This window comes from Streptomyces sp. NPDC001868 (genome assembly GCF_040297125.1).
Classification (GTDB): domain Bacteria; phylum Actinomycetota; class Actinomycetes; order Streptomycetales; family Streptomycetaceae; genus Streptomyces.
On sequence record NZ_JBEOYO010000035.1, the window covers coordinates 1 to 100,103 of the forward strand.

87 protein-coding genes and 1 pseudogene are annotated in these 100,103 nt (G+C 71.9%); 42 read left to right on the forward strand and 46 right to left on the reverse strand.

The annotated features are described in order from the left end of the window. On the reverse strand, window positions 1–500 hold a 500-nt coding region (locus ABT147_RS31700; RefSeq protein WP_502983194.1), incomplete at its 3' end, for an ABC transporter permease. A 5-nt stretch (window positions 501–505) separates the two neighbouring features. Next, a complete protein-coding gene (locus ABT147_RS31705; protein WP_351412540.1) occupies window positions 506–1,525 on the reverse strand; it encodes a sugar ABC transporter substrate-binding protein in 1,020 nt (339 codons plus the stop codon). Window positions 1,526–1,719: 194 nt separating this feature from the next. Here ABT147_RS31705 and ABT147_RS31710 point away from each other — a divergent pair, with 194 nt between their 5' ends. Beyond that, window positions 1,720–2,751 (forward strand): LacI family DNA-binding transcriptional regulator, encoded by a 1,032-nt coding sequence (locus tag ABT147_RS31710; protein WP_351412542.1) that lies wholly within the window; start codon window positions 1,720–1,722, stop codon window positions 2,749–2,751. A 175-nt stretch (window positions 2,752–2,926) separates the two neighbouring features. Next, the gene (locus tag ABT147_RS31715; protein WP_351412544.1) at window positions 2,927–4,480 is read left to right on the forward strand and encodes a cation:dicarboxylate symporter family transporter; all 1,554 of its coding nucleotides are present in this window, start codon (window positions 2,927–2,929) and stop codon (window positions 4,478–4,480) included. A gap of 45 nt (window positions 4,481–4,525) precedes the next feature. Here ABT147_RS31715 and ABT147_RS31720 read toward each other — a convergent pair. After that, window positions 4,526–5,164 (reverse strand): annotated as a pseudogene (locus tag ABT147_RS31720) (ABC transporter ATP-binding protein); the annotation flags it as partial. A gap of 96 nt (window positions 5,165–5,260) precedes the next feature. Further along, window positions 5,261–5,980, reverse strand: coding sequence for a DUF6215 domain-containing protein (locus ABT147_RS31725; protein ID WP_351412546.1), 720 nt, complete (start codon window positions 5,978–5,980; stop codon window positions 5,261–5,263). A gap of 213 nt (window positions 5,981–6,193) precedes the next feature. Here ABT147_RS31725 and ABT147_RS31730 point away from each other — a divergent pair, with 213 nt between their 5' ends. Further along, on the forward strand, window positions 6,194–7,213 hold the full coding sequence (locus tag ABT147_RS31730; protein WP_351412548.1) for a Gfo/Idh/MocA family protein: 1,020 nt from the start codon (window positions 6,194–6,196) through the stop codon (window positions 7,211–7,213). 96 nt (window positions 7,214–7,309) lie between these two features. Here ABT147_RS31730 and ABT147_RS31735 read toward each other — a convergent pair whose 3' ends face one another. From ABT147_RS31735 to ABT147_RS31745, 3 genes are read right to left on the reverse strand one after another with little or no spacing between them, the layout of a single operon-like run. Next, window positions 7,310–8,350 (reverse strand): L-idonate 5-dehydrogenase, encoded by a 1,041-nt coding sequence (locus ABT147_RS31735; protein WP_351412550.1) that lies wholly within the window; start codon window positions 8,348–8,350, stop codon window positions 7,310–7,312. 48 nt (window positions 8,351–8,398) lie between these two features. Beyond that, entirely contained in the window at window positions 8,399–9,169 is a 771-nt protein-coding gene (locus ABT147_RS31740; RefSeq protein WP_351412552.1) for an SDR family oxidoreductase, read from the reverse strand. Window positions 9,170–9,206: 37 nt separating this feature from the next. Then, window positions 9,207–10,199, reverse strand: a complete 993-nt coding sequence (locus tag ABT147_RS31745; protein ID WP_351412554.1) for a 2-hydroxyacid dehydrogenase — start codon at window positions 10,197–10,199, stop codon at window positions 9,207–9,209. 164 nt (window positions 10,200–10,363) lie between these two features. On the opposite strand from ABT147_RS31745, the gene ABT147_RS31750 reads away from it, so the two are divergent. Further along, the gene (locus tag ABT147_RS31750; RefSeq protein WP_351412556.1) at window positions 10,364–11,149 is read left to right on the forward strand and encodes an IclR family transcriptional regulator; all 786 of its coding nucleotides are present in this window, start codon (window positions 10,364–10,366) and stop codon (window positions 11,147–11,149) included. Between the two features lie 86 nt (window positions 11,150–11,235). Then, window positions 11,236–12,057 (forward strand): SDR family oxidoreductase, encoded by an 822-nt coding sequence (locus ABT147_RS31755; RefSeq protein WP_351412558.1) that lies wholly within the window; start codon window positions 11,236–11,238, stop codon window positions 12,055–12,057. A 77-nt stretch (window positions 12,058–12,134) separates the two neighbouring features. Here ABT147_RS31755 and katG read toward each other — a convergent pair whose 3' ends face one another. The 8 genes from katG to rhaI form a co-directional block, all read right to left on the reverse strand. Then, the gene (katG, locus tag ABT147_RS31760) at window positions 12,135–14,348 is read right to left on the reverse strand and encodes a catalase/peroxidase HPI (RefSeq protein ID WP_351412560.1); all 2,214 of its coding nucleotides are present in this window, start codon (window positions 14,346–14,348) and stop codon (window positions 12,135–12,137) included. A 31-nt stretch (window positions 14,349–14,379) separates the two neighbouring features. Beyond that, complete coding sequence (locus ABT147_RS31765; protein WP_351412562.1) at window positions 14,380–14,823, reverse strand: Fur family transcriptional regulator; 444 nt, start codon at window positions 14,821–14,823, stop codon at window positions 14,380–14,382. Between the two features lie 246 nt (window positions 14,824–15,069). Continuing rightward, entirely contained in the window at window positions 15,070–15,723 is a 654-nt protein-coding gene (locus tag ABT147_RS31770; protein WP_351412564.1) for a LutC/YkgG family protein, read from the reverse strand. After that, window positions 15,720–17,198, reverse strand: a complete 1,479-nt coding sequence (locus tag ABT147_RS31775) for a LutB/LldF family L-lactate oxidation iron-sulfur protein (RefSeq protein WP_351412566.1) — start codon at window positions 17,196–17,198, stop codon at window positions 15,720–15,722. Before ABT147_RS31775 ends, ABT147_RS31770 begins: the two co-directional genes overlap by 4 nt. Beyond that, window positions 17,195–17,950, reverse strand: coding sequence for a (Fe-S)-binding protein (locus ABT147_RS31780; protein WP_351412568.1), 756 nt, complete (start codon window positions 17,948–17,950; stop codon window positions 17,195–17,197). The genes ABT147_RS31775 and ABT147_RS31780 overlap by 4 nt, the downstream gene beginning before the upstream one ends. Window positions 17,951–18,094: 144 nt before the next feature. Continuing rightward, on the reverse strand, window positions 18,095–19,558 hold the full coding sequence (locus ABT147_RS31785) for a rhamnulokinase (RefSeq protein WP_351412570.1): 1,464 nt from the start codon (window positions 19,556–19,558) through the stop codon (window positions 18,095–18,097). Then, a complete protein-coding gene (locus ABT147_RS31790; protein ID WP_351412572.1) occupies window positions 19,555–21,594 on the reverse strand; it encodes a bifunctional aldolase/short-chain dehydrogenase in 2,040 nt (679 codons plus the stop codon). The genes ABT147_RS31785 and ABT147_RS31790 overlap by 4 nt, the downstream gene beginning before the upstream one ends. 494 nt (window positions 21,595–22,088) lie before the next feature. Then, the gene (gene rhaI / locus ABT147_RS31795) at window positions 22,089–23,249 is read right to left on the reverse strand and encodes an L-rhamnose isomerase (protein ID WP_351412574.1); all 1,161 of its coding nucleotides are present in this window, start codon (window positions 23,247–23,249) and stop codon (window positions 22,089–22,091) included. 258 nt (window positions 23,250–23,507) lie between these two features. On the opposite strand from rhaI, the gene ABT147_RS31800 reads away from it, so the two are divergent. The 10 genes from ABT147_RS31800 (at window position 23,508) to ABT147_RS31845 (ending at window position 34,357) form a co-directional block, all read left to right on the forward strand. Then, window positions 23,508–25,025 carry a sugar ABC transporter ATP-binding protein gene (locus tag ABT147_RS31800; protein ID WP_351412576.1) on the forward strand — a complete coding sequence of 506 codons (1,518 nt, stop codon included), beginning with the start codon at window positions 23,508–23,510 and terminating at the stop codon, window positions 25,023–25,025. Beyond that, complete coding sequence (locus ABT147_RS31805; RefSeq protein WP_351412578.1) at window positions 25,022–26,062, forward strand: ABC transporter permease; 1,041 nt, start codon at window positions 25,022–25,024, stop codon at window positions 26,060–26,062. The genes ABT147_RS31800 and ABT147_RS31805 overlap by 4 nt, the downstream gene beginning before the upstream one ends. Next, the gene (locus ABT147_RS31810) at window positions 26,055–27,056 is read left to right on the forward strand and encodes an ABC transporter permease (RefSeq protein WP_351412580.1); all 1,002 of its coding nucleotides are present in this window, start codon (window positions 26,055–26,057) and stop codon (window positions 27,054–27,056) included. The genes ABT147_RS31805 and ABT147_RS31810 overlap by 8 nt, the downstream gene beginning before the upstream one ends. A gap of 117 nt (window positions 27,057–27,173) precedes the next feature. Then, window positions 27,174–28,256 carry a rhamnose ABC transporter substrate-binding protein gene (gene rhaS / locus ABT147_RS31815; protein ID WP_351412582.1) on the forward strand — a complete coding sequence of 361 codons (1,083 nt, stop codon included), beginning with the start codon at window positions 27,174–27,176 and terminating at the stop codon, window positions 28,254–28,256. A gap of 17 nt (window positions 28,257–28,273) precedes the next feature. After that, window positions 28,274–28,594, forward strand: coding sequence for an L-rhamnose mutarotase (locus tag ABT147_RS31820; RefSeq protein ID WP_351412584.1), 321 nt, complete (start codon window positions 28,274–28,276; stop codon window positions 28,592–28,594). An 82-nt stretch (window positions 28,595–28,676) separates the two neighbouring features. Beyond that, window positions 28,677–30,101: a BNR repeat-containing protein gene (locus ABT147_RS31825; RefSeq protein WP_351412586.1), complete on the forward strand. Its 1,425-nt coding sequence runs from the start codon at window positions 28,677–28,679 to the stop codon at window positions 30,099–30,101. Window positions 30,102–30,213: 112 nt separating this feature from the next. Then, window positions 30,214–31,239 (forward strand): LacI family DNA-binding transcriptional regulator, encoded by a 1,026-nt coding sequence (locus ABT147_RS31830; protein ID WP_351412588.1) that lies wholly within the window; start codon window positions 30,214–30,216, stop codon window positions 31,237–31,239. A gap of 131 nt (window positions 31,240–31,370) precedes the next feature. Then, window positions 31,371–32,672: an alpha/beta fold hydrolase gene (locus ABT147_RS31835; protein WP_351412590.1), complete on the forward strand. Its 1,302-nt coding sequence runs from the start codon at window positions 31,371–31,373 to the stop codon at window positions 32,670–32,672. A 40-nt stretch (window positions 32,673–32,712) separates the two neighbouring features. After that, window positions 32,713–33,465 carry a PIG-L deacetylase family protein gene (locus tag ABT147_RS31840; RefSeq protein WP_351412592.1) on the forward strand — a complete coding sequence of 251 codons (753 nt, stop codon included), beginning with the start codon at window positions 32,713–32,715 and terminating at the stop codon, window positions 33,463–33,465. 43 nt (window positions 33,466–33,508) lie between these two features. Further along, window positions 33,509–34,357 (forward strand): pentapeptide repeat-containing protein, encoded by an 849-nt coding sequence (locus ABT147_RS31845; protein ID WP_351412594.1) that lies wholly within the window; start codon window positions 33,509–33,511, stop codon window positions 34,355–34,357. Here the strand turns inward: ABT147_RS31845 and ABT147_RS31850 are convergent. Then, window positions 34,325–35,899, reverse strand: coding sequence for a cytochrome P450 (locus ABT147_RS31850; protein ID WP_351412596.1), 1,575 nt, complete (start codon window positions 35,897–35,899; stop codon window positions 34,325–34,327). The genes ABT147_RS31845 and ABT147_RS31850 overlap by 33 nt on opposite strands. Window positions 35,900–36,015: 116 nt before the next feature. Here ABT147_RS31850 and ABT147_RS31855 point away from each other — a divergent pair, with 116 nt between their 5' ends. Together ABT147_RS31855 and ABT147_RS31860 are read left to right on the forward strand one after the other, a co-directional pair. Further along, window positions 36,016–36,624: a TetR/AcrR family transcriptional regulator gene (locus tag ABT147_RS31855; protein WP_351412597.1), complete on the forward strand. Its 609-nt coding sequence runs from the start codon at window positions 36,016–36,018 to the stop codon at window positions 36,622–36,624. Between the two features lie 106 nt (window positions 36,625–36,730). Beyond that, complete coding sequence (locus tag ABT147_RS31860; RefSeq protein ID WP_351412599.1) at window positions 36,731–37,465, forward strand: DUF2470 domain-containing protein; 735 nt, start codon at window positions 36,731–36,733, stop codon at window positions 37,463–37,465. On the opposite strand, the gene ABT147_RS31865 is transcribed toward ABT147_RS31860, so the two are convergent. Both ABT147_RS31865 and ABT147_RS31870 read right to left on the reverse strand, forming a co-directional pair. Next, window positions 37,433–38,686 carry a lactonase family protein gene (locus tag ABT147_RS31865; RefSeq protein WP_351412601.1) on the reverse strand — a complete coding sequence of 418 codons (1,254 nt, stop codon included), beginning with the start codon at window positions 38,684–38,686 and terminating at the stop codon, window positions 37,433–37,435. The genes ABT147_RS31860 and ABT147_RS31865 overlap by 33 nt on opposite strands. Window positions 38,687–38,759: 73 nt before the next feature. Beyond that, window positions 38,760–40,016, reverse strand: a complete 1,257-nt coding sequence (locus ABT147_RS31870) for an FUSC family protein (RefSeq protein ID WP_351412603.1) — start codon at window positions 40,014–40,016, stop codon at window positions 38,760–38,762. Window positions 40,017–40,173: 157 nt separating this feature from the next. Here ABT147_RS31870 and ABT147_RS31875 point away from each other — a divergent pair, with 157 nt between their 5' ends. After that, window positions 40,174–41,562, forward strand: coding sequence for an erythromycin esterase family protein (locus tag ABT147_RS31875; protein ID WP_351412605.1), 1,389 nt, complete (start codon window positions 40,174–40,176; stop codon window positions 41,560–41,562). A 123-nt stretch (window positions 41,563–41,685) separates the two neighbouring features. Here the strand turns inward: ABT147_RS31875 and ABT147_RS31880 are convergent, their stop codons facing one another. From ABT147_RS31880 to ABT147_RS31890, 3 genes are all read right to left on the reverse strand, one after another. Further along, window positions 41,686–42,180 (reverse strand): FBP domain-containing protein, encoded by a 495-nt coding sequence (locus ABT147_RS31880; RefSeq protein ID WP_351412607.1) that lies wholly within the window; start codon window positions 42,178–42,180, stop codon window positions 41,686–41,688. A gap of 96 nt (window positions 42,181–42,276) precedes the next feature. Then, window positions 42,277–42,750 carry an NUDIX hydrolase gene (locus tag ABT147_RS31885; protein WP_351412609.1) on the reverse strand — a complete coding sequence of 158 codons (474 nt, stop codon included), beginning with the start codon at window positions 42,748–42,750 and terminating at the stop codon, window positions 42,277–42,279. Between the two features lie 65 nt (window positions 42,751–42,815). Further along, complete coding sequence (locus ABT147_RS31890) at window positions 42,816–43,457, reverse strand: PAS domain S-box protein (protein WP_351412611.1); 642 nt, start codon at window positions 43,455–43,457, stop codon at window positions 42,816–42,818. 226 nt (window positions 43,458–43,683) lie between these two features. Here ABT147_RS31890 and ABT147_RS31895 point away from each other — a divergent pair, with 226 nt between their 5' ends. The 3 genes from ABT147_RS31895 to ABT147_RS31905 all read left to right on the forward strand — a co-directional run bounded on the left by ABT147_RS31895 (window position 43,684) and on the right by ABT147_RS31905 (window position 48,369). Then, window positions 43,684–46,884, forward strand: coding sequence for a cytochrome P450 (locus ABT147_RS31895; protein WP_351412704.1), 3,201 nt, complete (start codon window positions 43,684–43,686; stop codon window positions 46,882–46,884). A 162-nt stretch (window positions 46,885–47,046) separates the two neighbouring features. Next, complete coding sequence (locus tag ABT147_RS31900; protein ID WP_351412613.1) at window positions 47,047–48,021, forward strand: phosphotransferase family protein; 975 nt, start codon at window positions 47,047–47,049, stop codon at window positions 48,019–48,021. An 87-nt stretch (window positions 48,022–48,108) separates the two neighbouring features. Further along, a complete protein-coding gene (locus ABT147_RS31905) occupies window positions 48,109–48,369 on the forward strand; it encodes a hypothetical protein (RefSeq protein WP_351412615.1) in 261 nt (86 codons plus the stop codon). A gap of 144 nt (window positions 48,370–48,513) precedes the next feature. On the opposite strand, the gene ABT147_RS31910 is transcribed toward ABT147_RS31905, so the two are convergent. After that, entirely contained in the window at window positions 48,514–49,542 is a 1,029-nt protein-coding gene (locus tag ABT147_RS31910) for an SDR family oxidoreductase (protein WP_351412617.1), read from the reverse strand. Between the two features lie 159 nt (window positions 49,543–49,701). Here ABT147_RS31910 and ABT147_RS31915 point away from each other — a divergent pair, with 159 nt between their 5' ends. Beyond that, a complete protein-coding gene (locus ABT147_RS31915) occupies window positions 49,702–50,358 on the forward strand; it encodes a M15 family metallopeptidase (protein WP_351412619.1) in 657 nt (218 codons plus the stop codon). A 346-nt stretch (window positions 50,359–50,704) separates the two neighbouring features. Here ABT147_RS31915 and ABT147_RS31920 read toward each other — a convergent pair whose 3' ends face one another. Together ABT147_RS31920 and ABT147_RS31925 are read right to left on the reverse strand one after the other, a co-directional pair. Then, the gene (locus ABT147_RS31920; RefSeq protein ID WP_351412620.1) at window positions 50,705–51,370 is read right to left on the reverse strand and encodes an HAD family hydrolase; all 666 of its coding nucleotides are present in this window, start codon (window positions 51,368–51,370) and stop codon (window positions 50,705–50,707) included. Window positions 51,371–51,506: 136 nt separating this feature from the next. Next, window positions 51,507–52,550, reverse strand: coding sequence for a PHP domain-containing protein (locus tag ABT147_RS31925; RefSeq protein WP_351412622.1), 1,044 nt, complete (start codon window positions 52,548–52,550; stop codon window positions 51,507–51,509). 138 nt (window positions 52,551–52,688) lie between these two features. On the opposite strand from ABT147_RS31925, the gene ABT147_RS31930 reads away from it, so the two are divergent. Further along, window positions 52,689–52,925 (forward strand): hypothetical protein, encoded by a 237-nt coding sequence (locus ABT147_RS31930; protein ID WP_046706456.1) that lies wholly within the window; start codon window positions 52,689–52,691, stop codon window positions 52,923–52,925. Here ABT147_RS31930 and ABT147_RS31935 read toward each other — a convergent pair. After that, window positions 52,906–53,604 (reverse strand): VanZ family protein, encoded by a 699-nt coding sequence (locus tag ABT147_RS31935; protein ID WP_351412624.1) that lies wholly within the window; start codon window positions 53,602–53,604, stop codon window positions 52,906–52,908. The genes ABT147_RS31930 and ABT147_RS31935 overlap by 20 nt on opposite strands. Before the next feature lie 283 nt (window positions 53,605–53,887). After that, entirely contained in the window at window positions 53,888–54,544 is a 657-nt protein-coding gene (locus tag ABT147_RS31940) for a DUF4230 domain-containing protein (protein WP_351412626.1), read from the reverse strand. Between the two features lie 196 nt (window positions 54,545–54,740). On the opposite strand from ABT147_RS31940, the gene ABT147_RS31945 reads away from it, so the two are divergent. Further along, a complete protein-coding gene (locus tag ABT147_RS31945; protein WP_351412628.1) occupies window positions 54,741–55,694 on the forward strand; it encodes a ribose-phosphate diphosphokinase in 954 nt (317 codons plus the stop codon). Window positions 55,695–55,741: 47 nt separating this feature from the next. On the opposite strand, the gene ABT147_RS31950 is transcribed toward ABT147_RS31945, so the two are convergent. Beyond that, window positions 55,742–56,149 (reverse strand): anti-sigma factor antagonist, encoded by a 408-nt coding sequence (locus tag ABT147_RS31950; protein ID WP_351412630.1) that lies wholly within the window; start codon window positions 56,147–56,149, stop codon window positions 55,742–55,744. Between the two features lie 159 nt (window positions 56,150–56,308). After that, entirely contained in the window at window positions 56,309–56,737 is a 429-nt protein-coding gene (locus ABT147_RS31955; protein ID WP_351412632.1) for a MarR family winged helix-turn-helix transcriptional regulator, read from the reverse strand. A gap of 127 nt (window positions 56,738–56,864) precedes the next feature. Between ABT147_RS31955 and ABT147_RS31960 the strand changes: the two genes are divergently transcribed. The 3 genes from ABT147_RS31960 to ABT147_RS31970 all read left to right on the forward strand — a co-directional run bounded on the left by ABT147_RS31960 (window position 56,865) and on the right by ABT147_RS31970 (window position 60,525). Next, window positions 56,865–58,322, forward strand: a complete 1,458-nt coding sequence (locus ABT147_RS31960) for an aldehyde dehydrogenase family protein (RefSeq protein WP_351412634.1) — start codon at window positions 56,865–56,867, stop codon at window positions 58,320–58,322. A gap of 71 nt (window positions 58,323–58,393) precedes the next feature. Continuing rightward, complete coding sequence (locus ABT147_RS31965; RefSeq protein WP_351412636.1) at window positions 58,394–59,503, forward strand: NAD(P)-dependent alcohol dehydrogenase; 1,110 nt, start codon at window positions 58,394–58,396, stop codon at window positions 59,501–59,503. Between the two features lie 155 nt (window positions 59,504–59,658). Then, window positions 59,659–60,525: a hypothetical protein gene (locus tag ABT147_RS31970; RefSeq protein WP_351412638.1), complete on the forward strand. Its 867-nt coding sequence runs from the start codon at window positions 59,659–59,661 to the stop codon at window positions 60,523–60,525. Window positions 60,526–60,538: 13 nt separating this feature from the next. Here ABT147_RS31970 and ABT147_RS31975 read toward each other — a convergent pair whose 3' ends face one another. Continuing rightward, complete coding sequence (locus ABT147_RS31975; RefSeq protein ID WP_351412639.1) at window positions 60,539–61,111, reverse strand: TetR/AcrR family transcriptional regulator; 573 nt, start codon at window positions 61,109–61,111, stop codon at window positions 60,539–60,541. Next, on the reverse strand, window positions 61,108–61,470 hold the full coding sequence (locus ABT147_RS31980; protein ID WP_351412641.1) for a DUF1304 domain-containing protein: 363 nt from the start codon (window positions 61,468–61,470) through the stop codon (window positions 61,108–61,110). Before ABT147_RS31980 ends, ABT147_RS31975 begins: the two co-directional genes overlap by 4 nt. A 151-nt stretch (window positions 61,471–61,621) precedes the next feature. Here ABT147_RS31980 and ABT147_RS31985 point away from each other — a divergent pair, with 151 nt between their 5' ends. Then, window positions 61,622–62,098 carry a GNAT family N-acetyltransferase gene (locus ABT147_RS31985; RefSeq protein WP_351412643.1) on the forward strand — a complete coding sequence of 159 codons (477 nt, stop codon included), beginning with the start codon at window positions 61,622–61,624 and terminating at the stop codon, window positions 62,096–62,098. Between the two features lie 72 nt (window positions 62,099–62,170). After that, window positions 62,171–62,563: a VOC family protein gene (locus ABT147_RS31990; protein WP_351412645.1), complete on the forward strand. Its 393-nt coding sequence runs from the start codon at window positions 62,171–62,173 to the stop codon at window positions 62,561–62,563. A 57-nt stretch (window positions 62,564–62,620) separates the two neighbouring features. Here ABT147_RS31990 and ABT147_RS31995 read toward each other — a convergent pair whose 3' ends face one another. After that, complete coding sequence (locus ABT147_RS31995) at window positions 62,621–62,917, reverse strand: DUF4235 domain-containing protein (protein ID WP_351412647.1); 297 nt, start codon at window positions 62,915–62,917, stop codon at window positions 62,621–62,623. A gap of 35 nt (window positions 62,918–62,952) precedes the next feature. After that, on the reverse strand, window positions 62,953–63,969 hold the full coding sequence (locus ABT147_RS32000) for a glutathione S-transferase family protein (protein WP_351412649.1): 1,017 nt from the start codon (window positions 63,967–63,969) through the stop codon (window positions 62,953–62,955). Window positions 63,970–64,076: 107 nt separating this feature from the next. On the opposite strand from ABT147_RS32000, the gene ABT147_RS32005 reads away from it, so the two are divergent. Further along, window positions 64,077–65,120: a cation diffusion facilitator family transporter gene (locus ABT147_RS32005; protein WP_351412650.1), complete on the forward strand. Its 1,044-nt coding sequence runs from the start codon at window positions 64,077–64,079 to the stop codon at window positions 65,118–65,120. 99 nt (window positions 65,121–65,219) lie between these two features. On the opposite strand, the gene ABT147_RS32010 is transcribed toward ABT147_RS32005, so the two are convergent. The 3 genes from ABT147_RS32010 to ABT147_RS32020 all read right to left on the reverse strand — a co-directional run bounded on the left by ABT147_RS32010 (window position 65,220) and on the right by ABT147_RS32020 (window position 67,314). Beyond that, a complete protein-coding gene (locus ABT147_RS32010; protein ID WP_351412652.1) occupies window positions 65,220–65,666 on the reverse strand; it encodes a nitroreductase family deazaflavin-dependent oxidoreductase in 447 nt (148 codons plus the stop codon). A gap of 113 nt (window positions 65,667–65,779) precedes the next feature. After that, entirely contained in the window at window positions 65,780–66,424 is a 645-nt protein-coding gene (locus ABT147_RS32015) for a LysE family transporter (protein WP_502983195.1), read from the reverse strand. A 317-nt stretch (window positions 66,425–66,741) separates the two neighbouring features. Then, entirely contained in the window at window positions 66,742–67,314 is a 573-nt protein-coding gene (locus tag ABT147_RS32020; RefSeq protein ID WP_351412656.1) for a MarR family winged helix-turn-helix transcriptional regulator, read from the reverse strand. An 83-nt stretch (window positions 67,315–67,397) separates the two neighbouring features. Between ABT147_RS32020 and ABT147_RS32025 the strand changes: the two genes are divergently transcribed. Continuing rightward, complete coding sequence (locus tag ABT147_RS32025) at window positions 67,398–68,339, forward strand: LLM class flavin-dependent oxidoreductase (protein ID WP_351412658.1); 942 nt, start codon at window positions 67,398–67,400, stop codon at window positions 68,337–68,339. A 58-nt stretch (window positions 68,340–68,397) separates the two neighbouring features. On the opposite strand, the gene ABT147_RS32030 is transcribed toward ABT147_RS32025, so the two are convergent. From ABT147_RS32030 to ABT147_RS32045, 4 genes are read right to left on the reverse strand one after another with little or no spacing between them, the layout of a single operon-like run. After that, window positions 68,398–70,095, reverse strand: a complete 1,698-nt coding sequence (locus tag ABT147_RS32030) for an amidohydrolase (protein ID WP_351412660.1) — start codon at window positions 70,093–70,095, stop codon at window positions 68,398–68,400. Window positions 70,096–70,154: 59 nt separating this feature from the next. Continuing rightward, window positions 70,155–71,147: an ABC transporter permease gene (locus tag ABT147_RS32035; RefSeq protein WP_351412662.1), complete on the reverse strand. Its 993-nt coding sequence runs from the start codon at window positions 71,145–71,147 to the stop codon at window positions 70,155–70,157. Further along, the gene (locus ABT147_RS32040; protein WP_351412664.1) at window positions 71,144–73,321 is read right to left on the reverse strand and encodes a sugar ABC transporter ATP-binding protein; all 2,178 of its coding nucleotides are present in this window, start codon (window positions 73,319–73,321) and stop codon (window positions 71,144–71,146) included. Before ABT147_RS32040 ends, ABT147_RS32035 begins: the two co-directional genes overlap by 4 nt. A 9-nt stretch (window positions 73,322–73,330) precedes the next feature. After that, the gene (locus ABT147_RS32045; protein ID WP_351412666.1) at window positions 73,331–74,368 is read right to left on the reverse strand and encodes a sugar ABC transporter substrate-binding protein; all 1,038 of its coding nucleotides are present in this window, start codon (window positions 74,366–74,368) and stop codon (window positions 73,331–73,333) included. 310 nt (window positions 74,369–74,678) lie between these two features. Here ABT147_RS32045 and ABT147_RS32050 point away from each other — a divergent pair, with 310 nt between their 5' ends. Continuing rightward, window positions 74,679–75,716, forward strand: coding sequence for a helix-turn-helix transcriptional regulator (locus ABT147_RS32050; RefSeq protein WP_351412667.1), 1,038 nt, complete (start codon window positions 74,679–74,681; stop codon window positions 75,714–75,716). A gap of 23 nt (window positions 75,717–75,739) precedes the next feature. Further along, window positions 75,740–76,336, forward strand: coding sequence for a flavoprotein (locus tag ABT147_RS32055; protein ID WP_351412669.1), 597 nt, complete (start codon window positions 75,740–75,742; stop codon window positions 76,334–76,336). Between the two features lie 14 nt (window positions 76,337–76,350). On the opposite strand, the gene ABT147_RS32060 is transcribed toward ABT147_RS32055, so the two are convergent. From ABT147_RS32060 to ABT147_RS32075, 4 genes are all read right to left on the reverse strand, one after another. After that, a complete protein-coding gene (locus ABT147_RS32060) occupies window positions 76,351–77,142 on the reverse strand; it encodes an MBL fold metallo-hydrolase (protein WP_351412671.1) in 792 nt (263 codons plus the stop codon). A gap of 63 nt (window positions 77,143–77,205) precedes the next feature. Beyond that, window positions 77,206–78,003: an alpha/beta hydrolase gene (locus tag ABT147_RS32065; protein WP_351412673.1), complete on the reverse strand. Its 798-nt coding sequence runs from the start codon at window positions 78,001–78,003 to the stop codon at window positions 77,206–77,208. A gap of 72 nt (window positions 78,004–78,075) precedes the next feature. After that, window positions 78,076–78,900 (reverse strand): alpha/beta fold hydrolase, encoded by an 825-nt coding sequence (locus tag ABT147_RS32070; protein WP_351412675.1) that lies wholly within the window; start codon window positions 78,898–78,900, stop codon window positions 78,076–78,078. Window positions 78,901–79,025: 125 nt separating this feature from the next. After that, window positions 79,026–81,773, reverse strand: coding sequence for a helix-turn-helix transcriptional regulator (locus ABT147_RS32075; RefSeq protein ID WP_351412677.1), 2,748 nt, complete (start codon window positions 81,771–81,773; stop codon window positions 79,026–79,028). Between the two features lie 341 nt (window positions 81,774–82,114). On the opposite strand from ABT147_RS32075, the gene ABT147_RS32080 reads away from it, so the two are divergent. The 3 genes from ABT147_RS32080 to ABT147_RS32090 all read left to right on the forward strand — a co-directional run bounded on the left by ABT147_RS32080 (window position 82,115) and on the right by ABT147_RS32090 (window position 85,333). Beyond that, complete coding sequence (locus tag ABT147_RS32080; protein ID WP_351412678.1) at window positions 82,115–83,266, forward strand: ABC transporter substrate-binding protein; 1,152 nt, start codon at window positions 82,115–82,117, stop codon at window positions 83,264–83,266. 166 nt (window positions 83,267–83,432) lie between these two features. Continuing rightward, a complete protein-coding gene (locus ABT147_RS32085; RefSeq protein ID WP_351412681.1) occupies window positions 83,433–84,671 on the forward strand; it encodes a sensor histidine kinase in 1,239 nt (412 codons plus the stop codon). Then, window positions 84,668–85,333, forward strand: a complete 666-nt coding sequence (locus ABT147_RS32090) for a response regulator transcription factor (RefSeq protein ID WP_351412684.1) — start codon at window positions 84,668–84,670, stop codon at window positions 85,331–85,333. The genes ABT147_RS32085 and ABT147_RS32090 overlap by 4 nt, the downstream gene beginning before the upstream one ends. A 19-nt stretch (window positions 85,334–85,352) precedes the next feature. Here the strand turns inward: ABT147_RS32090 and ABT147_RS32095 are convergent, their stop codons facing one another. Beyond that, window positions 85,353–86,147: a phytanoyl-CoA dioxygenase family protein gene (locus ABT147_RS32095; RefSeq protein ID WP_351412686.1), complete on the reverse strand. Its 795-nt coding sequence runs from the start codon at window positions 86,145–86,147 to the stop codon at window positions 85,353–85,355. A gap of 64 nt (window positions 86,148–86,211) precedes the next feature. Between ABT147_RS32095 and ABT147_RS32100 the strand changes: the two genes are divergently transcribed. Beyond that, entirely contained in the window at window positions 86,212–87,174 is a 963-nt protein-coding gene (locus ABT147_RS32100; protein ID WP_351412688.1) for a helix-turn-helix domain-containing protein, read from the forward strand. 26 nt (window positions 87,175–87,200) lie between these two features. On the opposite strand, the gene ABT147_RS32105 is transcribed toward ABT147_RS32100, so the two are convergent. Then, complete coding sequence (locus ABT147_RS32105) at window positions 87,201–88,469, reverse strand: SLC13 family permease (RefSeq protein ID WP_351412691.1); 1,269 nt, start codon at window positions 88,467–88,469, stop codon at window positions 87,201–87,203. 131 nt (window positions 88,470–88,600) lie between these two features. Next, window positions 88,601–91,015, reverse strand: coding sequence for a SpoIIE family protein phosphatase (locus tag ABT147_RS32110; RefSeq protein WP_351412693.1), 2,415 nt, complete (start codon window positions 91,013–91,015; stop codon window positions 88,601–88,603). 260 nt (window positions 91,016–91,275) lie between these two features. On the opposite strand from ABT147_RS32110, the gene ABT147_RS32115 reads away from it, so the two are divergent. From ABT147_RS32115 to ABT147_RS32135, 5 genes are all read left to right on the forward strand, one after another. Continuing rightward, entirely contained in the window at window positions 91,276–94,365 is a 3,090-nt protein-coding gene (locus ABT147_RS32115) for a glycoside hydrolase family 2 TIM barrel-domain containing protein (protein WP_351412695.1), read from the forward strand. A gap of 197 nt (window positions 94,366–94,562) precedes the next feature. Next, window positions 94,563–96,806, forward strand: a complete 2,244-nt coding sequence (locus ABT147_RS32120; RefSeq protein ID WP_351412698.1) for a glycoside hydrolase family 9 protein — start codon at window positions 94,563–94,565, stop codon at window positions 96,804–96,806. A gap of 84 nt (window positions 96,807–96,890) precedes the next feature. Continuing rightward, complete coding sequence (locus ABT147_RS32125) at window positions 96,891–97,136, forward strand: hypothetical protein (protein WP_351412700.1); 246 nt, start codon at window positions 96,891–96,893, stop codon at window positions 97,134–97,136. Between the two features lie 3 nt (window positions 97,137–97,139). Then, entirely contained in the window at window positions 97,140–97,517 is a 378-nt protein-coding gene (locus tag ABT147_RS32130) for a toxin Doc (protein WP_152173210.1), read from the forward strand. Between the two features lie 589 nt (window positions 97,518–98,106). Further along, complete coding sequence (locus ABT147_RS32135; protein WP_351412702.1) at window positions 98,107–99,954, forward strand: RICIN domain-containing protein; 1,848 nt, start codon at window positions 98,107–98,109, stop codon at window positions 99,952–99,954. Window positions 99,955–100,103 lie beyond the last annotated feature (149 nt).

The window sequence follows — 100,103 nt, forward strand, 5'->3', positions numbered from 1 at the left end:
GTCACGGCCAGGTTCGAGCCCTGGAGAATCAGGAACGAGCCGAGCGTGACGAGGAAGCTGGGCAGCCCGGTCTTGATCAGCAGCCAGCCGTTGAAGGCGCCCACGGCGAGGGACACGATGAGGGCGACGATCACGCCGGTCCACACGTTCACTGTCAGCTGGAAGCTGATGATCGCGGCGGTCAGGGCGGAGGTGGTGACCGCGACACCGGCGGACAGGTCGAACTCCCCGCCGATCATCAACAACGCCACCGGCAGCGCCATGATGCCCATCACGGAGGCCTGGTAGAGCACGGTCGCCAGCGAACCGGCCTCACGGAAGGAAGGGGCCACGGCGAAGAAGAACGCGTAGACACCGATCGCGGCGATGAGCGCCCCGACCTCGGGGCGGGCCAACAGCCTGCGCCACAGGGAGCGTTGTGCGGTCCGGCCGTCCTTCTGGGCGGCCGGCGGAGCCGGCGACGAGGACGAACTCGCCGCCGGTGCCGTTGTCTGGGTCACACTGATCACCGGGTGCCCTTCGCGGCGAACTTGGCGATCGCGTCGACATTGCTCTTGTCGACGAACGCCGGACCGGTGAGGACGGGTGCCTCGCCGCCGCCGCTGTAGTTGCCGTTGTTCTTGTAGAGCCAGAGCGAGTCCACCGACAGGTAGCCCTGGAGGTACGGCTGCTGGTCGACGGCGAACTCGATGTCGCCCGCCTTGATCGCGGCCGTCAGCTCCTTGTTGAGGTCGAAGGTCGCGACCTTCGCCTTGCTGTTCGACTCCGAAGCGGACTCCACCGCCGTGAGCGCGAACGGGGCGCCGAGGGTGACGATCTGGTCGATCGAGGAGTCCTGCTTGAGCTTGGCCGAGATGGTCGACTTGGTCGCGGGCATGTCGTTGCCGTTGACGTAGAGGTTCTCGGTCTCGCCCTTGAAGGTCTTCTTCACACCGGCGCAGCGCGCCTCCAGACCGACGTGCCCCTGGACCTGGACGACACAGAGCGCGTGCTTGGCGCCCGTCTCGTTGAGCTTCTCGCCGAAGGCCTGGCCGGAGACCGACTCGTCCTGGCCGAAGAAGGACAGCAGGCCCTGCTCCTTCCACACGTCCATACCGGAGTTGAAGCCGACGACGGGGATGCCGGCCTTCTCCGCCTTGGCGATGGCGTCCTTGAGGGCGTCCGGCTTGGCGAGGGTGACGGCGATACCGTCGACCTTCTGGTCGATCGCGTTCTGGATCAGGGTGGCCTGGCCACTGGCGCTCTCGTCGTTGGAGTAGATCAGCTCGACGTTGTCCTTCGCGGCGGCGGCCTCGGCGCCCTTGCGGATGATGTCCCAGAAGGTGTCGCCGGAGGGCGCGTGGGTGACCATCGCGATCTTCATACGGGGGGTGTCGGCCTTGCCGGCCGCGGCGTCCGCCCCGCCTTCCTCGGCCTTCTTGCCGCCGGAGTCGCTGGAACAGCCCGCGAGGACCAGGGTGGCCGCGGCTGCCACGGCCACGACGGAGGCGGTTCTGCGGGAGCGGGGAAGGAATGTGTGGTTCATGATGCGTGCACCTCACTGTGCAACTGGGAGGGTGGGTGGAACGGCGGCCGTGGGGGGTGGACCGCGGGAGCGAAGAGAGAGACTTCGTCGGAACATCAGAACAATTTAAAGCGCTTTAAGTTCTGGTACTATCGGCCTGTTTCGTGAGCGTGTCAAGGGTGTTGCGCCAGCAGATTTCCGCAGGGGAGGCACAGGTGGGCGACGGCGGTTCCGCAGGTCACCGGAACGGTGCGAACAAGCGCCCCCGGCTGGAGGACGTGGCCGCACGGGTGGGTCTGTCCACCGCGTCGGTGTCCCTGGTGCTGCGTGGTGTGGCCGGCCCCAGCGAGCAGACACGGCAGCGCGTCCTCAGGGCCGCCGCCGATCTCGGCTATCAGGTGGACCGTACGGCCAGCATGCTCGCGAGTCGGCGCAGCCGCCTGCTGGGCGTCATGATCGACATCTACAGCCCCTTTCACGCCGAGCTCGTCGAGCACCTCCACATGGCGGCCGAGGAGGTCGGCTACGACCTCGTGCTCAGCACCCAGACCCGTACCCGTGACGAGCACACGGCCGTCGAGACACTGCTCGCCTACCGCAGCGAGGCCCTGATCCTGCTCGGCCCGACCGCCCCCACCGCGACCCTCGCCGCCCTCGACCGCAAGGCGCCGGTCATCGCGGTCGGCCGCCGTATCGCCGATGCCGCCCTGGATGTCGTACGCACCGCCGACGACGACGGGGTCGGCCAGATCGTCGACCACCTCGTCGGGCTCGGCCATCGCGCGATCACCTATGTCGACGGCGGCAAGGGCGTGATCGCCACCGACCGCCGCCGCGGCTATCGCAGCGCCATGCGCCGCCACGGCCTCGACGACCATGTCGGCGTGTTGCGCGGCGACCACACCGAAGCGGCGGGCGAGAGTGCCGCGCGCCGGTTGCTCGAAAGCGGCGAGCTGCCCACCGCCGTGGTCGCCTTCAACGACCAGTGCGCCATCGGCGTCCTCGCCGCCCTGGCCCGCGCCGGGGTCGACGTCCCGGGCCGGGTCTCCGTCGTCGGCTACGACGACGACACCCACTCCCGGCTGAGCTGCTTCAACCTGACCACGGTCAGCCAGGGGGCCGAGGAGCAGGCCCGGCACGCGGTGACCGCCGCCGTCGAACGCCTCGACCAGGACCGCACGGAACCCCGCGAGGTCGTGCTCACCCCGCGTCTCGTCCTGCGGGGGACGACGGCGAAGCCCGTCTGACGCGTGCGCTCCGGCGCCTCGGGGCAGGCGCGCGATGGCACCGAGTGTCCTTTTCGGACGAACATCCAATATTCGAGCGAGGAGACTCCACGGGGTTCTGTGGAGTCTCCGCTTGATCCATAGTTACGGGCGTGTTTCGGAAGTCTGCTTCCGAATAGCGGAAGAAGCTCGGAGGATGCCCGTGTCGCTGTCCGTCCCGTCACCGTCCCTGCCCCGCCGCGCGGCCCGTCTGCTGCGCACCTCACTGTTCCTTCAGGTCGGCCTCGCCCTGCTGCTCGGGCTGCTCGTGGGACGGCTCTGGCCCGATGCGGGCACCGCCGTCCAGCCGCTGGGTGACGGCTTCGTGAGGCTCATCAAGGCGGTGATCGCGCCCCTGGTGTTCTGTGTCGTCGTCACCGGCATCGCCAAGGCGGGGAATCTGCGGGCGTTCGGCCGGATCGGGCTCAAGGCCCTGATCTGGTTCGAGGTGGCGACCACGTTCGCCCTGCTCATCGGGCTGCTCGCGGGCAATGTCTTCGCGCCGGGCGCCGGGATGAACGTCGACCCGGCCCAGCTCGACGCCGGCGCGGTCGACACGAAGACCGGCGGCGGGTCCCTGCAGTCGACCAGCGAGTTCCTGCTGCACGCGCTGCCCGAGAGCGCGGTGGGCGCGTTCGCCGAGAACTCGCTGCTCCAGGTCCTGGTCCTGGCCTGTCTGGTGGGCGCCGCACTGCTCCACCTCGGACTCACCAAGGTGCCCAAGATCCTGCCCGCCGTCGAACAGGCGCAGGAGGTCGTCTTCGCGATCGTCGGCTTCATCATGAAGCTCGCGCCGCTCGCCGTCTTCGGCGCCACCGCCCACCTCGTCGGCCAGTACGGGCTGGGCGTGATGTCGACGTACGGCAAGCTCATCGCCGTCTGCTACGCCGTGGCCGCGCTGTTCCTGGTGCTGCTCGCGATCGTGCTCAAGGCGGTCACCGGGCTGAGTCTGTGGCGGTTCGTCCGCTACACGCGTGAGGAGATGCTGCTCGCGCTCGGCACCGCCTCCAGCGAGACCGTCATGCCCCGCATGATGCAGAAGCTGCGCCACGCCGGCTGCCGTGGCGACGCCGTGGGGCTCGTGGTGCCCACCGGGTACTCCTTCAACCTCGACGGCGCGTCCATCTACCTCTCCATCGCCACGCTCTTCATCGCCCAGGCCGTCGGCGTCGACCTCACCCTCGGCCAGCAGGTCACCGTCGTCCTGATGCTCATGCTCACCAGCAAGGGCATGGCGGGCGTACCCGGTTCGGCGTTCCTCGCCCTCTCGGCGACCGCCTCCGCGCTCGGGGTCATCCCCGCCGGAGCCGTCGCCCTCCTCCTGGGCGTCGACCGCATCATGGACTCCATGCGCGTCGCCACCAACCTCCTCGGCAACTGCGTCGCGGCCTTCGGTGTGTCCCGCTGGGAGGGCGCGCTCGACACGGCACGTGCGAAGAAGGTGCTGCGGGGGGAGCTGCCCCTCGTGGAGGAGTCGGACGTCCGTCAGCCGGACGACCGGCACGACGACGGTCAGCCGGACGACCGTTACGACGACGGTCAGCCGGACGACCGTCAGCCGTTGCCCGGGGCCGAGGCCGGAGTCGAGGTCGGGGCCGGGATCGAGGCCGGGGCCGGGGCCGGGGCTCCGCGCGAGGCCGTGGTCGGTCCCCGTGCGGCCGTCGAAGCGCAGGGCGAGCCGGGCAAGGACCGCCCGGCCAGGGCGACTTGAGGCACGAGGCCCTTTCCGCTCCCACCGCCCCCGGGGCCCGACCACCTAGAGAAGCGGCCCGAGGAAGCGGATGTGCGGCCGGTCGTCGGGTCCGGTGCGGGTGACGGTGGCCCGTACGCCGTAGACCTCGGCGACCAGGGACTCGGCGAGGATGTCGTGCGGGGTGCCGGCGGCCACGACCCGGCCCTGCTTGAGCACGACCAGGCGGTCGCAGTACATCGCGGCGAGATTCAGGTCGTGCAGGGCGACGACGCTGGTCAGACGGAGTTCGCCGATCAGGGTCAGGAGGGCGAGCTGATGCTGGATGTCGAGGTGGTTGGTGGGCTCGTCCAGGAGGAGTTCGTTCGGTTCCTGGGCGAGCGCGCGGGCGATCTGGACGCGCTGGCGTTCGCCGCCGGACAGGGTGTGCCAGGACCGGTGGGCCTTGTCGGCGAGACCGGTGCGGGACAGGGCCGTACGGACGGCCTCCTCGTCGTCGGGGGAAACGGGCGTCCAGGCCCGGCGGTGCGGGACACGGCCCAACCGTACGACGTCGTGGACGGTCAACTCGACCTGGGTGTCCGCCTGTTGGGCCACGACGGCGATGCGCCGGGCGACCGCCCGGCGGCCCACCCGTTCCAGCGGCCGGTCGTCGAGGGTGACGACCCCGGAGGCGGGCGCGAGGACCCCGGCGAGCAGGCGCAGCCCTCACCGCTGCGCGTCAGTTCCGGATTCGCACCGGATTCCCTGACCCGTACGCATACATGTGCGCACATGGGTTCGACTGACGTCGGCCAGCTATCACAGGCCGCCCGTCCGCCAGCCCGGGAGCGTCGGCAGGACCTTCTCGGCGACGCGGAACAGGGCCTGGTCGTCGGGCAGTTGGGAGTCCTGGCGCCAGATGACGACCTCGAAGGTGCTGCCGCTGTCCTTCGGGTCGGTCGCGACCAGCAGCCGGCGGGCGACGCCACCGGGGCCGGACTGGGGGTCGCTGCCGTCGAGCCCGAAGGAGATGGCGATGGTCCGGCCCGAGTAGAGGACCGCCGGGCGTCCCAGGACCGTCCTGGTCTCGGCGTCGGCGCCCAGGTAGCCGACCGACTCGGCGACCGGGAGGTCCTCGTAGGACGCCGAGAGCTCCACGGTGTAGGTGTCCAGCCGGACGGTCGCCTCCGGGGTGACGGTCCTGGTGCCGCTCGCCCAGGTGGACTCGTTGTCACTGCCCGACGCGGTCACCGCCTGCTCGGTCGGTGTGCCGAGGAGTTCGGGCAGGTCGGAACGGTTCAGCGCGGTGCAGAGCTGTGCTCCGGAGACCTTGCCCCGGGGCGCCGGAGAGGCGTCGTCCGAGGCCGAACAGGTCGCCGGCCCCAGGGTTTCGGGCGTCTGGTCGAGGAGATCGCCCAGCAGCCACAAACCTCCCAGGATCACCCCGACGGTCGCCACGGCGGAAACCACCTGGGCCGCCGTGCTCATCTCCTTACCGGAACCGGAACCGGAACCGGAATCGGTGAAATCGTCAGCCATGTCCCCCGTGCCCCCACCTTGATGTGCACACGTCCCCCGCGTGCTGGGGGAGCCTAACCGGTGATCGTCACGAGGCGAAACGGAATTCGGCCGCGCACATGGCTCACGCGGATCGTGACGAGCTGCCCGCCGCGCCGGTGTGAAGCAGGGCTTCCCGGGGGAGACCGAGACCCTCGGCGCGCGAACGCGGCCCCCACGAAAGGACGCAACGGTATGACCGAGCAGGGCTCCCTCGGTGTCGTCGTCATCGGCACCGGCCGGATGGGCGCCGACCATGTGCGTCGGATCACCGAGGTGATCAGCGGCGCCCATGTGGCCGCCGTCGTCGACCTCGACACCGACCGGGCCAAGGCGATCGCCGCCGGGATCGAGGGATGCGCGGCCTACGGCGACCCCGCCGAGGCGCTGGCCGCACCGGGCGCCGACGCCGTGCTCGTCGCCTCCCCGGGCCCCGCCCACGAGGCGGCCCTGCTCACCGCCTTCGCGCACGACCTGCCCGTACTCTGCGAGAAGCCCCTCACCCCGGACACGGCCTCCGCGCTACGGCTGCTGGAGGCCGAACAGCGGCTGGGCCACCGCAGGACGCAGGTGGGGTTCATGCGCCGTTACGACCGCGAGTACGCCAAGCTCAAGTCCCTGCTGGACAGCGGTGAGTTGGGCCGGCCACTGCTGCTGCACCAGCGGCACCGCAACGCCGAGGCCCCGCCCGGCTTCACCGACGCCATGGCCATCAACGACTCCGTCGCCCACGAGATGGACGTCACCCGCTGGCTGCTCGGCCAGGAGATCACCGCCGTCACCGTGCTGCGGCCCCGGCCGAGCGCGTACGCCCCCGAGGGCCTGAGCGACCCGCAGTTCGTCGTGTTCGAGACCGACGGCGGCGCCGTCGTCGACGTGGAGATCTTCCTCAGCGCCCGCTACGGCTACCAGGTCCAGGCCGAAGCGGTCTGCGAGAACGGCACGGCCCGCATCGGCGACGGACACGACATGCTCGTCAACACGGCGGGCCGCTGGGGCGGCACGGTCACCCCGAGCTACATCGAGCGCTTCGAGGACGCCTACGACCGTCAGGTCCAGGCCTGGGTGGACGCCACCCGCCGAGGCGAGGTCACCGGGCCGAGCACCTGGGACGGGTACGCCGTCGCCGCGATCTCCGAGGCGGGCGTCCGCGCCCAGACCGAGGGCGTCCGCGTCGAGGTCGAACTCGTCGAACGCCCCGCCCTCTACCGCTGACCGGCCGGCCCACGAAGGCTCCGCCCACGAAGGCTCCGCCCACTGCGAACGACCGCTCACACCCTCCCCGGACAGGTCACACCCTCCCCGGCCTGGTCACCCCTCCCCGGACAGATCCAGCAGCACCTTGGAGGCGACCGTGCGGTCCTGGGCCGTGTCGAACGCGGCGACGGACCGCTCCAGCGGGAAGGTGTGTGTGACGACCGGGTCGACGGGGAGGCCCTGGGCCAGCAGCGACAGGGCTTCGTCGAACTCGGTGTCGAAGCGGAACGAGCCGCGCAGCTCCAGCTCACGGGTGACCGCGACATTGCCGAGGAGCCCGATCTCCCCGGGCGGCAGCAGCCCGAGCATGACCACGATGCCGCCGCGCCGCGTCCGCTCCACACAGCTCCGCAGCCCGGCCGGGGCCCCGGACGCCTCCACGGCGACGTCGAAGACCCCGGCCCAGGCGGGATCGTCGGGCCGGTCCGCCCGTGCGACGGCGGTGGCGCCCACCTCGGTCGCGATCCGCAGCGGTTCTTCGTGGAGGTCGCTGACGACGACCTCGGCGGCGCCCGCGTGCCGCAGCGCCGCCACGACCAGACAGCCGATCGGTCCGGCCCCGGTGACCAGCACCCGCTTGCCGCGCACCTCGCCCGCCCGGCGCACGGCGTGCAGCGCGACCGACAGCGGCTCGGCGAGCACGGCACGGCGCAGGTCGAGCCCGGGCGGCAGCTCCCGGACCTGGTCGGCGGGCACGGTGATGTGCTGCGCGAACCCGCCCTGCACATGCGGGGTGTGGGCCGCGCTGCCCAGATACCGGGTGTGCGCGCAGACGTTGCGGGTGCCGCGCGCGCACTCGGGGCAGACCCCGCAGGGCGTGGCGGGATGGATCGCGACGGGCGCGCCCACCGCCGGAGCGTCCGGCCCCTCGACGCCGGCCCCGAGGGCGGCGACACGGCCGACCACCTCGTGGCCGAGCACCATGGGCTCGCTCACCGCGAAGTCGCCCACCCGGCCCCGGTGGTAGTAGTGCAGATCGGATCCGCAGATCCCGCCGAGGGCGACGGCGACCGCGATCTCACCGGGCGCGGGACCGTCGTACGGCCGCTCCTCGACCCGGAGGTCGCCGGCTCCGTGGACAACACACGCGTGCATGGGGGCTCCTTGAGGGGTCGGCCGGAGGTTGGTCGGAGGTCGGTCGGGTCACAGGACAGACAGCATGCCGCCGTCGACGTACAGCAGTTGGCCGTTGACGAAGTCGGAGGCGGCGGAGGAGAGGAAGAGCAGGGCGCCGACGAGGTCCTCGACCTTGCCCCAGCGACCGGCCGGGGTCCGCCCCCGCACCCAGGCGCTGAACTCCTCGTCCGCGACCAGCGCGGAGGTCAGCTCGGTGTCGAAGTAGCCGGGGCCGATGCCGTTGACCTGGATGCCGTGCGGGCCGAGGTCGGCGCACATGCCCTTGGTGAGCATCTTCAGGCCGCCCTTGGTCGCCGAGTAGGGCGCGATACCGGGGCGTACGGCCTCGCTCTGCAGCGAACAGATGTTGACGATCTTGCCGTGGCCCCGGGGGACCATCCGGCGGGCGACCTCGCGGCCCACGAGGAAGGCGCTGGTGAGGTTGGTGTCGAGCAGGCCGTGCCAGTCCTCGTCGGTGAAGTCCAGGAACGGGGCGCGGCGTTGGGCGCCGGTGTTGTTGACCAGGATGTCGATCGCTCCGGCCCGGTCCTCGATCCGGGTGACGGCGGCGGTGACCGCGGCGGAGTCGGTGACGTCGAAGGCCTCCGCGAGGACCGCCTCGCCGAAGGACTCGGCCAGCTCCTTGCGGGTGGTCTCCAGGGCGACGGTGTCCCGGCCGTTGAGGACGACCGTGCAGCCGGCCTCCAGCAGGCCGACGGCCAGCGCCCGGCCGATGCCGCGGCTCGACCCGGTGACCAGGGCGACCTTGGCGGTGACGTCGAAGAGGGGGTGGCTCATGGGTGTCGTCCTCTCGGGCTCTACGGCTCTCGGGCTCTCAGATGTGGCTCGGTGCGGAGGGCGAGGCGGAGCTGCCCGGCAGCGGGGTCCTCGCCGGGCCGCCCGCGAGGACGTCGAGGATGTTGTCCACCGCGAGGTCCACCATCGCGGCCCGGGTGGCCTCGGTGGCCGAGCCGACGTGCGGGAGGGCCACCACATTGGGTTCGCCGACCAGCGGCGACAACTCGGCGCCCATCGGCTCGCGTTCGAAGACGTCCAGTCCCGCGGAGTGGATGGTCCCGTCCCGCAACGCCCTGAGCAGCGCGTCCTCGTCGACGACACCGCCCCGCGCGGTGTTGACCAGGGTGGCGGTCGGCTTCATGGCGGCCAGCTCGGCGGCGCCGATGAGGTGACGGGTCTCCGGGGTGAGGGGGACGTTGAGCGAGACCACGTCGGACTCGGCGAGCAGGGTGGGCAGGTCCACCGGGGTGGAGAGCGCGTCCTCGCGCCCGGACCGGGTGTGGTGCAGGACCCGCATACCGAAGCCATGGGCGCGCCGGGCCACCGCGCGCCCGATCTGGCCGTACCCGACGATGCCGAGCGTGGCGCCGTACACGTCCAGGCCCAGATGGTCGCCCATGCGGGGCACGTCCCAGCGGCCGGCGGTGAGCGCGTCGCCGGCGGCGCCGAGCCGCCGGCGGGCCATCAGGACGAGCGCGAAGGTCAGATCGGCGGTGGTCTCGGCGAGCACGCCCGGCGTGTGCGTGACCACGACACCCCGCTCGGCCGCCGCCTCCCGGTCCACGCCGTCGAAGCCCATGCTGGCCAGCGCGACGACCTTCAGCGAGGGCCCGGCGGCGTCCAGCAGGGCCGCGTCCACGCGGTCGTTGCCCAGACAGAGGATGCCGGCCGCGCCGGGGGCGAGGGCGCGCAGCTCGGCCGGTTCGGGTCTGCCGGACCCGTCCCAGCGCACCGGCTCCGCCCGGCCCGCCAGCCGGTCCAGGCCGCCGCCGGGGAGGGCGGGCCGGGTGATGAGCACTCGCTGCGTCATACGCGCTCCCTGATTTTCCCACTCAGTGGAAAGATTGTCTGCTCAATGGAAAACATCGTCGGCGTGACGGGTGGCCGATGTCAACCACCGGGTGGTGTGCCGTGCGGGAGGGCGAGTGACACCGCTGAGTGGGAGGTCTTTCCGGTCAGTGGTAATTTGCCGCTGTGAGTGGCAGCGAAGTACCGGCGGGTGGCGAAGTACCGGCGGATGTGGTCGGACGGGCGATCCGGCTGCTCGTCCTCGTGGGCGAGCACCCGCACGGCATCACCCTGTCCGGGCTGGCCCGCGCCAGCGGCGTCCCCGTCAGCACGGCCCACCGGCTGGTCAACTCCCTGTGCCGCGAGGGCCTGGTGGAGTTCGAGGCCGACGGCAAGCGCTACAAACCGGGCCTCAGACTCTTCCAACTCGGTCAGCAGGCGGGCCAGGTGTACGGATTCGCCGGCACCGCCCTGCCGGTGATGCAGCGTGTGACGCGGCAGACCGAGGAAGCCACCCTGATGTCCGTCCTCGACGGCACCCGGCATCTGTACGTGCACTACGTCGACGGCCCCCTGCCGGTCGGCGTCCGCAGCGAGCCCGGCCGCCACGGGCCGCTGCACTGCACCTCGATGGGCAAGATCCTCATGGCCTTCGCCCCCGACGACGTACGCGCCGACCTCCTGGACCACGTCGAGCTGACCCCGTACGGACCGAACAGCGTCACCGACCGCGACGTCCTGCGCGCCCAGGTCGCCCGCGCCGCCGAACTGGGCTACGCCACGGCCGACGAGGAACACCACGCCGGTCTGCGCGCCGTGGCGGTACCGATCCTGCGGCCCGACGGCACCGTCTTCGCCGCCCTCTCCACGGCCGCGCCCGCGTTCCGCCGCAGTATGGACGACCTCGTCGCGATGGTCCCGCTGCTGCGGTCGGCGGCGGACGAGCTGGGCGTCCGGCTCCCCGCCCGCTGACGCACCCTCCCCACGGGCCCCGGGGGAGGGGATCCTCACTCCTGAGGGCGCGTGGGGCGTGCCCACGGCCGGGAGGGCGGACGGGCATGGGAAACCGCGACGGACGGCGGACGGCACCGCTCGACGGAAAGACCGCGCTGGTCACCGGAGCCGGCACCGGCATCGGCCGGGAGACGGCGCTGATGCTCGCCGAGGAGGGCGCGACCGTGGTCCTCGTCGGCCGCCGCCGGCACATCCTGGACGAGGTCGCCGCCGTCGTCGAGGACGCCGGAGGCAGGGCGCTCGCGTACTCCGCGCACATCGAGAACGCGGACGAGGTACGGGAGTTGGTCGCGTGGACCCGCGAGGCCGCGGGCGCCGTCGACATCCTCGTCAACAACGCGGGCGGCGCCGGCAAGGTCGTCGACGTCCGCTGGACCGGCGAGGACGAGTGGAACGCCGTCCTGGGCGTCAACCTCACCGCGGTCTATCTGCTGACCCAGGCCGTCCTGCCTGACATGCTGGAGCGCGGCGGCGGTTCGGTCATCACGATCTCCTCGCTCGCCGCGTTACGGCCCACTCTCCTCGGCGGAGCCCCCTACGGCGCGGCGAAGGCGGGCGTGCGCAACTTCATGACCTACCTCCACAACACCTACAGGGGCGACCACATCCGCGCCACCTGCATCCTCCCCGGCGAGGTCGACACCCCGATCCTGGACAGCCGGGCGGCCCCGCCGGGCGCGGAGCAGCGGGCGCTCATGGTGCAGCCGCAGGACGTGGCCCAGGCCGTACTGCTGTGCGCCACACTCCCGCCGCGCACGGTCGTCGAGGAGCTGGTCATCGCCCCCACCCTGCTGCGGGACACCTCCGCCGATGTCGAGGCGAGCCGCTGGACCGGCGCCCCGGAGGACGCCCGCCCGGCGGGGTGAGAAAACGGAGAACGCCCGGGCCGGCCCACGAAGGGCCGACCCGGACGTCGTGATCCGGACGTCGTGATCCGGAGTGATCAGACCAGGTCGAAGCGGTCCAGGTCGGAGACCTTGGCCCAGGCCGCGACGAAGTCCTTCACGAACTTCTCCTTGGCGTCGTCGCTCGCGTAGACCTCGGCGAGGGCGCGCAGCTCGGAGTTGGAGCCGAAGACGAGGTCGGCACGGGTGCCGGTCCACTTGACCTCGCCGGTGTCCGCGTCACGGCCCTCGAAGAGGGTCTGGTCCGAGGACGTGGACTTCCAGGTCGTGCCCAGGTCGAGCAGGTTGACGAAGAAGTCGTTGGTGAGCTTGCCCGGGGTGTCGGTGAAGACGCCGTGCGCGGACTGGGCGTGGTTGGCGCCCAGAACCCGCAGACCACCGACGAGGACCGTCAGCTCGGGGGCGCTCAGCGAGAGCAGGTTCGCCTTGTCGAGCAGCAGGTACTCGGCGGGGAGGCGGTTGCCCTTGCCCTGGTAGTTGCGGAAGCCGTCGGCCGTCGGCTCCAGCGCGGCGAACGACTCGGCGTCCGTGTGCTCCTCGGTCGCGTCCACACGGCCCGGGGTGAAGGGCACCTCGACGTCGAAGCCGGCGTCCTTGGCGGCCTTCTCGACCGCGGCGGCACCGCCGAGGACGATCAGGTCGGCCAGGGAGACCTTCTTGGCGCCCGCGTTGAACTCGGCCTGGACGCCCTCCAGGGCGCTCAGGACGTGACGCAGGTCGTCCGGGTTGTTGACCTCCCAGCCACGCTGGGGCTCCAGGCGGATACGGGCGCCGTTGGCACCGCCGCGCTTGTCGCTGGAGCGGAAGGTGGAGGCCGACGCCCACGCGGTGGACACCAGCTGCGAGACGGTCAGACCCGAGGCGAGCAGCTTGGCCTTGAGCGCCGCGATGTCGGCGGCGTCGATGACCGCGCCCTCGGCGGCCGGCAGCGGGTCCTGCCACAGCAGGTCCTCCGCCGGGACCTCCGGGCCGAGGTACAGCGACTTCGGGCCCAGGTCACGGTGGGTCAGCTTGAACCAGGCGCGGGCGAAGGCGTCCGCGAACTGGTCCGGGTTCTCGTGGAAGCGCTTCGAGATCGGACCGTAGATCGGGTCGAAGCGCAGCGAGAGGTCGGTGGTGAGCATGTGGGGCAGCTTCTTGGAGTCGCTGTGGGCGTCGGGGATGATCGCCTCGGCGTCCTTGGCCACCCACTGGTTGGCGCCGGCGGGGCTCTGGGTCAGCTCCCACTCGTAGCCGAAGAGGATGTCGAAGAAGTCGTTGCTCCACTGGGTGGGCTTGGTGGTCCAGGTGACCTCCAGGCCGGAGGTGATGGCGTCGCCGGCCTTGCCGGTGCCGTAGGTGGACTTCCAGCCGAGGCCCTGCTCCTCCATGGTGGCGGCCTCGGGGTCGTTGCCCACGTTGTCCGCGGGGCCGGCGCCGTGGGTCTTGCCGAAGGTGTGACCACCGGCGATGAGGGCGACGGTCTCCTCGTCGTTCATCGCCATGCGGCGGAACGTCTCACGGATGTCGCGGGCCGCGGCGATCGGGTCCGGGTTGCCGTTCGGGCCCTCCGGGTTGACGTAGATCAGGCCCATCTGGACGGCGCCGAGCGGGCTCTCCAGCTCACGGTCGCCCGTGTAGCGCTGGTCGTCCAGCCAGGTGGTCTCGGGGCCCCAGTACACGTCCTCGTCGGCCTCCCAGACGTCGGCGCGGCCGCCGCCGAAGCCGAAGGTCTCGAAGCCCATCTGCTCCAGGGCGACGTTACCGGTGAGGATCATGAGGTCGGCCCAGGAGATGGACTGGCCGTACTTCTTCTTGACCGGCCACAGCAGACGGCGGGCCTTGTCCAGGTTGCCGTTGTCCGGCCAGCTGTTCAGCGGCGCGAAGCGCTGCTGACCGCGGCCGCCACCACCGCGGCCGTCGCTGATGCGGTACGTACCGGCGCTGTGCCAGGCCATACGGATCATCAGCGGGCCGTAGTTGCCGAAGTCGGCCGGCCACCAGTCCTGCGAGTTGGTCAGCACCTCGGCGATGTCCTGCTTCACGGCCGCCAGGTCGAGGCCCTGGAACGCCTCGGCGTAGTCGAAGTCCGCGCCGAGCGGGTTCGCGACCACGGGGTCCTTGGCGAGGATCTTCAGGTTGAGGCGCTCCGGCCACCACTGACGGTTGCCGCCGCCCTGGGTCGGGTGCGCGGCGCGTCCGTGAGCGACCGGGCAGCCTCCGGTCTCCTCGGGCTTCGGATCGGTGACGATCGCGTCGTGGTTCTCAGTCATCGGGGGAGTCCTTCCGAAAAACGGGGGTCGATCACGGTGCTGAACTGCTGGCTTTGGAGCAAGGGGGACACATGCCCCAGTAGATGACCTCGGCCTCGTCGATCGCGAAGCCGCGGTCGTCGGAGGCGGTCAGACACGGGGCGTGTCCGACCGCGCAGTCGACGTCGACCACGACACCGCACGAGCGGCACACGAGGTGATGGTGGTTGTCCCCGACACGGCCCTCGTACAGGGCAGGGCTGCCGGGGGGTTCGAGGCGGCGTACGAGGCCCGCGCCGGTGAGCGCGTTCAGTGCCTCGTACACGGCCTGGAGCGATATGTGGCCCACGCGATCGCGTACTCCTGAGGCGATCGCTTCGACGCCGAGGTGGTCGCCGTCCCGGACGGTTTCCAGCAGCGCCACGCGCGCGGCCGTCACCCGCAGGCCGGCACCGCGCAGCTCCTCGGCGGTGTTCGCAGGCTGGGATGCGGTCATGCCGACCAACCTACCCTCATAAACACGAACAGTTCAAGAAAACGAACCGTGCAGGTTTGCTGTACGGCTCCGGTCGCGCCGGTGTGCGCCTGGAGACGGCCGGCCCAGAGTGAGCAGAATGATCGCGAGTGCCGAGGCGACGAGTCCGGCCGTCGGACGGAGTCCATTTCAGGCAGAACGTCGGCACCCCGCTGCCGACGCCGGGCAGCGGGGTGCCCCGCACGTACGGAAAACGGCAGACCCTGGCTAGTCGCCGCTCCCGGTCACGAGCACGACCTCAAGGGTGCGCGGGCCGTGCACCCCCTCCACCCGGTCCAGCTCGATGTCGCTGGTGGCGGAGGGGCCGGAGATCCAGGTCAAGGGGCGGGTCGGGTCGAGGCGTTCGAGGGCCTGCGGTACCGACGACACGACCTGATCCGGGACGCGTACGACGCAGATGTGGTGGTCGGGCACGAGGCTGATCCGGCGGCGGCCCTGGTCGGGGGAGCCGTCGAGGACGATCGTGCCGGTCTCGGCGATGGCGAGGGCGCAGGCCGTGACGACGCTGTCGACCCCGTCCAGCTCGTGCGCGGTGCTCTCACCACGGTCCGCCACCCGCGTCACATCGGTCGCCGCCAGCCACACCCCGCGCAGCCCCGGCGGCGCAAGCACCGTCTTCGACCCGTGCCCGCGCAGCAGCCCGGCGAGGACCCCGGCGAGGCCCTCCGCGTCCGTGCGGTGCACGATCGCCCGGTAGTCCGCCAGGTTCTCGGCCAGCAACTCCACCGTCTCCGCGACACTCCGGTCGCCGTGCTCACGGAGGTAGTCCCGCGGAAACGCCCGCTCGTACGGGGTGTCGTCCCGCCGTACGTCGGCGAGGGCGCGCCGCACCCGGCCCAGGATCAGGTCCCTGCTGCTCACTTCACGTCCTCCTTGCCGCCGTTCGTCCGCTGCCACCAGTCCCGGAACGGCTCGGCGGGCAGCACGGGAAGATCACGGCTGGCGCTCCACGCCCTGCCGGGGCCCGGCAGCGTCCGGGGATGGAAGCGGCGAGTGCGGGACGCGAGCCGCTGCCCGGTGCGCAGCGCGCCGGGGTGGCTGAACGCCCAGCGGGCCGCCCGCATCGCCGCCCGCTCGGCCGCGTGCCCCTTCGCCGGCTTGAGGACGACCTTGGCGCCCTTCTCCGTCACCGGACCACCCTGCGCGATCCGCTCCCGCAGATGCACCAGCACCTCCGGGATGTCGATGGCCACCGGGCACACCTCGTAGCAGGCGCCGCACAGCGAGGACGCGTAAGGGAGGGAGGCGTCGATCTCGCTCCGCGTGCCCCGGAGTTGGGGGCTGAGGATGGCGCCGATCGGGCCAGGGTAGACCGAACCGTACGCGTGGCCGCCCGCCCGCTCGTACACCGGGCAGACGTTGAGACACGCCGAGCAGCGGATGCAGCGCAGCGCCTGGCGGCCGACCTCGTCGGCGAGCGTGTCGGTGCGGCCGTTGTCGATGAGGACGAGATGGAAGGTGCTCGGACCGTCCCCGTCCGTGGTGCCGGTCCAGGTGGAGGTGTACGGGTTCATGCGCTCGGCCGTCGAGGAGCGGGGGAGGGTCTGCAGGAACACCTCCAGGTCCTGCCAGGTCGGCACGATCTTCTCGATGCCGACGACCGAGATCAGCGTCTCGGGGAGGGTGAGGCACATCCGGCCGTTGCCCTCGGACTCCACGACCACCAGCGTGCCGGTCTCCGCGACCATGAAGTTGGCGCCGGAGACACCGACCTTGGCGCGCAGGAACTTCTCCCGCAGATGCAGCCGCGCCGCCTCCGCCAGCTCGGCGGGCGTGTCGGTCAGGCCCTCGGGGGCCGGGCGGCCCCACTCGCTCATCTCGCGGGCGAAGATGTCCCGGATCTCGCCCCGGTTGCGGTGGATGGCGGGGACGAGGATGTGCGACGGCCGGTCCTTGCCCAACTGCACGATGAGCTCGGCGAGATCGGTCTCGTAGGCGTGGATGCCCTCGGCCTCCAGCGCCTCGTTCAGCCCGATCTCCTGCGTGGCCATCGACTTGACCTTGACGACCTCGCTCTCCCCGGTCGCCTTCACGAGATAGGTGACGATCCGGTTGGCCTCGTCCGCGTCGGCGGCCCAGTGCACCGTGCCGCCGGCCGCCGTGACCGACTCCTCCAACTGCACCAGATAGCGGTCGAGATGACGGAGCGTATGGTCCTTGATCTGTTTGCCCGCCTCGCGCAGCGCGGCCCAGTCGGACATCTCCGCGACCGCGTTCGCGCGTTTGGCACGGATGGTGTGCGTGGCGTGGCGCAGATTGCCGCGCAGGGTGGTGTTGTGCACGGCCTCGTGCGCGGCTTCCGGGAAGGCCGGCATCCCGAGATACGTCCCGCTCATACCAGCGGCTCCTCTTCCGTGCTCGCCAGGATCTCCGCGATGTGCACCGGCCGGACGGCCGTCCGCAGCCGGGTCATCGTGCCGCCGATGTGCATCAGACACGAGTTGTCGGCCGCGCACAGCACCTCGGCGCCCGTCGACTCGGCGTTGCGCACCTTGTCCTCGCCCATCGCCGCCGAGACATCGGAGTTCTTCACGGCGAACGTACCGCCGAAGCCACAGCACTCGTCGGCACCGGGCAGCTCCACCAGCTCCAGCCCCTTCACGGCCTGCAGCAGCCGCCGGGGCCGCTCGCCGAGGCCGAGGCTCCGCAGCCCGTGGCAGGTCGGGTGGTACGTCACCTTGTGCGGGTAGTACGCGCCGACGTCCGTCACGCCCAGCACGTCCACCAGGAACTCGGTCAGCTCGTACGTCTTCGGCACGACCGGCGCCAGCGTCCGCGCCAGGCCGTCCCCGCGCCCCTCCGCCCGCGCCCGCTCACCCATCCTCGGATACAGCTCCCGCACCATCGCCCCGCAGGAGCCGGACGGCGTCACGATCGCCTCGTACTCCCGGAATACATCGGAGAACTGCCGGGCCAGCGGCTCGGCCTCCCGTCGGTACCCGGTGTTGTAGTGGGCCTGCCCGCAGCAGGTCTGGCCCATCGGGAAGTCGACGTCGACGCCCAGCCTGGTCAGCAGTTTCACCACGGCGCGGCCGGTGTCCGGATAGAGCGTGTCGTTGACACAGGTCAGGAACAGGGCGACACGCATCGCGGCTCCTTGGGGGTCGGTCATCGGATGAGTGCAGAGTACGGCGCGTGTGGGCGCAGGGCGAGAGGGCCCACGCGCCGATCGACGGACACGGGCGGACCCGCGCGCCGATCGGGGAGGGGAGGGCCCTCTCGGGGGGCCCGCTCACCGCGAGGTGAGCCGGGCCTCCGCCGCGCGCCAGGCCGCCGGATCGCCCTGCGGCTCGTACCGCACCAGCGGCTGGGTGCGGGCGAGGAGCCGTCGCATGGAGGCCCGGTCGCCCACCAGGCCATGGGTACGGGCCTGGACGAGGACGTTGCCCAGGGCCGCCGCCTCCGTCGGTCCCGCCACCACCGGCAGCCCGCAGGCGTCGGCGGTGAGCTGGCAGAGCAGGGCGTTGCGGGTGCCGCCGCCGACGATGTGGACGACGTCCACGGGGTGGTCGGCCAGGGCCTGGGCCTCGGTCACGGCCCGCCGGTGGGCGAGGGCCAGCGAGTCGAGGATGCAGCGGGTGATCTCGGCGGGCGTCTCCGGAACGGGCTGCCCCGACTCCCGGCACGCCGCCGCGATCCGCTCGGGCATCCGGCCGGGCGCCAGGAACGCCGAGTCCCCGGCGTCCACGACCGACCGCAGCGCGGGCACCGTCGCGGCGGCCCGCAGCAGCTCGCCGAGATCCGGGTCGCCCCACTCCCGTACGCACTCCTGGAGCAGCCACAGCCCCATGATGTTCCGGAGGTAGCGGACGGTGCCGTCGAGCCCCAGCTCATTGGTGAAGTTGGCCGCCCGGCTCGCCTCGGTCAGCACCGGAGCGTCCAGCTCCAGGCCGGCCAGCGACCAGGTGCCGGTGCAGATGTACGCGAACCGCTCCCCGGTCGCCGGGACGGCCGCCACCGCCGAGGCCGTGTCGTGCGACCCGACCGTCGTCACCGGAACCGGCCCCGTCAGCCCGGTCTCCTCCAGCACCCGCGCCCGGAGCAGTCCCGCCGGATCCCCGGGCCGCCGCAGCGGCGCGAACAGCTCCAGGTCGACCCCGAGCCGCTCGGCCACGTCGTACGACCAGTCACGCGTCCGGGGATCGATCAGCTGCGTCGTCGAGGCATTGGTCAGCTCGGTGCCCTGCTCCCCGGTCAGCCAGTACGTCAGCAGGTCCGGGATGAGCAACAGCCGTTTGGCGTACGCCAGTTGGGCGGACGACCGGGCGGCGACCAGCTGGTACAGGGTGTTGAAGGGCGCGTACTGCAAGCCGGTCGCCGCGTACAGCTCGGCGGCGGGCACGGTGGCCCACACCTTCTCCGCGACACCTTCGGTACGGGAGTCCCGGTAGTGCGTCGGATTGCCCAGCAGGGCCCCGTCGGCGTCGAGCAGCCCGTAGTCGACGGCCCAGCTGTCGATCCCCACGGAGTCGACCTGCCCGGCCGCCTTCAGCCCGTCCAGCACCCCCGCGTACAGCGCGAGCACATCCCAGCGCAACCCCTCGGGCGTCCGCACGGGCCGGTTCGGGAACCGGTGGGCCTCCACCAGCTCCAGCGAGTCCCGCCCCGCGCGGCCGACCATGACCCGCCCACTGGACGCACCGAGATCGACCGCCGCGTACGACTTCACGGCCCCACTCGCCGTATGCGTGCTCATCGCAGGAAGGCGGCGGCCACGCCGGCGTCGACCGGGACGTGCAGCCCGGTGGTGTGCGTCAGCTCCCCGCCGGTCAGCGCGAACACCGCGTTCGCCACGTGCTCCGGCAGCACCTCGCGCTTGAGGATGGTCCGCTGCGCGTAGAACTCGCCCAGCTTCTCCTCCTCGATCCCGTAGGTCGCCGCGCGCTGGGCACCCCAGCCGGCGGCGAAGATCCCCGAACCACGCACCACACCATCGGGGTTGATCCCATTGACGCGAATACCGTGCTCACCCAGCTCGGCGGCCAGCAGCCGCACCTGGTGCGCCTGGTCGGCCTTGGTGGCGGAGTAGGCGATGTTGTTGGGCCCGGCGAAGACCGCGTTCTTGGAGGCGATGTAGACGATGTCGCCGCCCAGCCCCTGCGCGATCATCACCCGGGCCGCCTCGCGCGACACGAGGAACGAACCACGGGCCATGATGTCGTGCTGAAGATCCCAGTCCTTGGCCGATGTCTCCAGCAGCGGCTTGGAGATCGAGATACCCGCGTTGTTGACGACGAGGTCGACACCGCCGAAGGCCAGCGCGGCGGCCTTGAAGGCCGCACCGATCTGCTCCTCGTCGGTCACGTCGACGGTCACGGCGACGGCCCTGTCCGCCCCGCCCAGCTCCTCGGCGACGGCGGCGGCGTTCTCGGCGTTCAGATCGGCGACGACGACACAGGCACCCTCGGCCACGAGCCGGTGCGCGATGGCCTTCCCGATCCCGCTCCCCGCCCCGGTCACCAGCGCGACCCGGGTCGCCAGCGGCTTCGGCCTGGGCATCCGCTGAAGCTTGGCCTCCTCCAGCGCCCAGTACTCGATGCGGAACTTCTCCGACTCCTCGATCGGCGCGTACGTCGACACCGCCTCGGCGCCCCGCATCACGTTGATCGCGTTGACGTAGAACTCGCCGGCCACGCGCGCGGTCTGCTTGTCCTTGCCGAAGCTGAACATGCCCACGCCCGGGATCAGCACGATCGCCGGGTCGGCGCCGCGCATCGCGGGGGAGTCGGGCTCGGCGTGCCGCCGGTAGTACGCGGCGTACTCCTCGCGGTACTCGGCGTGCAGCTCCTTCAGCCGGGCGATCGCCGCGTCGAGATCGGCGGTGGGCGGAAGGTCCAGCACGAGCGGCCGGACCTTCGTCCGCAGGAAGTGGTCGGGGCACGAGGTGCCCAGGGCCGCGAGCCGCGGGTGCTCCGCGCTCGCCAGGAAGTCGAGGACGACCTCCGCGTCGGTGAAGTGCCCGACCTGCGCCTTGTCCTGCGAGGCGATCGCCCGGACGTACGGCGCCAGCGCGGCGGCCCGCTCCCGGCGCGCGGCGGCTTCCAGGGCCTCGTATCCCGCTACGACGGGCCCGAAGGGCTCCGCCTTCCCCTTCTCCTCCAGGAACCGCTCAGCCGTACGAATGATGTGCAGCGAGTTCTTCTCGCACTCCTCGGCGGTGTCACCCCAGGCCGTGATCCCGTGCCCACCGAGCACACACCCGATGGCCCCCGGGTTCTCCCGCTTGACCGCCGCGATGTCCAGCCCCAGCTGGAACCCCGGCCGCCGCCACGGCACCCACACCACGCTGTCCCCGAAACACTCGGCGGTCAGCTTCTCCCCGTCGGCGGCGCAGGCGAGCGCGATCCCGGAGTCGGGGTGCAGATGATCGACATGGGCGGCGTCGACGAGCCCGTGCATCGCGGTGTCGATCGACGGCGCCGCCCCGCCCTTGCCGTGCAGGCAGTAGTCGAACGCGGCGACCATCTCGTCCTCGCGCTCCACCCCCGGATACACCTCGACGAGCGCCCGCATCCGGTCCAGCCGCAGCACGGCGAGCCCGGCCTCGGTCAACGTGCCCAGGTCACCCCCGGACCCCTTCACCCACATCAACTCCACATCACCCCCGGTGACGGGATCGGTGTCGGTCCCCTTCGCGGACGCGTTCCCACCGGCGTAGTTGGTGTTCCGCGGATCGGCACCGAGCCGACGGGACCGGGCGAGAAGAGCAGCGGCTTCGGGATGGGTTGCCATGTGCGATCAATCCTTACGGTGAGATGGGTACGGGGTGCAGCTCGGGGGTCGGGGGTGCGTTGGGTGCGTTGCCGGGTGCGGGTGAGTGGGGCTTCTCGCGCAGTTCCCCGCGCCCCTGAAGATCCGGGCCCCTGCGGGCCTGAAAACACCACGGTCGGCCCGGAGTCCTTGCCTGAAGGCGACGCCCCAGCGGGCCTGAAGGCGACGGGCCTGCGGGCCTGAAGGCGACGGGCCTGCGGGCCTGAAGGCGACGGGCCTGCGGGCCTGAAGGCGACGGGCCTGCGGGCTTGGCGACGGTCCCGGGGCCTGGAGGACGACGACGATCCTGGGGCCTGAAAAGGCGACGGTGCCGCGGCCCGAAAAGCACGGGGGCGCAGCCCCTGCTTTTCAGGGGCGCGGGGAACTGCGCGACCAGCCACGAACCGGCCCGCAGCCCGCGACCGACAGTCACCCGGCGGACGAGACACGGCAACGGCTTCACCCCAGCACAGCGATCACGCCCCCCACCCCGCCTGCTCCCCACCCACCCGCTCCTCCACGATCTTCGAAGCCCACCCGGACCGCCGGTACGCCCCCATGGGATCGGGGTCCAACCCCATCTCCTCCCGCACCTCACGAAGCAACGGCCGCACATCCGTGTTGTACGCGTCCATCACGACCGCGTTCGCCTCCAGCACATCCCCGTCCCGCTGAGCGGCGGCAAGGGCCCCCCGGTCCACCAGCAGCGCCTTCGCCGTGGCCTCCTGCACATTCATCACCGACCGGATGATCGCCGGGATCTTCGCCTCGATGTTGTGGCACTGGTCGAGCATGAACGCCACCTCGGGAGTGAACCCACCCCCACGCACCACCTCGTACATGATCCGGAACAGCTGGAACGGATCGGCGGACCCCACCATCAGGTCGTCGTCCGCGTAGAAGCGCGAGTTGAAGTCGAACGCCCCGAGCTTCCCCTCCCGCAGCAGCGTCGCCACGATGAACTCGATGTTGGTCCCCGGCGCGTGGTGCCCGGTGTCGACCACGACCTGCGCCTTCGGCCCGAGCTTCAGACAGTGCGCGTAGGCGGTCCCCCAGTCCGGGACGTCCGTCGAGTAGAACGCCGGCTCGAAGAACTTGTACTCCAGCAGCATCCGCTGGTCGTCCCCGAGCCGCTCGTAGACCTCGGCGAGCGCCTCGGCCAGCCGGTCCTGCCGCTCACGGATGTCGTCCTGGCCGGGATAGTTCGTACCGTCCGCGAACCACAGCTTCAGATCGCGCGACCCGGTCGCGTCCATGATGTCGACGCACTCCAGCAGATGATCGACGGCCTTGCGCCGCACCGCCGCGTCCGGGTGGCAGACGCTGCCCAGCTTGTAGTCGTCGTCCTGGAAGGTGTTGGAATTGATGGCGCCCAGCCGCACGCCACGCTGCTCCGCGTGCTTCGCGAGAGCCGCATAGTCCTCCACCTTGTCCCAGGGGATGTGCAGCGCCACGGTCGGGGCCACGCCGGTGAACTCGTGGACCTTGCCGGCGTCGTCCAGCTTCTCCCAGGGATCGCGCGGAACACCCTGCTGGGCGAACACCTTGAAGCGGGTTCCGGAGTTCCCGTACGCCCACGACGGCGTCTCGACGGCCTGTGTCTTGAGGGCGGCCTTCACCGCGGCGAGCTCGGTCACGTCAGGGCTCCTACCGGCTTCGATGTCTGAAACGATTCAGAACGGGAAACTATGAGCGGCCCGCCGGACTGTCAACCCCCCTGGTGAACACCGTTCTCCGTGACTCGGTCGTGACCTCTCCTATCGAAAGATTTTCGACCGGAACCCATTGACGTGACCTGGGTGTGGTGCCTAACGTCCCGGCAACCTAGTTGAAACCTTTCACGACGCAGTGAGGCAGCTTCTCCGCTAGCCACCGGCCGTCGTCGAGGAGCCCCCATGACCCACCCGTCCGACACGGGTCCGGCCCCCGTTCTCGCTCTGAAGGGCGTCTCCAAGTCCTTCGGCGCCGTACGCGCCCTGCGGGACGTGTCCCTCGAACTGTTCCCGGGCGAGGTGCACGCACTCGCCGGGGAGAACGGCGCGGGCAAGTCGACCCTGATCAAGAGCCTCGCCGGGGTGCACCGACCGGACTCCGGTCAGGTGCTCCTCGACGGCGAGCCCACGGTCTTCCACGGCCCGGCCGACGCCCGGGACGCGGGCATCGCCGTGATCTACCAGGAGCCCACTCTCTTCCCCGACCTTTCGATCGCCGAGAACATCTTCATGGGCCGCCAGCCGCGCCGCGCCCTCGGCCGGATCGACCACAAGGCCACCCACGCGGCGACCCTCGCCCTGATGCGGCGGCTCGGTGTCGAACTCGACCCCGACCGCCCGGCGCGCGGCCTGTCCATCGCCGACCAGCAGATCGTCGAGATCGCCAAGGCGCTGTCGTTCGACGCCCGCGTCCTGATCATGGACGAGCCGACGGCGGCCCTCACCGGCAGCGAGGTCGCCCGGCTCTTCGGCGTCGTCCGCACCCTGCGCGAACAGGGCTCCGCCGTCCTCTTCATCTCCCACCGCCTGGAGGAGATCTTCCAGATCTGCCAGCGCGTCACCACCCTGCGCGACGGTGCCTGGATCTCCAGCGAACCGGTCGACGGCATGACCGAGGACGACCTGGTCCGCCGCATGGTCGGCCGCGACCTGGAGGAGCTGTATCCGAAGCAGGAGGTCGAGCCGGGCGAGGTCGCGCTGAGCGTGCGCCGGCTGACCCGCGAGGGCGTCTTCACCGATGTCTCCTTCGACGTCCGCCGCGGCGAGATCGTCGGCCTGGCCGGCCTCGTCGGCGCAGGCCGCACCGAGGTGGCGCGGGCCGTCTTCGGCATCGACCGCTGGGACGCGGGCGAGGTCGACATCGACGGCAAGACGCTCGTCAACGGCGCCCCCTCCACCGCCATGGCCGCCGGGCTCGCCCTGGTCCCCGAGGACCGCCGCGCCCAGGGCCTGGTGATGGACATGTCCATCGAGCGGAACATCGGCCTCACCGGACTCCGTACGACCGTGAAGGCCGGCCTCGTCGACCGGGGCGCCGAACGCAGCCGCTCCCTCGACTGGGCCGTCAAGCTCCAGGTCAAGTACGCCCGGATCGCCGACACCGTCAACACCCTGTCCGGCGGCAACCAGCAGAAGGTCGTCCTCGCCAAGTGGCTCGCCACCGGGCCGAAGGTGCTGATCGTCGACGAGCCCACCCGAGGGATCGACGTCGGTACGAAGGCCGAGGTGCACCGCCTGCTGAGCCAACTCGCCGCCGACGGCGTGGCCGTACTGATGATCTCCTCCGACCTGCCCGAGATCCTCGGCATGGCCGACCGCGTGCTCGTGATGCACGAGGGCCGGCTCACCGCCGAGATCCCTCGCTCCGAAGCCACCGAGGAATCCGTGATGGCCGCAGCCACCGGGAGGGCCGCCGCATGACGGTGACCACCCCTCAGAACACCCCCGTGACCGAGGTGCCCAAGTCCAGCGGCACCCGGCTGGTGGACCGCGTCTTCAAGATGCGTGAACTCGCCATCCTGGCCGTCTTCCTGGTGATGATCGTCGTCACCCAGCTCGGCAACAGCGAGTTCCTCACCGAGCAGGGCATCAAGGACCTCCTGCTCAACGCGACCATCCTGGTGCTGGTCGCCGTCGGTCAGTCGCTGGTCGTCATCACCCGCAACGTCGACCTGTCGGTCGGCTCCACCCTCGGCATCAGCGCCTTCGCCGCCGGTACGTATCTCCAGGGCGGCGGGAACGCGGTCGTGGCCGTGCTCCTGGCGGTCCTCATGGGCATCGGCTTCGGTCTGCTGAACGGACTGCTCGTCAGCCTCGGCCAGGTGCCCGCCCTCGTCGTCACCCTCGGCACGCTGTACATCATCCGGGGCATCGACTCGATCTGGGTCGGCTCCCGCCAGATCACCGCGTCCGCCCTCCCCGACGGGTTCATCGACTTCGGCTCCGGCGGCATCTCCGCCGTGCCGTACCTGGCGCTGATCGCGGTGGCGGTACTGGTGGCCACGGCGTACTACATGAAGCACTTCGGCAGCGGACGCGAGCTGTACGCCCTCGGCTCCAACCCGGAGGCCGCCCGGCTCGCCGGAATCCCGGTCCGCAAGCGGATCCTGGTCGCCTACACCTTCTGCGGCGCCCTCGCCGGCCTCGCCGGAGCGTTGTACCTGGCCCGCTTCGGCAACGTCGACTCCAGCACCGGCAACGGCTACGAACTCACCGTCGTCAGCGCGGTCGTGGTCGGCGGTGTCGTCTTCACCGGCGGCTCCGGCAGCGTCTACGGCGCGGCGCTCGGCGCCCTCCTGCTGACCTCCATCAACAGCGTGCTGCCCGCCCTCGGCGTCAGCTCGGTGTGGGTGCTGGCCATCAACGGCATCCTGCTCATCCTCGCCATCGCCGTGGACCGTGTGGTCGCGCTGCGGGTGGCGGCCGCCCTGAAGAAGAGGAACGCCCGCCATGGCTGATTCCACGTTCTCGCGCGCGATCCGCTGGGACACCGTGGTCGGCGCCCTCCTGATCGTCGTACTCCTGCTGTCCTTCACCACCGTGGACGGCTTCGGCAACGCGCTCAACCTGTCCTTCCTCATCGGCAACACCCTGCCGATCGCCCTGGTCGCCCTCCCGATGACGCTCCTCGTGGTCTCCGGCGAGATCGATCTGTCGGTCGCCTCCACCGCCGGTCTGTCCGGCGCGGTGATGGGCGCCCTGTGGAACCAGGGCCTCACCATCGAGGCGATCATCCCGATCTGCCTGCTCCTCGGCGTGGTCTGCGGACTGATCAACGGCCTGCTGGTCACCCGGCTCGGCCTGTCCTCCCTCGCCGTCACCATCGGCACCCTCGCCGCCTACCGGGGCATCGCGCAGATCGTGCTCGGCTCCGACGCGGTGACCGACTTCCCGACGCAGTACCTGGACTTCGCGGCCGGCCGGATCGGCGACAGCTTCGTCCCGCAGGCCTTCATCCCCTTCCTGGTCCTGCTCGTGATCGCCGTGGTCGCCCTGCACCTCACCCCGTTCGGGCGCTCCCTGTTCGCCATCGGCGCCAGTGAGGAGGCCGCGCGCTTCACCGGTATCCGCGTCAAGCGGCAGAAGCTGATCCTGTTCACGGTGACCGGCCTCATGGCCTCCCTCACCGGGATCTTCTGGGCGCTGCACTACGCCAGCGCCCGCTACGACAACGCGACCGGCCTCGAACTCTCCGTCATCGCCGCGGTGCTGCTCGGCGGCATCGACTTCGACGGCGGCAAGGGGACGCTCGGCGGTGCGATCGCCGGGGTGTTCCTGCTCGGCACGCTCCAGAACGTGATGAGCCTTCAGGACGTCTCCGCCCAGTCGCAGATCGTCGTCACCGGTGTCCTGCTCGTGCTGTCCGTGCTCGGGCCCCGGGTGGCGCGGCAGGTCGCTCTCGCTCGGGCCGGGCGAAAATCCGCGCTCGGCTCCGCCGGAAAGGCCGGCTGAACGCCGGTCGTCTGAAAGCTGCCGGTCGTCTGTGGCTGGTCGCGCAGTTCCCCGCGCCCCTGAAAGACAAAAGCCAGGGCGCGCTACATCACTCCTCCTCGTAAAGGAACTCTCGCCATGCGCAGAGCAACCCTCCGTCGTTCCTGTGCGGCCCTCGCCGCCGTCACCTCCTTCGCGCTCGCCGTCACCGCCTGCGGTGGCACCACGAAGAGCGATGTGAAGGACGAGGCCTCCTCCGCCGCGGCCACCGGCAAGGCCGACCCGAACGCCGAGCTGAAGAAGGGCCTGACCGTCGGCTTCCTGCCGAAGCAGGTCAACAACCCGTACTTCACCTCCGCCGACAAGGGCGGCGAGGCGGCCCTGAAGGAGCTGGGCTCCAGCTACAAGGAGGTCGGCCCGTCCAGCGCCACGGACACCTCCGGCCAGGTCAACTACGTCAACACGCTCACCCAGCAGCAGGTCGACGCCATGGCCGTCTCCGCGCAGGACCCGGGCGCCCTGTGCACCGCGCTCAAGCAGGCCATGAGCAACGACATCAAGGTCGTCACCTACGACTCCGACACCAAGCCGGAGTGCCGCAACGCCTTCGTCTCGCAGGCCAGCGCCGAGGACCTGGGCCGTACCGAGGTCCAGCTGCTCGCCGAGCAGATCGGCTACAAGGGCGAGATCGCGGTCCTGTCCGCCGCGCAGACCGCGACGAACCAGAACGTCTGGATCGACTTCATGAAGAAGGAGCTGGAGGACCCGAAGTACAAGGACGTCAAGCTGGTCAAGGTCGCCTACGGTGACGACGACGCCCAGAAGTCCTTCCAGCAGACCCAGGGCCTGCTCCAGGAGTACCCGAACCTGAAGGGGATCATCTCCCCGACCACGGTCGGCATCAAGGCGGCCGCCCAGTACCTGTCGGGCTCCAAGTACAAGGGCAAGGTCAAGCTGACCGGCCTCGGCACCCCCAACGACATGCGCAAGTACGTCAAGGACGGCACCGTCGAGGCGTTCGAGCTGTGGGACCCGGCGAAGCTCGGGGAGCTGGCCGCCCGTACCTCGGTGGCGCTGGTCTCCGGCCAGATCACCGGCAAGGAGGGCGAGACCTTCACCGCCGGCGCCATGGGCGAGTACACGATCGGCAAGGACGGCGTGATCAGCCTCGGCAAGCCGACCGTCTTCGACAAGGACAACATCGACAAGTTCAACTTCTGATCGCTGAAAGGGTGTTGATGAAGCGCGTCTGCTTCCTGCTGAAGGTCAGGGCCGATCGCCTCGACGAGTACCGCGAGCGGCACGCCACCGTGTGGCCCGAGATGCTCGAAGCGCTCTCGGCCACCGGCTGGCACAACTACTCGCTCTTCCTGCGCGAGGACGGCCTGCTGGTCGGCTACTTGGAGACCGAGGACTTCGAAGCCGCCCTGGCCGGTATGGAGGCCACCGACGTCAACGCCCGCTGGCAGACGGAGATGGCGCCGTTCTTCGAGTCGCTGGACGGCGCCCGCCCCGACGAGGCCATGAAGCCCCTCACCGAGGTCTTCCACCTCGCCTGACCCCGGTACGTCCCCTCACCCGTCACCCCCCACCTCGCAGTACCCTCCCCCTCCCCACCTCGCTCGACAACGGAGTCCCGAGATGAAGAGACGTACGCTGCTCGGCGCCGCACTCGCCGGAGCCGTGGCGACCCCCGCCCTCGGCGCCACGGCCGCCCGCGCCGCCGACCCCGGCCCGTCCGTCAGCCAGACGGGCAACACGCTCCTCGACGGCCAGGCCATCTACTTCGTGTCCTACGACGGTCTCGTCAACAACAACTCGTTCCAGAAGAACGGTCTGCTGACGTACAAGGGCTACCAGTACGCCGTCTGGTACACCTCCGACCGCAACGCCGTCGTCGGCCGCCGCGTCCTCGGCTCCAGCACCTGGTCCACCGTCAAGGTCGGCCACACGCTCCGCTACAACGACTCCCACAACGTCATCTCCATGGGCGTGTCCAAGGTCGACGGGCGTCTCCACCTCAACATGGACTCGCACAGCGACGGCTTCACCTACGTCAAGTCGGTGGCCGGTCTGATGGACAACCCGGCCGGACTGAGCTGGACCACGAGCCGCTTCGGCGCCCCGCAGTCCACCCTCGACGGGCTGGCGCTCACCTCGCAGTTCACCTACCCGCAGTTCGTCTCGATGCCCGACGGCAAGCTCCAGCTGAGCTACCGCGTCGGGATCTCCGGCAACGGCCGCAACGCCATCGCCGAGTACAACGGCACCTCCTGGACCAACCTCGGCGAGTGGACCAGCTCCACCGGCACATACACCAGCGAGCACGGCTCCTCGACGGCCCGCAACATGTATCTGCACGGCATCGACTACGACAGGAACGGCCGGCTGCACTCGTTCTTCACCTGGCGCGAGCAGAACAACGCCGTGATGTGCAACGGCGGAGGCATCACCAACCACGACACCGGCTACGTCTACTCGGACGACCGGGGCCGCACCTGGCGCAACAACGCGGGCACCGTCGTCGGCACCACCGGCGGCTCCGACAAGGTCGCCGTCACCGACGCCGGACTGGTGATCGACGCGCTGAACCCGGACCACTCCCTGATGAACCAGGAGAGCCAGTTCACCGACTCGGCCGGCCGCCCGCACGCCGTCATCAGCTATGTCCCCGGCCGCTTCGGGCAGTGCACCACGAACTACGTCGCCAACCGCACCGCGAACGGCCGCGCCTTCCACGTCCGCAAGAACGCCTCCGGCACCTGGCAGAAGACCGAGATCCCGGTCGCGCTCGGCTCCAGCCAGCGCACCAAGCTGGCCCTCGACAAGTACGACAACGCGTACGCGATCCTGCCCTTCGGCCGGATATGGGGAGCGTCCGCGGCCTCCGGATACACCGACTGGAAGGTGCTGTTCGACGCCAGCGGTCTCAATGCCTTCGGCGAGGTCGTGATCGACGAGACCCGGATCGCGCAGGACAATGTCCTGTCCGTGATGTACCAGGTGAAGTCCAGCGGTACGACCCCGTCGGCGCTCCGCGTCATCGACTTCGCCCTGCCCACCTGATTCCCGTACGCGGGCATCGTTCCCGCTGCTGACGGGGCCGTTCATGAGGCGGCCCCGACGGTAATGTGAACGTATGCCCGCCGCTCCGTACCTTCCTGGAGGTCTCCGCCCGATGTCGCAGCCGGTGGGTATCAAGGACGTCGCCGCAGCCGCCGGAGTCTCCGTCGGCACGGTCTCCAACGTCATCAACCGGCCCGACTCGGTGGCCTCCGGAACCCGGGCCCGGGTGCTGGACGCGATCGACCGCCTCGGCTATGTCCGCAGCGAGTCGGCGCGCCAGCTGCGGGCCGGGCGGAGCCGGATCATGGGGCTGCTCGTGCTCGACATGGGCAACCCCTTCTTCGTCGACGTCGCGCGCGGTGCCGAGCGGGCCGCGCGCGACGCCGGACTCGGCGTGATGGTCTGCAACAGCGCGCAGAGCGCGGGCGAGGAGGCCGAGTACCTCTCGCTCTTCGCCGAACAACGGGTGCGCGGTGTGCTGCTCACCCCCGCCGACGCGACGGGACGCAACATCGAGGCGTTCCGCCGCCACGGCATCCCCTTCGTCCTCGTCGACCGGGTCGCCGAGGGCACCACCGAGTGCTCGGTCTCCGTCGACGACGTCGCCGGCGGCGCCCTCGCCGTACGGCATCTGGTCGACGCGGGCCACCGTTCCCTCGCGTACGTCAGCGGACCGGCGGGCCTCAACCAGGTCCGCGACCGCCGTACGGGCGCCCTGAACGCCCTGCGCGAGGCGGGTCTCGGCCCCGAGGCCCTGCGCGAGCTGCCCACCGAGCGCCTCGACGTGGCCGCAGGACGTGACGCGGGCGCCCGCCTCCTCGGCCTCGCCGACCGCCCCACCGCCGTCTTCTGCGCCAACGACCTGCTCGCCCTCGGCGTCCTCCAGGCCATGTACGCGGCCGGTGTGAGCGTCCCCGGCGACCTCGCCATCGTCGGCTACGACGACATCGAGTTCGCCGCCGCGGCCGCCGTCCCCCTCACCTCCGTACGGCAGCCCGCCGTCACCATGGGCGCCCTCGCCGCCGAACTCCTCCTGGAGGAGACCGAGGCCGAGACCTCGCCGACTCCGCACGAGCACCGGCGGGTCGTCCTCCAGCCGGAGCTTGTGGTACGGCGCTCCAGCCTCTCGGCGCGCTGAGCCGGCCTCCCCGCGCTGAGCCGCCATTCAGTAGAGGTTCCCGGAAATTTCTTGATCCACGGGGTCGGCCGGGCGGAAAATCTGTGCTGGACTGGACCACTGCCCGGAATCCGTCCGTCCAAGGAGCCCTGTTGTCCGTCAGCTACCGGCAGCCCGGTGTCGTCCTCACCGACCGTCGTTTCGCCGTCCCTCTCGACCACGACGACCCGGCGGGGGAGCGGATCGAGCTCTTCGCCCGCGAGGTCGTCGCGAGCGACAAGGCGGACGCCGAACTGCCCTGGCTGGTCTACCTCCAGGGCGGCCCCGGCTTCGGGGCGAACCGCTTCGTCGGCCGTGAGGCCTGGCTGGAGCGGGCCCTGAAGGAGTACCGGGTGCTGCTCCTGGACCAGCGCGGCACGGGCGCCTCCACCCCCGCCAACCGCCAGACCCTCCCGCTGCGCGGCGGCCCCGTCGAACAGGCCGACTACCTCGCCCACTTCCGCGCCGACTCCATCGTCCGCGACTGCGAGGCCATCCGCCCTGAGGTCACCGGCGGCGCCCCCTGGGCCGTCCTCGGCCAGAGCTTCGGCGGCTTCTGCGCGGTCACCTATCTGTCGATCGCCCCCGAGGGGCTGAGCACCGCCGTCATCACCGGCGGACTGCCGACCCTGGACGGCCACGCGGACGACGTCTACCGCGCCGCGTACCCGCGCGTCGAACGCAAGGTCGCCGCCCACTACGCCCGCTACCCGCAGGACGTGGACCGGGCCCGCCGGATCGCCGAGCACCTCCTCGAACACGAGCCCGTCCTGAACGGCGGCCACCGGCTCACCGTCGAGGCCTTCCAGTCCCTCGGCATCCTCCTCGGCCGCGGCGACGGCAGCCACCGCCTGCACTATCTGCTGGAGGACGCCTTCGTCCGCACCCCGCAGGGCCCCGCCCTGTCCGACGCCTTCCAGGAGGACGTGCGCGGCCTGCTGTCGTTCGCCGGGCATCCGCTGTACGCGCTGCTCCACGAGGCCTGCTACGACCAGCGCGAGCGCCCCACCGCCTGGTCCGCCGAGCGGGTGCGCGCCGAGTTCCCGCAGTTCGACGCCGCCAAGACGCTCACCGGGGACGCGCCGGTCCTCTTCACCGGCGAGTCCGTCCACCCCTGGACCTTCGACACCGACCCGGCCCTGCTCCCGCTGCGGGACACCGCCGAGGAACTGGCCGCCCGCACCGACTGGGCACCCCTGTACGACCCGGCCCGCCTCGCCGCCAACGACGTCCCGGTCGCCGCCGCGATCTACCACGACGACATGTACGTCGACACGGCCCACTCCCTGCGGACCGCCCGCGCGATCCGGGGCCTGCGCACCTGGGTCACGGACGAGTTCGAGCACGACGGCGTACGGGCCGGGGGACCGCGTGTACTGGACCGGTTGCTGGCGCTGACCCGGGACGAGGCGTGACCACGGGCCGGTTGTCGGTGCCCGGGGCTACTGTGCCGATATGACCGATCCGCAGAAGGACCAGCCGGAACAGCTCAAGCCGCTGCCCGACGACTGGACGCGCGCTCTCGCCGTCGTGGCCCACCCGGACGACCTCGAATACGGCTGCTCGGCCGCGATCGCCGCCTGGACGGACGAGGGCCGCGAGGTCGCGTACGTCCTGGCGACACGCGGTGAGGCCGGCATCGACACCCTGGACCCCGCGCGGTGCGGCCCGCTGCGCGAGCGGGAGCAGCGGGCGAGCGCGGCCGTCGTGGGCGTGTCCGAGGTCGAGTTCCTCGACCACCGGGACGGCGTCATCGAGTACGGGCCCGCCCTGCGCCGGGACATCGCGGCCGCCATCCGCAGACACCGCCCCGAACTGCTCATCACCCTCAACCATCGCGACACCTGGGGCGGGGTCGCCTGGAACACCCCCGACCATGTGGCGGTGGGCCGCGCCGTGCTCGACGCCGCCGGGGACGCCGGGAACCGCTGGATCTTCCCCGAACTCGTCGACCAGGGCCTCGAACCCTGGGACGGCGTCCGCTGGGTCGCCGTGGCCGGTTCCTCCAGCCCCACGCACGCCGTCGACGCCACCGTCGGCCTGGACCGCGCGGTCGCCTCCCTCCTGGAACACCGCACCTATCTGGAGGTGCTGACGAAGGAGGACCCGGAGACGTACGTCCGCGACTTCCTCACCGGGTTCGCCCGGAGCACGGGGGAGCGGTTCGGCGGCAGACCGGCCGTCGCCTTCGAGGTGTTCCCCCGGTGACGGCCGTCCGGCGCGGGAGCGTGTCCTCGTTAGGGTGAACCATATGGAACAAGGATCCGATGAGGCCCTCCCCCCGCACGACCTGCTCGAACTGCGTGATCTGCGCGCGGACTGCGGCGACTGCTTCGGTCTGTGCTGCGTCGCCCTGCCCTTCACCGCCTCGGCCGACTTCGCCGTCGACAAGGCCGCGGGAAAGGCGTGCGGCAACCTCGGGGACGACTTCCGGTGCGGCATCCACACCCGGCTCAGGGACAAGGGGTTCAACGGCTGCACGGTCTACGACTGCTTCGGCGCCGGGCAGAAGGTCTCCCAGGTCACCTTCGGCGGCGAGAACTGGCGGACGGGCGGCCCCGAGCACGCCCGCCGGATGTTCGACGTGTTCCCGGTCGTCCGCCAACTCCACGAACTGCTCTGGTACCTGACCGAGTCGCTGACCCTCCCCGCCGCCCGCCCGGTGTACGCCGACCTCCGCCGGGCCCTGGACGAGACCGAGCGGCTGACCCGGGGGACCGCCGAGGAACTGGGCGAGCTGGACGTCGCCGCGCACCGGCAGCGCGTCAACGAACTGCTGCTGAAGGTCAGCGACCTCGTGCGAGCCGGCGCCGGACGCAAGCGGAACCGCCGGGGCGCCGACCTCATCGGAGCCCGCCTCAAGGGCGCCGACCTCAGGAAGGCCAACCTCCGCGGCGCCTACCTCATCGCCGCCGACCTGACCGGCGCCGATCTGCGCGGCGCGGATCTGATCGGCGCCGACCTCCGCGACACCGACCTCACCGACGCCGACCTGACCGGCGCCTTCTTCCTGACCCAGCCCCAGGTCAACGCGGCACGCGGCAGCGCGGGCACCCGCCTGCCGGCGTCAGTCACCCGCCCCGGTCACTGGACAGCGTGACGGGGCCGGTCGCGCTTCCGCCGCCTCGGCGGTAAGTGTTTCCGCCGCCCCGGCACCGGCCCCCGGTCCGCCGCCCGTCCGCCGCTCCACGGTCAGCCGCAGCCCGTCCGGCATCAGGGTGAGCCGCTCCGCCACCCGCAGCCGGTACCCCGGCTCAGGCCTCAGCTCGTAGCGGCGCAGCAGCAGCCCCAGCACCAAGGTGGCCTCGTGGAGCGCGAACTGACGGCCGATACAGGCCCGCGCACCCGTGCCGAACGGCTTGAACGTGTGCGGGGCGCGGGCGCGTACGGCCGCCGCGTCGAAGCGGTCCGGGTCGAACCGCTCGGCGTCCGCGCCCCAGACCTCTGGATCCCGGTGCAGCATCGCCGTCAGCACCAGCGCCCAGGCGCCCCGCCGCATCGGATGGACCCCGCCCAGCACCGTGTCCTCGCGGGCCTCACGGGAGAAGGCCGGAGCCGTCGGCCACAGCCGCAGCGCCTCGTCCAGCACCCGGCGCACATACCGCAGCCTGGCCACCTGCTCGTAGCCGGGCCGCGGGGTGTCGCCCCACACCCGGTCCACCTCGGCGCGGGCACGGGCGGCCAGGTCCGGATACCGGGCGAGGTAGTGCAGGGCGAAGGAGAGGGCGCCCGAGGTGGTCTCGTGCCCGGCGACCAGGAAGGTGATGACCTGCCGCCGGACGTTCTCGGCGGACAGCCGCTCCCCGGTCCCCGGACGCGCGGTCTCCAGCATCCGGTCGAGCAGATCACCGTCACCGCCCCCGGCACCGCGGCCACCGGCACCGGCGCCACCGGAGGACCGCCGCGCCCGTACCACCGCGTCGACCGTGTCGTTCAGGTACGCCATGTCCGCCCGGTTGCGCCGGCCGGCGCCGCGCAGCAGCAGCGGCGTCAGCGGGTCGGGGACGGTGTTGCGGCGCTGTGCGTAGGTCAGGGTGCCGACCATGGCGGCGACGAAGGGGTGCGGCCGGGCGCGCTCGAAGGAGCCGAAGTCGTGGCCGAAGCCGGTGCGGGCGATCGTCTCCAGCGTCAGCTTGGTCATGTCGCCGGGCACGTCCACGGCGCGCCCCGCCGCGCCCGCCCGGTCCCAGTGCTCCATCAGCCGCTCGGCCACGTCGAGCATCAGCGGGTGGTAGCCGGCCATGGCCTCCCGGCTGAAGCCCGGGGCGAGGACATCGTGCGCGAGCTGCCAGTTGGGCTCGTGGTTGTACGCCGTGAAGAGCCCGTCCCCGGCCACCGGGCGCAGATTGGCGACCCCCAGACCCACATGCTTGGCGAACCGTGTCTCGTCCGCCATCTCGGCGGCGAGCCCGGCGCCGCCGACGAACACGATCTCCTTGCCGAACGCCTTCCGCCGGAAGATCGGCCCGAGCCGCCGCCCCAGCCGCAGGGAGTCCTGGATCGGGGTGCGCACATTAGTGCCGAGCGCGTCGCCGACGAAGGGGAGCCGGTACGGCGGGTGCGGTATGCGGTGCAGCTCGGGCCAGCCCAGCTCCGCGCTGCGGAAACCCCTGGCCGCCGTGGTCCCCGTCGTCGCCGTCATGACCACATCTCCCTCGCGCGCACGCCGTGCCGAAGCCGTCGCGGCTGTTGTACTCGGGTTCAATAGCGGCTTCAGTCTCGTCCCGTTGTTGAACCCGCGTCAAGTAAGGTGACGGCATGGCAGCCAGGCAGGGAGAGCGCCCGCGTCGTCGGCTCAGTACCGAGGAGCGGCGGGAGCAACTTCTCGCGGTCGGGGCCCGGCTCTTCTCGGAGAGCCCGTACGACGATGTGTGGATCGAGCAGGTGGCCGAGATCGCCGGTGTCTCCCGTGGGCTGCTCTACCACTACTTCCCGAACAAGCGGGTCTTCTTCGCGGCCGTCGTGGAGCGCGAGAGCGAGCGGATGCTGCGGATCATGACCCCCGCCCCGGGCCGGTCGGCGCGCGAGCGGCTCGCCAACGGGCTCGACGCCTTCCTCGCGTACGTCGAGGAACACGCCCACGGTTTCCGGGCCTTCCACCGTGCCGACGCCACCGGCGACCAGACCGTGCGCAAGGTCTACCAGCGGGCGCTGGCCGCGCAGGAGGCGCAGATCCTGGCGTCGCTGGCGTCGGACGCCGAGTTCGGCGCGGCGCTCGCCGGACGGCCCGAGATGCGGCTCGCCGTGCGCGGATGGCTGTCGTTCACGACGGCGGTCTGTCTGGAGTGGCTGAGGGGTTCGGAGTTGTCCCGTGAGCAGGTACGGGACCTGTGCGCGCGAGCCCTTTTCGGGGTTCTCGCCCCCTGAACCGGTGCGCCGCGGCGAACCGGAAGTCCACGGACTGGACGTCGGTGGTTGGCGTACGCCCCGATCTTCGATAGGTTAGGCAAGGCTTACCTAAGGGAGGTTTGGGATGGGTGACCGTCACACCTGGACGGCCGCGCCCGCCGCGGCGGAGCGTGCCCGCTCGGTGCTCGCGGCGGCGTGGTCCTGCGCGGTGACCGCCGAGGGCGGCCGCGAGGAGTTCGTCGGCGCGCACACCGTCACCGAGGACGGCCGGGTGATCCTGTGCGTCCCCGAGGACAGTACGCTCGTCGCCGCCGCGATCTGCGCCCCGCGCGGCGAGCCGTCCGCCGTGCTGGAGTTCGCCGACGTCGCACCCGTCCCCGTGCGCAACCGTATCCGGGCCCGGCTCTGGATCGCCGGCTGGTTCGCGCCCAAGAACCCCAAGGACGGAGACCTGGAGTTCCGGCCCACACGCATCGTGCTGCGCGAGCCGTCCGGCGCCGTCGTCGTCGACCTCGACGAGTTCGCCGCCGCCGAGCCGGATCCGCTGGCCACGGCCGAGTCCCGGCTGCTGACCCACCTCGCCGACGCGCACCCCGACGCCGTCGAACGCCTCACCCGGCTCGTCCCGCACGACAGCCTGCACGGCGCCGTACGCGTCCAGCCGCTCGCCGTCGACCGGCACGGCCTGACCCTGCGCATCGAGCGGGCCCGAGGCAACGGCGACGTACGCCTGACGTTCCACAAGCCCGCCGACGACATGGCGCAGCTCACCGAGCGGATGCACATCCTGCTCTCCCAGGCGAGCGCCGCGTCCTGCCCGCGCGCCCTACAGCGGCAGCGCGCAGACGGCGACGGGTGACGCGAACGGCTCGCCCGCGCCCCGCAGTTCACCGCTCTTCAGGTCCACCCGGAAGACACTGACCGCACTCGACCGCTGGAGCGCGGCGAACAGCAGACCGCCGTCCGGCGAGAGGGCGATCTGGCGCGGGAAGTCCCCGCCGACCGGCACGGTGTCCAGCAGCCTCAGCCGGGCGCCGTCGGCCTCGACCGCGTAACGCGTCAGGCTGTCGTGCCCCCGGTTGGCGAGGTACGCGTACGAGCCGTTGGGCGTCACGACCAGTTGCGCCGGGTAGTTCGTGCCCGATCCCGTGCCCGTGGACTGCGGCTCGCCCGGCGTGAGCCGGCCGCTGCCCGGGTCGTAGGCGCAGACCACGACCGTGTTGTCGACCTCGTTGGCGAGATAGGCGTACCGCCCCCCGGGATGGAAGGTGAGATGCCGGGGCCCCGCACCGGACCGGGTCCGTGCCCGGCCGACCTCGGTGAGCGTGCCCTCGGTCTCGTCCAGGCGGTAGGTGTAGACCGTGTCGGTGCCCAGGTCGACGGCGAGGACATGACCGCCGTCGGGGCTGGTGACGATCTGGTGCGCGTGCGGCCCGTCCTGGCCCGGGCCCGGCGCCGGACTGCTGTGCACCACCAGGTCGGTGCGCTCGCCCAGCGCGCCCGTGTCCTCGACCGGGTGCACGGCGACGCTTCCCGTGCCGTAGTTCGCGCTCAACAGCCACCGCCCGCTCGGGTGCACCGACAGCTGACAGGGCGCCTCGCCGCCACTGCTCCGGGTGCCGAGGACCTCGCGGTCGGACAGCCGTACGGCGGTCACCCCGCCCTGCGTGCGCTCGTTCACGGCGTACAGCGTCCGGCCGTCCGGGTGCACGGCGAGATACGACGGATCGGCGACCTCGGTGATCGTCCCCTTGCCCGTGATGGCGCCGCTCCGGGCGTCGTACGTCGCCACGCCGATGCCGGTGCCGCCGCCCTCGGCCGATGTGTATGTGCCGATGTAGAGCGGCTGGGGGCCGGAACGCGCGGGGGAGGGCGTGGCCGTCGCGGACTCGGCGCCCGCCTCCGCCTCCGGCGAAGGGGCTGTCGGGGCGTTCCGCACGGGGGAGGAGGACGTGGGCCCGGCCGCCTCGTGGGAGCCCGCGCAACCGGCCAGGGCGGCAGGTACGGCCGTCCCCGCCAGGAGCCCCAGGACGCGGCGCCTGCTCCAGCCGCCTCGGTCCCCTGCCGCCTCACTCGTCATTCATGCACCTCGGGTCTCGCTCATCTCGGCCGTCACCACCTTGACGGGTACGAGCGCCTCCGCGCAATCGGCGTCACTTCGCACGTCCGGCGAGGCCGGACCGGTTCCGCCGGCGGGGGCGTGCGAGGCGTACACGGTCGCGGAGGCGGGTGAGCCGGGGGGAGCGCTCGCGCTGTTCGCGGGTGCAGCGGTCGAGCTCCTCCAGGAGCCGCTGGGAGCGGTGCTCGGTGTCCATCTCGTCGAGTATGCGGTTGACCTCCGTCAGCACGGCGCCGTGCAACTGCCAGTGGCTCGCGTCCCGCTGGACATCTTCCAGGAGCAGCTGAGCGAGTTTGTCGCGGGTCGCGGTGGCCGTCGACAGCTCGGCGGTGAGCCGGGCCTCCGCGGACTCGGCGCTCCGGCTGACATCGGTCGTGACCAGCACCGCGAAGCTGACCACGGCGTCGCCGATCTCGGCCAGCAACTGCTCGATGGCCGCCCCCACCTGGGGGGAGAACAGCGGACTCGGTTCCCGCTCACGGGCGAGGTCGGTCAGGGTACGGGCCAGCACCCGCAGGACCACCGTGCAGATCTCCAGCGTGTCCAGTCCGGTGCGCAGCACGACCCGGTGCAGCAGCCCCTCCCGTACGCGCGGATTGAGCTTCAGGCTGTCCTCGGCCTGCTGGAGGGCGGCGTCCACCTCGACGATGTCGAAGTCGAGCTTGCGGGCCTCGTGCAGCCGGGCCGCCGCCGCCTCCGCCGGGGTGCGGCCCGCGGCCTCCTCGCCGACGCGGATCATCAGCCGCCGCATCCGCCGGGCCAGGTCCTCGATGGACTCACCGGCCGCCTCCACCCACACCGGGGGAGCGAGCAGGAAGTTGAAGGCGAGGCCGACGACCGCGCCGATCAGCGTCTCCAGGACCCGTGCCCACGCCGTGTCGCCGACCCGGGTCACCCCGAGGACCAGCATCGCGCTGATCGCCACCTCGGGCACGAACTCGCTCACCCGCACCAGATGCCCGACCGCGAGCGAGGCCAGGATGATCAGGGCGAGGCTCCACCAGGTGAGGCCCACCAGAATGCTGAACCCGATGGCGATGACGACGCCGGCGACCACCGAGTTCACCCGGCGGATGCCCGTGGTGATCGTGGAGTAGAGCGTCACCTGCACCACGAGCAGGGCGGTCAGCGGTGCCGTCAGGGGCGCCGCCTCCGAGCTGAGCTGCAACGCCACCACATAGGCCACCGTGGCGGCGGCCGCCGACCGTACCGACTGCACGATCACCGGGTCCTGCCGCCATTTCGCGACCCGGGTGCTGATCAGGTCCCACACACCACGTACGTCTCGCATCCTTGCGCTGTTCCCGTTCCGCCGCCGCACGAACTCCTGACCGAGGACAGTACGCCGGAGGTGGGGACAGCCCCCTCTCCGGCACGGGGTTCACCCCACCGGGCAGCGGCGGGCCCGCCGGATGGTCCGGAGCAGCGCGGCACGAAAGCCTTGGATCATGAACAGGACATGGCAACGCTCCGCGATCACCCTGACCCTGATGGTCTGTCTCGGCACCGTGGCCGCCGGGACCTTACCCGCCTCGGCGACGGCGCCCGGCGCCCCGACGACGGCCGGCGTCACCACCGCGTCGACACCGGCCCTCGACCCCGTCGTCACCGCGCTCGACCGCTCCGCGTACCCCCTCCGCACGGTCGAACCGCGCGGCGGCGGCGCCGATCTGCGCCCGTTCGCCCGCATGATCGGCGACGCGCGCGTCGTGGGCGTCGGCGAGGCCACCCACAGTTCCCACGACTTCTTCGCCCTGAAGCACCGGCTGTTCCGGCACCTCGTCGAGAAGAAGGGCTTCCGCACCTTCGCCCTGGAGGCCCCCTGGAGCTCCGGGCTGCGCCTCAACGACTATGTGCTGTACGGGAAGGGGAACGCCCGGCAGATCCTGCGGGAGGAGTTCCAGGGCTCGTTCCTGTGGTGGAACAACTCCGACTACCTGGCACTCGTCGAGTGGATGCGTGCCTACAACCGGCAGCACCCGAAGGACCCCGTCCGGTTCATGGGCAACGACCTCGGCTGGGCCGGACCCGAGCTGTACGACAAGGTCACCGACTATGTGGCCCGCGCCCACCCGGGCCTGCGGGACCGCTTCACCGAGCTGTACGACGGCCTTCGGCCCACCGTGTCGGCCGGCGAATACTTGGACGCGTACATGACCAGGCCGCTCGCCGAGCGCCGGGCCATGGCCGCGCGGACGGCCGAGGCCCTGGACCTGCTGCGCGAGCAGTCGCCGGGGCGGGACCGGGCGGCGTACGACTGGGCGGTCCAGCACGCCACGGCCGTCGACCAGGTCGCGCGCGTCTATTCCTTCGACATCTTCGACGACGAGACGGAACTCGCGGAGGCCATGCGCTACCGCGACCAGGTGATGGCGGACAACACGGCCTGGTGGCAGGAGCGCACGGGGACGAAGGTCCTGCTGTCGGCGCACAACGCGCACGTCGGCTACGAGACGAGCGAGCCCGACCGGTACCCGAGGATGCAGGGCGCGTACCTGCGTGACCGGCTCGGTACGGCGTACGTCAGCGTCGGCTTCACTTTCGCCCGGGGTTCCTTCAACGCGACCGGTCCCGACGGACAGGTCCAGCGCTTCACCCTCGGGCCGCTCGGCGCGGGCGCCAACGAGTCCACGCTCGACCGGGTCCGGTACGAGGACTACGTCGTCGACCTGCGGACCGTACGGGAACCGGCCCGCACCTGGCTGACGCGGGTACGGCCGACGCGCAGCATCGGCACGGTCTACCCCGACCGGGAGTACGACATCGCGCTCGCCCGCAACCACGACATCCTGATCCACCTCCACGACATCGACGCGGCACGGATGCTGGACCGGTAGCACGCGGGTCGCCGGTTCGACGGTGACTGGTACCGCAAGCTCCGCGCCCGCACCGCCGCCGCCCCTGGCCCCGTCCCCGCGGGCACGAGGACCGGCCCCGCTACGGGACCGGTCCTCTCGCGGTCAGGCGTACAGCTTGTCCAGGAACGCGGACAGATTGCCCACCGTCCTGGCTATCTGCTCCTCCGTGGTGAGGCTCTCCTCGAACCGGCTCCCCGTGTCGAGCGCCTTCCTGCCCCGTACGTACAGCGAACACGCCAGGTCGGCGCACATGTACACCCCGACCGAGTTCCCCTCGCGCCCGGCCGCGCCCGCCTTCCGGGCCGTCATCAACGACACCCCGCCGCCCCGATGGGTCGTCAGACACAACGAGCACATGCTCCGATGCAGAAAGCCGTGCCGCGCGGGCGGGAACCGCAGCGTGACACCGATGAGTTCGCCGCCGCGGTCACCGACCAGATAGCTCCGGTCGGGCGCGCCCGGGTCCCGCCAGCCGAGGAAGTCCAGATCCTTCCAGGGCCGTTGCTCCAGATCACGGGGCAGGGAGATCCGCTTGGCCTCGCCCTTGGAGCAGTTGACGAACGAGCCGCGGATGTCCTGCTCGGTGAGCGGCCGCATGGTGGTTCCTCCGATGAAGTGACAGACAGGCCATAACCTAGGAGCACTAGGTTATGGCCTAAGGTACTCACCGCTCCGCTGAGGGGCCAATGGATTTCAGTGCTGGATCAGGCCGCCGACCGGGACGGCGGCGACATGGCCGGTGGCCGGCAGGGTGCGCGCCAGGGCGAGACCGATGTCGACCAGCGACGACCGCCGCAGGCCGGCCACGTCGGGGAGCGGGGTCCAGACCGACTCGACGACGTCATCGTTCGGCTCGGGCCGGAGCCGGCCGCCGGTGATCCGGGCCCGGTAGAAGACGCCGATGTTCTGGTGATCCGGTGCTCCGGGGGCCGCGCGCTCGGCAGACCGGATCACCCGTGAGTCCACACCCAGCAGCCGCTCGACCACCGCCTCGCAGCCGGTCTCCTCGCCGATCTCCCGGATCACCGCGTCGAACGGATCCTCCCCGTGCTCGACCTTGCCGCCCGGAAGGCTCCACTGGGACTCGCCGTCGGACGCCACGGAACGCACGAGCAGCACCCGCTCACCCTCGATGCACACGGCGTACGCCGCCAGTCGAAAACTCATCCCTCCAACCTCCCCGCCGGGCACGGGCCCCACGCCCGGGAGTTCCGCTCGACAGGGATGCGGCCCTACTCCGCCGACGCGGCCTCCGGCGGCCACACCCCCGGCCTGAGCACGCCCGACGCGTAGGCGCGGGCCACCAGTTCGGTGCGGCCGGTGGCGGCCCAGCGGGCGGAGAGGCGGCGGAGGTGGTAGTTGACGCCGTCGACGGTGAGACCGGTCTCGCGGGCGGTACGCGCGGTGGTGGCGCCGCCGGCGAGCAGGGCCAGGATGCGGGCCTCGGTGGGGCTCGCCGGGGGAGTGGGCGGCGGTTCGGCGGGAGGCGTGCGGTCGCCCAGGACACGGACCAGCACCAGGAGGGACGGGGTGACGTCCGGGCCGTCACTGATCGGGTCGGCGGTCAGCTCACCGTGGCGCTGCGCTCCGTCGGCCGCGTCCCAGCGCACCGACACCGGATAGCGCGAGCGGTGCCGCAGCCGCAGCGCCTGGGCGATCCGCTCGACCTGCATGGCCTCCTGCGGGCGGAACAGCTCCAGCACGTCACGGCCGCGCAGCCGGCCCGGGCTCGTACCCCACTCGGCCGCCATCGCCGGGTTCGCCAGCACCACGGAGCCGTACACGTCGCAGACCGCCGCCGGCATCGGGATGCGGTCGAAGAGGGTCACGGCGCGGTTCCGCCACACGACGGCGTCACCCTGTCGTAGATCCATGCCCCTCTCCGCCTCGGCCTCTTGCCCCTGCCCGCCGGGGTCGCCGCGCGCAACCCCGGGCGACGACTTCCCCCTACACAATCATGTAGGGCGATGGCACGAGTAAGCGGTCCCCGGCGACAACCCTGGAACGCAGTACTCCCGTACCGCGAAAGGCAGTTGTCGCGCCATGCCCCCCACCGCGCCGCACTCGGACACCGCAGGCCAGGACTCCGTCCGGGCCGCCATGACCGCCCGGGCCGCCGAGCCCGCCCGGACCCCTGACGCCCCCGAGGGCGTCCCCGTCGTCGACATCTCCGCCACCGGCCCCGGCAGCACCCCCGTCCAGCAGGTCATGGGCCTGATGCGGGAGCACGGGCCGGTGCTCGTGCGGCGGCTGCACGGGCGGGACACGCTGTTCGTCGCCGATCTCGATCTGGTGGCCGACCTGTCCGACGAGACACGGTTCGCCAAGGCCGTAGGGCCCGCCCTGGAGAACGTCCGGGAGTTCGCGGCCGACGGCCTGTTCACCGCGTACAACGACGAGCCGAACTGGGCGAAGGCGCACGACATCCTGATGCCCGCGTTCGCGATGGGCTCGATGCGGACGTACCACCCGGTGATGCTGCGGGTGGCCCGCAGGCTGATCGAGTCCTGGGACCGGGCGAGCGCCGCCGGGCGGGCGGTGAACGTGCCGGACGACATGACCCGGATGACGCTCGACACGATCGGGCTCGCCGGCTTCGGCTACGACTTCGGCTCCTTCGAACGCGACGAACCCCACGCCTTCGTCGAGGCCATGGTCCGCTGCCTGGAGTGGAGCATGAAGCGGCTGAGCCGGACCCCCGGCGGTGACCACACGGCGGCGGACGCCGCCTTCCGCGCGGACGCCGACCACCTCGCCGAGGTCGTCGACGACGTCATCTCCGCCCGCGTGGAATCGGGGTCCCCCGAGGGGACGGAGGCCGACGACCTGCTCGGGCTCATGCTCACCGCCGAGCACCCCGCCGACGGCACCACCCTCGACACCGCGAACATCCGCAACCAGGTCATCACCTTCCTCATCGCCGGTCACGAGACGACGTCCGGCGCGATGTCGTTCGCGCTGTACTACCTGGCCAAGCACCCGGCCGTCCTCCAGCTCGTCCAGCGCGAGGTCGACGCCCTGTGGGGCGACGAGGCCGACCCCGACCCGACGTTCGACGAGGTCGGACGGCTGACCTACACCCGTCAGGTCCTCAACGAGGCGCTGCGGCTGTGGCCGACGGCCGCCGCGTTCAGCCGGTACGCCCGCGAGGACACCCTGCTCGGCGGGCGGGTCCCGCTGCGCGCCGGTCAGGCGGTCACCGTGCTCGGCCCGATGCTGCACCGGCAGCCCGTCTGGGGCGACAACCCCGAGCTGTTCGACCCCACCCGGTTCACCGCCGAGGCGGAACAGGCCCGCTCCCCGCACGCCTTCAAGCCCTTCGGCACCGGTGAACGCGCCTGCATCGGACGGCAGTTCGCCCTGCACGAGGCGACGATGCTGCTCGCGATGCTCGTCCACCGCTACCGGCCGCACGACCACGCCGACTACGCGCTCACGGTCAAGGAGACCCTCACCCTCAAGCCCGAGGGCTTCACGCTCACCCTGTCCCCGCGCATGGCCGCCGACCGTACGCACGCCCCGCTGCCCGGCGCCGGGCACACCGAGACCACCACCCGGGCCGACGAGACGGCGGGCCTTCCCAGCCGCCTACGCCCCGGCGCCCGCGCTCTCTTCCTGCACGGCAGCAACTACGGCACCTGCCGCGAGTTCGCCGCCCAACTCGCCGACGAGGTGGCGGAGTTGGGCGCGGAGACGGAGGTCGCGCCCCTGGACGCGTACGCCGACGGGCTGCCCGCCGACCGCCCGGTCGTCATCACCGCCGCCTCCTACAACGGCCGCCCCACCGACGACGCCACCGCCTTCGCCGCCTGGCTCGACACCGACTCGGCGGCCTTCACCGGCAGCTACGCCGTCCTCGGCGTCGGCGACCGCAACTGGGCCGCCACCTACCAGCACGTCCCGACCCGCATCGACGACCGCCTCGCCGCCCTGGGCGGCACCCGTCTCCTGGACCGCGCCGCCGCCGACGCCTCCGGCGACCTCAACGGCACCGTCCGCGCCTTCACCGCCGGCCTGCGCACCGCCCTCCTCCGGCAGTACGGCGACCCCGACGCCACGCCCGACACCGAGCGGTCCGCGTCCACCTCCGCCTACGAGGTCCGCACCCTCACCGGCGGCCCCCTGCACGCAGCCGCCGAGCGCCACGGCCTGACCCCGATGACCGTCACCGAGGCGTACGACCTCACCGCACCCGGTCACCCGCGCACCAAGCGCTTCGTACGGCTCGCCCTGCCCGAGGGCACCACCTACCGCACCGGCGACCATCTGGCCGTCCTGCCCGCCAACGACCCGGTGCTCGTCCGGCGGGCCACCACCGCGCTGGGCCTCGACCCGGAGGAGATCCTCGACATCCGCTCCCGGCGCCGCGACGCCATCCCGGTCGACCGCCCTCTGACGGTGCATCAACTCCTGACCCACCACGTGGAGTTGCAGTCCCGCCCGACGGCCGACCAGCTGTCCGCGCTGGCCGCCGCCAATCCCTGCCCGCCCGAGCGCGCGGCCCTCGCGGCGAGCGCGACCGGCGACGGTGAGGGTGAGCGGCGCACCCTGGTGGAGGTCATCGAGGCGAACCCGGCCCTGCGCGGCGCCCTGGACCGGCCGGCCCTCCTCGACCTGCTCACCCCGCTCCGCCCGCGCCACTACTCGGTCTCCTCCTCCCCGGCGACCGACCCCGCCCACGCCGACCTGATGGTCTCCCTGCTGGAGGCCCCGGCCCGCTCGGGCGACGGCACCTACACGGGCGTCGGCTCCGGCTATCTGCACTCGGTCAAGCCCGGCGACACCGTCCTCGCCCGGATCCAGCCGTGCCGCGAGGCCTTCAGGATCGGGCACGACGACCCGGCGCCGGTCATCATGGTGTCCGCCGGCACGGGCCTCGCCCCGTTCCGCGGCGCCGTCGCCGACCGGGTCGCGCTGGCGGCGTCCGGCGCCGAACTCGCCCCCGCCGTCTGCTACTTCGGCTGCGACGCCCCCGACGCGGACTTCCTGCACGCCGACGAGCTCCGCGCCGCCGAGACCGCCGGAGCCGTCTCGCTCCGCCCCGCCTTCAGCGCGGCCCCGGTCGACGGAGCCGCCTTCGTGCAGCACCGGATCGCCGCCGAGGCCGACGAGGTGTGGGCCCTGCTGGACGCCGGCGCCCGCGTCCACGTCTGCGGCGACGGCTCCCGGATGGCCCCCGGCGTCCGCGAGGCCTTCCGTACGATCCACGCCGAGCGGAACGCGGGCGCGGACTCCGGACAGTGGCTGGACGACCTGATCGCCTCGGGCCGCTATGTGGAGGACGTCTACGCGGCCGGGTGATCGTCGACGGCGACCGGATCTTCCCGCCGGTGGCCTGAACAGGGGTTCAGCCGTGCGGGCCCACCTGGCAGAGTGGGCCCGCACGGCTTCGTACGACAGCCACGTACGACGGCTGACCGCGACGGCCGAGGGCGACGGACGATCACGACAAGGGGGACCGGAGTGGACGACGAGGAGCGGGCGCGGCTCGTCCTGGCGGCGGCGGGGCTGCCGCCCGAGAGCCTCGCCGAGCGGCTGCCGCTCGGCGGCGGCACGTACAACACCGTCGAGGAGCTGCGCCTCACCGACGGCACCCGGCTGATCCTCAAGATCCCCCCGCAGCCCACCGCCCCCGGCATGACCCACGAGAGCGAACTCCTCGGCGGCGAGGCCGAGTTCTGCCGTGGTGCCGAAACCGTCGGCGTCCCCGCGCCACGGGTCGCCGGAGTCGCCCTCGACGAGACCGCCCCCACCGGCCGGCACATCCTGCTCACCCACTGCCCGGGCGGCGGCTGGGACAGCGTGGAGCCAGCCCAAAAGGCTTCGCTGCGGCGGGAGTTGGGCGGTCTGGTGGCCCGGCTCCACCGGGTGACCGGCCCCGGCTTCGGCTACCCCTCCGGTGTGTTCGGCCCTCTCACCGCCGACTGGCGCACCGCCTTCGCCGCTCTCTACGACGGTGTGCTCGACGACGCCCGCCGCTACCGGGCCTGGCTCCCGCTCCCCGTGGACGAGGTCGCCCGCACGGCGAAGCTCGCGTACGACGCCCTCGACGAGGTGACCGTGCCGCGGCTGGTCCACTTCGACCTGTGGGACGGCAACATCCTCGTCGAGTCCGGACGGTCGCCGCGCGTCGGCGGACTGATCGACGGCGAGCGGATGTTCTGGGGCGACCCGGTCGCGGACTTCGTGTCGCTGGCCCTGCTGGATGACATCCGGCAGGACACCGACTTCCTGACGGGCTATCAAGAAGTGGGCGGGGAGATCGAGTTCACCCCTTCGGTCCGCCGCCGCTATGCCCTCTACCGCAGCTACCTCTATCTGATCATGCTCATCGAGGTGGTGCCGCGGGCCATGGACGACGGGCAGGTCGCGTGGCGGCGGGACGCGGTGGCGCCGGAGCTGACGGCCGCCCTGGCGGAGCTGCGAGACCTCTCCTGACGGGACGCATCCGGCTCCCGGAACACCTGGTTTGGGTCGATCGGGCCGAGGTACTCGCGCCCGGTGCACGACAGGAAGGAGCACGCCGTGACCGATCATCGGCTGGAGGGTCCCGGCGAGCACGCGGACCCCGTACCGAGGGACATGCCCGACCAGCAGGCGAATGAGGGCGAGGACCCGTGGGAGGTGGCGCCGACGCGCGCCACCGACGACGAGCGGGACGAGGACGCGACCGGCGAGGACACCGACGTGCCCGACACGGACGAGGCCGGCACCGGCAGGCAGGGCGCACCGCAGCCGGGTGCCGGCAGCCCCGAGCGGCCGGTCCCCGACGAGCCGTCCGGCTGACCTCGGGCCCCTTCGTTCCAGCGGCCCCGCGCCGGCCCTCGTTCCGGTGGCCCGCGTTCCAGGCCGTCCCTGAAGACTCGGCGCCTCCCCGGTGGGACCCGGGGAGGCGCCGTCATGTGCGGGCAGGGCTCGGCGTGCGCGTCCTCAGCCGACCTTCCGCCCCCGAAGCGGCTCGGTGTCCGCCCCGGCCCCGTGCCGCAGCCCTTCCAGGAACTCCTCCAGCACCTCCGCCGCCGTGCGCTCGGGCCGCCAGTGCAACTCGTCGCGGGCCTTCGAGCAGTCCATCAGCGGCAGCCGCAGGACGGCGTCGAAGAGGTGCGGTGAGGCGGGCAGCAGCCGCAGGTTCCACGCGGCGGCGACCGCCGAGCGGGCCGCGACCCGGGGCAGCTTCACCGGACGGGACCCCAGCACCTCACTGAGCAGCGTGGTGTCCACGGGCGACTCCGCCGCGAGGTTGAAGGCGCCACGGGCGTCGGAGTGCAGCGCCAGCCGGTACGCCCGGGCGGCGTCGTCGGTGTGCAGGGTCTGCACCCTCAGCCCGGGGATGTCGGGCAGGAACGGCAGCAGCTCGGGCCGGGCCAGCTGCCCCGGCAGGAAACGCCCGCCGAAGATACGGCGCTGCTCGCTCGCCGACTCCCGCTTGAACAGGAACGCGGGCCGCATCCGCACCACCCGCACCCCGGGATGCTCGTGCTCGAAGGAGTCCAGGGCCCGCTCCAGATACGCCTTCTCCCGGCAGTACGCGGCGTCCGGCCAGCCGTGCGTGGGCCATGACTCGTCGACCGCGTGGTCCTTCGGGCCCGGTGAGTAGGCGCCGACCGACGAGGCGTGCACCAGCGTCGGTACCTTGGCCGCCGCGACCGCCTCGAAGACCCGGATGCTGCCCAGCACATTGGTCCGCCAGGTCGTGGCCGGATCGTGGGTCGGCTGGAACGCCCACGCGAGATGGACGACCGCGTCCGCCCCCTCGAACTCCCCGACCAGATCGGTCTTCTCGGACCCCAGGTCCACGGCCGACCAGTCCGTCTTCGCGGGCGCCCACTCGGGGATCCGGCGGGCCAGCCCCCGTATCCGGCCGACCTCCGCGTCCTCCGCGAGCAGACGCACCAGACTCGTCCCCACATTGCCGGTGGCGCCGGTGACCACGATCCTTCCGCCGGATTCTCCGTTCACCGCTGGCTCCTCTCGCGCTGCGACTCCTGCAGAACCGCCCACGAGTACCCGGCTCCCGGGGATGCACGCCGCCGGGACCGGCCACTCTCCCGGGTGGGCCCGGTCACTCTCCTGGCCGGTTCCGGCAGGTGCCGGCCACCCCCACGAGATGATCGGCCCATGACCGAGATCATCCTGATGTCCGACCCGAGGGTGGCGGCCGTACCCGTCCACGACTCCGACGAACCGCTCGTCGACGTACGCCGGGCCGGCCCCCTGCTGGTCGACGAGCGCAAGGCCGACGCCACGGGCGCCTACGCCCATCTGCGCGCGGGCGTGCACGACCGGCTCGTCACGGCCCAGGCACTGCTGCCGGAGGGGCTGCGTCTGCTCTTCGTCGAGGGCTATCGGCCGCCGTCCCTGCAGCGCGAGTACTTCGAGAAGTACGCGGCCGAGCAGCGCGCCCTGCACCCCGACTGGCCCGCCGACCGCATCCGCGCGGCGGCCAGCCGCTATGTCTCCCCGCCCGAGATAGCCCCGCACTCCGCGGGCGCCGCGGTGGACCTGACGGTCGTGGACGCCGGCGGCCGTGAACTCGACTTCGGTACGCGCGTCAACGCCAGCCCCGAAGAGAGCGCCGGCGCCTGTTACACGGGGGCGGACGGCATCTCCGCCGGGGCCCGCGCCCACCGGGAGACGCTCGGCGCCGCCCTCACCGCGGCCGGCCTGGTCAACTACCCCACCGAGTGGTGGCACTGGTCGTACGGCGACCGCTACTGGGCCCTGACGACGGGCGCGCCGGCGGCGCTGTACGGGCCGCGGGACCTCGACGCCTGAGCGCGCCGCCGACGAAGAGAGCTCGCTGGAGAAGCGAGCCGGAGACGTAGCGAGCCGGAGAAGAAGCGAGCCGGAGAAGAGAGAAGCCCCGACCGGGACGGGGGAATCACGGTCGGGGCGGTCTGTGCGTGGGCGCGGATGGCGGTCGCCTCTCGGCGAAACGCTCCACAGGGCTTCAGCCGAACGATCGTCCCTGTGGGCAAAAGGTGAGGCCCGGGGACACTGTCCCATCCGCACCCACGGCTGGTTCAACGGGAAAGTACCAGTGGGTGTTCCTTCCGTATCCGGACATTGCCGGTGATCTGCGTCACGTCGCGCAAGGCCGTCCACAGCGGTTGTCACCAGGTCATTCCTCCCGCCCCAGCGGACTGTCCTCCAGGGCGGCCAGCAGATGGGCCGGATTCCGGAACACCGCCTCCGCGCCGGCGGCCTCCAGTTCGGGGCGCGGAATGCCGCCGCAGAGCACGGCCACGCAGTGCACCCCGGCCCGGACGCCCGCCCGCATGTCCCAGACGGTGTCCCCGACGAACACCGACCGCTCGGCCTCCGCCCCCGCCAGCTCCAGGGCGTGCTCGACCGGATCCGGGGCGGGCTTCCCCCGGTCCACGTCGTCGGCGCTCGCCGTCGCCACGATGGCGTCGTCGGCCCCGATCGCCCGCCGCAACGCGGCCAGCTCCGCCCCGCCCGCCGAGGTCGCCAGCACCACGCTCCAGCCCCGCCCGTCGAGCCGCCGCAACAGCCGCCCGGCGTCCGGCAGCGCGGGCAGCCGCTCGAAGTACGTCCCGTACAACGCCTTGTGCGCCGCGCTCAGCGCGTCCTTCTCCTCCTGATCCCGCTCCTCACCCAGCAGATGCGTGATCAGATCCCCGGACGGCAGCCCCACCGCCCGATGCACGTCATGCATCGCCACCTGATGCCCACCCTGCCGAAACGCCTCCCACCAGGCGACGACATGCAGATGATTGCTGTCGACAAGCGTCCCATCGACATCAAAAACAGCGGCCCTACCCATGGCTCACCTTCCTAGGAAACCCAGACACCAGCGCCCCGCAAGGGGCGCGGGCTCTATCCATATGCGGCTCCGCCGCGTGGGCGCGACCAGCCACCGAACATCCCGCACCCGCCAACTCACCGAACCCCCCGAGCTCTCAGGCACTCAACACCCCCTCCGGAACCTCCCGATCCCGGGCCCACCCCAATACGTCCTCCACCCCCCACGTAGTCACCACCCTCTCCGCCCGCACCCCGCACTCCTCCGCCCGAGCACACCCATACACCTGCCACGTCAACTGCCCCGGCGCATGCGCGTCCGTGTCGACCGAGAACAACACCCCCGCCTCCACAGCCGCCCGTACCAACCGCCGAGGCGGATCCAGCCGCTCCGGCCGCGAGTTGATCTCCACGGCCGTCCCCGTCTCCGCGCACGCCGCGAACACCGCCTCCGCGTCGAACTCCGACTCGGGCCGCCCCCGCCCGGTCACCAGCCGCCCCGTGCAGTGCCCCAGCACATCGGAGTGCGGGTCACGGACGGCGGCGACCATCCGCCGGGTCATCGCGCGCGCGTCCATCCGCAGCTTGGAGTGCACGGACACCACCACCACGTCGAGCCGGTCCAGCAGCTCGGGCTCCTGGTCCAGCGAACCGTCGTCGAGGATGTCGCACTCGATACCGGTGAGCAGCCGGAACGGCGCCCAGGTCTCGTTCAGCGCGGCCACCACGTCCAGCTGCTCCCGCAGCCGCTCCGGGGACAGGCCGCGGGCGACGGTCAGCCGGGGGGAGTGGTCCGTGAGCACGGTCCACTCGTGGCCGAGGCGCGCGGCGGTCCGGCCCATCTCCTCGATGGGGCTGCCGCCGTCCGACCAGTCGGAGTGCACATGGCAGTCGCCCCGGATCAGCTTCATCAGCTCCGCGCCCGCGCCCCCGCCCGGCGACGGGGCCTCGGTGCCCTGTTCCAGCTTCCGCAGATAGGCCGGTACGTCCCCGGCCAGTGCCTCGCGCACCACCTGCGCGGTCTTCGGCCCGACGCCCTTCAGCGACTCCAGCGACCCGCTGGTCGCCCGTTCGGCGACCTCGTCCGCCGACAGCGCGCCGAGCACGGCGGAGGCCGTACGGAACGCGCGGACGCGATAGGTGGGGGCCCGGTCCCGCTCCAGCAGGAAAGCGATCCGGTCCAGGGCCTCGACGGGATCCATGGCACCTCCAGCCTCCCGCTTCCAGCGTGGCGCAGCCCCCGGGTACCCGCACGGCGGCCGTACGATCACCGGCGGCCGGACTCACCCGCCCGGACCCCGCCCGGTCACCGACCGCCGGAACCGCTCTACGCTCTAGACATGACCGAAAGCGCGAGCCCCTACATTTCCCATCCCCGGGTCCTGGTGCTCGGGGTACAGCCCGGTACGCCGCCGTTCCGGATCGTGGAGATCGACGGCCAGGTGGTCGGCGAGGCGAAGACGTTGACGGACGTACTGCGGGCCGCCGCCGCGTACGGGGTCGTCGTCCACGATCTCGACGACCCCGACCAGGTCCGCTGGGTGGGCGGCGACAAATTCACTTGGACACGGCACTAGCCTTCCTGAACTTCTTGACCTTCTTGCCGCGGCTCGGGCGCAGCCGCTGTGCCCAGCCGCCGCGCGGTGCCTTCGGCCGGCCCGGTGCCTTCCCCGCGCCCGGCGCCTTGCGCTCGGTGGGTGCCTTGCGCTCGGCCGGTGCGGCCTTCGGCTCGCGCGGGGCCCGTGCGTGCACCGCCCGGCCGAGCCGGCGGCCCAGCAGCAGATAGCCCAGCAGTGCACCCGCCGTGTTGAGGATGACATCGTCGATGTCGAACGCGCGTCCGGTGACGAGTGCGCCCTGCACCAGCTCGACCAGCAGCATCATCAACGCGGTCAGGGCGGGCACGCGCAGCAGGCCGCGCGCCCCGGGCGCCAGCACCGGCAGCAGAAGCCCGAACGGCAGGCCCAGCAGGATGTTCCCGCCGACCTGTTTCAGCGCGTCGCGCGGGTCGGGGTGGTGCCAGTAGAGCTCCAGCGAGCTGCCGGGGCGGAGGTTGCTGTGGGTGAGCGTCTCCGACGCCGGGGACGGCTGGAGGGTGAGGCCGGCCAGTACCGCGCCGAACGCCACCATGGCCAGGAAGGCGAACGCCATCGCCAGCAGCCGCAGGGGCAGCGGGAGTGGCTGTCGATCACGCGAGGCCGCCGGGGAACGGCGGCCGGAGGTCGTGGTACGGGGACGTGCCGTGGTACGGGCCATAAACCCTCCCGGTTTCAACTTCCCTCTGTCTCAAGGCGGTTACCCCCGAAGCGGTCCACGACTCCGCCCCGGCGAGAAGTCGACGGGGCGTGAGTCGCCGGTTTCCCCCGGCCCTTCCTGGGCACTCCGGGCAGTGGAGTGACAAGGGATCCGCTCCCGTTCGAGGGGCGCCGCGAGGCGCCCGGGAGCGGCAGGGTACGGGAGGGCGCGGACGTACGGAGGCGGTCGAGTGGCCGATGTGCGACGCGCCCTCCCCGAACCCGGGGAGGGCGCCGGTGTCCGGTCAGGACCCGTACGTCACCTTCACCTCCTTGAAGCCGAGGGACGTCAGCAGTCCTTCGAGCATGTCGGTGGTGTTGGCCTCGGCACGGTCGGTGAGCTTGCTGTCCTTCGCGGCGTCGCCGATGTGCCTGACGGCGAGGCGCTGCACGGCCTGTTCGCCGTTGGGGTTGTCGGAGAACAGGTCCCCGAGTCGGTCGAGCAGCCCGCGCTGCTTGGAGACGGCGTAGGAGTGCTCGGTGTCGAGGGCCGGCTTGCCCAGTTGGGCGTGCGGGAGGTTGATGGTGGCCGACGTGCGGTCCTCATTGACCTTCACATCGTTCTCGCCGACCTTGCCGAGGTCGACATAGGCGTCGACGGTGCCCGCGCCGACGTACAGCGTGCGGGTGCCGCGGATCGCGTCCGGCAGGTACTTGGCGTCCTTCTCCAGGTCGACGACCACCTGGAAGTTGCCCGAGGCGGCGTCGTAGCGGCTCATGTCCTGGATGGACTTCAGGAGTGTCGGCCCCGAGCGGTCGTGCTCCTCGGTGCCGAACACGTCGTCCAGGCCCCCGAAGACCAGCATCCGCAGCGCGGCCAGCAGCACCACGATGAGGATGACCACGGCGGTGAGCAGCTTGGCCCAGCCGGGCAGACGCGTGCGCTTGATGGACGTCGTCATGTCGACGGTCCTCCTTCCTCTTTCAACGAATGCCCTCAAAGGCCAGGGGGGAACGCCGAGCTGGTGATTGTCCGCGGTTCGCCGTAGACCGGGGGTGCGCCCCGTCCGGGCCGCCGTACCGAATAGGCGTACGCCGGGCGGCCAGTAGCATGAGCCGCGCAACCCGTAATGATCATGTTCATACGAGGAGCCGACCGTGCGTGACATCGCCGTCTTCACCGGCAGCGCCCATCCCGAACTCGCCGACGAGGTCTGTGCGCACCTCGGGGTGCCGCTCAGCCCGTCCCGGGTGAGCCGTTTCGCCAACGACTGTCTGGAGGTGCAGCTACAGGCCAACTGCCGGGAGAAGGACGTGTTCCTGGTCCAGCCGCTGGTGGCGCCGGTCCAGGAGCATCTCGTCGAGCTGCTGCTGATGTGCGACGCGGCGCGCGGCGCCTCGGCGGGCCGTATCACCGTGGTCATGCCGCACTACTCGTACGCCCGCTCCGACAAGAAGGACGCCCCGCGGATCTCCATCGGCGGCCGGCTGGTCGCCGATCTGATGGTGGCGGCGGGCGCCGGCCGTGTCCTCGCCATGACGCTGCACTCACCGCAGGTGCACGGCTTCTTCTCGGTGCCGGTCGACCATCTGCACGCGCTGCGCGAGCTGGCCGCGCACTTCCGGCGGTACGACCTCTCCCGTACGACGGTGGTCTCGCCGGACCTGGGCAACGCCAAGGAGGCGGCGGCGTTCGCGCGGATGATCGGGGCGCAGGTCGCCGCCGGCGCCAAGCAGCGGTTCGCGGACGACCGGGTGAGCATCAACTCGGTGATCGGCGAGGTCGCCGGGCGGGATGTGATCGTCCTCGACGACGAGATCGCGAAGGGGAGTACCGTCCTGGAACTCCTGGAGCGGCTGCGGGAGTTGGGGCCGCGTTCGATCCGAGTGGCGTGCACCCACGGGCTCTTCGCGGGGGGTGCGCTGAAGCGGCTGAGCGCGCAGCCCGACATCCTGGAGATCGTCTGCACCAACACCGTGCCCGTCCCGGTCGAGGAGCGCACCGAGAAGCTGGAGGTTCTCTCCATCGCCCCCGCGCTCGCTGAGGCCGTGCGCCGCATCCACAACGGCGAGTCCGTCAGTGCCCTGTTCGACGCGCCGTCGCGCGAATGAGGCGAGGAGGGCGAGGGGCGCGCGGAGGGCTCAGGGGCGCGACGGGGTCATAAGGCGCCGCCGGACGCGGGCTCGGGCCGTTCCAGCGCCGTGTCGGGCTGCTCCAGGGCCGCGTCCAGGGACGGGGCGGGCGGCAGCAGCCGGGCCAGGCCGGTGACCTTGAGGACGCGCAGGGTGAGCGGGTGGGTGCAGATCAGGCGCAGTTCGCCCTCACGGTCCAGCACTCGCCGGCGGGCCCGGTAGAGCAGCCGCAGGCCGGAGCAGTCGAAGAACTCGACGTGCCGCAGGTCGATCACGATCCGGGCGCCGGGGTGGGCTGTCGCCGCGTCGAGGTGCGGAATGATCTCCACGGCCGCCGCGATGTCGATCTCGCCGTGCAGTTCGAGCACGGTACGGCCGCGGTCCACGCGGACGCGCAGGTACCCGGTCGCGGGCGGAGTGGGGTCGCTCGACACGACAGCATCGCCTCCAACCGGACTCTGTGCGGACGGACATGAGGGCAAAACCCGTCCCCGCCCTGCAAGTTACCCCCGTCAGGGTGAATTTCAGCATGTTCGATTGACATATGTCTTCGATTTCTCCGGCAATCCGTCCGGAGTTTTGCGCAGATCCCCCTACGACAGGGCGTGCCATGCCTTGGACAGTGCCTGACGGAACTGGTCCGCCTGGTGCGCGGTGAGGTCGCTGATCATGCGTTCCTCCAGGTCACGCATGGGCTCGGCATAGCGGGCGAGCAGCTCGCGCGCCTCGTCGGTCAGCAGGATCAGCAGCTCGCGCCGGTTGCGCGGGTTGCGCTCCCGGCGCACGAGGCCGCGGTTCTCCAGGCTCCGTACGAGATCCGCGATGGACTGGGCCGTGACGAACGAGTCGCGGGCGAGCTGGGCGGCCGAGAGTCCGTCGTGCCGCTCCAGGACCGTGAGGGACGTGTACTGCAGGGCCGTGATCCCGGCCGGCTTCACCAGGTCGTCCAGGTGCGAGCGGACAACGAGCTCGACCTGCTTGACCATGTAGAGGAGGGAGGGGGGTGCCTTGGTGCCGACCATGAGGTCAGCGTAAGGCATTGACAGGAAACCTGTGTGTAATGAAACTGCGAACCAACAGGAATCCTGTTGGTTGAAGTCTTGGCGATCAAGACTGCATCAGGCTGAGATCAAGGCTGAGGAGTGGGCAATGACGACCACCTTCGAGAGCGGGCCCGGGCGGCTGTTCATCGGTGGGCAGTGGCTTGAGGCGACTGACGGGGCACGCGCCGACGTGATCGACCCGTCCACGGGCCAGGTGGTCACGACGGTCGCGGAGGCCGGCGCCGCCGATGTCGACGCCGCCGTGCGGGCCGCCCGCGAGGCGTTCGACAACGGCGCCTGGTCCGGACTGAGCGGCCGTGAGCGCGGCCGGATCCTGCACCGCGTCGCCCAGCTGATCCGGGAGAACGCCGACGAGATCGCGGCCATCGAGAGCCGTGACGTCGGCAAGCCCATCATGCTGGCCCAGGCCGTCGACGTGACGAACGCGGCCAACGACTACGAGTACTACGCCTCCCTCGCCTGGTCCCTGGACGGCTCCGCCCGTGACGTCCCGCTCAACCGCCTCGCCTACACCAAGCGCGGCCCGATCGGTGTGGTCGGCGCGATCACCCCGTTCAACTTCCCGCTGATCCTGGCCGGCTCCAAGATCGCCCCCGCGCTCGCCGCCGGCAACACGGTCGTGCACAAGCCGGCCGAGGAGACCCCGCTCAGCGCCCTCTACATGGCGGGCCTGCTGAAGGAGGCCGGCGTCCCGGACGGCGTCTACAACGTGGTCACCGGCACGGGCCCGGTCGCGGGCGAGGCACTGCTGCGCAACCCCGGCGTCGACAAGATCGCCTTCACCGGGTCCACCGCGACCGGCCGGCACGCGGCGAGCGTCGCCGGCGAGGGTCTGAAGCAGGTCACGATGGAGCTGGGCGGCAACGCGGCGCACATCGTCTTCGAGGACGCCGACATTGAGAAGGCCATCGGCGCCATCATCAAGGGCTTCGTCTTCAACACCGGCCAGTTCTGCATGGGCGGCCCCCGGCTGCTGGTCGCCCGTTCGGTCCACGACACCGTGGTCGGCATCCTCGCCGACGCCGTGCCCGGCGTACCCATCGGCGACCCCCGGCAGCCCGAGACGGTCATCGGCCCGATGGCCGGCGAGCGGCACCTGAAGAAGGTCGAGGAGTACGTCGAGCTGGCCCGCAAGGAGGGCGGCCGGATCGTCTGCGGCGGCGAGCGCCTCGACCTGAACGGCGGCTACTACTACAAGCCCACCGTCATCGCCGACCTCACCAACGACTCCCGGGTCGTCCAGGAGGAGGTCTTCGGGCCGGTCCTCACCGTGCAGCCCTTCGACTCCGAGGACGAGGCCGTCGAGCTGGCCAACTCCACGCCGTACGGCCTGGCCTCCGGCATCCAGACCACCGACCTCACCCGCGCCCACCGCGTCGCCGACCGCCTCCAGGCCGGCATCGTCTGGGTCAACGACTGGCCGATGCTCGACCCCGCCGTCCCCTTCGGCGGTGTGAAGGCCTCCGGCTTCGGCCGCGAGTACGGCCCCGAGGCCCTGGAGTCCTACACCAAGGTCAAGTCCGTCGTCGTCTCGCTCGACTGAGCGCCTCCCCGGGATCACTTGTGAGCCTCGGGCCCGCTCCGGAGGCTCACGGACAAACAAGGAGTTTGAGCATGTCCACCACCACACGTGCCGCAGTGGTCGAGTCCGGAGGCGCGCCCTTCACCCTCTCCGAGGTCGTCCTCGACCAGCCGGGACCGGGCGAGGCCCTGGTCCGGATGGTCGCCGCCGGGCTCTGCCACACCGACCTCACCGTCGCCACCGGCGCGCTGCCCTTCCCGCTCCCCGGGGTCCTGGGCCACGAGGGCGCCGGTGTCGTCGAGGCCGTCGGCCCGGGCGTCACCTCGGTCGCGCCCGGCGACCATGTCGTCCTGTCCTTCACGTCCTGCGGCGGCTGTCAGAACTGCCGTGACGGACACCCGGCGTACTGCGCCACCTGGCTCCCGCTGAACCTGCTCGGCGGCCGCCGCGCCGACGGCACCAGCACCATCAGCCGCGACGGCCAGGACCTCGGCGGCCACTTCTTCGGCCAGTCCTCGTTCGCCGAGCGCGCCCTGGTCGACGAGCGCGGCCTCGTCAAGGTCGACCCGGACGTACCGCTGGACTCCATCGCCCCGCTCGGCTGCGGCGTCCAGACCGGTGTCGGCGCCGTCTGGAACGTGCTGGAGCCCCGCGCGGGCAGCACGGTCGTCGTCCTCGGCGCCGGAGCGGTCGGTCTCTCCGCCGTGATGGCTGCGGCTCTCACCCCCGCGACCACGGTCATCGCCGTCGACAAGGTCGCCGAGCGTCTGGAGCTGGCCAAGGAACTGGGCGCCACGCACACGGTGAACGGCGGTGAGGTCGCCGACATCGCCGAGGCGATCATGGAGATCACCGGCGGCCGGGGCGCCGACGGTGTCGTCGAGACCACCGGCAGCGTCTTCGTGCTCCGCAAGGGCGTCGACGCCCTCGCCGCGCGCGGCACCCTCGTCATCGTCGGCGCCCCGCCGTTCGGCACCGAGGTCTCCCTCGACGTCAACGGCATGCTCGGCGGCAAGCGGGTCGTCGGCCTCACCCTCGGCGACAACGAGATCCAGACCGCCATCCCGGTCCTCGTCCAGCTGGTCAAGGACGGCAAGCTCCCGCTCGACCGGCTGATCAGCCGCTACAAGTTCGAGGACATCGACCAGGCGGTCGCCGACATGAGCGGTGGCAAGGCCATCAAGCCCGTCCTGACGTTCTGACAAGCCATCTCCCTCCGGGTCACGTCACTCCCCACGTGACCTCGGCTCTGTGGGTGACCTGCTGCTGCGGGTCACCCACAGGGCTGTCGAACGTCCTGAGCCCCTCCGGCGTCGAAGGAGGGACACGGAGTGCGTGAGCGGACACGGGGGTGGAGATGCGCAGGGGACTCGCGGCGACGGCGGTCCTGACGGCCGTCGCGGCGGTGGGGTGCGGGACCGGGAGCGGGGGCGGCCCCGTGGTGACCGGGACGGCACCGGCGACGCCGTACGACGGACCGCTGTACGTGCCGCACCGGGAGGTCGACGAGGACGGCGTCGAGGCCGTCAGGGCGGAATCGGGCGCGGCCGGCCGGGCGCTGGAGTGCGACGGCGAGATCTACGAGGGCGGTGGTGGGCCGGGCGGCTGGGGTGAGAACGACGGCGGTGACACCCCCGAGGAGGGACTGGAGGCGTACTTCGACATCGAGGTGCCCGACGTCCCCCGGGAGGGCTACCGTCTGGAGCGCGAGGAGAAGGACCGGGTCCTGTTCTCGTACGACGTCGACGGCCGGACCAAGGTCGCGGTGATCGTGGCCAAGGACCGGAAGGACAGCCCCGGCTGGGGGCCGGAGACCAGCGCCTCCTGCGACCCTGCCGAACTGCCGGCGAGCTTCACGGACGACCAGTGGTACGAGGTCTGGACCGACCGGGACGGCGACCGGGTGCCGATCACCGAGGTGCACACCTCCGCGGGCCCGGAGCACTGCGACTGGCAGAAGGCCCATTTCCTGTCCACGGGCGACGACGCGGACGGGAAGGGCCGGCTCTACGGCCGCGACCCCGACGGCGTCCTGCCCGACGGCATGCTGACCTCCGCCTACGACGGCGACGTCCCCATGCCCGTGCACGCGCGCGACACCGGGTACCGCCACGGGGACCGGGCACTGTGGCGCGTCGACCGCGACCCGTCGAAGGTGTACGTCCGCACGCCCGACGGGGTCGAGGTCTGGCCCGAGGTGGCGAAGGGCCGGGGCTGCGCCTGAGCCGACGGCGCGCTCAGCGGCTGCGGTGCAGTGCCACCAGCAGCTGCCATGCCTGGTCGGCGATCTCCTGCGGGGTGCCGTCGAGGAGGCCGTGCAGCCAGTCGGCGAGGACCCCCGCGAAGGTGGCCGCCACGGCGGAGGCCACCAGCGGGGCGTCCGCGGCCCCCGCCAGCTCGCGTTCGCGGAGGCTGTAGGCGCGCAGGTCCCGGTGCAGGACCCGGCCGAGCGGCCCACCGCCACCGGGCGCCAGCAGTGCGCGGTACAGGGCCGCGTGCGGGGCGAGCCCGGCGAAGAACTCCGGCAGCGCCGCCGGCGCCCGCACCGGGTCGGGGCGCCCGCGCCAGGCGTGCAGCGCCTCCACGGCCTCCCGTACGACATCGGCGCAGGCGTCGACGGCCAGCGCCTCCAGGTCCGGGTAGTGCACATAGAACGTGGCCCGGCCGACCCCCGCCCTGCGGACCAGCGCGGCCACACTGACCTCGTGCAGCGGGTGCCGGGCGCACTCGTCGAGCAGCGCTTCCCGCAGCCTGGCCCGGGTGCGGGCGGCCCGGGGGTCCTCCGTGGCCCGGGGGTCCTCCGGGGTCATCCCGCGACGAGGACGGCGGCCAGGGCGAGCGCGCCGGGGAGCGCCTGGGCGACCAGGATGCGGCGGTTGGCGGTGGCGGCGCCGTACACACCGGCGACGATCACACAGGCGAGGAAGAAGATCTGGACCCGGTACCCGGTCGGGTCACCGGCGATCAGGCCCCACACCAGGCCGGCGGCGAGGAAGCCGTTGTAGAGCCCCTGGTTGGCGGCCATCGCCGCCGTCCGCTTCGCCATCTCCGCGTCCAGCCCGTGGAAGGACATCCCGGGCTTCTTCTGCCACAGGAACATCTCCATCACGAGGATGTACGCGTGCAGCGCCGCCACCAGCGCGACCAGCACGTTCGCCAGGATCTCCATGGTCAACAGACTCCGTCACTCACTCGATCGATGCTTCGCACACTTCTTGGACAGGTGTCCACTATAGCTGGACGACTGTCCAGGAAGTCCACTCGGTGGGCCGGGGACCGTCGCCGGCGCGTTGTCAGACCCTGCCGTTAGGTTCCCGTCCATGAGTGAGCGAGAGGTGATCGTGCGGCGCGCCCGCGCCGAGGACGTACCGGGGATCGTCGTTTCCAGCTCCCTGCTGTTCGCCGAGGACGGCGGGGAGCGGGATCCCAGCCTGAACGTGGACTGGCCGCGCCGGTACGGCGCCGAGGCGTTCACCGCCGCCCTCCAGGACCCCGGCCGGCTGCTGCTGGCCGCCCTGCACGACGGACAGGTGGTGGGCCATCTGTCCGGGCTGATGTCCGGCCCCTCCGCCATGCGCCCCGTCGGCTCGGCCACCCTCATGGCGCTCTACGTCCGGCCCGAGCACCGGAGCGCCCGGGTCGGCGCCCGGCTGGTCGACGTCTTCCTGGCGTGGGCGCGCGAACAGGGCGCGGCGCACGCGGAGGTGACCGCCTCGGCGGCCAACGCGGACGGCATCCGCTTCTACGAGCGGGAGTCGTTCCGGCCCCAGGCCCTCACGCTGCGGCTGAACCTGTAGCCGGCGGGTACCCGGGGAGCGTATGGGCGGCGGCGGACCTTCCCCCGCGCCCGGTATCCGTACGGAGGAGACATGGCACTGGTACAGGCGGGCCTCGTGGTGCTGGACTGCGCCGAGCCGGAGAAACTCGCGGCGTTCTACAAGGAACTGCTCGACGCCGAGGAGACGGACGCGACGGCCAACCGCGTCGAGATCCAGGGCGCCTGCGGTGCCCGTATGGCGTTCCGCCGGGACGTCAACGCCACCCCGCCCAGCTGGCCCCGCCCCGAGAACTCCCTCCAGGCCCATCTGGACTTCTACGTCGACGACCTGGACGAGGTGGAGCGGCTGATCGTCTCCCTCGGCGGACGGCCGGTGGACACCAAGGACGCGAGCGGCCCGTTCGAGGAGCGCGGTTACTCCGACCCGGCCGGCCACTCCTTCACCCTGCGCCGCGAACACCCCACGGCCCCGAAGCAGGGCTAGGGCGCTCGGGGCCTGTCCGGCGGCCCGGCACCCGGGCCGCCGGACAGGCCCCGTACGTCAGTCCCGGCCTCCCTTCTCGGCGGCCGGCCACACCCCGGTGGACCGTTCGATGGCCTTGGCGCCGGTGCGGTCCACCGCGCTGCGCACGACCGCGAAGATCGCGCCCTGCACGGCCGCCGCGAGGAGCACCTCGCCCCAGCCGCGGTCCCGGTCCAGCGCGTCGGGCGCGTCGTCCTCGTGCCGGATCAGCTTCCAGGTCTTGCGGAACGCCAGCGAGGCCAGCGCACCGCCCGCCCAGCCGAGGGCGAAGCCCAGGGGCTGATAGGCGAGGGGGAGCTTCTTCTTCTTGGACATCTCGTCTTCCTCCTTCGCGTCGTGTGGCCGCCCGGTCAGGGGCGGCCCTGCGGGGCAACGGCCTCGGCGGCGGGCACCGGCCCCGGCGGTGTGCCGTCGCCGAACGGGACGCCGCCCAGGTCCTCGCGCCCATGGGGCGTGAGCCAGCCCGCCAGATCGGGCCCCAGCGGCACCACGGCGGTCGGGTTGATGCCCGTGTGCACCTGGTAGTAGTGCCGCTTGATGTGGTCGAAGTCGACGGTGTCGCCGAATCCGGGGGTCTGGAACAGATCACGGGCGTACGCCCACAGCACCCGGTCCTCCGCCAGCTTCCAGCGGTTGCACTTGAAGTGACCGTGGTAGACGGGGTCGAAACGCACCAGTGTCGTGAAGAGCCGGATGTCCGCCTCCGTGATCGTCTCCCCGACCAGGTACCGCTGCCCGGCGAGCCGCTCCGACAGCGCCTCAAGGCGCCGGAACACGCCGGCGCAGGCCTCCTCGTACTCCTCCTGGCCCGTGGCGAAGCCCGCCCGGTACACCCCGTTGTTGACGTCCTCGTAGACCTCGGCCATCACCGTGTCGATCTCGTCCCGCAGGGCCGCCGGATACAGGTCCGGCGCGCCCTCGCGGTGCAGGTCCGTCCACTCGGTGGCGAGGTCCAGGGTGATCCGCTGGTAGTCGTTGGTGACCAGCTCGCCGCTCGGCACGTCCACGACCGCCGGGACACTGACCCCGCCCGGGTAGTCGCTCTCCCGCGCGTCGTACGCCTCCTTCAGGAACCGGATGCCGAGCACCGGGTCACGGCCGTCCGGGTCCAGTGTGAACCGCCAGCTGCGGTCGTCCTGGATCGGATCGGTGACGGCCATCGACAGGGCGTCCTCCAGGCCCAGCAGGCGTCGCGAGATCACCGCCCGGCTCGCCCAGGGGCAGGCCCGGCTGACCACCAGCCGGTAGCGGCCCGCCTCCACGGGCCAGCCGTCCCGGCCGTCGGCCGTGATCCGGTCCGCGAAGTGGCTCCTGGACCGCTTGAACGCCTTCCTGCCGTACGCCTCGTTGCCCTCGCCGACACTCATGCCGCCCGTCCCTCCCGGTCCGTCCGGATACGTATGCCCTGATGAGAGTTCCCCGATTTCCGCGACAGCCACGGTGTGAGGGCGGCCGGTCGGGGCAGTCGGCGAAAGTGACGAGCACACCAGTGGACACCGAGACGGCGGACGAGCGGGGCGGGGCGGGTTTCGAGGAACCGGAGACCCGTGAAGAGGGCAAGGCGCGGGAGGACCGCAGGACCCGGGTCACCGTCCTCGTCGCCCTCGGCGCCAACCTCCTGATCGCCGTCGCCAAGACCGTCGGCGGACTCCTCGCCGGGTCGCCCGCCCTCCTGTCGGAGGCCGCGCACTCGGTCGCCGACAGCCTGAACGAGGTCTTCCTCCTCGCCGCGCTGCGCCGCAGCCGCCGCCCCGCCGACCGACGGCACCCCTTCGGCTACGGCAAGGAGCGCTTCTTCTGGTCCCTGCTCGCCGCCGTCGGCATCTTCGTGATGGGCGGCTGCTTCTCCTTCTACCAGGCGTTCCACGCCCTGACGGTCACCAGCGAGGAGTCCTACGACGGCTATGTCGCCGGCATCGCCGTCCTCGTCGTCGCCCTCCTCGCCGAGGGCGCCTCACTGCTGCGCGCCCTGCACCAGGTGCGCCGACAGGGCGGCGTCGCCGAGGGGATGCGGGACCCGGCGCTGCGTACGGTCGTCGCCGAGGACGGCACGGCGGTGCTCGGCGTGACCCTCGCGATCGGCGGGATGGCCCTGCACATGGTGACGGGGCAGGTGATCTGGGAGGCGTCCGCCTCGTTCGCGATCGGGGCGCTGCTCGTGTACGTCGCCTACCGGCTCGGCCGGGACGCCCGCGAACAGCTCATCGGGGTCGCCGCCGACGACGAGCACAGCCGGAGGATCCGCGCGCTGCTGGAGGCGCAGCCCGAGATCGACACCGTCGAGGCCCTGCTCACCATGCGACTCGGCCTGGACTCCACCCTGGTGGCGGCCCGCGTCGACCTCGTGCCCGGCCTCGACAGCGAGGAGGTCGAGGAGGTCGCCGTCCGTATCAAGGCCTCCATCGCCCATGTGGTCCCGGAGGCCGACCAGATCTTCCTCGACGTGACGGAGAAGACGGGGCCCGGGGAGCGGGCAGGGGAAAGCCCCGCCGCGACGGGGGAACGCGGCGGGGCCTGAGACTCGGGTGCCCGGTGCGCGGGGGTTCATGCGCGACGCGTCGAAGATCTTTCTCCGGGCTTCCCGGCACCCGCGACACGCGCTACCGCCGACGCGTCGTCACCCCTTCGTCGGCTCCAGCACGAAGACGGGGATGTCCCGGTCGGTCTTCTTCTGGTAGTCCGCGTACGGCGGATACGCGGCGACCGCCCGGTCCCACCACTCGGCCTTCTCGTCCCCGGTGACCTCGCGCGCGGTCAGGTCCTGCCGGGCGGGCCCGTCCTGGAGCTCGACATGCGGGTCGGACTTGATGTTGTGGTACCAGACCGGGTGCTTGGGCGCGCCGCCCAGCGACGCCACGACCGCGTACTTCCCGTCGTGCTCCACCCGCATCAGCGGTGTCTTGCGGATCTTCCCGCTCTTCGCGCCGCGCGTGGTGAGCACGATGACCGGCAGACCGGTGTCCATCAATGTCGTCCCCTGCGTGCCGCCCGAGCTCTCGTACAACTCGACCTGCTCACGCACCCACTGCGTCGGGCTGGGCACGTATTCGCCCTCAAGTGGCATGGCAGCCGTCCCTTGCTCTCGCTTACAGAACTGTCCCCCGCATTCAACACCGGCCCCTCCCGGAATCATCCTCATCGGGCCACGCCCGCACGGGACTTGTCCCCTGAGGACACTCAGCCCGGGGCCGTGCCCGCCGGTGCCAGCATGATCACCGCCAGTACCGCGATCACGGCACTCGACAGCAGGCCGGTGACCAGCCGACCCCGGTGGCCGGTCAGCGTCCGGCCGAGCAGGGCGCCGCCGCTCGCGAGCAGCAGCTGCCAGCTAGCGGAGGCGAGGAAGGCGGCCAGGACGAACACCGCCTGTTCCAGGGGGCGCACGGCGTCGGTGGCGCGGCTGCCGAGCACGAGGGCGGCGAAGTAGACGACCGTGGTGGGGTTCAGCAGGGTGATCCCCAGGAGCGCGGCGTAGGCGCGTGCCGGGCTCACCGGGTCCTGCTGCGGGCGGGTGGTGAGCAGCCGGGTGCGGTACTGACGCAGCGCGGTGACCGCGCCGCGCACCGCCAGCGCGAGGAGTACCAGGGCGGAGGCCCACCGCAGGGGTGTCAGCACCGGTTGCAGGGCCGCCGCGAGGGCCGTACCGCCGAGGGCGGCGAGCAGGGCGTACAGTCCGTCGGCCGTCGCGACGCCGAGCGCGGCGCAGGCCCCGGTGCGCAGGGAGGTCCGGGCGGTGAGGGAGACCAGGTAGGTCGCGACGGCTCCGACGGGGATGGCGATGCCATAGCCGGCGAGGAGCCCCGCGACGAGCGCGGCCGTCACGACCGGGGCGGTGTCGGTCCCCACGGTCGGCCGGACCGCTGCTGCCCCCGCACCGGCGAGGCGGTGGCGGGGGTCAGCGGCAGGAAGGCGTCGTCGATGAACATGGGCAGATCCTCGGGCCGGGCGCTCGGCACCCGCAAACGAATTACCGATGCCCGACGGCTCGCGCTACCCATGCCCGACGGCTCGCATGACCGATGCCCGCATGACCGATGCCCGACGGCTCGCGCGCGGTCCGGTCGCAGGCGGCCCTTGACCGTGGTCCGACGCCCGCTTATTTTATTTGAACCCAAACGAAATGAGGTTCGGGAGTGGCGTCAGGCCTTCGGGCGCCGACCGCTGCGACGGGGCGCGGGCTCGGCGCCGTTCAGCAGGGTGCGGCGACGCTCCTCGCCGTGCTCCTCGACCTGGAGCACGACACTGCGCAGCCCCTCCGCGAGGCTCCGGCACTCCGTGTCGCTGAGCTGCCCGGTGACGAAGGCCTCCTCCTCGTTGAACGCGGGAAACACCCGCCGCATCAGCTCCTCGCCCTTGTCCGTGAGCGCCAGCAGCACCAGCCGGCCGTCCGTCGGATGGTCCGCCCGCCGCACCAGCCCGCGCGACTCCAGCGTCCGGGCCACCCCCGTGAGCGTGCCCTTGGAGATACCCGCCTCCTCCGCCACGTGCCGGGTCTCGGACTCGCCCCACACCCACACCACCCACAGCACCACGAAGGCCGTCCAGGTGAGGTCGGAGCCCCGCAGCACGGAGTTCTCCAGGTGCTGCCGCACCGCGGAGGCGGCCCGGTAGATGTTCGCCACCGCCGCCATCTGGTCGCGGCGGATGGGGACGTCTCCCAGTTTCGCCGCGGCGAGCTTCTCGGCTTCGGTGATGGATCGCTGGCCGGGCACGGGAGCTCCTCGTATCGATGGTTCGGGCAGGTCGATGGTTCGGTCATTCGGCGTCAAATTGTATGGAGGAGAGGGAATCCACCATGAGCACCACCCCCCGCATGCTGCTGGTCCTCAGCGAGAACTGGACACTCACCGGCGGCCGGGCCGACCTGCCCGCCGCCGTACGGTGGGCACGCGAGGCCGAGGACGCCGGGTTCGACTCCGTCATGGTCAGCGAACACATCGTGCTCGGCCCCGACGCCGCCGCCGACGGCATCATGGGCAACCCCCGCGACTACGCCCTCCCCGGCAATCAGGACCCCTACACCCCCTGGCCCAACTCGCTGCTCCTCCTCGCCTCCATCGCCTCCGTCACCGAGCGGCTGCGACTGGCCGCCGCGGCCGTCCTCGCCCCGCTGCGCCACCCCCTGCTGATGGCCCGGGAACTCGGCACCCTCGATCTGCTCAGCGAGGGCCGGCTGTTGGTGCAGCCCACGGTCAGCTGGAGCAAGGACGAGTACGACGCGCTCGGCGTGCCCTTCGGCCGCCGCGGCAAACTGCTCGACGAGCACCTGGAGGTCTGGGCGAAGGCCTGGGGACCGTCCCCGATCTCCCACGACAGCGAGCACTACCCGTTCCAGGACGTCTACTTCGAGCCCAAGGCGTACCGCCCCGAGGGCCCGAGGCTGTGGTTCGGCGGGCAGCGCCTGCACGGTCCCGTACTGCGCCGGCTGGTCAGGTACGGTCACGGCTTCCACCCGCTCGGGCGGCCGACCCCCGAGGACCTGAAGGCGCTCGACGAGGCGATGACCGCCGCCGGACGGGACGCCGCCGCCCTGGAGATGATCGGCGGCACCCAGGCGGTCTTCCCCGACGACCGGGCCCCGGCGGACCTCGGCGCGGCCCTGGCCTCGATACCGGAGCAGCTGGAGCAGGGGTTCACCACCTTCTGCGTCAAGCCGAACCAGTTCATCGACGACCCGGACGGGGTGGGCGCCTTCTGCAAGGAGGTCATGCGGCGGGTGGAGGCGCTGACGGGCTGACGGCACACGACGAGGCCGGCGCCGCGACTGCGGCGCCGGCCTCGTCGTGCGAACCGGCTCAGCGCTCGAAGACGACCCCGCCGTCGAACACCGTCATGTCGACCTGGACCCGCGTGATGTCGTGCGGGTCGATGTCCAGCAGCGGCCGGTCCAGGACACACAGGTCGGCGACCTTCCCCACCTCCACGGACCCCTTCCACTCCTCGGCGAAGTCCTGCCGCGCCGGGTTGATCGTGTACGCCCGCAGCGCCTCGGCGAGTTCCACGCGCTGCTCGGGCCCGCTGACCCTGCCGCTGGCCTTCGACTCGCGCAGCAGCATCCCGGCGACGCCCTGCCGCCAGTCGGGCTCGGTGATCGGCGCGTCCGAGCTGGCGCACACCGCGACGCCCGCGTCGAACGCCGAGCGCGCGGGCCACTGGTACGACGACCGCTCCGTGCCCACGACCTCCGCCATCAGGTCGGAGATCGTCCACTTGATGGCCGGGTTCATGTTGACGCCGTAGCCGTGCGCGGCCAGCCGGGCGAGGCTGCCGGCGCCGATGAAGTCGCCGTGGATGACGTAGTGCCGGGCGTCCGCGCGCGGCACGGCCTCCTGCGCGGCCAGGAACGCGTCCACCACCGTGTCGATGGCCCGGTCGCCCGTCACATGGACCCCCAGCTGGTAGCCCGCCTCGTGGGCCACCCGGATCATGTCGAACAGCTCGTCGACCTGGAGTTCGGGTGTGGGCCCGTGCACACAGAGAGCGCCGTGGCCGCCGTCGAGGTAGGGCTCGTTCATCCAGGCCGTACGGTTCGGCGGCACCCCGTCGGCGAAGATCTTCACCCCGATGGCGTTCAGCAGCCGGGGGTCGGCCGACTCGGGGCGGTGGAGTTCGGCGAGGCCCTTGCGGACGTCGTCGGCGGAGCCGCCGATGGGCGCGGGCAGCAGGAGGACGCTGATCCGGGCGTGCAGACCGCCGGACGCGGCCAGGTCGGCGTACGCGGTCCAGTTGTCGGTGCTCAGCCCGCCGAACAGGGTCTCGGAGCCGCCGGGGCCGAGACCCGGCTCGGTGTAGCTGGTGATACCGCGCGAGTGGAGTTCGGCGACGACACCGCGGATGGCCTGGCGGCGCTGGTCGACCGTGGGGGAGGGCAGGGCCGCCTGGAGCAGGACGCCGGCGGCCTCGCGGAGGATGCCGGTGGGCCGGCCGTCGGTGTCGCGGTCGATGACCCCGCCGTCCGGCGCCTTCGTATCCGCGGCGATCGCGCTGCGGCGCAGTGCCTCGCTGTTCGCCCACACCATGTGCTGCGAGAAGTCGGTCAGCAGGACGGGGTGGTCGGGTGCCACCGCGTCCAGGTCGGCGCGGTGCGGGAGGCGGCCCGGTTCGGCGAGGCACTCGGCGAGATAGCCGGGGTCCCAGCCCAGGCCGACGATCCACTCGCCGGGCGCGGCGGCCTCCACCGCCGCGCTCACCACCGCCGTGATGTCGGCGATCGAACCGACCGCCGGGTGCCCGACGTCGAGGGCGAACGGCGGCTTGGACAGGCCGTAGGCGGCGCCGTGCAGATGCGAGTCGTTGATGCCCGGCAGCACGCTCCGCCCGGCCAGTTCGACGATCCTCGTCGCCGGACCGGCCAGGGCGCGCATCTCGGCGTCCGTGCCGACCGCGACGATCTCCCGGCCGCGTACGGCCACGCCCTCGGCGACCGAGAAACCGGCGTCGACGGTGATGACCTGACCGCCGGTCAGGACGAGGGTGGGGGAAGTGTCGCTCACGGGGACCTCTCTGGGGTGTCTGGATGCGGAGGAAGGACGGGAAGGCCGTGGGCCGTCGGTCACCGGGTCGCGCGTGGGCCGAAGTAGGCGAGCGCGGCGCCCGCCACCAGGGCCACGCCCTGGGCCATCTGCTGCCAGAACGTCGGCACGCTCAGCAGTGTCAGCCCGTTCTGCAGGCAACCCAGGAACAGCACGCCGAGCAGCACCCCGAGAACCGAACCGGAGCCGCCGCTCAGCGCGACCCCGCCCAGCAGTACCGCCGTCAGCACGGTCAGCTCGAAGCCCGTGCCCGAGGTGCCGGCGACCACGCTGTCCAGCACGGACGCCTTGATCGCCCCGGCCAGCGCGGCGGCCGTACCCGTGACCACGAACAGCGCGAAGGGCGTACGGCGGACATCGATGCCGGAGAGGTACGCGGCCTCCCGGTTGACGCCGATCGCGAACACATGCCGTCCGGTCGGCGTGTACGCCAGGAACAGCGCCCCGGCGACGAGCACGACGGCGGCGATCACCACGGGCGCCGCGATCCCGGCGATCCGGGCCCCGCCCAGCCAGGCGAAGCCGTCGCCGAAGCCGCTCAGCGGGAGCGGGAAGAGCTGCTGGGCCAGCCCGCGCACGGCCGCCAGCATGCCCAGCGTCACGATGAACGGCGACAGCCCCAGATAGCAGCAGAGCACCCCGTTCACCGCACCGACCGCCGCGCCCACGGCGAGCGCCCCGACGACGGCGACCACGGGGGACTGGGCCTGTTCACCGGCCAGCCAGCCCGCCGTCAGCGCCCCGAGAGCGAGCGTGGAGCCCACCGAGAGGTCCAGATAGCCGCTGATGACCAGCAGGGCCAAGGGGACGGCGACGATCGCGAGGGCCGCCGCGTCGGTGGCGATCCCGCGCAGATTGCCGGGGTCGAGGAAGCTGCCGGTGGACAGCTGGAACACCAGCACCAGCAGGGTGAGGACGACGAGCAGAGGATGGCGGCGCACCGCCGTCAGCCCGTGCGCGGCCAGCGCGCGCGGGCCCGGGACGACGCGCTCGGCGGCGGTCACGGTGGTCATGCTGCTCCTTCGGGGGAGGGGACGGACGGTGGTGCGGCCGGATCGCCGTCCGGCGTGCGAGATGGCTGCCCCGCCGCCGGGCCCGCGTCGTGGACGGCCGCCAGCAGGGACTCCTCGGTGAGGTCGGCGCCGGAGAGTTCGGCGACGACACGGCCCCGGTCGACGATCAGACAGCGGTGGGCGAGGTGGGCCGCCTCCTCCGGGTCGCTGGAGGCGAACAGCACGGCCGTGCCGCGCTGTCCGGCGAGCGTGGCGACGACGTCGTAGATCTCCTGGCGGGCGCCGACGTCGACGCCCTGGGTCGGTTCGTCGAGGAGCAGGACGTCCACGGCCCGGGCCTCGTTGATCCACCGGCCGAGCAGCAGCTTCTGCTGGTTGCCGCCGGAGAACGCCGAGGCCGGCAGCCCCGGGCGCGCGGGCCGCAGCCCGACCGCCCCGGCGAGCGAGCCGAACACCCGCCGCTCCGCGCCGAGCGCCCGCACCCCGCGCCGGGCGAGCGTCCGCACGCTCGGCAACAGCACGTTGTCCTGCGCGCTCAGCCCCGCGAACAGGCCCTGTGCCCGCCGGTCGGCCGGTACGAGCGCGATGCCGGCGGCCAGCGCGTCGGCGGGCCGGGCGGGCGCGACGGCACGGTCACCGACGTACACGCTGCCCCCGGCGGCCCGCCGCCTGCCGAACAGGGTCTCCAGCACCCTCGTCCGCCCGGATCCGATGAGCCCGTACAGGCCCACGATCTCCCCCTCGCCGACGGTGAGATCGACCGGCCCGAACCCGGGACCGTGCAGGCCTCGGAGGGTGAGGCGGGCGGGGAGGGGGGTGTTGCGGGAGGTGGCGGGGGAGGTGGGAGTGGCAGAGGTGGCAGGGGTGGCGGGGTTCGAAGCCGCACGGGATGCGGCGGCCGGCCGTGCCACCGCCCCGTCCGCGCCCGGCGCCGGCCCGTGGGACGACCGGGGGTGGTCGTCCGCCTCCGTCGAAGGGCGGCCTGCGCGGTGGTGAGACCCGGTGGGGCCCGGTTCGCCGTGCCGGACGGCGTCGTGGGCCGGGCCGATGGAGGCCTCGTCGTCCGTGCCGCCCCGATCTCCCGCCGTCGAGGCGGCCGGTCGGCGGATGGCCTCTGACGTGCCGTCCGCACCCGCGCCAACACCTGGATCCGCGCCAGCGCCCGCATCCGTACCCGTGCCCGCACCTGCACCTGTGCCGGAACCCCCACCCGTGCCCGCACCGGCACTCGTGCCGGAACCCGCACCCGTGCCCGAACCGGCAGGCGAAGGCACGCCGCCGCCGGCCCCCGTACCCGGTGCGAGCCCGCTCGCCGGGTCGCCGGAGTCCGTCGGTCCGCTGCCGGTGGGGGTCGTCGGCCCGGTCTTGCGGCTGCCCGTGATCGCCTCCACCAGGTCCCGGCGGTTGTGGCCCCCTGTCGCGGTGTGGTGGGCCACCCGGCCGTCGCGGAGGACGGTCACCGCGTCCGCGAGGCGTTCGACCTCCGCCAGGAGATGGGTGACATAGACGATGGCGAGGCCCTGGGTGCGCAGGTCCTCCACGCGGGTGGCCAGGGCGTCGCTCTCGGTGCCGGAGAGGGCGGCCGTGGGCTCGTCCAGGACCAGGACCGAGGCGCTGCGGCTGAGGGCCTTGGCGATCTCGACCAACTGCTTCTGGCCCATGGGGAGTTCACCCACCCGGTCGCGGGGGGAGCAGCTCGCGGCGACACGGTCGAGGAGTTCGGCGGCCACCTTCTCCTGGGCCCGGCGGTCGATGCGCCCGTACCGGGTCCACTCCTGGCCGAGGAAGATGTTCTCGGCCACGGTCAGCGAGTCCACGACGCTCAGCGTCTGAAAGATGATCGCCACCCCGGCCGCGATCGAGTCGCGCGGGCTGAGCCGGGCGTACGGCACACCGCCCACCTCGATCGTCCCGGCGTCCGGCGGATACGCGCCGCCGAGACACTTGATCAGCGTGGATTTGCCGGCGCCGTTGTGCCCGAGGAGGGCGTGGACCTGCCCCGCGGGCACGGTGAGGTCCACCCCGTCCAGCGCCCGCACCCCACCGAAGGACTTGCTGAGGGAGGTGATCCGCAGATTCGGCGGGTTGGCCGCTCCGGTGGCCCCGGTGGCCCCGGTGGCCCCGGTCGCGCTGGTCAGTCTTGCCGTCTCGGTGGCGTCGTTCATGTCGGCCATCGCGCGGCCCTACCCGTTCTGGGCGAGCAGCGCGTCGATCTCCGCCGAGTCACCCCGCTGGATCAGCTTGACCGGCACCTGGACGCCGGCGTCGGCCTTGCCTGCGGCGACCGCGAGCGGCACGTCGACGATGGCGTTGGCGATGTCCTTCGGGGCGAGCGCGGAGGAGGCCCGGTAGAACGTGCCCTGCTTGATGGCGAGCAGCGAGGGGGCCGAGCCGTCCTGGCCGCCGACGAACGTCTTCTTGTCGCCGTTCTTCCGCCCCGCCTGCTGCAACGCCTTGAACCCGCCGTACGCCGCCGCGTCCGTGATGCCGAGGATGATGTTCAGGTCGCGATGCTTGGCGAGGAGCGCGTTGGACTTCGACAGACCCGTGTCGGGGTCGATGGCCTGCTCCTGCGCCACCACGTCGACACCGGGCGCGAGCTTGGTGAAGGCGTCGATCATGCCCTTCGTGCGCTCCCGGCCCAGTTCGATCGTGTTGTCGACCAGGAACGCGATCTTCCCCTTCCCGTTCAGCTCCTCGTTGGCCCACTTCGCGGCAGCCTCGCCGAGCAGCGTGCCGCTCTCGCGGAAGCTGAACTGGATGTCGGCGCTCTGGTGCTCCAGCGTCCCGCCGTACGTCACCCAGATCAGGCCCGCGTCGAGCGCCGCCTCGGCGATCGACTCGGTGGCCTCGAAGACCATCGGGAACGACACGATCGCCTGTGTCTTCTGTGTGACCCAGGTGTTGAGGTTGCTGGCCTGGGTGTCGGGGTTGCTCGCGTCGCTGGTCGTCAGCAGCTTGACGTCGTGCTTCTTCGCGGCGGCCGTCGAGAGCTTCACCAGGGTGGTGTAGAGCGGGAGTTGGGTGAAGGGGTAGTCGAGGCCGATCTGGGTGAGTTTCCGCGCGGAGAGGGAGGAGCCCGCTGCCTTCGCCGCGCCGGAGCCGCTCTCCGGGGCGCTGCAGCCCGTGGCGGCCAGCCCGGTCGTGGCGAGGGCTCCGGCGGACCACCCGAGGAACTGCCGGCGTGAGGCCGAGGCGGAGAAAAGGGGGCGTCTGGTCATGGCGGTGATCTCCAAGGGGACGGGCGGGGCCCGCCGGCGGCGGGTGTCCTGCTGTGCGGAAGGCGTCCTGCTGTGCCGAACAGGAAAGACCCCGGGGCCCCGCCCCACCATCCGTACAAATACCGAGTGGGTCCGCCGGGCGGGCACCGAAGGCGTCCGGCGGGCGAGCGGCGCTGGACGTCCGGGTCACGCATCGGTGAATGGCGGTCCGGGTCACGGATCGGTGAATGCCTTGTCCACCGATCACCACCCCCCTATCGTTAGACCCCAAAAGACCTGTCCGGTCTCGGGGCGGCCCCGGGAGGCTCGCATGCTCACCCACCACCAGATCGCGGCCGCCGCCCGCATCGGCATGCTCACCCGCGCACGCGACACCGCCTCCGCCTGCGCCGAGGCCCTGCACGAACTCGGCCGCGCCCTGCCCCTCGACGGCGCCACCCTCCTGGAGATCGACCCGATCACCGGCACCTACGTCCAGGTCGCGGGCGTCGGCTACGACGCCGACGTCTCCGAGGCCCTGGCCGCCGAGTTCGTCTCCACCCCCTGGTACACCAACGTCCTGCGCAGCGAGATCCCGCCCTCCATCTCCGAGGACGGCGAGGACACCGGAGGCCCGGGCGAGCGTTACCGCGACGGCTGGTTCTACGCCGAGCGGATGCGCCCGGCGGGTGTCGAGGACGCGGTGACGGGCGCCCTGCGCCACCACGGCCGCCTCGTCGGCCTGATCACCCTCTCCACCGCGACCCCGGGCGCCTACGACACCGGGACCCGCCACCTGCTGGCGTCCCTGTTGCCCGCCCTGGGCGTCCTCGCCGACCCCACCGCGCACGCGGGCGACCTCCCCGACCTCCCGGCGGAGGGCGGGGCGAGCCTGGTCGTCGCCGACGACACCCTCGAACTCCCCGGCCGGGACCCCGCCCTGATCCTCCAGGACACCGAATTCCGCCACCTCCTGCGCGCCTTCGCCGACTCGCACGGCACCCGGCTGCGCCTGCTCTGGCCCGTGGGCACCGACTGGTACCGGGTCACCCTCCGCCGCCACACCCTCGGCTCGGCCGTCGTACGCCGGGCGGTCCTCGTGCACGAGACGCCCGCCCCGCTGCCGTACGGGCTCAGCCCGCGTGAGCTGGAGGTGCTCACGCGGGCGGCCACCGGCCAGACGAACCAGGCCATCGCCCAGGCGCTGTTCCTCTCCCCGCGCACCGTGCACACCCACGTCGAGCATCTGCTGCGCAAGACCGGCGCCGCCTCCCGCGCCGAGGCCACGGCCCTCGCCGTCCGGGACGGACTGCTCCGGCCGACCGCCGCGGACATCGAACGCTTCGTCGAAAGATCGCCCGGAGGGTGAGCCGGTTTCAGTAGGGTCGGCGGGTGACTGCGACTGCGAACACGGCCGGAGCCCGACCCGGGCGGGGCGGGAAACCCTTCCTCTATGTCGTCGTCTGCGCCGCCGGGATCGCCGAGGGGGTCGGCAGGTTGATCAGCGCCGCGCAGGAGCGCGGCTGGGAGGTCGGGGTCATCGCGACGCCCGTCGCCATGGGCGGGTTCTTCGACACGGCGGCGGTCGAGGCGCGGACCGGCCGCCCGATCCGTTCCGCCTGGCGCTCGCCGGGCGACCCGCGCCCCTTCCCGCCGCCGGACGCCGTCGTGGTCGCGCCCGCCACTTTCAACACCGTCAACAAGTGGGCCGCCGGGATGGCCGACACCCTCGCGGTCGGCACCCTGTGCGAGGCGTACGGCCTGGGCGTCCCCATCACCGTCCTGCCCTGTGTGGCGGACGCCCTCGCCGCCCACCCGGCGTACCGCGCGAGCGTGGAGCGACTGCGCGGCATGGGTGTCCGGTTCGGCGACCCGTACGCCGGTGAGGCGGCGGAGGACGGCGGGCGCGGGGAGTTCCACTGGGAACAGGCGCTGGACCTGCTGGAGACGGGCGGCGAGGAGACGGCCCGCACGCCCCTCACACGCTGAGTTCCGCGCGCCCCTCACACACTGAGTTCCGTGGCCGTCCCCCTCGGCAGCCAGCGGAACACCTCCCGCACCTCGGCCGGTGCCCCGGCCAGGGTCCGCTCGGCCGCCGCGCGGGCTTCGCGGAAGTGACTCCACCCTTCGTAGTGCACCGGTACGACCGTACGGGGACGCAGCAGCCGGCAGACCTCCACGGCCTCGGCGGCGGTCATCGTGTAGCGGAGCGGGCCGGTGACCGGGAAGCCGACGCCGCCGAGGTGCAGCAGGGCGGTCCCCACGGTCAGCCGGCGGCCCACCTCCCGTACGCCGCCGAAGAGGACCGTGTCGCCGGAGATCCACAGCACCCCGTGCCGCTGGCCCGGCCAACCGAGGGCGAAGCCGGTCACCTCGCCGACGATCGGGCGGGACAAGGGCGGGCCATGCCGGGCGGGGGTGGCCGTCACCTCGACGGTCGTGCCGTCGGGGGAGGTCAGCTTCCAGGTGTCCCAGGGGCCGAGTCCCCGTGCGGTGCCGCCGAGCCGCCGGGCCCCGGCCGGGGTGGTGAGCACCGTCTCCGTGCCGGGCAGCAGGGCGCGGCCGGCGTCGTCCAGGTTGTCGCCGTGATGGTCGTGGGTGAGCAACACCGCGTCCACCGGGGGCAGTTCGGCCGCCGGGAACGCGGGTCCCGCGGTCTTGCGGGACGACGTGCCCCAGCCGAAGGCGTAGCGGCGGCCCGGCGGGTCGAAGGTCGGGTCGGTGAGCAGGCGCAGGCCACCGATCTCGATCAGGGTGGTCGGGCCGCCGATGTGCGTGACGCGGACGCCGGTCATCGGGATTCCTTCCGGGAAAAGGGCCCGGGACGGCCGTGGTGACGGCCGCCCCGGGTGCGGGAGTCAGCGCGCGTGCGCGACGGCCCAGTCGAGGGCGTCGTCGGCGATCGCCTCCCAGCCGGGTGCGGCGGGCAGCAGATGCGGCATCCCGGGGTACTCCTTGACCTCGGTGACCGTGTGCGCCTTGTAGTGCTTGGCGTTGGACTGCTGCACCTTGGGCGGCATCAGATGGTCCTTCTCGCCCGAGACGAACAGCAGCGGCGGCCGGTCCTCGTTGTGGTAGTTCACATAGGTGCTCTGGTGGCCGGGGCGCAGGGTGGCCAGGGCGCTGTCCCAGAAGATGCTGCCGGACGCGGGGATCGCGTACCGCTCGTACAGCGCCCTCGACTCCTCCTCCGGGAAGGTGTTGGTGAAGGCGTAGTGCCACTGCTCGAAGGTGAGACCGACCGCGCGGTGCCGGTTGGCGGGGTTCTTCAGCACCGGGAACGCCGACTTGATCTGCGTCAGCGGCAGCACGGCGACGCCCTCGGTGGGCGCCGAGTTGATCGCCACGCCCGCCGCGCCGAGGGCGCGGTCGAGGAGGAGCTGGACGAAGACGCCGCCCGCGGAGTGGCCGATGAGGACCGGCGGCTTGTCGAGGCCCTGGACGAGGGCCACCAGACTGTCGACGATCTGGGGGACCGTGACCTTCTCGATCGGGGTGGTGTCGGCGTTCAGCGACTCGACCTCCACCTCGAAGCCCGGGTAGGCCGGGGCGAGGACGCGGTAGCCGCGCTTCTCGTAGTGGGCGATCCAGTGCTCCCAGCTCCGGGGCGTGACCCAGAAACCGTGGATCAGGACGATCGTGTCGGGACTGCTCATCGTTTTCCTTCCAGGGACTGGAACGAGGTGAACAGGGTGAGAGGGCGATAGGGGCGAACAGGGCCTGTGCGCTCAGGAGTTGAGGAACTCCAGGAGATCCGCGCCGAGTTGCTCCTTGTGTGTGTCCGTGATGCCGTGCGGGGCGCCCGGATAGACCTTCAGCGTCGCGTTCTTGATCCGCGCAGCCGAGGCCTTGCCGCCCACCTCGAACGGCACGACCTGGTCGTCGTCGCCGTGGATGACGAGGGCCGGCACGTCGACGGCGTCGAGATCGGCGCGGAAGTCGGTCGCGGAGAAGGCCGCGACGCATTCGTACGCGTTCCGGTGCCCCGACTGCAGGCCCTGGAGCCAGAACGCGTCCCGCACGCCCTGCGAGACATCGGCCCCGGGCCGGTTGTTCCCGAAGAACGGGCCGTCGGCGAGGTCCCGGTACAGCTGCGAGCGGTCGGCCAGCGACCCGGCGCGGATCGAGTCGAACACCTCGACGGGCACACCGCCGGGGTTGTCGTCGGTCCTGAGCATGAACGGCGGTACGGCGGAGACGAGCACCAGCTGTGCGACGCGCCCGGTGCCGTGCCTGCCGATGTAGCGGGTCACCTCGCCGCCGCCGGTGGAGAACCCGACGAGCGTGACGTCCCGCAGATCGAGGGTGTCGATCAGGGTGGCCAGGTCGTCGGCGTAGGTGTTCATCTCGTTGCCGTGCCAGGTCTGGGTGGAGCTGCCGTGCCCGCGCCGGTCGTGCGCGACGGCACGGAACCCGTGCGTGGCCAGGAACAGCTGCTGTGCCTCCCAGCTGTCGGAGTTCAGGGGCCAGCCGTGGCTCAGCACGACCGGGCGGCCCTGACCCCAGTCCTTGTAGTAGATCTGTGCCCCGTCGGCTGCGGTGACGTACGGCATGGGGGTGCTCCCGTCTGCGGGGGTTTCCGACCCGTGCATCCTCCGGCGGGCCGGGGCGGCGCCGAATCCTGTGGAACGCGTAGTCGTGACGCTAAGCCGGGGCCCTCCACCCCGCCACAGGGGCCTCACAGCTCCGGGACCCGCGACAGCTGCCGCCGTGAGGTGACGTCGAGCTTCCGGAAGATCTTCCTGAGGTGGTAGTCGACCGTGCTCGCGCTGATGAACAGCCGGGCGGCGATCTCGGCGTTGGTCGCGCCGTCCTTGGCGAGCCGGGCGATGGTCAGCTCCTGCGGGGTGAGCGCGCTGCCCGCCCCCGCCGCACCGCGCCGCGGATGCTCGCCGGTCGCCGCCAACTCCTGCGCGGTGCGCGCCGCGTACCTCTTGGCGCCCATGCCGTCGAACATCGCCAGGGCCGTACGCAGCTGCTCGCGGGCGTCCCTGCGGCGCTTGCGGCGGCGCAGCCACTCGCCGTACAGCAGATGGGCGACGGCGAGGTCGGCGCGGGCGCCGCCGCCGGAGAGCAGGGCGATCGCCTCGCGGTACAGCGCGTCGGCGTCGCTCGCGGGTGAGAGCAGGGCCCGGCAGCGGGCCAGCAGGCCGAGCGCCCACGGGGTGCCGGTGGCCGTCGCCCGGGACTCCAGGGTCCGCAGGGCCGTCGTGGCGAGGACGCGGTCGCCGCAGCGGACGGACGCCTCGACCAGGTGGGGGAGGAGCCGGGAGTGGTAGGCGAACACGTCGTGGCCGGTCAGCTTCTGGGTGATCGCGCGGGCCCGGGCGTAGTCGCCGGCGCCGAGCGCGAGCACCGTCATACCGATCCGGGCGATGGACTCCACCGCCCCGTTGCCCAGCCAGGTGCCGGCCTCCATGGAGCCGCGCAGGACCGCCTCCAGCCCGTCGGTGTCCGCGTGCCAGGCGAGCAGCTCGGGGTGCCGGTAGATGGCCCAGGTGTCGTCGGTGGCGCCGATCGCGGCCCGTATCTGGTGGCCCTGGGCGTGCAGCTCGTCCGCGCGGGCCAGTTCGCCGAGGTTGGTCTCGTGCATCACCGAGCAGTACAGCGCGGTGTCGAGCTGCGGCAGGGCGCCGGTGGCACGGGCGACGTCGGCGGCCCGGCGCATCACCGCGCGCTGCGCCTCCTCGTCCCACAGCATCATCGTCAGGGTGATGGTGGGCAGATAGGCGCGGAGCACGTCCTCGTCCGGGGTCCGGGGGTCCAGCAGCATCGCGTGGGCCCGCCGCATATGGGGCACGCCCCGCTCGTAGCCGTCGGTGACGAGGACGGCGAAGGCGCGCAGCACCAGGTCGACACCGGTCGCGGGCACCGAGCGGGGCAGCAGGTCGTCCACGGCGCGCGCGATGTCGGCGACGGTCGCGTCCCGCATCAGGTGCTCGGCGGTGATGGCGCCCTGGAGCGCCCGCAGCAGCGCCTCCCGGGCCAGCTCCGGTGCCCCTTCGGCGAGGGCCCGCGCGGCGCGCAGACACAGCGCGGGCGCCGCAGCGAACGAGCCCGCGTCACCGAGGAGCGTGACGGCGTGGGCGCGCACCAGCAGGGCCCGGCCCCGGCCGACGTCGCCGAGCAGGCCCACGTCGATCGCGTCCAGCAGCGATTCCGCCTGGAGCGGGGCCCCGGCGGACAGCGCGGCCTCGGCCGCCGCCAGCAGCCGGCCGGCCCGGGCGACTCCTCCCGGGGTCAGTTCGGCGGCCCGGCTCAGGAAGGTGGCGCGGGCCGCGTAGCCGCCCCGGGAGCCAGCCCGGTCGGCGGAGCGCTCCACCTCGGCGGCCACCGCCTCGTCCGGTCCGAGGGCGGCCGCCGCCAGATGCCAGGCCCGCCGGTCGGAGTCGGCCGGCCGGTCCGTCACCTCGGCCAGCGCCCGGTGGGCCCGCCGCCGCTCCACGCTGGTGGCACCGCCGTACACCGCCGACCGCACCAGCGGATGCCGGAACCCGGCGGCCGTGCGCAGCACCACCAGCCGGGCCGCCTCGGCGGGACCCGAGTCCTCGGGCCCGGCCCCGAGCCGCCGCGCCGCCCTCGTGATGTATCCGAGGTCGCCGCCGGGCTCGGCCGCGGCCAGCAGCAGCCAGGTCTGTGCCGCCCGCGGCAGCTCGCGCACCCGCCGCAGATAGTGCGCCTCCAGCCGGCCGCCCACGGGCAGCGGTTCGGGCAGGGCCAGGGAGCCGGAGAGCTGGTCGGCGGTCAGCTCCTGCCCCAGGTCGGCCAGGGCCAGCGGGTTCCCGGCGGTCGCGGCGACGATCCGCGCGGCCACCCGGGCGTCCAGTGGCCCGGTGACGGTCTCCCGCAGCAGTTCCAGGGCGAACGGCTCCTCAAGGCCGCCGATCTCGGTGACCGGCAGGCCCGCGGGCGCCTCGAACCCGGTCCGGGCCGCGAACAGCAGCCCGACCCCCTCGGCGTGCACCCGCCGCCCCACGAAGGCGAGGACGCCCAGCGACTCCTCGTCGAGCCACTGCGCGTCGTCGGCGCAGGCCAGCACCGGCCGCTCCTTCGCGGCCTCCGCGAGCAGCGTCAGCGTCGCGAGCCCCACCAGGAACCGGTCGGCGGGCGGCCCGTCGGCCAGCCCGCACGCCACCCGCAGCGCCTCGTGCTGCGACGGCGGCAGGGCGCCGGGGTCCTTCAGCGCGTCCAGGAACGGCACGAGGAGCCGCTGCAACGCGGCGAACGGGAAGCCCGACTCCGACTCCACGCCCGCCACCCGTAACACCCGCAGATCGGCGGCCTCCCGGCCCGCGTGATCCAGCAGCACGGTCTTGCCGATCCCGGCGTCGCCCCGCAGCAGCACGACCCCGCTCAGCCCCTGCCGCACCTCCGCCACCAGTTGGTCGAGCCGCTCCCGTTCCCTGACCCGCCCCTTGAGAACCACGCCGACGCCCTTCGACCTGGGGCCTTCTGTGAAGGCCGTATGAGGTTTTGGTGGAGCCGCCTCATTCAATCAGCGCACACCCCGGCGTACGCGGGCATCGGGCGAGAGCGGTACGGGGTGATCGAACTGTGACGGATGAGGCGCGGGGCGGGGGCGCCCCTACGGCCTCGGCCACGCTCGACCGTCCGCTCGACCGCTCGTTCAACCGCCCGTTCAACCGAACGGTTGAACGCATCGGCGGCCTCCGGGCGACGCGCGGCGGACCCCGCCGATCACAGACTTACGGTGCCGCCGCAGCGGCACCGCCGTACGAGTCAAGCCCTGAAAGGACCTTCCCCCACATGGCCAGCACCTTCAGCAGGCGACGCATCCTCACCACCGGAGCGGGCGCCGCGCTCGGCGGCCTCGTCGCGACCGGCGCCGCACAGGCCGCCACCCCCGCCTCGGCGTCGGGCTTCCGTACGGCGGCGCGGGGCTCGGAGGAGACCCGCACCCTCGACGAGCTGTACCGCGCCGCGATCGCCGAGGGCGGCAGGCTCACCATCTACGCGGGCGGCGACACCGCCACCCAGCAGGACTTCACGGCCCAGGCGTTCCGCGCCCGCTTCCCCGACATCGACCTGACGATGGTCGTGGACTACAGCAAGTACCACGACGTCCGCGTCGACAACCAGCTCGCCACCGGCACCCTGGTTCCCGACGTCGTCCAGCTCCAGACGCTCCAGGACTTCACCCGCTGGAAGAGCCAGGGCAAGCTGCTGCACTACAAGCCCGCCGGTTTCTCCAAGCTGCACAAGGAGTTCCGCGACCCGCAGGGCGCCTGGACGGCCGTCGCGGTCATCGCCTTCAGCTACATGTACGGCGTCGACGCCGTCGCCGGGAACGCGCCGAAGTCGCCGCGGGAGCTGGTCGACCCGCGCTGGAAGGGTGCCATCGCCTCCTCCTACCCGCACGACGACGACGCGGTGCTCTACCTGTTCTCCCTCTACCAGGAGGCCTACGGCTGGGACTGGGTCGCCGAGTTCGCCGCCCAGCAGCCGCAGTTCAACCGCGGTTCGCACACCCCGGGCGTCGCGGTCAACGGCAAGCGGAAGGCGATCGGTGTCGGCGGCTCCGGCTCGCTGACCGCGCCCCCGACCGCCGCGACCCGCTTCGCTGTGGCCGACGGGCACCCCTTCATGGCCTGGGGCCAGCGCGCCGCGATCCTCAAGAAGGCCGCCAACCCGACCGCCGCCAAGCTGTACCTCAACTGGGCGCTGTCCACCGAACGCCAGCAGGGCTCCTTCAACGGCTGGTCCGTCCGCACCGACGTCACCCCCGCCGGCGGCCTGGAGCCCATCTGGACGTACCGGAACGCGCACCTCGACGGCTTCCCCCGGTTCATGGAGGACCGCGCCCAGGTCGAGCGGTGGAAGCAGACCTTCGCCCTCTACTTCGGCGAGGTCAAGGGCGACCCGACGCCCGGCTTCCTGGGCCTGCACCCCGGACGCTGACGACCGGTCCGGCATGACGGGCACGGCGGCCAGGACAGGCACGGCGGGCACGACAGGCAGGGCCGGCACGACAGGCGCGGCGGGCACGGCAGATACGGCGGATCCCCTCATCCCTTACCTCCGCCACACGCGGCACTGTCTACACTCGGCTGGCCACGCCAGCCCCGTGCCCGTCCGGACCGTCGTAGAGGGAATCGCCGTCGTGCCCGCCATCGCCGCCCCCGCCTTCGTACGCCGAGGTTCCCTGTCGCCGAGGCGGCTGCCGGACCTGCTGTTCCTGACCGTCGCCGTCGGCGGTGTGATCCGTCTCGTCGACCTGAACTCGGTGCTGTGCTGGGAGCTGGTCCCGCTCATCACGCTCCTGGCGGGCGGATACGTCGGCGGGCTCGCCCTCTGGGACCGGCTGGGGCGGAGGGGCCGCCCCCTCTGGCTGGGCACGCTGCTGACGCTGTGGTGCTGGATCTCCTGGGTGATGCCCGCGCCGGTCGCCACCGCCTACACCTGGCTGGCACTGCCCCTGGCGATCCTCGCCCTGCGCATGTTCACGGGCCGTACGGCGGTCGCCGTCGTCGGTGTGATCACCGTGCTGCTCGTCCTGACTACCGCCCGGACCTCCGGCACCCTTCACCCCGAACTGGTCGTCCCGCCGGCCGCCGCGCTCTGGGCCACGGTCACCCTCTACCGCACCCAGCAGCGGCTCCTCGGCGAACTCCGGCGCACCCGCGCCGAACTGGCGCGCGGCCAGCGCGAGGCCGGCCGGCTCGCCGAGCGCGCCCGGATCGCCCGCGACCTGCACGACACGCTCGCCCAGGAACTCGCCGGCAGCCGCATGCTGCTCCAGGCCGCCGACCGCGACTGGGACCGCCGCCCCGACCTCGCCCGGACCCAGGTCCGCACGGTCGTGGACGCGCTCGGCGCCAACCTCGCCGAGACCCGCACCATCATCAGCGACCTCACCCCGCCCGCCCTGGAGCACGACGACCTCACCACCGCGCTGCGCACCCTCTGCGCCCGCGACACGGCCACGCCCTCACGGGTGGTGTTCCGCACCGAGGGCGAGCCGGGCGACCTGCCCCGCGACCGGGCCGCCGCCCTGCTCCGCGTCGCCCAGGGCCTGCTGGCCAACGCCCGCGAACACGCCCGCGCCCGGCATGTCTGGGTCACCCTCGACCACCGCGACGACACGACCGTCACCGTCGAGGTACGGGACGACGGCATCGGCTTCGACACGGCGGCGACCGGACAGCCGCGCGGCCGGGGCCTCGGCCTGACCGCCGGCCGGGAGCGCCTGCACGCCCTCGGCGGCTCGCTCACCGTCCGCAGCGCACCGGGGCGCGGCACCCTGGCCCGCGCCAGCCTGCCCGTCGGCGCCCTCGCCCTGGCGGGCATGGCGGGCAGCCGGTGAACGACCTCGACGGCACCCCGCTGCGCGTCCTGATCGTGGACGACCACGTCGTCGTACGGGCGGGGCTGCGCGCCCTGCTCAGCGGCGAACCCGGCTTCGACGTCGTCGGCGAGACCGGTGACGGCGAGGAGGCCGTACGGCTCGCCGCGCGGCTCGGCCCCGACGTGGTGCTGATGGACCTCCGGCTGACCGACGACACGGCCCCCGGCGTCCGGGTCAACGGCCTGGACGCGACCCGGCGGATCACCGCCGAGGCCCCCGGCAGCCGGGTCGTCGTCCTCACCAGCTCCGGCACCCAGGGCGATGTCGTACGGGCGATGGAGGCCGGTGCGCGCGGCTACATCCTCAAGGCGGGCCCGCCCGAGGAGCTGTTCCGCGCCGTGCGCGCCGCGGCGGCGGGCGGGATGGGGCTCGCCCCCGAGGCCGCCGGACATCTCGCCGGGCATCTGGCCGATCCCGGGTCCGCCCTGAGCGACCGGGAGATCGAGGTCGTACGGCTGCTGGCGCTGGGCCACAGCAACCGCTCCATCGCCGCCGCCCTCCATCTCACCGAGGCCACGATCAAGACCCATCTGGTCCGTGTCTACCGCAAGCTCGGCACCGAGAACCGGGCGAGCACGGTGTCCGAGGCGGTCCGGCGGGGGCTGCTCGAACTGGGCTGAGCCGGGGCGAAGGCCCTGCTCAGTGGGCGCCCATCGGCTCGAACTCCGTGCCGCACGGGCCCGCCCCCTCGCTCTCCGCCAGGGCCACGGGGGCGCCGCTCATCGTCAGCGTCTCGTAGTAGCGGCCGATCCGTTCCGTGGAGCGGCCCACGTAGTGGCCGATGAAGGAACGGCGGAAGCGGTCGGCGGTGCGGTTGGGCTGGGAGCCGTGGACGAGGCTGCCGTTGAAGAAGAGGACGTCGCCCGGGGCCATGTCGACGGGCACGGGGGACAGGCCGGGCGGCGGCGGGACGTACTCCCGGACGAAGGACACCGTCTCGTCCGCCTCCTCCGGGCAGAACAGGTCCATGCGATGTGTCCCCGGCACGACCTCAAGACCGCCGTTCTCCCGGTCGATCACATCGCAGGCGATCCACGCGGCCACACAGGTGCCCGGCTCGACCCGCAGATAGAAGTTGTCCTGGTGCAGCGCCTGCCCCCGGGCGCCCGGCGGCTTGAAGTAGAACATGCTCTGCGCGGCCAGGACCTCCTCCCCGAGCAGCCCTTCGAGGACGGTCCGCAGCCGCGCGTCCAGGAGCACGCGCAGCGACAGCGCGTCGATGCGGTGCGGGTGCATCACCCGGGGATAGACGTGCAGGGGGTCGGCCGGCCCGTCCGCCGTGGCCTCCCGGGGCTGGAAGTGCCCCGGGATCGGGCCACCGGCCCGGAGTGCCGTGAACCGGTCGCACAGCTCCTCGATCTCGGCGGGCGAGAACAGTCCCCGCGCCACCAGGAACCCGTTCTCCTCGAACTCCGTCTTGTCCGTGACTGTCATCCGCGCGTCCCTTCTCACCGTCGTCCACCGTGCCCCACGCTAGGTCCGAGCGCCTTTCGGGAGGATGCCTGTGCGTGCTGACGACCTGCCTGAGACTGCCGCGCCCGCCGATCCGTCGCCGCCGCCGGGCCAGGTGATCGTCGGGCGCTTCGACCAGCGGCCGCCGTACGCCGTGAACCGGCCGCGCGGCGCGGACAGCTGGCTCTTCACCTGGACCACCGGCGGCGGGGGACTGCTGCGGCAGGGCGGGGCACAGACGCCTGCCGCCCCGGGCGACCTGGTGGTCCTCGGCCCGGGTGTGCCGCAGCACTACACGGTCCGGCCCGGCGCCGGGCACTGGGCGTTCTGGTGGGCACACTGCCAGCCCCGGGCCTCCTGGACGGCCTGGCTGCGCCCGTACGAGACCGGTGACCGGCTGTACGCCGTGCCCTCGGCTCCCGGTGGTGTCCGCGCCCGCGTCGACGCGGCCTTCCGCCGGATGCTCGCCGACGCCCGCTGGACCGGGGAGGGCACCCCTCCGGCCCCCTCCGAAACCACCACGCCGGGCGAGGACGGCACCGCGTCGGCCCCCAGGACCACTCCCCTCGGCGATGAGGTCGCCGTCGCGCACGGCACGGCCGCCCGCGAGCTCGCCCTGTGCTCCCTGGAGGAGGTCGTCCTGCTGACCGCCGCCCGGGCCGAGCCCCGCAGGTCGGGCTTGGACCCGAGGATCCGCCGGGCGGAGGACCTGATCGCCGCCGACCCCGGCGCCCCGCACACCGTCCGCTCCCTCGCCGAGCGGGTCGCCCTCTCCCCGTCCCGCTTCGCGCACCTCTTCACCGAGCAGCTCGGCCACTCCCCGATGCGCGCCCTCCGCCACGCCCGCCTCCACCACGCCGCCCGCCTCCTGGAGGCCACCGACCTGCCCGTGGAACGCGTGGCCACGGCCTCCGGGTTCGGCAGCCCGTTCCACTTCAGCCGGGTGTTCCGGCAGCGCTACGGGGTGCCGCCGGGGGAGTACCGGCAGGGGCTGCGGGACGGCGACTGACGGCCACCTCCCGGCGTACGGCCCTTTCAGCCCCCGAGGCCCCCGAAGACGAGCAGAGACAGCCACAGCGCCACCACCGACGAGAGCAGCGCCGCCGGGACGGTGAGCAGGCCGAGGCGGGTGAACTCGCCCAGGTCCACGTCGTGCTCGTGTTGGTGGACGATGCGGCGCCAGAGCAGGGTGGCCAGGGAACCGGCGTAGGTGAGGTTCGGGCCGATGTTCACGCCGAGGAGGACGGCGAGGACGGCACCCGTGCCGAGGGGGGCGGCCAGCGGGACCAGGACGAGGACCGCGGGCAGGTTGTTGATGACGTTGGAGAGCAGAGCGGCGAGGGCGGCGACGCCGAGGAGGGCGAGCAGGCCGCCGCCGGACGGCATCACGTGCCCGAGTGCGTCGGCGAGGCCGTTGTCGACCACCGCGCGCACCACGATGCCCAGCGCCAGCACGAACGCGAGGAAGGGCAGGGAGACGGAGTGGAACAGGGCGACCGGGCTCGTGGTGCGGCGGACGAGCGCGCGGACCGCGAGGACCACCGCCCCGGCCAGCGCCGCCCACACAGGCTCGATGCCGAGCGCGGACGTCAGCACGAACCCGGCGAGCGTGCACACGACCGTGACCAGCGCGAACATCGGCAGCTCTGGCGCCTCGACCGCCTCCTGCGGCTCGGGTGCCCCGGCGTCCAGGTCGGCCGCGAAGAACCGGCGGAACACCAGGTACTCGGCGGCCACGGCCACCGCCCACGGCGCCGCCATCAGCAGCGCGAACCGGGTGAAGGTCAGCCCGCTCGCCGTGAACGCCAGCAGGTTGGTGAGGTTGGAGACGGGCAGCAGCAGCGAGGCCGTGTTCGACAGGTGCGCGGTGGCGTACAGGTGCGGCTTGGGGCGGGCGCCCAGCCGGGCCACGGTCGCGAACACCACCGGTGTGAGCAGCACGACCGTCGCGTCCAGGCTGAGCACCGCCGTGATGCCGGAGGCCAGCGCGAACGTCGAGCCCAGCAGCCGCCGGGGCCGCCCCGCCGACGCGCGTGCCATCCACGCTCCGCACGCCTGGAAGAGCCCCTCGTCGTCGCAGAGCTTGGCCAGCACCAGCACGGCGGCGAGGAAGCCGAGCACCGGGCCCAGCAGTTCGGCCTCGGCACGGGCGTGGTCGAGGGAGACGGCACCGGTGGCCACGGCGATCCCGGCGGCCGGGACCGCGACCACCGCCTCCGGCAGTCCGAAGGGGCGGGCGACCGCGCAGCCGAGGACGACGACGAGCAGGACGACGGACAGGACCTCGGCGAGGGCGGTGTTCACGGCAGGACTTTCGGGGCGTTCGAGGGCGAGCGTCGGGTGGCGTCGGAGGGACCGGTGCACCCTACAGCTGCCCCCGGACCGTCGACGAACGCGCGTACGGCCCTACGGTGAGGCCCTTCTCACTCCCGCGCTCACTCCTCCGACAGCGTCAGCTCGGCCCAGATCGTCTTGCCGTCCTCGGTGTGCCGGCTGCCCCACCGCTGGGTCAGCTGGGCCACCAGCAGCAGGCCCCGTCCGCCCTCGTCGAAGGTCTTGGCGCGGCGCAGATGCGGAGCGGTGCCGCTGCCGTCCGACACCTCGCAGATCAGGGTGGTGTCGTCGTGGATCAGGCGCAGCTGGATCGGCGGGGCGCCGTGCCGGATGGCGTTGGTGACCAGCTCGCTCACCACCAGCTCCGCCGTGAACGCCGACTCGCTGATGCCCCACAGCGCCATCTGCGTCAGCACGTACTGCCGGGTGCGGGCGACGAACGCGGGGTCGGCGGGTATCGACCAGGTCGCGACCCGCTCCGCCCTGAGCCCCCGGGTGCGGGCCAGCAGCAGGGCCACGTCGTCGGGGGCGCCGTTCGCGGGGAGCAGGGAGTGGATGACCTCCTGGCAGATGTCGTCCAGTGAGCCCTTGCGGCCCGACAGCGCCTCGGCCAGCAGCTCCTGGCCGGCGTCGATGTCCCGGTCGCGGGTCTCGATCAGGCCGTCGGTGTAGAGGGCGATGACGGTGCCCTCGGCCAGTTCCAGTTCGGCGGACTCGAAGGGCAGTCCGCCGAGGCCCAGCGGCTGTCCCGACGGCACTTCCACCTCCATCGGCCGGCCGTCCGGGTCCAGCACGACCGGCGGCGGATGCCCGGCACGGGCGAAGGTGCAGCGGCGGGTCACCGGGTCGTAGACCGCGTACAGACAGGTGGCGCCCACCTCACCGGTCACGCCCTCGCTGCCGGCCTCCGCGGACAGCCGTATGACGAGGTCGTCGAGGTGGGTGAGCAGTTCGTCGGGGGCGAGGTCGACGTCGGCGAGGGTGCGGACGGCGGTCCGCAGCCGGCCCATGGTGGCGGAGGCCTGGACGCCGTGGCCGACGACGTCGCCGACGACCATGGCGACCCGCATCCCGGAGAGCGGGATGACGTCGAACCAGTCACCGCCTACCCCGGCCTGCGCCGCCGGCAGATAGCGGGAGGCGGCCTCCAGGGCGGGCATCCGGGGGAGGGTCTGGGGGAGGAGGCTGCGCTGGAGGGCGAGCGCGGTCTCGCGTTCGCGGGAGTACCGGCGGGCGTTGTCGATGCAGACGGCGGCCCGGGCCGTCACCTCCTCGGCGAGCAGCTCGTCGTCGGAGGTGAACGGGTCGGGCCGCTTGAAGCGGGTCAGGACGGCCACCCCGAGGGTCGTGCCCCGGGCCCGGATCGGTACCGACATGGTGGTGTGGACGCCCAGCTCCTTGACGCGCGCGCTGCGCAGGGTGTCCCAGGCGAGCCAGTCCCCGAGCGTGTTGACCGGGTCGGTCGCCACGATCGTGTGCCCGACCACGAGCGACGCCGCCTGTGGCGAGGTGGCCGGGTAGACGTCGGTCCGGCCCACCTCGACGACCGCCTCGGGGGCGCCCGGGGTGACCGACTGGTGGGCGGCACGGCGCAGGGTGAAGGGCGCGGAGAGCGGGCCCTCGTGCGGTTCGTCGCCGTGGTCGAGGGACTGCATGAGGTCGACGCTGACGAAGTCGGCGAGGACCGGGACGCACACGTCGGCCAGCTCCTGGGCGGTGCGCCGCACGTCGAGGGTGGTGCCGATACGGATGCTCGCCTCGTTCACCAGCTGCAGGCGCTGCCGCGCGAGGTACTGCTCGGTGATGTCGTGCCCGGTGACACAGACCCCGATCGGCACCCCGGAGTCGTCCAGGAGCGGGGCTATCGCCGCCGACCAGGCGTGGGCGCGGTTCTCGTCGGCGGCCCGCAGGAAGGTCTGCACGTCCTTGCGCCGGCCCAGGGCGAGCACCTCGCGCAGATGCCCCTCCAGCTTCTCGCCCTGGCGTCCGCCGATGATCTCGGACATGTGCAGCCCTCGGAGGTTCTCCTCGGGCATCCCCACGGCGTCCGCCATCACGTCGTTGATGCCGCGCAGTCTGAGCCGGTCGTCGAAGACGGCCATGGCGCACGGCGACTGGACCATGACGGCCGCCGCGAGCGGATCGTCCCGTACGAGCGGGCCGGGATCGTCCAGCGGGCACAGAACCAGCCAGCTGCCGCCGCCGTCGCCGTTCCTCGCGCTCCGGTGGTGGGCGAGCAGCCACGCCGTCACCGTACGGCCGTCGCGGTGACGCAGAGCGAGCGTGCCGGTCCAGTTGCGGCTGCCCGGCGGGGGCGGCAGGACAGAACCCCCCGGGGCGAGCAGCTCCTCCGCGGGGCGTCCCACGACCTCCGCCGCGGGCCAGCCCAGCAGACGTCTCGCGCCCTCGTTCCACTCGACGATCGTGCCGTCGCCGTCCATGGCCGCCCGCGCCGTGGCGGCACCGTCCAGGGCATACGCAGGGGTGTCACCGTGCGTTACCTTGCGGCTCCTCATCGTCGCGAGTTCCATTTCGCCGGACCGAACGGGCTTACGGGTGAATTCCAGCCTATGCGCTCCGCCGGGAAAGCGGACCGGAAACCGTACGCCCGTGCACTTTGCCGCACTCGTGTTCGTGAAGAGGCGTGAGGGGTTCTTGACGTCCCTGGGGTGGGTCGTCAGATTCTGTTTGGTCACGATCGCTTGTGATCACTTGTGGGGCCTTGTGCTTCACGGCTCCCGGAACGTCCACCCGCACGTTCGACGAAGGGAACACCATGACCGTCACCCGCAGGTCCTTACTCGTCGCGGGCACCTCCGCCCCGCTGGCGGGAGCCCTGGCGGGCACCGCGGCCGCCGCGCCCCGGCCGGGTCCCGCGTTCTCCGGCAGGACCCTCCCGCTCCGGGACGGCTGGCGCTTCGCCCTCGTCGACCCGGGCGGCATCACCGACCCCACCGGCGCGTACGCCGATGCCGCGCTGCCCGGGTACGACGACTCCGCCTGGCGCCGGGTCGTCGTCCCGCACGACTGGTCCATCGAACTCGCCCCGACCACCCGGCACGGCACCACCAGCGGCACCGGCTTCTTCCCCGGCGGCCTCGGCTGGTACCGCACCACCTTCACCCTGCCGCCCGCCCTCGCCGGGAAGCGGATCTCCGTCGAGTTCGACGGCGTCTACATGGACTCCTACGTCCACTGCAACGGCACCGAGGTCGGCCGCCACCCCTACGGCTACACCGGCTTCGCCTTCGACCTCACCGACCTGCTGCACACCGACGGCACCACCGAGAACGTCATCGCGGTCAAGGTCCAGAACCGGCTGCCCAGCAGCCGCTGGTACTCCGGCAGCGGCATCTACCGCGAGGCCCGCCTCGTCGTCACCGACCCGGTGCACGTGGCGCGCTGGGGCACCCACGTCACCACGCCCGACATCACCGAGGAGCGCGCCCTCGTCCGCGTCCGCACCTCCGTCGTCAACGCCTCCGCCGGTACGGCGGACGTCGAGGTCGTCTCCCGGGTCGTCGACGCCCGGGGCCGGACGGTCGCCCGTACGTCCTCGACGGTCGCCGTCACCGGCACCGCGACCGCCACCCAGGAGCTGACCGTCCGCGAGCCGAGACGGTGGGACTTCACGGACCCGCACCGCTACACGCTGAAGACCGAACTGCGCGTCGACGGCACCGCCACCGACACCCACCGCACGCCCTTCGGCATCCGCACCTTCCGCTTCGACCCCGACGAGGGCTTCCACCTCAACGGCACCCCGCACAAGATCAAGGGCGTCGACCTCCACCACGACCTCGGCGCGCTCGGCGCCGCCGTCAGCGCCGACGCGATCCGCCGCCAGATGACGATCATGAAGTCGATGGGCGTGAACGCCTTCCGTACCTCCCACAACCCGCCCTCGCCCGAGATGATCGAGGTCTGCGAGGAACTCGGCATCGTGATGATCGTCGAGGCCTTCGACTGCTGGCGGAGCCCCAAGACCCGCTACGACTACGGCCGTTTCTTCGACGAGTGGGCCGACCGGGACGTCACCGAGATGGTGCTCGCGGCCCGCAACTCGCCCGCCGTCCTGATGTGGTCGATCGGCAACGAGGTCTCCGAGTTCACCTCCACCGCCGGGCTCGCCATGGCGGACCGGCTGATCGCCGCCGTCAAGGCCTCCGACGACACCCGCCCGATCGTCATCGGCTCCCATCGCCACCGCAGCGTCCCCGCCCCCGGCACCCCCGGCGACCTGATCCTGGCCAAGCTCGACGGCCTGGGCCTCAACTACAACACCGCCAAGTCGGTGGACGCCCTGCACGCCCGCTACCCGCACCTGTTCCTCTTCGAGTCGGAGTCGTCCTCGGAGACCTCGACGAGAGGCGTCTACCAGGAGCCGGAGCGCCTCAACACGGGGGAGAACCACACCCCGGGCAAGCGGGGCGTCTCGTCCTACGACAACAACCTCGCGTCCTGGACCATGAGCGGCGAGTACGGCCACAAGAAGGACCGCGACCGGAAGTGGTTCGCCGGACAGTTCCTCTGGTCCGGCATCGACTACATCGGGGAGCCCACGCCGTACGACGTCTTCCCGGTCAAGGCCTCCTTCTTCGGCGCGGTCGACACGGCCGGCTTCCCGAAGGACATGTACTACCTCTTCCAGAGCCAGTGGACCGACCGGCCCATGGTCCATCTGCTGCCGATGACCTGGAACCACGCCGAGGGCGACACCGTCGAGGTCTGGGCCTACTCCAACGTCGACACCGTCGAGCTGTTCCTCGACGGAAAGTCCCTGGGGACACGGCGGTTCGACGAGAAGAAGACCGTCGACGGCCGCCCCTATCTGGAGACCACCGAGGCCACCGGCGACGACAAGACCTTCACCGACGGCCCCTACCCCGGCAGCTACACCAGCCCCAACGGCAGCGCGGGCAAGCTCCACCTCACCTGGCAAGTGCCGTACGCGCCAGGCGAGTTGAAGGCCGTCGCGCGGCGGAACGGCAAGGTCGTCGCCACCGACGTCCTGCGCACGGCCGGCCCGCCGCACGCCGTGCGCCTGACCGCCGACCGTAAGTCCTTGGCGGCGGACGGGCGTTCGCTGGCCTTCGTCACCGCCGAGATCGTCGACGCCCGGGGCGTGGTCGTGCCCGACGCCGAGCATCTGATCGCCTTCGATGTACGGGGAGGCTCCCTCGCCGGGCTCGACAACGGCCGCGAGGAGAGCGCCGAGCGCTACCAGGCCTCGACCCGGACCGCTTTCGGCGGCAAGGCGCTCGCGATCGTACGGGCCGGGGTCGAGCCCGGTGCGGTGAAGGTGACGGCACGGGCGGAGGGGCTGCGGACCGGGAAGGTGGGCGTCCGGGCCACCCCGGCGCGCGACAAGTCCTCCACTCCGGCCACCGAGTTCGAGCCGGACCACCCGGCCGCCGTCAACTACCCGTACGCCGACGCCAGTTACTCCGGCCGCCCCGACACCCTCCCCGCCGCCATGCTCGACGGCGACCCCGCCACCGGCTGGTCGAACGCCTTCCTCAAGGCGGCCACCGCCCTGCTGCCCGCGTTCAGCGGGGCACGGCCCGAGGACTGGGTGTCGGTCGACTGGGGGAGGCCCGGGACGGTGGACCGGGTCGAGGTCTCCTTCACCGTCGACGCCGGGCACACGCTGCCCGAGACGGTCGGGGTCGAGGTGTGGGACGGCAGACGGTACGTCCCGGTCGAGGGCGCGAAGACCGACTGGGCCGGCGCCTCCGACGCCCCCACGGCGATCACCTTCACCCCGGTGCGCGGCTCCCGGATCCGGCTCACGCTCACGAGCCGCCATCCGGGCGAGGCGCGCGGCGCGGTGCGCATCAGCAGGCTGGACGTTCTCGCCATCTGACCACCAGCCCGACCACCGGTCTGATCGCGTGGGGAGACGTCACTTCGGTCCGGACGGGACGCCGGGCGGGACAGCGCACGGGAAACCAGTCCTGTCCGGACCGTTGACGGGCTGTCATGTCTCTAACAGCATGACCGGCAGGCCCTGGGAGCGCTCCCACGTCACGCCAGCCCCCACCTCCCCCGAGGAGCCCAGACGTGAAACGACGCAGAACCACCCTGCTCGCCCTGACGGCCCTCCTCGCGGCGGCGCTCACCGCGCTGCCCACGGGCCCGGCCCAGGCCGAGGAGGTCGAACAGGTCAAGAACGGCACCTTCGACACCACCACCGCCCCCTGGTGGACGACCGGCAATGTCACCGCCGGCCTCACCGACGGCCGCCTCTGCGCGGAGATCCCCGGCGGCACCGCCAACCGCTGGGACGCCGCCGTCGGCCAGAACGACATCACCCTCGTCAAGGGCGAGTCCTACCGGTTCCGCTTCTCCGCGTCCGGCACGCCCCAGGGCAACGTCCTGCGGGCCATCGTCGGCCTGTCGGCGGCCCCGTACGACACCTACTTCGAGGTCAGCCCGCAGCTGAACGTCTCGGGCGACTCGTACTCCTACACCTTCACCTCGCCCGTCGACACCACACAGGGCCAGGTCGGCTTCCAAGTGGGCGGCAACGCGAACCCGTTCACCTTCTGCATGGACGACGTGTCGCTGCTCGGCGGGGTGCCGCCGGAGGTGTACGAGCCCGACACCGGGCCCCGGGTGCGCGTCAACCAAGTCGCCTATCTGCCCGCCGGGCCGAAGAACGCCACCCTGGTCACTGACGCCACGGCGAAGCTCCCCTGGCAGCTGAAGAACGCCTCGGGCGGCGTGGTGGCCAACGGGCAGACCACCCCGCGCGGGCTCGACGCCTCCTCCGGGCAGAACGTCCACTCGATCGACTTCGGCGCGTACCGCAAGCGCGGCACCGGCTTCACCCTGGTCGTCGACGGGGAGACCAGCCGCCCGTTCGACATCGACCCGGGCGCCTACGAACGGCTCCGGCTCGACTCGCTGAAGTACTACTACACCCAGCGCAGCGGCACCCCGATCAACGACGCCCTGCGCCCCGGCTACGGCCGCGCGGCCGGCCATGTCGACGTCGCGCCCAACCAGGGCGACGGGAACGTCCCCTGCCAGCCCGGTGTCTGCGACTACCGGCTCGATGTCACCGGCGGCTGGTACGACGCCGGCGACCACGGCAAGTACGTCGTCAACGGAGGCATCTCCACCTGGGAGGTGCTGAGCACCTACGAGCGCGCCCTGCACGCCCGCACCGGCAGGTCCGGCAAGCTCGGCGACGGCTCGCTGAACATCCCGGAGAGCGGCAACAAGGTGCCCGACCTGCTGGACGAGGTCCGCTGGCAGCTGGACTTCATGCTCAGGATGCAGGTGCCGAAGGGACAGCCGCTCGCCGGGATGGCCCACCACAAGATCCACGACGAGCAGTGGACCGGCCTGCCCCTGATGCCCGCCGCCGACCCGCAGAAGCGCGAACTGCACCCGCCGAGCACCGCGGCGACCCTGAACCTGGCCGCCACCGCCGCCCAGGCGGCACGCCTGTACCGCCCGTACGACCGCGCCTTCGCGGCGAAGTCGCTCGACGCGGCCCGCACGGCCTGGGCGGCGGCCCTGCGGAACCCGGCCCGCTACGCCTCCGAGAGCGACGGCATCGGCGGTGGCACCTACGCCGACAACAACGTCACCGACGAGTTCTACTGGGCCGCCGCCCAGCTGTACCTCACCACCGGTGAGATGGCCTTCCAGGAGTACGTCCTCACCTCGCCGGCGCACACCGCCGACATCTTCGGGCCCACCGGCTTCGACTGGTCCCGCACGGCCGCCGCGGGCCGCCTCGACCTCGCGACCGTCCCGAACAGGCTGCCCGGCCGCGACAAGGTCCGCGAGTCCGTGATCAAGGGCGCCGACCGCTACGTGGCCACGCTGAAGGCCCACCCGTACGGCATGCCGTACGCCCCCGGCGACAACGTCTACGACTGGGGCTCCAACCACCAGATCCTCAACAACGCGGTCGTCATCGCCACGGCGTACGACATCAGCGGGGCGTCGAAGTACCGCGAGGGTGCCCTGCAGAGCATGGACTACCTCTTCGGCCGCAACGCCCTCAACATCTCCTACGTCACCGGCTACGGCGAGGTCGACGCCCGCAACCAGCACAGCCGCTGGTACGCCCACCAGCTCGACCCGGCCCAGCCCAACCCGCCGGCCGGCACCCTCGCCGGCGGCCCCAACTCCTCCATCCAGGACCCCTACGCACAGAGCAAACTCCAGGGCTGCGTCGGCCAGTTCTGCTACATCGACGACATCCAGTCCTGGTCGACCAACGAACACACGATCAACTGGAACGCGGCGCTGGCCCGGATGGCGTCGTTCGTGGCGGACCAGATCTGAGTCCGCGCACCCTTCGGTACCGCGCGGTGTGCCCTGTGACCTGGGACTATTTACGAGTAAGTACCCGCGCGGTACCGTTGACGCATGCCAGCTCTGAATGTGGAGTTCAGCGACCGCGAGCTAGAGGACCTGCGGCAGATCGCCAAGGAACGCGGTACGTCGATGAAGGCGCTCGTGCGCGAGGCGGCAGCGGCCGACATAGTGCGACACCGGGCGCTGAAGGAGGGCGCGGAGGCGTTCCGGCAGTTCTTCACCGCGCACGCCGATGAGTTCGCCGCGGCCTTCCCGGACGACGAACCCGCCGCCACGGTGAAAGGGCGGGCCGTCTGACCGATGGCTTCCGTCATCCACATCGACGTGCCCTGGCTGCTCCAGCGGCACGAAGAGGTCATGCCCGAGCAGCCCACCATCAACGACTTCTCCGCGCTCGTCGCCGCCGTGGCCCGGCACCGCGTCGACCCGCCGCGCCTCGGTGTCGACTCCGACCCGGCCTGGCGGGCCGCCGCCCTGCTGCACACCCTCGCGGTGCTCAAGCCCCTGCCCGCGGCCAACGCCCGCTTCGCCTGCGCGACGGCCGTGGCGTACATGTTCGTCAGCGGCGTCGGCATCGATCCGCCGTACGGGGCGCTCGTGGATCTCGCGCGCGACCTGCTCTCCGGGACGACGGACGTCTACGGGGCGGCGGACCGGCTGCGGTCCTGGCAGATCTGAGCCGGCGGATCGGAGCAGGCGGATCGGAGCAGGCCGATCCGGGACCGAAGAGGACCCACCCCCCCCGGGGCCGCCGACCGAGGGCGGGAGGATCAAGGTCGGCGGCCTGTTTCGCGCGGGAGAGCCGCCGTTCCGCGCGGGGCCTTCCGAGTCGGCCGCCCACAGTCAACAACGAATCCTCGGCACGCCGGGAGCGTGCGCGGGCGGTCGGGGTGTGCGCATCGTTCACACGGGGCGCTTGAACCCTTGAGTATTCAGAACCGGAAGGCTTCGTTCTGCGAAGCGGAAGCATTGGTACCGGTCATCTGACCTGCTTTTAGTGATGCGGATGTTGCACAAGTGCCTTGTTAGCCATGAGTAACTTGTGCAAGGGTGAACTTCCTGCGCAGGGGCAATGACCCGGCCAGAAAGGCCATTTGGCTTTTCCGGTCGCCGAAGGGCCCAAAAGGCTCAAGGAAGACGGTCATCGTCGCGGCTCCGTCCCCGGCCGCTTTCCCGGCGCCCGCCAAAAAGGTACGCACCAATCCAGGGCCCTTTTCGGCGGCCACAACTCCGTGTGCCATCTTGTGCCTTGGAAGGAATCCGCTCTGTGCACACCCCCCACCCGCCTCGTCCCACATATCCGCCCGCTCCCGGCCCGGTGCCCGGAGAGTCCGACGAGACTCTCGCCGCCCGGCTGCGTGGCTGGCCGGAAGGCGGCACCGGCGACCCCGTCGCCCTGCTGATGGCACGGCACTGGCAGCCGACGTACGACTACGCCGTCATCTGCCTCGCCACCCAGTCCGGTGTCGCCTCGATGGTGACCGCCACCGCCTTCCACCGGGTGCTCGACGGGCTGATGCGGGGCGAGTCGGGCGTCGCCCTGCGGCCCCGGCTGCTGGTGGCCGCGCGCGACACCGTCAAGGAGTGGTCCGGGGAAGGGGGTGTCGCCGGTGCGCTGCCGGACCTGAGGAAACCCGCGGGCGGGCGCGGTATGCGGGCGGCGAAGTCCATGACGCCCGAAAACCGCAAGCTCATCGAGCGCTCTTTCCAGGCCCTCCCGGCGGTCGCCCAGTGCCTGCTGTGGCACACCGAAGTCGAAGCCGAAACGATAACCATACCCACCGGTCTGCTGGGGCTGGACGCCGACAGCGCGGTGGCCACGCTGGAGCAGGCACGCGACAAATTCCGCGAGGGCTGCGTCCGCGCCCATCGGGAACTCGCGCCCTCCAAGGACTGCCGCTTCTACAACCGGCTGCTGGACGTACCGATTCGGCGCGGCGGCGCCCTGCTGCCGGATGTCCAGCAGCATCTGCTGGAGTGCCGATACTGCCGTTACGCCGCCGAGCAACTCAGCCATTTCGAGGGCGGACTGGGCGGGGTCATCGCCGAGGCCGTACTCGGCTGGGGCGCCCGGCGCTATCTCGACTCCCGGCCCGGCCGGATGCCGCAGAAGGGGAGTTCGAGACGTCCGGGGAGCGGCGGCCGGCACCGTCTGCTCTCCCAGATCCCCGCACAGCGCCGCCGGATCACCTCCGGAGCGCGCAACCCCAGGGCCCTGATCACCGTCGGTGTCTCCTCGGGCGCGCTGCTCGCGGCCATCCTGGGCGCCGCGTTCCTCTCGGACGACGGCAGCGGCGCCGATCCCGCCGCATCCACCAGCGCCACCGGGGGTGTCGCCACGGCGCCGGACACCGGCAACGAGACCACCACCGACACCGCCTCACCGACACCGCCCGCCTCGGCCGGACGGCCCACCGCGCCCCAGCAGACCCGGCTGCGCAACCAGGCCGCCGATCTCTGCCTCGACATCGACGGCAAGGCCGTCAAGGGCGCCTCGACCGAACTCGCGGTGTGCGACTCCGGCTGGACCCAGAAGTGGTCCTACGAGGAGGACGGTCTGCTGCGCAGTGTCGCCAACCCCGAGCTGTGCCTGGACTCCCAGGTCGACGCCGGCGTCGTCGTCCTCGGCACCTGCGCCGACGAGGACTCCAAGCGTGGGGACGACGTGCGCTACGACTTCACCGTGCAGGGCGAGTTGCTGCCCCGGTGGGGCGAGGGGCTGGCCATGGTCCCCATCACCCGGGAGCCCGAGGCGGATGTCGTCGTCAAGGTCCGCGACAACTCCACCACCCAGCGCTGGCTCACCGACGGCGTGACCGCCAGCCCCGAGTCCTTCTCCGTCTCCGGCTCCGACGCGCCCACGCCCGAGACGGAGCCGGTCTCCCGCAAACCGGAGGTCTCCCCGGCGCCGGGATCCGAATCGGGATCAGGATCGGGGAAGTCCCGCTCCCCGGAGCCGGGCGCGTCCCCCGAGGCGGAGGCCGAACAGGGCGGTTCGATCCTCTCGATCGGCGACGACACGGCGACGACGCCCACCCCCACCCCCACCGCCGAGCCGGTACTCCCCCTCACCTCCCTCGACCTCCCGAGCCTTCTCACGGGCCTCGGGTTGTGAGTCAGGGGTACGTCGCCGGGTGCGGGTCCGGTGGGGGCCGGCCGCGCAGTTCCCCGCGCCCCTAAAAGATCAGGCCCCTGCGGGCCTGAGAAGCACGGGCGCAGCCCGGCTTTTCTGGCTACGTGTACGCCGCGACCCTGGGACTGGCC

Excerpts from the sequence above, each read along its gene's own strand:
- ABT147_RS31705 (WP_351412540.1), bottom strand. The coding sequence starts at position 1,525 with ATGAACCACACATTCCTTCCCCGCTCCCGCAGAACCGCCTCCGTCGTG.
- ABT147_RS31715 (WP_351412544.1), top strand. The coding sequence starts at position 2,927 with ATGCCCGTGTCGCTGTCCGTCCCGTCACCGTCCCTGCCCCGCCGCGCG.
- ABT147_RS31725 (WP_351412546.1), bottom strand. The coding sequence starts at position 5,980 with ATGGCTGACGATTTCACCGATTCCGGTTCCGGTTCCGGTTCCGGTAAG.
- ABT147_RS31730 (WP_351412548.1), top strand. The coding sequence starts at position 6,194 with ATGACCGAGCAGGGCTCCCTCGGTGTCGTCGTCATCGGCACCGGCCGG.
- ABT147_RS31735 (WP_351412550.1), bottom strand. The coding sequence starts at position 8,350 with ATGCACGCGTGTGTTGTCCACGGAGCCGGCGACCTCCGGGTCGAGGAG.
- ABT147_RS31740 (WP_351412552.1), bottom strand. The coding sequence starts at position 9,169 with ATGAGCCACCCCCTCTTCGACGTCACCGCCAAGGTCGCCCTGGTCACC.
- ABT147_RS31745 (WP_351412554.1), bottom strand. The coding sequence starts at position 10,199 with ATGACGCAGCGAGTGCTCATCACCCGGCCCGCCCTCCCCGGCGGCGGC.
- ABT147_RS31755 (WP_351412558.1), top strand. The coding sequence starts at position 11,236 with ATGGGAAACCGCGACGGACGGCGGACGGCACCGCTCGACGGAAAGACC.
- katG (WP_351412560.1), bottom strand. The coding sequence starts at position 14,348 with ATGACTGAGAACCACGACGCGATCGTCACCGATCCGAAGCCCGAGGAG.
- ABT147_RS31765 (WP_351412562.1), bottom strand. The coding sequence starts at position 14,823 with ATGACCGCATCCCAGCCTGCGAACACCGCCGAGGAGCTGCGCGGTGCC.
- ABT147_RS31775 (WP_351412566.1), bottom strand. The coding sequence starts at position 17,198 with ATGAGCGGGACGTATCTCGGGATGCCGGCCTTCCCGGAAGCCGCGCAC.
- ABT147_RS31780 (WP_351412568.1), bottom strand. The coding sequence starts at position 17,950 with ATGCGTGTCGCCCTGTTCCTGACCTGTGTCAACGACACGCTCTATCCG.
- ABT147_RS31785 (WP_351412570.1), bottom strand. The coding sequence starts at position 19,558 with ATGAGCACGCATACGGCGAGTGGGGCCGTGAAGTCGTACGCGGCGGTC.
- ABT147_RS31790 (WP_351412572.1), bottom strand. The coding sequence starts at position 21,594 with ATGGCAACCCATCCCGAAGCCGCTGCTCTTCTCGCCCGGTCCCGTCGG.
- ABT147_RS31800 (WP_351412576.1), top strand. The coding sequence starts at position 23,508 with ATGACCCACCCGTCCGACACGGGTCCGGCCCCCGTTCTCGCTCTGAAG.
- ABT147_RS31805 (WP_351412578.1), top strand. The coding sequence starts at position 25,022 with ATGACGGTGACCACCCCTCAGAACACCCCCGTGACCGAGGTGCCCAAG.
- ABT147_RS31810 (WP_351412580.1), top strand. The coding sequence starts at position 26,055 with ATGGCTGATTCCACGTTCTCGCGCGCGATCCGCTGGGACACCGTGGTC.
- rhaS (WP_351412582.1), top strand. The coding sequence starts at position 27,174 with ATGCGCAGAGCAACCCTCCGTCGTTCCTGTGCGGCCCTCGCCGCCGTC.
- ABT147_RS31820 (WP_351412584.1), top strand. The coding sequence starts at position 28,274 with ATGAAGCGCGTCTGCTTCCTGCTGAAGGTCAGGGCCGATCGCCTCGAC.
- ABT147_RS31825 (WP_351412586.1), top strand. The coding sequence starts at position 28,677 with ATGAAGAGACGTACGCTGCTCGGCGCCGCACTCGCCGGAGCCGTGGCG.
- ABT147_RS31830 (WP_351412588.1), top strand. The coding sequence starts at position 30,214 with ATGTCGCAGCCGGTGGGTATCAAGGACGTCGCCGCAGCCGCCGGAGTC.
- ABT147_RS31840 (WP_351412592.1), top strand. The coding sequence starts at position 32,713 with ATGACCGATCCGCAGAAGGACCAGCCGGAACAGCTCAAGCCGCTGCCC.
- ABT147_RS31845 (WP_351412594.1), top strand. The coding sequence starts at position 33,509 with ATGGAACAAGGATCCGATGAGGCCCTCCCCCCGCACGACCTGCTCGAA.
- ABT147_RS31850 (WP_351412596.1), bottom strand. The coding sequence starts at position 35,899 with ATGACGGCGACGACGGGGACCACGGCGGCCAGGGGTTTCCGCAGCGCG.
- ABT147_RS31855 (WP_351412597.1), top strand. The coding sequence starts at position 36,016 with ATGGCAGCCAGGCAGGGAGAGCGCCCGCGTCGTCGGCTCAGTACCGAG.
- ABT147_RS31860 (WP_351412599.1), top strand. The coding sequence starts at position 36,731 with ATGGGTGACCGTCACACCTGGACGGCCGCGCCCGCCGCGGCGGAGCGT.
- ABT147_RS31865 (WP_351412601.1), bottom strand. The coding sequence starts at position 38,686 with ATGACGAGTGAGGCGGCAGGGGACCGAGGCGGCTGGAGCAGGCGCCGC.
- ABT147_RS31870 (WP_351412603.1), bottom strand. The coding sequence starts at position 40,016 with ATGCGAGACGTACGTGGTGTGTGGGACCTGATCAGCACCCGGGTCGCG.
- ABT147_RS31875 (WP_351412605.1), top strand. The coding sequence starts at position 40,174 with ATGAACAGGACATGGCAACGCTCCGCGATCACCCTGACCCTGATGGTC.
- ABT147_RS31880 (WP_351412607.1), bottom strand. The coding sequence starts at position 42,180 with ATGCGGCCGCTCACCGAGCAGGACATCCGCGGCTCGTTCGTCAACTGC.
- ABT147_RS31885 (WP_351412609.1), bottom strand. The coding sequence starts at position 42,750 with ATGAGTTTTCGACTGGCGGCGTACGCCGTGTGCATCGAGGGTGAGCGG.
- ABT147_RS31890 (WP_351412611.1), bottom strand. The coding sequence starts at position 43,457 with ATGGATCTACGACAGGGTGACGCCGTCGTGTGGCGGAACCGCGCCGTG.
- ABT147_RS31895 (WP_351412704.1), top strand. The coding sequence starts at position 43,684 with ATGACCGCCCGGGCCGCCGAGCCCGCCCGGACCCCTGACGCCCCCGAG.
- ABT147_RS31915 (WP_351412619.1), top strand. The coding sequence starts at position 49,702 with ATGACCGAGATCATCCTGATGTCCGACCCGAGGGTGGCGGCCGTACCC.
- ABT147_RS31920 (WP_351412620.1), bottom strand. The coding sequence starts at position 51,370 with ATGGGTAGGGCCGCTGTTTTTGATGTCGATGGGACGCTTGTCGACAGC.
- ABT147_RS31925 (WP_351412622.1), bottom strand. The coding sequence starts at position 52,550 with ATGGATCCCGTCGAGGCCCTGGACCGGATCGCTTTCCTGCTGGAGCGG.
- ABT147_RS31930 (WP_046706456.1), top strand. The coding sequence starts at position 52,689 with ATGACCGAAAGCGCGAGCCCCTACATTTCCCATCCCCGGGTCCTGGTG.
- ABT147_RS31935 (WP_351412624.1), bottom strand. The coding sequence starts at position 53,604 with ATGGCCCGTACCACGGCACGTCCCCGTACCACGACCTCCGGCCGCCGT.
- ABT147_RS31940 (WP_351412626.1), bottom strand. The coding sequence starts at position 54,544 with ATGACGACGTCCATCAAGCGCACGCGTCTGCCCGGCTGGGCCAAGCTG.
- ABT147_RS31955 (WP_351412632.1), bottom strand. The coding sequence starts at position 56,737 with ATGGTCGGCACCAAGGCACCCCCCTCCCTCCTCTACATGGTCAAGCAG.
- ABT147_RS31960 (WP_351412634.1), top strand. The coding sequence starts at position 56,865 with ATGACGACCACCTTCGAGAGCGGGCCCGGGCGGCTGTTCATCGGTGGG.
- ABT147_RS31965 (WP_351412636.1), top strand. The coding sequence starts at position 58,394 with ATGTCCACCACCACACGTGCCGCAGTGGTCGAGTCCGGAGGCGCGCCC.
- ABT147_RS31970 (WP_351412638.1), top strand. The coding sequence starts at position 59,659 with ATGCGCAGGGGACTCGCGGCGACGGCGGTCCTGACGGCCGTCGCGGCG.
- ABT147_RS31975 (WP_351412639.1), bottom strand. The coding sequence starts at position 61,111 with ATGACCCCGGAGGACCCCCGGGCCACGGAGGACCCCCGGGCCGCCCGC.
- ABT147_RS31980 (WP_351412641.1), bottom strand. The coding sequence starts at position 61,470 with ATGGAGATCCTGGCGAACGTGCTGGTCGCGCTGGTGGCGGCGCTGCAC.
- ABT147_RS31985 (WP_351412643.1), top strand. The coding sequence starts at position 61,622 with ATGAGTGAGCGAGAGGTGATCGTGCGGCGCGCCCGCGCCGAGGACGTA.
- ABT147_RS31990 (WP_351412645.1), top strand. The coding sequence starts at position 62,171 with ATGGCACTGGTACAGGCGGGCCTCGTGGTGCTGGACTGCGCCGAGCCG.
- ABT147_RS31995 (WP_351412647.1), bottom strand. The coding sequence starts at position 62,917 with ATGTCCAAGAAGAAGAAGCTCCCCCTCGCCTATCAGCCCCTGGGCTTC.
- ABT147_RS32000 (WP_351412649.1), bottom strand. The coding sequence starts at position 63,969 with ATGAGTGTCGGCGAGGGCAACGAGGCGTACGGCAGGAAGGCGTTCAAG.
- ABT147_RS32010 (WP_351412652.1), bottom strand. The coding sequence starts at position 65,666 with ATGCCACTTGAGGGCGAATACGTGCCCAGCCCGACGCAGTGGGTGCGT.
- ABT147_RS32025 (WP_351412658.1), top strand. The coding sequence starts at position 67,398 with ATGAGCACCACCCCCCGCATGCTGCTGGTCCTCAGCGAGAACTGGACA.
- ABT147_RS32035 (WP_351412662.1), bottom strand. The coding sequence starts at position 71,147 with ATGACCACCGTGACCGCCGCCGAGCGCGTCGTCCCGGGCCCGCGCGCG.
- ABT147_RS32040 (WP_351412664.1), bottom strand. The coding sequence starts at position 73,321 with ATGGCCGACATGAACGACGCCACCGAGACGGCAAGACTGACCAGCGCG.
- ABT147_RS32045 (WP_351412666.1), bottom strand. The coding sequence starts at position 74,368 with ATGACCAGACGCCCCCTTTTCTCCGCCTCGGCCTCACGCCGGCAGTTC.
- ABT147_RS32050 (WP_351412667.1), top strand. The coding sequence starts at position 74,679 with ATGCTCACCCACCACCAGATCGCGGCCGCCGCCCGCATCGGCATGCTC.
- ABT147_RS32060 (WP_351412671.1), bottom strand. The coding sequence starts at position 77,142 with ATGACCGGCGTCCGCGTCACGCACATCGGCGGCCCGACCACCCTGATC.
- ABT147_RS32065 (WP_351412673.1), bottom strand. The coding sequence starts at position 78,003 with ATGAGCAGTCCCGACACGATCGTCCTGATCCACGGTTTCTGGGTCACG.
- ABT147_RS32070 (WP_351412675.1), bottom strand. The coding sequence starts at position 78,900 with ATGCCGTACGTCACCGCAGCCGACGGGGCACAGATCTACTACAAGGAC.
- ABT147_RS32080 (WP_351412678.1), top strand. The coding sequence starts at position 82,115 with ATGGCCAGCACCTTCAGCAGGCGACGCATCCTCACCACCGGAGCGGGC.
- ABT147_RS32095 (WP_351412686.1), bottom strand. The coding sequence starts at position 86,147 with ATGACAGTCACGGACAAGACGGAGTTCGAGGAGAACGGGTTCCTGGTG.
- ABT147_RS32100 (WP_351412688.1), top strand. The coding sequence starts at position 86,212 with ATGCCTGTGCGTGCTGACGACCTGCCTGAGACTGCCGCGCCCGCCGAT.
- ABT147_RS32110 (WP_351412693.1), bottom strand. The coding sequence starts at position 91,015 with ATGAGGAGCCGCAAGGTAACGCACGGTGACACCCCTGCGTATGCCCTG.
- ABT147_RS32115 (WP_351412695.1), top strand. The coding sequence starts at position 91,276 with ATGACCGTCACCCGCAGGTCCTTACTCGTCGCGGGCACCTCCGCCCCG.
- ABT147_RS32125 (WP_351412700.1), top strand. The coding sequence starts at position 96,891 with ATGCCAGCTCTGAATGTGGAGTTCAGCGACCGCGAGCTAGAGGACCTG.
- ABT147_RS32130 (WP_152173210.1), top strand. The coding sequence starts at position 97,140 with ATGGCTTCCGTCATCCACATCGACGTGCCCTGGCTGCTCCAGCGGCAC.